Raw genomic sequence first — 115,343 nt, 5'->3', positions numbered from 1 at the left:
CGCGCGGTATGGCCAGCGGTCGATACTCGAAGGAATCAGTACGCCGGTGCTCAGCGGCGGCGAAGTGGTGGCGGTGGTTGGCCCGAATGCGGCCGGTAAATCCACCTTGTTCAAACGCATCGCCGGCTTGATCGACGGCCCCGGCCAGGTCCGCCTGGAAGGGTCGCGCCGAGGGCTGGGCGGCATCTGCTACATGCCGCAGAACCTCAACGCCAGCGCCCGGCTGACGGTCTACGAATCGGTGCTGCTGGCGCGCAAGCAGCAAGCGCCCGGCTGGGCCGTGCAGGCCGACGAGTTGGAAGTGGTGGACCGTATCCTCGAATCCCTGGGCATCGGCGAACTGTCCTTTCGCAACCTTGGCGAACTGAGCGGCGGGCAACAGCAACTGGTGTCCATCGCCCAGACGCTGGTGCGCGAACCCGAGGTGTTGTTGATGGATGAACCCACCAGCGCCCTGGACATGCATCGCCAGGTCCAGGTGTTGAGTTTCATGCGCGACTTCGCCCGCCAACACTCGGTCATTGTGTTCATCGCCATCCACGACCTGAACCAGGCCCTGCGGTTTGCCGACCAGGTGCTGGTCATTGCCAATGGAACATCGCAAGGCTGCGGCCGGAGTGACGAGGTGATCACCGAGCAGATGCTGCGCGACGTGTACCGGGTCCAGGCGCGGATCGAGCGCTGCTCGCGGCAGGAGCGGCACATTATTGTCGATGATGTGGTTTGAGAGGGCTGCTGCGCAGCCCAGCGGGAGCAAGCTCCCTCGCCACGAGGCTTTGCGGCATCTCACCGGAGAGTCGCGGCCCAGCGCCATTATCGGTAACATACCGGCCTTTCCCGCAGCCCTTCTGCGCCCTGCCGAATAAGCCCATTCCATGCCTTTTGAACTCAGCGTTGACCTCTCCACCCTCGCTATCCTGGCCGTCGTGGCGTTCATCGCCGGCTTCATCGACGCCATCGCCGGCGGTGGGGGCCTGCTTACTACGCCTGCCCTGCTGACCGCGGGCTTGCCACCGCACCTGGTGCTGGGCACCAACAAGCTCAGCTCGACCTTTGGTTCGGCCACGGCCAGCTTCACGTTCTACAGGCGCAAGCTGTTTCATCCGCGGCAGTGGACCCACGCCCTCGTCGGCACGCTGGTCGGTGCCTTGGCCGGCGCCGTCGTCGCCCATTACCTGCCTGCCGAGTGGCTGAACAAGATGCTGCCGGTGATCGTCTTTGCCTGTGGCCTGTACTTGCTGTTCGGCGGCACGCCCAAGGCACCGCTGGACAGCAACGCACCGATCAAGAAGACCTGGCAGTCGCCGCAAGGCTTTACCCTTGGTTTCTATGACGGCGTGGCCGGCCCCGGCACGGGCGCGTTCTGGACCGTCAGCAGCCTGCTGCTCTATCCCATCGACCTGGTCAAGGCCAGCGGCGTGGCCCGCAGCATGAACTTCGTCAGCAACATCGCGGCGCTGTCGGTGTTCATCTTCTCGGGTCAGGTGGATTGGATCATCGGGCTGAGCATGGGCCTGTCGGTGATGGTCGGCGCATTCTTCGGCGCGCGCACCGCCATCAGCGGCGGCGCGAAGTTCATCCGGCCGGTGTTCATCACCGTGGTACTGGCCCTGACCGTGCGCCTAGCCTGGCAACACTGGTTCAGCATGGCCTAGGCGGCGGGCCACATAGAGATCGATCAGGTAGCGGGCAATCGAGCGCGACGCCGGCAATGGCGGCAGGTCATGGATGTTGAACCATTGCGCGTCTTCGATTTCGTCCTCCTGGGGCACGATCTCGCCGCTAGCGTATTCGGCGTGGAAGCCCAGCATCATCGAATGGGGAAACGGCCAGCACTGGCTGCCCACGTACTGGATGTTCTTCACGTCGATGCTGACCTCCTCGCGGACCTCGCGAACAAGGCAATCCTCCGCCGACTCACCCGGCTCGGCAAAGCCCGCCAAGGTGCTGTAGACCCCTGTGACAAACCGGGGGGAACGGGCCAACAAGACTTCGTCGCCACGGGTGATCAGCACGATCATGCTCGGCGAGATCCGTGGGTAATGCCGCAAGTCGCATGCCTGGCAAAACATCGCCCGCTCTCGCGGCACCTGGCTCATGCGCTGGCCGCAGCTGCCGCAAAAGCGATGCTCCCGGGCCCAGGTGCCGATCTGCGCGGCATAACCCAACACCTTGAACAGCGTGTGGTCATCTTCGAGCATGAAGGCCCGCAGGCCTTTCCAGTTACAGCCGGGAATGTCCAGGGCGCTGTGCAGTTCCAGCAGGTAGACCGGCTCGCCATCGAGATGACCGATGCCGTGCTCGGCAAGGATCGACAGGTCCTGGCGCTTGAGCCAGTCGCGAGGAAACAGCGCGCCGTTGTCGTCGTACAGGAAACCTTCCGGGCTGCGGGCCACGGCCCAGCCGCCGGGTTTATCCGTATCGAGTACTGCGGTGGTCCAGCGTGAAATCATGATCGGTCAGTCCAGAAATTCGGGTTTCTGTTTGCTCATATGGGCGGCCATGGCCACGCGCAGGTCATTGGATTGCAACATGGCGGCGTTCCACGTGGCGACGTATTCCAGCCCGTCATCGATGCGGTGGTCGCGCATGTAGCTGATCATTTCCTTGGTGCCGGTGACGGCGATCGGCGACTTGGCGGCGATTTCCCGGGCAATGCCCATGACGCCGTCGAGCAGGCTGGCTGTATCACCATAGACACGATTGACCAGGCCAATGCTGCGCGCTTCGTCGGCACCGAAGGTGCGCCCCGTATAAGCGAGTTCACGCAGCATGCCGTCCCCGATGATCCGGGGCAAGCGTTGCAATGTGCCAACATCGGCCGCCATGCCGATGTCGATTTCCTTGATGGAGAACTGCGCGTCCTCGGCGGCGTAGCGCATGTCACAGGCGGAAATCAGGTCGATGGCGCCGCCCAGGCAATAGCCTTGGACCGCCGCGAGTACCGGCTTGCGGCAGTTGTCCACGGCATTGAACGAGGCTTGCAGCTGCAGTATCTTGCGCCGCAGCACGCGGGCGTTACGGCCCACATCCTTGCCCAGTTCATTGGCCACGCCGGCCAGCATCATCAGGTCGATGCCTGAAGAAAAGTGCTTGCCCGCGCCGCTCAAGACCACCACCCGCACTTCGTCGGTATCGTCGATCCATTGGAAGATATCGACGATCTCGCTCCAGAACGCAGCGTTCATCGCGTTGATCTTGTCCGGTCGATTGATCTGCACATGGGCGATGTTGTCCGCAAGTTCGACATTGAACGCTTGGTATTGCGACATGGCAGTATCCTTTTGACCGGCTGGAAGAGGCCTGAACTATAACAAGCGATCACGACAGGACGTAGGCAGTGCATCGGCCAAAAGCGGGACTTTGCGCGGGATGTTCAGGAGATCTCTGTGGCGAGGGGATTTATCCCCGCTGGGCTGCGAAGCAGCCCCTGGAAGCTGAGTGCAACCTAGCTGACACACCGAGGTGGCAGACTTTAGGGCCGCTTCGCAACCCAGCGGGGATAAATCCCCTCGCCACAAAAGCTTGGCGCAATTGTTACCTACCCTCCGCCTCCAACTGCCCATCCCAACCACCGCCCAGCGCCGCAATCAACTGCACACTTGCAATCAACCGGCTCTGTTGCAGGCTCAGCACGCTACGCTCGTTGCTCAGGGCGGTGGCCTGGACGGTCACCACGTCGAGGTAGCCGATCAGCCCTGCCCTGTACTGGTTTTGCGTCAGGCGCAGGGACTCGCGGGCGGCGTCGAGGGCTTCCTGGCGCACGCGGGCTTCGTCTTCGAGCACCTTGAGCTGGATCATGTAGTTCTCGACTTCACGAAAGCCGTCGAGCACGGTCTGGCGATAAGTGGCGACCGTCTGGTCGTAGGCCGCGACGCTGCGGTCCACCTCCGCCGAGCGCTGGCCGCCGTCGAACAAGGTCATCGCCAGTTGCGGGCCGACCGACCAGAAGCGGTTCGGCACACTTACCCAGTTATCGTAGGTACTGCTGCTGTAGCCGCCGCTCAGGCTCAGGGTCAGGTCCGGGTAGTAAGCGGCCTTCGCCACGCCGATGTTGGCGTTGGCCGCCATGACCGAGCGCTCCGCCGACGCGATGTCCGGGCGCCGTTCGAGCAATTGCGATGGCAGTGCCACTGGCACTTGCGGCAGTGTCGGGATGTCCTGGGTTTCGGCCAGGCTGAACTCGGCGGGCGGCAGGCCGATCAGCACGGCGATAGCGTTCTCGAACTGCGCCCGCTGCCAGATCAGGTCAATCAGGTCGCCCTGGGTGGTCTTGAGCTGATTCTGCGCCTGGGCCACCGCATCCTTGCCGGACACCCCGGCGCGGTACTGGTTTTCGGTCATTTTCAGCGAGCGTTGATAGTTGTCGACGGTGGTCTGCAACAGGCGCTTCTGCTGATCGATTACCCGCAACTGCAGGTAGTTCTGCACCAGTTCCGATTGCTGGCTCAAACGCATTGCAGCCAGGTCGGCAAAGCTGGCCTGGGCGCTGGCTTCGTCGGCTTCCAGGGTGCGGCGCAACTTGCCCCAGACGTCCGCTTCCCAGCTCACGCCAGCTTGGGCGTTGTAAGTGTCGCGAATGCCGCTGGAGGAACTGCTCAGGCTCGAACTGCTGCTGCCGGTGCCCTGGCTGGAACGGGTCTTGCCGACCGTAAGATCGACCGTTGGAAAGAATGCCCCGCGAGCACTGCGCGCCAAGGCCTGGGCCTGGCGGTACTGGGCTTCGGCCTGGGCCACGGTCTGGTTGGAACCGTTGAGTTTTTCCACCAGTTCGTTGAGGCGAGTGTCAGCGTATAGCTCCCACCAGGCGCCACGGGCCAGGGCGTCGCTGGGGTTGGCCTGGCGCCAGCCCTGGGCCTCCTTGTATTGCACCGGCGCAGCGGCCGCGGGACGTTGGTAATCCGGACCGATCGCGCAGGCACTGAGCAGCGCCACGCACAGCGCCAGGCTCAATACTCGCGAGCCACGGGCGGTTGCCAGCGGTGCGACAAGGTTGAAAAACGAACGATCGGTCATAGCGGAGTTTCCAGGGCAGCATCAGTGCGCACCCCACGCCAGCGGTTGAATCGATGGCGCAGGTTGTCGAGGTAGAGGTAGACCACGGGGGTGGTGTAAAGCGTCAGGACCTGGCTGAACACCAGCCCGCCGATGATGGTCAGGCCCAGTGGCTGGCGCATTTCCGAGCCTTCGGCGCCGCCGAGCAACAGCGGCAAGGCGCCGAGGATCGCCGCCAGCGTGGTCATCAGGATCGGCCGCAGCCGCAACAGGCACGCGCTGCGGATTGACTCGAGCGGCGTTTGGCCAGCGCGTTCCAATTGCAGGGCGAGGTCGATCATCAGGATGGCGTTTTTCTTCACCACGCCGATCAACAGGAACAGCCCCAGCAACGAGATCAGGCTGAACTCGCTGCCCAGCACGTAGATCGACAGCAACGCGCCCACCCCGGCCGAGGGCAAGGTCGAGAGGATGGTCAGCGGGTGGATGTAGCTTTCGTACAGCACGCCCAGCACCAGGTACACCGCCAGCAACGCCCCGAGGATCATGAACGGCTGGCTTTTCTGGGTGGCGGCGAACGCATCGGCGGTGCCGGCCATTTTCGCGATGACGTCCTCGGGCATGCCAAGCTTGGCGATCGCGCGCTCGATGGCGGCCGTGCCCTGCTCCACCGTGACGCCTTCGGCCATATCGAAGGCGATGCTCTCGGACGCGAACTGGCCCTCATGACTGACCCGGTCGTCTTCGAGGCTGTTTTCATAGTGGGCAATCGCCGACAACGGAACCCGCGCGCCGTCGGCGGTGATGACCTGGACCTGTTCAAGTGTGTTGGGGTCCTGGGCGTACTTCGGATTGACCTCCATCACCACCTGGTATTGGTTGAGGCTGTCGTAGATCGTCGAGATCTGCCGCTGGCTGTAGGCGTTGTTCAACACCGCCGTGACCATGTCCATGTCGATGCCCAGGCGCTTGGCCTGGTCCCGGTCGACGATCAGCGTCACTTGCTGCGCCCCGCCACCGTCACGGGCGTCGATAGCGGTCAGCTCCGGCAAGGCCCTGAAGGCAGCCACGAGCTTGGGGTACCACTCGCGCAGGGACGCCAGGTCGGCGCTCTGCAGGATGTAGGAATACTGCGAGGTGGTCTGCTCGCGGCCGCCGCCGAACTGCAGGTCCTGGTCGGCCATCAGCATCAATTGGGCACCGGGCACCTTGGGCATTTCCTTGCGCAGGCGCTCGATGACCTTCTGCGCGGACATCGCCCGCTCCTTGATCGGCTTGAGGCGCACCAGCATGAAGGCATTGTTGGTGCCGTTGTTGCCGCCGATGAAACCCGCCACGCTCTGCACCGCGTCATCCTTGAGCACCGCGCGCCGGAAGATTTCCATTTTCGGCTGCATCACGTTGAACGACAGCCCGTCGTCACCGCGCACGAAGCCGATCAACTGGCCCGTGTCCTGCTGCGGCATGAACGTCTTCGGCACGACCACGTACAAGGCAATGTTCACACCGACGGTCACCAACAGGCTGAGCAAGGTCAGGCGCCGATGACGCAGCACCCAGTCCAGGCTCCGGGCGTAACCCCTGACCATGCGTTCATTGACGTGATGGCTCCAGCGCTGCAAACGGTTTTCCTGGCCCGGCACATGGGGCTTGAGCCACCGCGCGCAGAGCATCGGCGTGAGCGTCAGGGACACCACCAGCGAGACGACGATGGCAGCCGCCAGGGTGATGGAAAACTCGCGGAACAGGCTCTCGATGATCCCGCCCATGAACAGGATCGACAGGAACACCGCCACCAGCGAGGCGTTCATCGACAACAGGGTGAAGCCCACCTCCTCGGCGCCGAGGTAGGCGGCTTTCATCGGCGGCACGCCTTCGTCGATGTGCCGGGAAATGTTTTCCAGCACCACGATGGCGTCGTCCACCACCAGCCCGGTGGCGAGGATCAACGCCATCAGTGACAGGTTGTTCAGGGAAAAACCGTACAGGTACATCACCGCGAACGTGCCCACCAACGACACCGGCACTGCCAGGGTCGGGATCAGCGACGCACGGAAATTGCCCAGGAACAGGAACACCACCAGCACCACCAGGGCGACGGCGATCAACAGGGTCATTTCCGCTTCGTGCAGGGTGGCCTTGATCACCGGCGAGCGGTCCATGGCCAGGTTCAGCTTGACGCTGGCGGGCAACACCGCTTGCAGGGCCGGCAGTTGGCTCTTGATCTCGTTGACGGTCTCGATGATGTTGGCGCCGGCCTGGCGGTTGATGACCAGCAGCACGGCGGCGTCATTGTTGAAAAAGCCGCTGTTGTAGCGGTCCTCGACGCCGTCGCTGACCTTTGCCACGTCCTTGAGCCGCAACACCGAGCCATCCTGGTAACGGATGACCAGCGTCTCGTAGTCCTTGGCCTTTTCGAGTTGATCGTTGGCCTGGACTTGCCACATGCGCTTGTCATCTTCGACCGAACCCTTGGGCCGGCGCACATTGCTATTGGCTATCGCCGTGCGGACGTCATCCAGCGCCACGCCGTACTGGTTGAGCAACTGTGGCTCCAGCTCGATGCGCACGGCCGGCAGGGAACTGCCGCCAATCTGCACCTCACCGACACCCGCCACCTGGGACAGGCTCTGGGACAGGATCGTCGAGGCCAGGTCATAGAGTTGGCCCTTCTCCAGCACATCGGAGGTCAGCGAAAGCACCATGACGGGTGCCTGGGACGGGTTGACCTTCTTGTAGGTCGGCATGCTGCGCATGCCGCTGGGCAGCAAGTTGCGCGAGGCGTTGATGGCCGCCTGCACCTCCCGGGCCGCGCCGTTGATGTCGCGGTCCAGGTCGAACTGCAGGATGACGCGGGTCGAGCCCTGGCTCGAACGGCTGCTCATGGTGTTGACCCCGGCGATGGCGCCGAACGAGCGCTCCAGTGGCGTCGCTACGGTGGATGCCATCACCTCCGGGCTCGCTCCCGGCAAGTTGGCCTGGACCACGATCACCGGAAAATCCATCTGCGGCAGCGGCGAAACCGGCAGCAAGCCAAAGCACACGCCGCCGAGCAACATGATGGCGAAGCTCAGCAGCATGGTCGCCACGGGACGGCGGATGAAGGGGCCGGAGAGGTTCATTCGCAGCGGCTCCAGACGCCAGGCGACTGTCCGCGAGAAATGGCTGGTTCTTCGTGGCGAGGGGATTTATCCCCGCTTGAGTGCGCAGCGCTCACAAAAAGGGCCGCTGCGCAGCCCAGCGGGGATAAATCCCCTCGCCACAAAAGCTCCTTGTGGTTCAGGGAATGCGTCATACCCGCACCTCATCCGCATCAGGCCTGGCAAACCGGCGCCCCAGGCGGTCGAAGTACAGGTAGATCACTGGCGTGGTGAACAGCGTCAGCACCTGGCTCACCAGCAAGCCGCCCACCATCACCAGGCCCAGCGGTTGGCGCAATTCGGCGCCGGAGCCGGTGGCGAGCATCAGCGGCACGGCGCCGAACAGGGCCGCGAGGGTCGTCATCAGGATAGGTCGGAAGCGCAACAGCGCGGCCTGGTAGATGGCGGTCTGTGGGTCCATGCCCTGGTTACGCTCGGCGTCGAGGGCGAAGTCGATCATCATGATCGCGTTCTTCTTGACGATGCCAATCAGCAGGATGATGCCGATGATCGCAATCATGCCCAAATCATTGCCGCTGAGGATCAGCGCGAGCAAGGCGCCGATGGCCGCCGAGGGCAAGGTGGAAAGAATCGTGATCGGATGGATGTAGCTCTCGTACAACACGCCCAGCACGATGTACATGGTCACCACCGCCGCCAGGATCAGCAGCAAGGTGCTCGACAGCGACGCCTGGAATGCCTGCGCCGCGCCCTGGAACTCGGTCTGCACGCCGACGGGCATGCCGATGTCCTTCTGCACCTTTTCAATGAGATCGACGGCGTGCCCGAGTGCCACGCCTGGCGCCAGGTTGAACGACATCATCACCGCCGGGAACTGGCCGATGTGGGCAATCGCCAGTTGCGCCTGGCGCTCCTCCACCCGCGCCAGGCTCGACAGGCGGACTTGCCCGCCGTCGGTGGTCTTGACGTGTATCTGGTCCAGTGCCTGCGGGCCGATCCTCTCCCCCGCCTGGGCTTGAAGCACCACGCGGTACTGGCTGGCCTGGGTGTAGATGGTGGAAATCTGCCGCTGGCCGAAGGCGTCGTAGAGCGCATCGGTGATGTTCGACACCGACACGCCCAGCCGCGAGGCAGCATCTCGGTCGATCACCAGATAAACCTGCAAGCCCTTGTCCTGCAAGTCGCTGGCAACGTCGGTGAGCTCCGGCTGCTGGGCCAGGGCTTCGACCAGGCGGCCGCTCCAGAGGCTGAGCAACTCGGCGTCCGGCGACGACAGGCTGAATTGGTACTGGGTACGGCTGACCCGGTCTTCGATGGTCAGGTCCTGTACCGGCTGCATGAACAGGCGGATCCCCACCAGCCGGTCCAACTGCGGTTGCAAGCGGGCGATGATCTCGCTGGCGCTGTCGTCCCGCTCGCGGTGGGGCTTGAGGTTGATCAGCAAGCGGCCGCTGTTGAGCGTCGCGTTGTCGCCGTCTACACCGATGTAGGAGGACAGGCTCTCCACCGCCGGGTCGGCGAGGATCACCTTGGCCAACTGCTGCTGGCGCTCGCCCATCGCCGCAAACGAAATCGCCTGCGGCGCCTCGGAAATCCCCTGGATCACGCCGGTGTCTTGCACCGGGAAAAAGCCCTTGGGCACGGCCAGATACAACACCACCGTCAGCACCAGGCTGCCTACTGCTACCAGTAGGGTCAGTGGTTGGTGCTTGAGCACCCACTGCAACTTGCGCCCGTAACCGGCGATCAACCAGTCGATCCAGGCACCGCTGGCCCGGTAGAAACGGCCCTGCTCCTCTTCCTTCGGCTCGCGCTTGAGCAAGCGCGCGCACATCATCGGCGTCAGCGTCAGGGACACCACCAGCGAGATCAGGATCGCCACCGCCAAGGTGATGGCGAATTCGCGGAACAGGCGCCCGACCACATCGGCCATGAACAGCAGCGGGATCAGCACGGCGATCAGCGACAGCGTCAGGGAAATCAAGGTGAAGCCGATCTGCTTCGCGCCCTTGAGCGCCGCCTGCATCGGGCTGTCGCCCTCCTCGATGAAACGGGCGATGTTTTCCAGCATGACGATGGCGTCGTCCACCACGAAACCGGTGGCGATGGTCAGGGCCATCAGGGTCAGGTTGTTGATCGAGAAACCGGCCAGGTACATCACGCCGAACGTACCGATCAGCGACAACGGCACGGCCACGGAGGGAATGATCGTGGCGCTGACCCGGCGCAGGAACAGGAACGTCACCATGACCACCAAGGCGATGGCGATCAGCAGCTCATGCTGGACGTCGGTGACAGAAGCACGGATGGTCTGGGTGCGGTCGGTCAGCACGGTCACGTCGAGGCCGGCCGGCAGGTTGTCGGTGATGCTGGGCAACAGGGCCTTGATCCGGTCAACCACCTCGATGACGTTGGCGCCGGGCTGGCGCTGGATGTTCAGCAGGACGGCCTGGTTCTCGTTGGCCCAGGCGGCGAGGCGCTCGTTTTCGGCGCCATCGACGATCTCTGCCACGTCCTTGAGTCGCAGCGGCGCGCCGTTGGCATAGGCCAGGATCAACTCGGCGTAGTCCTTGGGCGACGTCAACTGGTCGTTGGCATCGAGCATCGAGACCCGCGTCGGGCCGTCGAAGTTGCCCTTGGGCTGGTTGACGTTGGACGCGCTGATCAAGCTGCGCACGTCCGCCAGGTTCAAGCCGGCGGATGCCAGGGCTTCCGGGTTGACCTTGATCCGCACCGCCTGGCGCTGGCCACCGGCAATCGTCACCATGCCGACGCCGCTGATCTGGGCGATTTTCTGCGCCATGCGCGTGTCCACCAAATCATTGAGCTTGGGCAGCAGCATGGTCTTGGAGGTAATTGCCAGGGTCAGCACCGGGGTGTCGGCAGGGTTGACCTTGTTGTACACCGGCGGCGCCGGCAAATCGTCGGGCAACAGGTTGGTCGCCGCGTTGATCGCGGCTTGCACCTGCTGCTCGGCGACATCCATGTTGATGTCCAGGTTGAACCGCAGGGTAATCACCGATGCGCCACCGGAACTGGTGGAGGCCATCTGCGTCAAGCCCGGCATCTGCCCGAACTGGCGCTCCAGCGGCGCGGTCACGGCGCTGGTCATCACGTCGGGGCTGGCGCCCGGGTACAGGGTCATGACGCGGATGGTCGGATAATCGACCTGGGGCAATGCCGACACCGGCAGCAACCGATAGGCGATCAGGCCGGCCAGGACAATGGCCAGCATGCTCAGGGTGGTGGCGACCGGGCGAAGGATGAACAGCCGCGAGAGATTCATGCGCCGCCCTTTTTCGCCTTGTCGGCTACTGCCGGCTCAGTCGGGGCCGCGGCGCTCTTGCCTTGCAGGTGCTCGGTCGGCGTAGTCGGCACTTCCTGGCTGTCGTTGACCACTTCCACTTCGCTACCTTCCTTCAGGCGGTCGGTGCCTTCGAGCACCACCCGGTCGCCGGCGGCCAACCCTTCGGTGACCACCGTATGCTCGCCATCGCTGGCGCCGATCTTGAGCTGTTTGATCGTGACCTTCTTGTCGCCGTCCAAGGCATAGACAAACGTGCCGTTGGTACCGAATTGAATGGCGGCCGTCGGCGCGAGCACCACGCCTTTCAGGGTATCGGCCAGCAGGCGCACGTTGACGAACTGATTGGGGAACAGCGACTGGTCGCGGTTCTCGTAGCGGGCCTTGAATTTCAAGGTGCCGGTGGTGACGTCGATCTGGTTGTCCAGGCTTTGCAGCACGCCGCTGGCCTGGAGCTTCACATCGCCACGGTCCCAAGCCTCGACCGGCAGCTTCGCCCCGCTGCGGTAGCGGGTGAGCACGGTTTCGAGGTTGTTCTCCGGCAATGTGAAGACCACGCTGATGGGCTGGGTCTGGGTGATGACGGCCAGGGCCGTGGTGTCGTTGGCTGCCACCAGGTTGCCAAGGTCGAGTTGCCGCAGGCCCACACGCCCGGAAATCGGCGCACGGATCTTGGTGAATTCCAGGTTGAGCTTGGCGTCGTTGACCGCCGCCTGGTTGGTCTTGACCGTGCCCTGGTACTGGCCCACCAGTGCAGCGGCGGTGTCGAGGGTCTGCTTGGCAATGCTGTCTTCGGCGTACAAACCACGATAGCGCTCCAGGTCGACCTGGGCGTTCTTCAACTGGGCCTGGTTTTGCAGCAAGGTGCCTTCGGCCTGGAGCAAGGCGTTCTGGTACGGGCGAGGATCGATCTCGGCCAGCAGGTCCCCGGCCTTGACCATCTGCCCTTCTTCGAACGCGATTTTCACCAACTCACCGCCCACGCGGCTGCGCACGTTGATGGTGTTGAGCGCCGTGACCGTGCCCAGCGCCTTGTAATACAGCGGGAAATCCCCGGCGACCGCTGGTGCCACCCGAACCGGAATCGGCCCCGTCGCACCGCCGAAGCCCGGCCGCATGCCGCCCGAGCGCCCCATGTGTCCGGCCGCGCCCTTCTGTCCTGCCGCATTTTTCGAGTCGGTGCTGGCGGGCCAGAATTTCCAGGCGAGCAACGCGACGACCAATACCACGAACAGGCCGAACAACCAGCGACGGGATTTGCGGGAAACAGAGGATTGCATTGAATGGTCAACCATTGGGCGCGTGGGCTTCTTTTACGGGAGGCTGAACGATAAGCACTGTCGAGGTTTTAGCAAAGCGCCTTTACCGGCAATTTACCTTGGGCTTACCTTTCGCGTACTCGGCTAAGGCTTTGAAACACAAATGAAAACGGCCTGGACAGGCCAGGCCGTTAACAATTGTAATAAATACTTTATTTCAGACTGGTTATTTCAGCGCTGCGAGTGCCGCCTCGTAGTTCGGCTCTTCAGCGATTTCCTTGACCAGCTCGCTGTGCAGCACGGTGTCGTTTTCGTCCAGCACCACCACGGCGCGAGCGGTCAGGCCTTTGAGCGGGCCGTCGGCAATGGCAACGCCGTAGTTCTCGATGAACTCGGCACCGCGCAGGGTGGACAGGTTCTGTACGTTTTCCAGGCCTTCGGCGCCACAGAAACGGGCCTGGGCAAATGGCAGGTCGGCGGAAATGCACAGCACCACGGTGTTATCCAGGTCGTTGGCCTGGGCGTTGAACTTGCGCACTGAAGTGGCGCAGGTCGGCGTGTCGACGCTTGGGAAAATGTTCAGCACCTTGCGCTTGCCGGCGAAGTCCTTCAGGGAAACGTCCGACAGATTGCCGGCAACCAGGGAAAAGGCTGGCGCCTTGGAACCGGCTTGTGGCAGTTGGCCGTTGACTTGGACCGGGTTGCCTTTGAGGGTGACTTGAGCCATGAACGGATTCCTTCTGACAGGTTTGAAAAATGGTGAGGCCGGAGTTAACCATGAAATGGTGCTCCGACCTATGGCTGCACGAAAAAAGTGACGATTCCTACAACGGCGCTATTTCGCCTTGAGACGCAGGTAGGACTGATGCAAGTCCGACGCCCAGCCATCGATGACGCTTTTGAAGTCGTCGGGCTTCATCACCTGGGAGTCGTTCGACAGCGGCTTACCCGTGCCCTTGCGCACCACCTGGGCGATCACTGCATTATTACCACCGTCGAGAAAAACCGCTTCGGTGCCCAGGGTGGTTTCCTGGTCGCGAATGCCGCTGGCCGTACTGACCGCGGCGGCCACCAAGGCAATCGGAATCACTTCATAAGGCTTCAGCCCTTCGGTCTTGCTGCTTACTGCAGTGATAGCCGCCCGCACCACCAATACGCCAGGTCCGGGACTGGTCGCCAGGGGCAAGGATTTGCCCGCCTCTCGCTTGAGAGCTTGGTCGTAGTAGCTGGTAATACCGGCCAACGTGGCGGCGGGAATCTTCACGGTCGGTTGTGGCTTGGGGTAGAGCTGTGTCGGCTCGATATACACCCTGGAGTACTTGGCCAGATCGATCTTCGGATCGACCCAACGCATCACCTCGGCTCCCGACGGTGATTTCTCTTCCTTTAGGCGGCTGTAGTCTCCCAGGAAGCCGGAATACTCGTTCGGCTGGGTGACTTTGCTGGCGCAGCCCATCAATGCGAGTGAAGCGATGCAAACGGTGCCGATCATGGACGCAAGATTCATGGTGCTACTCCTGTAGGCCACACCTGACGGGGGCGGAACTACAGGTATAGCCAATGTGCGGAGTTTTGCCTGTTCAGCGCAGCCGCGCCATCGCCAGCGTATCGACCCAGCGCCCGTCACGCACGGCATAGTCGCGCAGCAGGCCTTCGGTTTCGAAACCGAACTTGCGGTACAAGCCGATGGCCGCTTCGTTGTCGGCATACACCGTCAACTCGACCCGCCGCAGGTTCATCCAGTTGTCCGCCACGTCCAGCGCCGCGGCCAGCAGCATCGACCCCACGCCCTTGCCCTGCCAAGCCACCGCGACACCCATGCCGAGGTTGGCGCAGTGAGCGCGACGAACGCGAGAAAACTGCTCCAGGCCAAGATTGCCGATGACCTCGCCCTGGTAAAGGGCCACCAGTTTCAACTGGCGCTCGTCATTTGTTGACAGACGTTGACGCCAGACCTCCGCGGACTGAAAAGGCATCTGCAATACCTGGCGGGTAACGGCAGGGTCGTTGTAGAGCGCGGTGACGCCGGAGATATGGGCTTCAGTAAAACGTGCAAGGGTGATCGAGGATTCGGACATTGGGCTCCTTCCTGGAGACGCGACATGGCCGGCCACTATAAACCGGTGGTCGTTGCACAGGCGAGCTTGTGATAGCGGTATTCCATCGGCCGCCTTCGCGAGCAGGCTCGCTCCCACAATTGGATCGGCGCACAACGGGAAGAGTCAGGTCGGCTATAAGACCGCCTTCGCGGGCAAGCCCGCTCCCACAGGGGTTTGGGTACAACTCATCCATTGTGGGAGCGAGCCTGCTCGCGAAAAGGCCTTGGGCTTCAATAGTCAGATCACTGATGCTGCACCTGCACCATCGAGCTCACCTGCACCCGCGCCTGCATCTGCTCTGCCCCGCCACCTCGGCGCATTCCACGTACCGGACAGGCGTCGAGATAATCAAGGCCAATCGCCAACTTCAAATGGCGGTCAGGACGAACCAAGCGATTGGTCACGTCGAAGCTGTACCAACCGTCATCCAGCCAAGCCTCGGCCCAGGCATGACTAGCCAAATGATTCTCGTCCTCGGTGCACAGGTAGCCGGACACATACCGCGCCGGCACGCCCAAACTACGGGCGCAGGCCACGAACGCATGGGCATGGTCCTGGCAGACCCCGGCGCCACCGGCAAACGCCTCGGCGGCCGTGCTGCTGACGGCCGTCGCGCCGGGACTGTAGGGCATGCGGTCGGCGAGGCCGTTCATCAAGTTGCCCAGCGCCGATCGATCTCGCCGGTCTCCACATTGTTCCATGGCGAAGGCGCTGAGATTGTCATCCGCCAGGGAAAGTCGGCTGGTGCGCAGGAACGGCAGCGGTGACTGGTCATCGGGCTCCATCTCCACCGCCTGGTTGATCTGCACCTCGCCATAGGCCGTCAATATCAGCGCGCCGTGGGGCTCGTCCATGGTCATGACGTGGAGGATATTGCCGTACGGATCGAGCTGGCTGCGCACCAGGCGCGGCAGTTCCAGGTGCCATTGCAGGATGCGCTGGCGTGGGGTGTCCCGGGGCGTCAGGCGCAGGAACTGGATGCTGGTGCAGACTTCATCGGCATAGCTGTAGGTGGTGTCGTGGCGTATGGACAGTTTCATACCACCTCCAGGTAGGACTCATGGACGGTCTGGCCCAAATGGCGGATCTGGCCGATGAGTTCGGTCAACCACTGGTGCAGGCCCGACGCAAGGATCTCGTCGATCCCGGAATAACGCAGGCGCGCATTCAGCTCGGCGGCCAGGCGTTGAGCGGGTCTGCCGTTGTTGCCCGGCAGGCTGGCGAGGATATGGTCAAGCTCCTCGATGCAGGCGTGCAGCGAGCGCGGCACGTCGGCCCGCAGCAGCAACATCTCCGACACCTGCTCGGCATTCGGCGCATTGCGGTAGATCTCGTTGAACGCCTCGAATGACGACAACGCCCGCAGCAAGGCACTCCATTGGTAATAACCACGCGCGGAGTTATCGCTGACCTCCTCCGATTCCTCGCCGAACATTTCGTAGCGCGCGTCCAGCAGGCGCAAGGTGTTGTCGGCGCGTTCGATGAACGTCCCCAGGCGAATGAAACAGTAGGCATCGTTGCGCATGATCGTGCCCGACGTCGCGCCACGGAACAGGTGCGAGCGCTCCTTCACCCACTCGCAGAAATGACTGATGCCGTAGCGACCCAGGCCGTTGCTGGCAATGTTGCGCATTTCCAGCCAAGTGGCGTTGATGTTCTCCCACATGTCGGCGGTGATGCGTCCGCGCACGGCATGGGCGTTGGTCCGCGCCGCCCGGAGGCAACTGTAGATACTGCCCGGATTGGTTTCATCCAAGGCGAAAAAATGCAGCATGCGCTCGGTGTTGAGCGCGTCATAGCGGGCGTTGTAGTCGTCCAGCGTACCGGCCGCCAGCAGCGACATCGCCAGCTCGGCCTGGCCGTCGCCGCGCCCGGCCTGGGGCATCAGCGACAGCGAATAGCTGACTTCGAGCATGCGCGCCAGGTTCTCGGCGCGCTCCAGGTAGCGGGACATCCAGTAGAGGTCCGAAGCGGTTCTTGAAAGCATGTCTTAGTCCTCCACTACCCAAGTGTCTTTGGTGCCGCCGCCCTGGGACGAGTTCACCACCAGCGAGCCTTCGCGCAGCGCCACGCGGGTCAGGCCGCCGGGCACCAGGCGAGTCTCCTTGCCGGACAGCACGAAGGGACGCAAGTCGATGTGGCGCGGGGCGATGCCGCTTTCAACAAAGGTCGGGCACGTGGACAGGCTCAAGGTCGGCTGGGCGATGTAGGCCTCGGGGCGAGCCTTGAGGCGCGCGCGGAAATCTTCGATCTCCGCCTTGGTGGCAGCCGGCCCGACCAGCATGCCGTAGCCGCCGGAGCCTTGGGTTTCCTTGACCACCAGGTCCGGCAGGTTCGCCAACACGTGGGACAGGTCCTGGGGTTTGCGACACTGCCAGGTCGGCACGTTCTTCAGGATCGGTTCTTCGGTCAGGTAGAACCGAATCATCTCGTCGACGTAGGGGTAGATCGACTTGTCATCCGCCACGCCCGTGCCGACGGCGTTTGCCAGCACCACATTGCCTGCACGGTAGACCGCGATCAGCCCGGGCACGCCGAGCATGGAGTCGGGGTTGAAGGACAACGGATCGAGGTAGGCATCGTCCAGGCGACGGTAGATCACGTCCACCTGCTTGGGCCCGGCGGTGGTGCGCATATAGACGTGGTCGTCGCGCACGAACAGATCCGCGCCCTCCACCAGTTCCACGCCCATTTCCCGAGCCAGGAATGCATGCTCGAAATAGGCGCTGTTGAAACGCCCCGGCGTCAGGACCACGGCAGTCGGGTTGTCCAGCGGGCTGGAGCTCTTGAGGGTATCGAGCAGCAGGTTCGGATAATGATCGATGGGCGCCACGCGCTGGGCAGCGAAGAGCTCGGGGAACAGGCGCATCATCATCTTGCGGTCTTCGAGCATGTAGCTCACGCCACTGGGCGTGCGCAGGTTGTCTTCCAGCACGTAGTAGCTGCCATCGCCGTCACGAACCAGATCAACGCCAGCGATGTGGGCGTAGATACCTCGGTGCAGGTCCAGGCCCTGCATTGCAATTTGATAACCCTCGTTGGCGAGCACTTGCTCAGCCGGAATGATGCCTTCCTTGAGAATGCGCTGGCCGTGGTAGATGTCAGCCAGGAACATGTTCAGGGCCTGGACCCGCTGGATGCAGCCACGTTCGACGATTTGCCATTCGCTGGCCTTGATGCTGCGGGGGATGATGTCGAACGGAATCAAGCGCTCGGTGCCCTGCTCGTCCCCATATAGAGTGAAGGTGATGCCGGCCCGATGGAACAGCAGGTCGGCTTCGCGGCGGCGTTGCTCCAGCAACTCCAGCGGCGTGTCCGCCAGCCAGCGCGAGAAAGCTTGGTAATGCGGGCGGCAGTCACCCTTGGCGTCATACATTTCATTGAAAAAAGCGTGGGGCATAGCCAACTCCAAGCCGTGTCGTACACGGCATTTCTTATTACGTCGTCATTCCACCAATGCAGCCTTGCCTAGTTTGTGAGCCCTGGTTCTTCGAGTACCTCGTCAGGCATGGGTCTCTGATTCAGGCCTTTGCGTCCGAATGACGTGCGCCCCCTTTTATCTACGTATCGAATCTCCTGTTCGTTGGGTTGTCGTGGAGCCGTAGCAAGGGCTGTGCCTAAGTGCGGCCGATCGAGGCGATGCTGGAAAAACCGGCGCGAAACGGCGAAAAAGCGAAATTTATTTTCGATTTTGCGACGGAAAAGAATTTCCAGGCTGAAACGCTTATCCCGATTTCAGGCGTCGACACTGCAAACGGGTCGAATCGGTGCAGACAAACGGGAAGTCGAGGCCGAACGCCCCGAAAAGGGGAAATTAATACCCACCGCCAAAACGCTGCGCTTGGCTCAACCATAGCTCACGCGCAAAGACTTCACAGGAAGAGCGCTTCGTGGCGAGGGAGCTTGCTCCCGCTCGGCGACGCAGTCGTCGCAAGATCCCGCAGAAAACGCAGATGGGGCTGCTCCGCAGCCCAGCGGGAGCAAGCTCCCTCGCCACGGGTCACTTCGGCTTTGAGACCTTTACGCCCAACCGCCCCAGCCTTCCGTCGCCTCCCTTCGAACAAATTCAAAGTGGACGCTTGCACGAACAGTATTATGGTATACCATCATACGCACAGACACTTCTCACCTCCCACGGAGCAGCTCATGAGTTTCGAAATTCGCAAGATCGTCAGCTATGTCGAAGAAACCTTCATCGAAGGCGGCAAGGCCACCGACAAGCCGGTGACCATGGTCGGGCTGGCGGTGGTCATGAAGAACCCTTGGCTGGGCCGTGGTTTCGTCGAAGACCTGAAACCGGAAATCCGCGCCCATTGCTCCGACCTCGGTGCGCTGATGGTCGAGCGCCTGGTGGGCATCATCGGCGGTGCGGAAAAAATCGAAGCCTATGGCAAGGCTGCGGTCGTCGGCGCCGACGGTGAAATCGAGCACGCTTCGGCTGTGATCCATACCCTGCGCTTCGGCAATCACTACCGCGAAGCGGTCAAGGCCAAGAGCTACCTGAGCTTCACCAACAAGCGCGGCGGCCCCGGCACTTCGATCCAGATCCCGATGATGCACAAGGACGACGAAGGCCTGCGCTCGCACTACATCACCTTGGAAATGCAGATCGAAGACGCCCCGCGCGCCGACGAAATCGTCGTGGTGCTGGGCTGCGCCGACGGTGGTCGCCTGCATCCACGCATCGGCAACCGCTACATCGACCTGGAAGAACTGGCGGCCGAAAAGGCGCAGTGATCCAGCCGAAGCAACCACAATAAAAAAAGGCATGCAGGAGCGCTCCATGATTCGGCTCACCGCTGAACTCACCCCGGCCGGCACCAGTTACCTGGCAACCGGCCAAGGCCAGCCCGTGGTCTTGATCCACGGCGTGGGCCTGAACAAAGAAATGTGGGGCGGCCAAATCGTTGGCCTGGCCACGAATTACCGCGTCATCGCCTATGACATGCTCGGCCATGGCGCCAGCCCGCGTCCCGCCACCGGCACCGACCTGCTCGGCTACGCCGACCAGTTGCTGGAACTGCTGGATCATCTGCAATTGCCCCAGGCCACGGTCATCGGTTTTTCGATGGGCGGCTTGGTGGCGCGGGCGTTCGCCTTGCATTACCCGCAGCGCCTGCACGGCCTGGTGGTGCTCAACAGTGTGTTCAACCGCAGCGCCGAACAGCGTGCCGGGGTCATTGCCCGTACCGCGCAAGCCGCCGAACACGGCCCGGACGCCAACGCCGAGGCCGCCCTGTCGCGGTGGTTCAGCCGTGAGTACCAGGCCGCGAACCCGGCGCAGATTGCCGCGCTGCGCCAGACCCTGGCCCAGAACGACCCCCAGGGCTACCTGACCACCTATGAACTGTTCGCCACCCAGGACATGTACCGCGCCGACGACCTGGGCAGTATCCAGGTGCCGACCCTGATCGCCACCGGTGAATTGGACCCTGGTTCCACCCCGCAAATGGCCCGGCAACTGGCCGAGCGAATTCCCGGCGCGACAGTTGCCGTGCTCGCCGAACAGCGGCATATGATGCCGGTAGAGTCGCCGCGCCTGGTCAACCAGTTGTTGCTGGAATTCCTCGACACGGCCAGCACCCGACAAAATTCAATAAAGGGGATCGTTGCATGACACTCACACGCTTTTCGATGTGTATCGGCGGTGAATGGGTCGATGCGCTGTCCGGCAAGACCTTCCAGAGCCTGAACCCGGCGCTCGCCCAACCCTGGGCCGAGTTGCCCGATGCTGGCGAAGCCGATGTCGATCGCGCCGTAAACGCCGCCCAAACCGCTTTCGACAGCCCGGCCTGGCGCGGGCTGACCGCCACCGCCCGCGGCAAACTGCTGCGCCGCCTCGGTGACCTGATCGCCGAAAACAAGGAACAACTGGCCCAGCTCGAAAGCCGCGACAACGGCAAGCTGATCCGTGAAACCCGTGGCCAGGTCGGTTACCTGCCGGAGTTTTTCCATTACACCGCAGGCCTGGCCGACAAGCTCGAAGGCGGCACCCTGCCCCTCGACAAGCCGGACCTGTTCGCCTATACCGTGCACGAAGCCATGGGTGTGGTTGCGGCGATCATTCCGTGGAACAGCCCGCTGTACCTCACCGCCATCAAGTTGGCCCCGGCACTGGCGGCCGGCAACACCATCGTGATCAAGCCGTCCGAGCACGCCTCGGCGACGATCCTGGAACTGGCCCGCCTGGCCCTGGAAGCCGGGATTCCGCCGGGCGTGGTCAACGTGATCACCGGCTACGGCCCGAGCACCGGTGCCGCCCTCACCCGTCATCCGCTGGTGCGCAAGATCGCCTTTACCGGCGGCGCCGCCACGGCCCGCCACGTGGTGCGCAGCAGCGCCGAGAACTTCGCCAAGCTGTCGTTGGAGCTGGGCGGCAAATCCCCCAACATCATCTTCGCCGACGCCGACCTCGACAGCGCCATCAACGGTGCGATTGCCGGGATCTACGCTGCCTCTGGCCAAAGTTGCGTCTCCGGCTCGCGACTGCTGGTGCAGGACGAAATCTACGACGAGTTCGTCTCGCGATTGGTGGAACGCGCCCAGCGCATCCGCATCGGCAGCCCCCAGGAAGACACCAGCGAAATGGGCCCCATGGCCACCGCGCAGCAGTTGGCCGTGGTCGAAGGCCTGGTGGCCGACGCCATCGCCGAAGGCGCGCGCCTGCGCCTGGGTGGCAAGCGTCCGGCGCATCTGGGCGAAGGCTGGTTCTACGAACCGACCCTGTTCGAATGCGACCGCAACTCCATGAAGATCATGCAGGAAGAAGTCTTCGGCCCGGTGGCCTCGGTGATTCGTTTCAAGGACGAAGCCGAAGCCCTGGCGATCGCCAACGACTCGCAGTTCGGCCTCGCCGCCGGCATCTGGACCCGCGACCTGGGCCGCGCCCATCGCCTCGCCCGAGACGTGCGGTCCGGAATCATCTGGGTCAACACTTACCGCGCGGTGTCGGCCATGGCGCCCATCGGCGGGTTCAAGAACAGCGGCTACGGACGCGAAAGCGGCATCGATTCGGTGCTGGCCTATACCGAGCTGAAAACGGTGTGGATCAACCTTTCCCAGGCCCCCATGCCTGACCCGTTCGTGATGCGCTAGGAGTCCTGAGAAATGATCGAACCCGGCATCTACAAAGAAGTCATGAGCTCCTTCCCGTCCGGCGTCACGGTGGTGACGACGCTGGACCCGGACGGCAATATCGTTGGCATCACTGCCAGCGCCTTCAGCGCGTTGTCCATCGACCCGGCGCTGGTGCTGTTCTGCCCCAACTACGCCTCCGACACCTACCCGGTGTTGCGCGACAGCAAGCAATTCGCGATCCATTTGCTGTCCGCCGACCAGACCGCCGAAGCCTATGCCTTCGCCGGGAAAGGCAAGGACAAGGCCAAGGGCATCGACTGGCACCTGAGCGACCTGGGCAACCCGTTGCTGGGCAAAGCCACGGCGATCATCGAGTGCGAACTGTGGCGTGAATACGACGGCGGTGATCACGCGATCATTGTCGGCGCGGTGAAGAACCTGATCCTGCCCGAGCAACCGGTTACGCCGATGATCTATCACAAAGGCAAGCTCGGGCCGCTGCCCACACTGGCTTGACATCAACACAAAACCCTGTGGGAGCGGGCTTGCTCGCGAATGCGGTGTTTCAGATACAAAGGTATCGACTGATCCACCGCATTCGCGAGCAAGCCCGCTCCCACATGGGTCCATCACATTTTCTAGGAGCCGGCATGAGCCCAGCAGCCTCGCAACTGTTCCGCCAGCAAGCCTACATCGATGGCCAATGGCTGGAGGCGCCCGACGGCGCCCATCAAGACATCTACAACCCGGCCAGCGGCGAAAAAATCGGCCAGGTGCCGAACCTCGGCGCCGCACACGCCCGCCAATCCATCGACGCCGCCAACAAAGCCTGGCCAGCCTGGCGCGCACTGACCGCCAAAGAGCGCAGCCAGATCCTCAAGCGCTGGCACGGCTTGATGATCGAAAACGCCGACGCACTGGCCGAAATCCTCACCCTCGAGCAAGGCAAGCCGCTGGCGGAAGCCAAGGGCGAAATCCTCTACGCGGCGAGTTTCATCGAGTGGTTCGCCGAAGAAGCCAAGCGCCTCTACGGCGACACCATCCCCAGCCACAAAAGCGATGCACGCATCGTAGTGACCAAGGAGCCGATCGGCGTGGTGGCGGCCATCACCCCGTGGAATTTCCCGGCGGCGATGATCACCCGCAAGGCTGGCCCGGCGTTGGCCGCCGGTTGCCCGTGCATCGTCAAGCCCGCGCCGGAAACGCCGTTCTCGGCATTGGCCATGGCCGCCCTGGCAGAACAGGCCGGCATTCCGGCCGGCATCTTCAACGTCATCACCGGCGATGCGATTGCCATTGGTGGCGAGCTGACTGCCAACCCGCTGGTGCGTAAATTGTCCTTCACCGGCTCTACCGCCATTGGCAAATTGCTGATGGCGCAGTGCGCGCCCACGCTGAAAAAAGTCTCGTTGGAACTGGGCGGCAACGCGCCGTTCATTGTGTTCGACGACGCCGACCTGGAGCGAGCCGTGGAAGGCGCGCTGATCGCCAAGTTCCGCAATGCCGGGCAGACCTGCGTCTGCGTCAATCGCTTCCTGGTCCAGGCCGGTATTCACGATGCGTTTGTTGCGCGCCTGGCCCAGCGCGTGGCTCAGTTGAACGTGGGCAGCGGCTTCGAGCAAGGCGTCAACCAGGGCCCGCTGATCAACGAACGCGCCGTGGCCAAAGTCGAGGACCATGTGCAGGACGCCCTCGCCCATGGCGCCCGACTGCTCTGCGGCGGTGAACGACACGCCTTGGGCCATGGCTTCTTCCAGCCCACCGTCCTGGCCGGCGTCACCGCGCAAATGAAAGTTGCCCGGGAAGAAACCTTCGGCCCCTTGGCGGCGGTCTTTCGCTTCGACACCGAGGCCGAGGCGGTGCAGATGGCCAACGATACCGAGTTCGGCCTCGCCGCCTACTGCTACACCCGCGACCTGGGCCGCGCCTGGCGCATGAGCGAAGCCCTGGAATATGGCATGGTCGGCATCAACGAAGGGTTGATTTCCACCGAGGTCGCGCCGTTCGGCGGCATCAAGTCCTCCGGCCTGGGCCGTGAAGGCTCCAAATACGGCATCGACGATTACCTCGAGCTCAAATACACCTTGATGGGTGGCCTTGACGATTTTGGGAGCACGCCGCGATGAGCAACGAAAAATACCAACAAGGGCTGAAGATTCGCACCCAGGTATTGGGCGAGGCCTACGTCAACCGTTCCCTCGAAAACGCCGATGACTTCACCCGGCCGCTGCAGGAAATGGTCACCGAGTATTGCTGGGGCCATGTCTGGGGTCGCGAGGGTTTGTCCCTCAAGGAGCGCAGCATGATCAACCTGGCGATGATCTCGGCGCTCAATCGCCCGCACGAACTCAAGCTGCATGTGCGCGGCGCCTTGCGTAACGGCCTGAGTCGTGAGCAAATACGCGAAATTCTGCTTCAGGTCGGCATTTATTGTGGCGTTCCCGCTGCAGTAGACAGTTTCCGGCTTGCCCGCGAAGCCTTCGCCGAAGCCGACGCCGAGGCCTCCAGTCAACCCTCGGCTGTCTGAACTGAACGAGCATGGATGTTTGCCCGTTTTGCATGGACAGCCACATTACAGAGCGGACCCCATGAAACGCCTGCCACTCGACGACAGCTTCAAGGTCAATCGCAACCCCGTCACCCTGCGCGAGATCGTGCTGGATAAATTGCGAAGCGCCATCATGAACTTCCAGCTGCTGCCGGGTGATCGCCTGGTCGAGCGCGACCTGTGCGATCGCCTGGGCGTGAGCCGCACGTCGGTGCGCGAAGCCCTGCGTCACCTTGAGTCCGAAGGGCTGGTCGAATTCGCCGATGCCAAGGGCCCACGCGTGGCGATCATCACCCTGGCCGATGCCGGCGACATCTATGAGCTGCGTTGCGTGCTCGAAGGCCTGATCGTCCAGCTGTTCACCCTGCGGGCCAAGGCCAAGGACATCAAGGCGCTGGAAAAGGCCCTGGAAGAAAACCGCAAGGCCCTCAAGGACGGCGAACTGCAACAGGTACTGGATTCGGTCCAGGGCTTCTACGACGTGCTGCTCGAAGGCTCCGGCAACCATGTCGCCGCCACCCAGCTGCGCCAGTTGCAGGCGCGCATCAGCTACCTGCGGGCCACGTCGGTGTCCCAGGAAAACCGTCGCGGCAGCAGCAACCAGGAAATGGAGCGCATGGTCGAGGCGATCAAGAGCGGCGACCCACTGGCGGCCCACCAGGCCTGCGTCGACCACGTGCGCGCCGCTGCCAAGGTCGCGCTGGAATACCTCAAGCGCAAGCAGGAAGAAACCGGCGACATCCCGGAAATCACCGCGCCCATCGCGCTCAAAGAACCTCGCATAGGACGCTGATCATGTTCAGCCCGAGCTTTTGTCCAAAGTGCGGCGGCGCTGATTTGAGTCAGCGCCTGCCAGCGGGCGATACCCATGAGCGGCTGATGTGCGGCGGCTGCGGCTACATCCATTACGTCAACCCGAAGATCATTGCCGGCTGCATCATCGAGCAGGACGGTAAATACCTGTTGTGCCAACGCGCCATCCCGCCGCGTCCTGGCACCTGGACATTGCCGGCCGGCTTCATGGAAGGCAACGAGACCACCGAGCAGGCGGCGCTGCGCGAAGTCTGGGAAGAAACCGGCGTACGCGCCGAAATCGTCTCGCCCTACTCGATTTTCAGCGTGCCGAAAATCAGCGAGGTGTACATCATCTTCCGCGCCATCGCGCTGGAGATCACCGGCGAGTTCGGCCCGGAAACCCTCGCCTGCCAGTTCTTCGCCCCGGAAGACATTCCGTGGGACAGCATCTATTACCCGGCCATCCGGCAGATCCTCGAACGTTATATCGAGGAGCGCCAGGCCGGGGTCTATGGCATCTACATGGGCAACGACGACAGCGGCAAGATCCACTTCATCCGCTGACACACCTCAGGGCGCCACGCCCTCGACGATAATCACTTCGGCCCGCGCCACACCTTCACGGTGTTTCTTCGCGTCCTGATACTGCTGCGAGTGATAGCAGGCCAGCGCCTGTTCATAGGAATCGAATTCGATCACCACGCTGCGCTGCGGCGTGGCCCTGCCCTCCATCGCCTCACTGCGCCCGCCCCGGGCCAGCATTCGCCCGCCATACAAGGCAAACGCCGCCGGCGCCCGCTGGGTGTATTGGCTGTATTGATCGGGGTCGGTGACATCCACATGAGCAATCCAGTACGCCTTCATAGTGACCTCTCGGTTTGTTTTGTATTATGGTATACCACATTAACGTTCCAGCAAGCCCATCAAACAAAGAGAGCCCGACATGGCCTTTAACAGCATTCAGGAAATCATCGAAGACTACCGCCTGGGCAAGATGGTGTTGCTGGTGGATGACGAAGATCGGGAAAACGAAGGCGACCTGCTGCTGGCTGCCGACTGCTGCAATGCCCAGGCGATCAGCTTCATGGCCCGGGAAGCGCGCGGTTTGATTTGCCTGACCCTGACCGACGAGCATTGCCAGCGCCTGGGTCTCGAGCAGATGGTGCCGAGCAACGGCAGCGTGTTCAGCACAGCGTTCACCGTGTCCATCGAGGCCGCCATCGGCGTGACCACCGGCATTTCCGCCGCCGACCGGGCACGCACCGTTGCCGCCGCCGTGGCCACCGATGCCGGGCCCAACGACATTGTGCAGCCGGGGCACATCTTCCCGCTGCGGGCCAAGGAAGGCGGCGTGCTGACCCGCGCCGGGCACACCGAAGCAGGCTGCGACCTGGCGCGCCTGGCGGGTTTCACACCGGCCTCGGTAATCGTCGAAGTGATGAACGACGACGGCACCATGGCCCGTCGGCCGGACCTGGAGATCTTCGCTCGCAAGCACGGCATCAAGATCGGCACGATCGCCGACCTGATTCACTACCGCCTGAGCACCGAGCACACCGTGGTGCGCATCGGTGAACAGGAATTGCCGACGGTGCACGGCACCTTCCGCCTGTTCACCTTTGAAGACCGCATCGAAGGCGGCGTGCACATGGCGATGGTCATGGGCGACATTCGCCGGGAGGAACCGACCCTGGTGCGCGTGCACGTGATCGACCCGCTGCGCGACCTGGTAGGCGCCGAGTACAACGGCCCTTCCAACTGGACGCTCTGGGCGGCGCTGCAACGGGTCGCCGAAGAAGGCCGTGGCGTGGTGGTGGTGCTGGCGAATCACGAGTCGTCCCAGGCCCTGCTTGAACGTGTGCCGCAGCTCACCCAACCGCCCCGTCAGTTCAGCCGTTCCCAATCGCGCATCTATTCTGAAGTAGGCACGGGCGCGCAGATCCTGCAGGACCTGGGCGTCGGGAAACTGCGGCACCTGGGCCCGCCGCTCAAGTACGCGGGGTTGACCGGGTATGACCTGGAGGTGGTGGAGAGTATTCCGTTCGCGGGATAACCCGAGGCTGAACAAAATCCCCTGTGGGAGCGAGCTTGCTCGCGATGGCAATGGATCTGTCGACATCAATGGCGACTGACACACCGCAATCGCGAGCAAGCTCGCCCCCACAGGATGCATGAACATAGAGAATTTCCGCTCCAGACAGATAGCCGGTACGGCAAAGTGCTTGCAGAAAGCTTGGAATACCATAATATGATATTCCATAGACCGAGCGCTCCAGCCTCCCATGGCACGGTCATTGGCAAGACCGATTGACCCCAAGCTCCCGATAGGTGGGCGAACAGAAGCCCACTCAATAAACACAACAATGAGGGCGTGAAAATGGTGTTGAAGAAAAGTGCAGCCGCAATTCTTTTTGCCGGCCTGCTGAGTGTCACCAGCCAGGCGACGATGGCCGCTGAAAGCGTCAACTTCGTCAGTTGGGGTGGTAGCACCCAGGACGCGCAGAAACAGGCCTGGGCCGATCCGTTCAGCAAGGCCAGCGGCATCACCGTGGTCCAGGACGGCCCGACCGACTACGGCAAGCTCAAGGCCATGGTCGAAAGTGGCAACGTGCAGTGGGACGTGGTCGACGTCGAAGCCGACTTCGCCCTGCGCGCCGCCGCCGAAGGCCTGCTCGAACCCCTCGACTTCTCGGTCGTGCAGCGCGACAAGATCGACCCGCGCTTCGTCTCCGACCACGGCGTCGGCTCCTTCTACTTCTCGTTCGTGCTCGGCTACAACGAAGGCAAGCTCGGTTCGGGCAAGCCCCAGGACTGGTCCGCGCTGTTCGACACCAAGACCTACCCCGGCAAGCGCGCCCTCTACAAATGGCCAAGCCCTGGCGTGCTGGAACTGGCCCTGTTGGCCGACGGCGTGACCCAGGACAAGCTCTATCCGCTGGACCTGGACCGCGCCTTCAAGAAGCTCGACACCATCAAGAAAGACATCGTCTGGTGGGGCGGCGGCGCCCAGTCCCAGCAGTTGCTCGCGTCCGGCGAAGCCAGCATCGGCCAGTTCTGGAACGGTCGTATCTACGCCCTGCAACAAGACGGCGCGCCGGTTGGCGTAAGCTGGAAACAGAACCTGGTCATGGCCGACATCCTGGTCATTCCAAAAGGCTCGAAAAACAAGGCTGCCGCCATGAAGTTCCTGGCCAACGCCAGCAGCGCCAAGGGCCAGGCCGATTTTTCCAACCTGACCGCCTACGCGCCGGTCAACGTCGACAGCATCGCACGCCTGGATTCGGTGCTCGCCCCCAACTTGCCGACCGCCTACGCCAAGGATCAGATCACGCTTGATTTTGCGTACTGGGCCAAGAACGGTCAGGACATTGCGACACGGTGGAACGAATGGCTGGTCAAATAAAAATGACGGCAGCGGCAACCCCTCGCACCGGGAGCGCCACCGGCGCTGCCGGTTCGGCAAGCGCCGCGACCGTGACGTCGAAACAGACGCCCTCCCTGGCACAACGCTGGCGGGGTGCGGGCAACCTGCTCCCCGCCCTGCTGTTCCTCGGTCTGTTTTTCCTGGCGCCGCTGATCGGCCTGCTGCTGCGCGGGGTGCTGGAGCCGGTGCCGGGTCTGGGCAACTACGAGCAATTGTTCGCCAACTCGGCCTACGCCCGGGTGTTGTTCAACACCTTTTCGGTGGCCGGGCTGGTGACGCTGTTCAGCCTCTTGCTGGGCTTCCCGCTGGCCTGGGCGATCACCCTGGTGCCCCGTGGCTGGGGCCGCTGGATGCTGAACATCGTGCTGCTGTCGATGTGGACCAGCCTGCTGGCCCGCACCTACTCCTGGCTGGTGCTGCTGCAAGCCTCGGGCGTGGTGAACAAGGCGTTGATGGCGCTGGGTGTCATCGATCAGCCGCTGGAAATGGTGCACAACCTCACCGGCGTGGTGATCGGCATGAGTTACATCATGATCCCGTTCATCGTCCTGCCGTTGCAGGCGACCATGCAAGCCATCGACCCGATGATCCTGCAGGCCGGCTCCATCTGCGGCGCCAGCCCCTGGACCAACTTCTTCCGGGTGTTCCTGCCGCTGTGCCGGCCTGGGCTGTTCTCGGGCGGGCTGATGGTCTTCGTGATGTCCCTCGGTTACTACGTGACTCCGGCGCTGCTGGGCGGCGCGCAGAACATGATGCTGCCGGAATTCATCATCCAGCAGGTGCAATCGTTCCTCAACTGGGGCCTGGCCAGTGCCGGCGCAGCCTTGTTGGTGGCGATCACCCTGGTGTTGTTCTACTTCTACCTGAAGCTCCAGCCGGAATCCCCGGTCGGCGCCAGCAACGCGAGGTAAGCCGCCATGCTCCTGACTCCCAATGCCATGAGCCGGCGCATGCGGTTCGGCCTCTATTTCACCACGGGCGTGATCGCATTGTTCCTGCTGTTGCCGATCGTGTTCATCGTGCTGCTGTCGTTCGGCTCCTCCCAGTGGCTGGTGTTCCCGCCACCGGGCTGGACGTTCAAATGGTACGGCCAGTTCTTTTCCAACCCGGACTGGATGAGCGCCGCGCTGACCAGCCTCAAGGTCGCGGTGCTGACCACCGTCTGCGCTGTCGCCCTCGGCCTGCCTACTGCGTTTGCCCTGGTGCGCGGGCGTTTCCCCGGCCGGGAAATGCTCTACGGCCTGTTCACCCTGCCGATGATCGTACCGCTGGTGATCATCGCGGTGGCGGTGTACGCGCTGTTCCTCAAGCTCGGCTACACCGGGACGATGTTTGCCTTCGTGGTCAGCCATGTGATCGTCGCGCTGCCGTTCACCATTATCTCGATCATCAACTCGCTCAAGCTGTTCGACCAATCCATCGAGGACGCGGCCGTGATCTGCGGTGCTTCGCGCCTGCAAGCGGTGTTCAAGGTGACGTTCCCGGCGATTCGCCCGGGCATGGTCGCCGGGGCGCTGTTCGCGTTCCTGGTGTCGTGGGACGAGGTGGTGCTGAGCGTGATGATGGCCAGCCCGACCCTGCAAACCCTGCCCGTAAAAATGTGGACCACCCTGCGCCAGGACCTGACGCCTGTGATCGCCGTCGCTTCGACGCTGCTGATCGGCCTCTCGGTGTTGGTGATGGTGATCGCCGCCGCCCTGCGCCGGCGCAATGAAATCAGCGCCTGAGCGCCTAGGAGAACACGATGAGTGCCGTCAAAGACCCCGCACAACAGAACAACAAGACCCTGGTCAGCCTGCGCAACCTGAACAAGCACTACGGCGACTTTGCTGCCGTGGACGATATTTCCCTGGAGATCCAGGACGGCGAATTCCTGACCTTCCTCGGCTCCAGCGGCTCGGGCAAGAGCACCACGCTGTCGATGCTGGCCGGGTTCGAAACACCCAGCAGTGGCGAGATCCTGGTGGGCGGCAAATCCCTGGTCAACGTGCCGCCGCACAAGCGCGACATCGGCATGGTGTTCCAGCGCTATTCGCTGTTCCCACACCTGTCGGTGCGCGACAACATCGCCTTTCCCCTGGCGATCCGCAAACTGGCGGCGGCTGAACGTGATCGCCGCGTCGATGCAATGCTCAAGCTGGTTCAGTTGGAACAGTTCGCCCATCGCCGTCCGTCGCAGCTGTCTGGCGGCCAGCAGCAACGCGTGGCGATTGCCCGGGCGCTGGTCTACGAGCCACGCATCCTGTTGATGGACGAACCCCTCGGCGCCCTGGATAAAAAGCTCCGCGAAGACTTGCAAGACGAGTTGCGCCAACTGCATCGGCGCCTGGGCATCACCATCGTCTACGTCACCCATGACCAGGAAGAAGCCATGCGCCTGTCCCAGCGCATCGCGATTTTCAGCCACGGCAAGATTGTCGGCCTGGGCAGCGGCTATGACCTCTACCAGAACCCGCCAAATGCCTTTGTCGCCTCGTTCCTGGGCAACTCCAACTTCCTCAAGCTCAAGGCCCAGGGCAATGCCGCGGCGACCTTCGAAGGCCAGTCGCTGTCGATCCGCCTGACCGCCGGCCTGCAAGCCGACCAGGACGTGTTGCTGATGGTGCGCCCGGAAAAAGCCTTGGCCTTGAGCGTCGAACAAGCCAGCCAGGACACCCTGCCGGCCGGCTGGAACGAAGTCGCGGCCAAGGTCGTGGAAGTGCTGTTCCTCGGCGAAAGCCAGACCTGCAGCGTAGTGACCTCCGGCGGCACCGCGATGACCGTCAAGGCGCTGTCCGCCGCCGGCATGCCGCTCAAGGCCGGCGACCCGGTGCGCGTGCGCTGGGCCACCGCCGATGCTTGCGTCTACACCCAATGGGCCGAGAGCGACCTGAACAAGGCCGCCGGCGCTCACTGAAGAACACTGGGTCATAACCGCCTGCGGGCGAGGATTGCGAAAATGATCGATGCCAACGTTTACAAACAAGTCATGGGCTCGTTCCCGTCCGGTGTGACGGTGATCACCACCCTCGACGATGACGGACAAATCGTCGGCCTGACCGCCAGCGCCTTCAGCTCGTTGTCGATGGAACCGGCCCTGGTGCTGTTCTGCCCAAACTACAGCTCCGATTCCTACCCGGTGCTGATCAAGAACAAGCGCTTCGCCATCCACCTGCTGTCCGGCGGCCAGCAGAACGAAGCCTATGCCTTCGCCCGCAAAGGCAAGGACAAGGCCCAGGGCATCGACTGGACCCTGAGCGAACGGGGCAACCCGCTGCTTGACAACGCCACCGCCATCATCGAGTGCGAACTGTGGCGCGAATACGAAGGCGGTGACCACGCCATCATGGTCGGCGCGGTGAAGAACCTGATCGTGCCGCAACACACACCGGGCCCCCTGGTTTATTGCCACGGCAAGATGGGCGCCCTGCCCGTCCTCGCCTGAACCGATCGTCAACAAGACAAGAAGAGAAAGCGCCATGAAATTTTCTTTGTTCGTACACATGGAGCGCTGGGACGAAAGCGTCAGCCATCGCCAGTTGTTCGAAGACCTGAGCGAGCTGACCCTGATGGCCGAGGCCGGTGGTTTCAGCACCGTGTGGATCGGCGAACACCACGCCATGGAATACACCATTTCGCCAAGCCCGATGCCACTGCTGGCGTACCTGGCCGGCAAGACCACCACCATCCACCTCGGCGCCGGCACCATCATCGCGCCGTTCTGGCACCCGCTGCGGGTGGCGGGCGAATGCGCGTTGCTGGACGTGATCAGCAACGGCCGCATGGAAGTCGGCCTGGCCCGGGGCGCCTACCAGGTGGAGTTCGACCGCATGGCCGGCGGCATGCCCGCCTCCTCCGGCGGCCAGGCCTTGCGGGAAATGGTCCCGGTGGTGCGTGCGCTGTGGCAGGGTGATTACGCCCACGACGGCGAGATCTGGAAATTCCCCACCTCCACCAGCGTGCCGAAGCCAATCCGCAAGCCCCATCCGCCGATGTGGATCGCCGCCCGCGACCCCGACTCCCATAACTTCGCCGTCGCCAACGGCTGCAACGTGATGGTCACGCCGTTGATGAAGGGCGACGAGGAAGTCCTCGACCTGAAGAACAAATTCCAGGCCGCCCTGGACAACAACCCTGACGTGCCGCGCCCGCAACTGATGGTACTGCGCCACACCCACGTACACGCCGTGGACGATCCCGAAGGTTGGAAAGTCGGTGCCCAGGCGATTTCCAAGTTCTACCGCACCTTCGATGCCTGGTTCGGCAACAAGCAGGTACCGGTCAACGGCTTCCTGGCGCCGAGCCCGGAAGAGAAGTTCGCCGAGCGTCCGGAATTCCAGCTGGAAAACATCCGCAAGCACACCATGATCGGCACCCCTCAGCAGATCATCGAGCGGATCAAGTATTACCAGGAACTGGGCGTGGACGAGTTCAGCTTCTGGTGCGACAACAGCCTGTCCCATGCCGAGAAGAAGAAGTCCCTGGAGCTGTTTATCCAGCAGGTCGTGCCGGCGTTTCGCTGACCCTGTGGGAACGGGCTTGCCCGCGATGGTGTCGAGTCAGTCAAATCATCGTTAACTGACACTCCGCTTTCGCGAGCAAGCTCACTCCCACAGGGGATCGGTGGCGTACCCAAATCTTGATACCCCCCCAAAATAACTGTGGGAGCGAGCTTGCTCGCGAAGGCGGCCTGAAGCCAGAAACAAAAATGCCCGGACATTGCTGTCCGGGCATTTTTATTGGAGCGCCGTGATCAGAACGTCACGCTGGCACTCAGCTTGGCGGTACGCGGCTCGCCGACGTTGACCATCAACTCGCTGCCCGTGGACGACGGGTAATACTGCTTGTCGAACAGGTTGTCGACGTTCAACTGCAACGACGTCTTGTGTCCGAACACTGGCGATTCCCAGCGCAGGAAAGCGTCGGCAACGGTGTAGCTGCTCATCCAGAAATCGTTCGCCGCGTTAGCCGCACGCTCGCCGACATAACGGGCACCGGCACCGGCGTGCCAGGCGCCGAATTCGGCCGGGACGTTCAGGTGGTGGCTCAGGTACAGGCTGGCGGTGTGCTTGGGGGCGTCGGGCAGGCGGTGACCTTCGTTCTTCGGGTCATCGAGAATTTCGGTGTGGGTGTAGGCGTAGGTGCCGATAAGGTCCCAGCGCTCGGCGAGGCGCCCGGTGATGTCCAACTCCAGGCCTTGGGAGCCGACTTTGCCCGCGGCCTCGGAGACATTATCAACGGTCGTGACCACGTTCTTTTTCACGATATCGAACAGCGCGAGGTTGATGTTCAAGCCCGGCAGCGGATCGTACTTGGCACCGATCTCGTAGCTGCGGCCCTCCTCTGGCTGGAAGGTACGACTATTCTTATCGACCACATCGTTAGGTTTGAATGACCGGCTGTAGTTGCCATACAGCGACAGTTCTTCCGTGGCTTTGTAGACCAGGCCGAGGAATGGGACGAAGGCGTCGCCATTATCGTCGCGAACTGGCTTGGCCGGGACGAGTCCCTGCGTCGTGTATTGATCGTAATGCTGATAACGACCGCCAAACACCAGGATCCAGCGATCGTCCAGGTGCCAGTTGTCCTTCAGATACACCGAACTGGAGGTCAGCTTGTTGCTCAGGTTGCTCTGGGTTGGGCTGATGACGCTGGGCTTATCCAGGCCACCGTACACCGGAGCCGCAGGATCGAAGCCTGCTTGGTTAGCGCCACGGTAAGTCTTGCCCCGAAACTGGTCTGAAACCTGGTTGTCGACGCCCACCAACAGATCATGACGCTGGCCGAACAATTCTTGATTGCCAATGAAGTCCCAACTGGCGTAGCGGGTTTCATCGTCATAATGCGCACCGTTGGCGGCGCGCTGCAGGACACCATTCGACAGGCGCGGCTGGGCAATCGAAAGACTGTACCGGTCATTGTTCCAACCATAAGTCACCCGCGTCTTCCACGCGTCCGTCAGCTCGTACTCGAACCGCGCAGTCGCCGTCTCACGAATACCGACGCTCTTGGCCCAAGGCTCGTCCAGGCGCTTGTCGTAATCGATATCGGCCGGATGCCCATTGGTGAACATCGTCCCCCGGTCAAACGGATTGGAATATTCGTTGTACTCATAACTCAGGTTCAACGAAGCCCGCTCACCGTTCCACGCCAGCGATGGCGCCACCAGCGTGCTCTCGTTGACGCCGTAGTTGCGCCAGTAATCCTCATGACCGCGCTCGGCGATCAGGCGATAGGCCAGGCCGGTGTCGCCCAAGGGGCCAGTGGTGTCCACGGCCATGGTGCCGCCGCCTTCGCTGTAGGCGGAACCGCTCAGCGTGGTGCTCTGGGTGTACTCGGGCTTCTTGCTGATGACGTTGACCAGTCCGCCGGGCTCCAGGGCGCCGTACAACATCGAGGCAGGGCCCTTGAGCACTTCGACCCGCTCGGTGGTGGCGCTGAAGTTGTGGCCCAGGTTGGAACGCACGCCGTCGCGCAGGATCGAGCCGTCATCGTTGGTGCCGAAGCCGCGCTTGACCAGCGAGTCCCGCGAGCCGCCCAGGGTGTTGCCCTGGCTGACACCGCTGACGAACTTCATCGCGTCTTCCAGCGAGCGCACCTGATAGTCCGCCAGCGTCTGCTGGGTCACCACATTGATCGATTGCGCCTCTTCCTTGATCGGTACATCGCTCTTGCTCGCCGTGCTGGCTTGCGATGCCGTGTAGCCTTCGTCCTGAATGATCCGGCCGCCTTGCACATCCGTAGTGGGCAGCTCGAGAGTGTCCTGTGCCCTCAAGGGACTTGCCATGAAACAGCAGGACAGCGCGGGTAAAACACATTTGACGAGGGCGTTGCGGTAAGCGAGAGGGGTGGAACGATTCAAGACGCTGCACTCAAGGAGGGGTTGTGAATGAGAGCGAATATACTTTGAGAATCATTCCCAGTAAATCTTTTGCATCAAATGATTATCGGCGTGATCCTTTGTGGGAGCGAGCTTGCTCGCGATGGCGGTAGATCGGTTTCATTGATGTGGAACGTGCCGCCGCTATCGCGAGCAAGCTCGCTCCCACAGGATTTATTGCCAAAGTGATATCAAATCGCCCCACTGCCCTAAAGCTTTGCCGTGAGCGGTCGAATGTATTCCATTAAGTGATTTTTTTCGCAGGAGCAGCGGCATGCAGACGTTAAAGGCCTTGTACGAGTCTATCGAGATGCAGTTTTTCGATACCCTCACCAAAAAGCTTTCAAGCCTTTTCCTGTTGGTCGCCGTCAGTGGGCTGTTGTATTGGGTGGCCCTCAGCGCCCGCGCCGATATCCTCCTGCAGCTGCGCGCGGCCCAGCTGGACGCGGCGCTGCTGGCGCAAATCGAAGGCCGGCTCGACAGCCTCACCCACGCCCTGCTCTTCGGTACGGTCCTGACGCTGGGCATGATCAGTTTCATGGTCTGGTATTTCCGCCACCTCATCGTGCGCCCCGTCACCGCCATGACCAAGGCCCTGGAAGAGATCGCCAATGGCGAGGGCGACCTGTCCAAGGACCTGCCGCTGGTCACCCACGATGAAATCCGCACGCTGGCCGCGACCTGCAACCGCTTCCTGGCCAAGCAGCGGGAGATCATCAGCAACGTCCAGGCGTTGACGGTGCACATTGCCGTCGAGTCGGCCCGCTCGCTAAAGAACATCAGCGACTCCAGCGACAGCGCGACCCACCAGGCGCGTTTCGCCAAGGAAGTGATGGAGCAGAGCAATACCGCCGTGGGCCGTATCGAAGAGGTGTCGCGCCAGACCCAAGGCATCTCCGGCACCACCGCGCAGAACCTGAGCATGGCCCGCGACTCCTACGCCGAGCTGCTGGAAGTGACCGGCAACATCAGCGAGATCTCCAGCAGCCTCGGCGAATTCGCCGGGCTGGTGGACGCCCTCAACCAGCGCTCCTCGAGCATCAAGTCGATCGTCGGCCTGATCCAGCAGATTTCCGCCCAGACCAACCTCTTGGCGCTCAACGCAGCCATCGAAGCCGCGCGTGCCGGGGAAAGTGGCCGGGGCTTTGCGGTGGTGGCCGATGAAGTGCGCACCCTGGCGCAGAACGTCAGCCGGGCCACCGACGACATCTCGCGCAACATCGACGCCATGCTCCAGGAAGTCAGCTCGACCCACGAGCAGACCACTCAGATCAGCCACAGCGCCCGGGAAACCCAGAAAGTCGTGGAGCGCGCGTCCGGTCATTTCGAAAGCATGATCGTCGACTTCGAATCCACCAACGGCAAGCTGGCCGACATTGCCGATCACATCCAGCAATTCGCCGACACCAACACCGGCATCAACGAACGCGTCACGCAGATCCACGCCGACAGCCAGTCGATCGACCAGCGCATGCAGCAATCGGCCACCGCCACCCGCGACCTGTCCGGCGTGGCCGAGAAGGTCCAGACGCTGCTGGGCCGCTTCGTGCTCGGCCACGGCAAGCTGGACGCCGCCATCACCCGCGCCAGCGAATGCCGCGACACGCTGCAGCTTCATTTGCAGGCGTTGCAGGACGAGGGCGTCAACCTGTTCGACCAGAATTACCAACTGATTCAGGGCACCGATCCCAAGCAGTACATGACCAGCTACACCGAGCGCTTTGCCCGGGTCTGTCAGGAAGAATGCGACAAGCTCACCCGCAGCACGCCGGGCGGCAAGGTCTCGTTCATTGTCGATACGAAGGGTTATTGCCCGGTCAACAACAGCTGGGTCTCCAAGCCACCGACCGGCGACCGCGCCGTCGACCTCCCGGTGTGCCGCAACAAGCGGATCTTCAACGACCCGATCGGCCTGCGCGCGGCGGGCAACGTCCAGCGCTTCCTGCTGCAGACCTACCTGCGCGACACCGGCGAAATCATGACCGAGATCGACGTGCCGTTCTTCTTCGGCGGTCGTCACTGGGGCAACCTGCGGGTAGGCTTCGATGCGGCGGTGTTGTTGGCCGATTGATCAACACCGGAATCAAGCCAGACAACGGCCCTGTGGCGACGGAGCTTGCTCCCTCACCACAAGGAATTTGTGGTGTACGCAAATCCTGAGGCCAACCCAAACCAACTGTGGGAGCGAGCCTGCTCGCGAAGGCGTCGGGTCAGCCGAATCATCGTTAACTGACACTCCGCTTTCGCGAGCAGGCTCGCTCCCACAGGGGAATCGGTGTGCACGCAAATCTCGAAACCACCCAAAAACAACTGTGGGAGCGGGCTTGCTCGCGATGGCGTCAGGTCAGCCGAATCATCGTTGACTGACACTCCGCTTTCGCGAGCAAGCTCGCTCCCACAGGGGAACGGTGGTGTACACAAATCTTGAGACCAGCCCAAAACAACTGTGGGATAGACTCAGTTCAACAGCACTTCGGCCCACCCTTGCCGCCGTAACGGGCCTCCTGGCGTTCGCGGAAGAACGCCTCGTAGTCCATCATCGGCTTGTCCGGGTGCTTGGTTTGCATGTGCTCGACGTAGTTGTCGTAGTCGGGCATGCCGACCATCAGGCGGGCGGCCTGACCGAGGTATTTACCGAGGCGACTCAAGTCATTGAACATCGTTGCAATCCCCTATCAAGCGTCCGGCACGGCCTGGAATGGCGCTTCTTTGTCCGTGCGTTCTTTCGTGCCCCAGGCGGCGATGCCGACCTTGAGCGCGTAGAACAGGATGCTGAAGACCACGAACAGGAACAACACCGTCAGCGTTGCGTTGGTGTAGGCGTTGAACACCACGTGCTGCATCTGCTCGATGCTCTTGGCCGGCGCCAGGACCTGGCCGGCGGCCAGGGCATCGTTGTATTTGCGCGCCAGGGCCAGGAAGCCGATCGCCGGGTTGGCGTCGAACAGCTTGATCAGGCCTGCGGTGGTGGTGCAGATCAGCAGCCAGGCCGCCGGCAGCAGCGTGACCCAGACGTAGCGCTGGCGCTTCATCTTGATCAGCACCACGGTGGCGAGCATCAGCGCGATACCGGCCAGCATCTGGTTGGAGATGCCGAACAGCGGCCACAAGGTGTTGATGCCGCCCAGCGGGTCGATCACGCCCTGGTACAGCAAGTAGCCCCACAGCGCGACGCAGCCGGCGGTGGCGATCAGGTTGGCGGGCCAGGATTCGGTGCGCTTGAGCGAAGGCACGAACGAGCCGAGCAGGTCCTGGAGCATGAAGCGCCCGGCACGGGTGCCGGCGTCCACCGCGGTGAGGATGAACAGCGCTTCGAACAGGATCGCGAAGTGGTACCAGAACGCCATGGTGTTTTCACCCGGTAGCACCGAGTGCAGGATCTGCGCGATCCCGACCGCCAGGGTCGGCGCACCGCCGGCACGGGCCAGCACGGTGGTTTCGCCGATGTCCTTGGCCACCGCTTGCAGCGCGTCGGGGGTGATTGCGAATCCCCAACTGCTGACGGTCTGGGCCACGGCCACCACGTCACCGCCGACGATCGCCGCCGGGCTGTTCATGGCGAAGTACACGCCCGGTTCGATCACCGAGGCAGCAACCATCGCCATGATGGCCACGAAGGATTCCATCAGCATGCCGCCGTAACCGATGTAGCGAGCGTTGGTTTCGTTATCCAGCAGCTTGGGCGTGGTGCCCGAGGAGATCAGCGCGTGGAAGCCCGAGACCGCGCCACAGGCGATGGTGATGAACAGGAACGGGAACAGGCCGCCCTTCCACACCGGCCCGGTGCCGTCGGTGAACTGGGTCAGCGCCGGCATTTTCAGCTCGGGCATGGTGACCAGGATGCCGATCGCCAGGGCGACGATGGTGCCGATCTTCAGGAAGGTCGACAGGTAGTCCCGTGGCGCGAGGATCAGCCACACCGGCAGCACCGCCGCGACAAAACCGTAGCCGATCAGCATCCAGGTGATCTGGATCCCGGTGAAGGTGAAGGCCTTGGCCCAGACCGGGTCGGCGGCGATTTGCCCGCCCAGCCAGATCGAACCCAGCAGCAACAGCACGCCGATGACCGAGATTTCACCGATGCGGCCCGGGCGGATGTAGCGCATGTAGACGCCCATGAACATCGCGATCGGGATGGTCGCCATGACCGTGAAAATGCCCCACGGGCTCTCGGCCAGGGCCTTGACCACGATCAGCGCCAGCACCGCGAGGATGATGATCATGATCAGGAAGCAGCCGAACAGCGCGATGGTGCCGGGAATGCGGCCCATTTCCTCGCGCACCATGTCGCCCAGGGAGCGCCCGTTGCGCCGGGTGGAGAGGAACAGGACCATGAAGTCCTGCACCGCACCGGCCAGCACCACGCCGGCGATCAGCCAGAGCGTGCCGGGCAGGTAGCCCATCTGCGCCGCCAGCACCGGCCCGACCAGCGGCCCCGCGCCGGCAATGGCCGCGAAGTGGTGGCCGAAAAGGATGTGTTTGTTGGTCGGGACGTAGTCCAGGCCATCGTTGTTGAGCACGGCAGGCGTGGCCCGGCGCGCATCGAGTTGCATCACGTTGTTGGCGATGAAGAGGCTGTAGTAGCGGTAGGCGACCAAGTAGATGGCGACTGCCGCGACGACGATCCAGAGGGCGTTGATCGGCTCTCCGCGGCGCAGGGCCACGACGCTCAGCGCACAGGCTCCCAGAACAGCCACGGCAAACCAGGCGAGGTGTTTAACCAGACGGGTTGTCATTGCGTGTCTCCTGCCGATATCCAGTGGATTGCGGCGATTGTTTTTATAGTGTGCCCCGGCTATTCGGAGCCGGCCCAATATCCCTGCATGCCGTCAATAAATAAATCCGTAGTACTACGTAGAACCCCGATTCCCTTGTGGGAGCGAGCCTGCTCGCGAAAGCGGAGTGTCAGTTAATGATGATCTGTCTGACCCACCGCCTTCGCGAGCAAGCTCGCTCCCACAGTTGTTTTGGGGTGGGCTCGGGATTTGCGGACTCGCTAAATCCCCCTGTGGGAGCGAGCCTGCTCGCGATGGCGGATCTTCAGCCAACACTTCATTGACTGAAACGCCGCTATCGCGAGCAAGCTCGCTCCCACAGTTTTGAGCCCCGTATCCGGTAGGATTGTTGAGCGCACACAGGTTTGGCATATGATGCCCGCCATCCACCTCCCCGCCGAGTCCGGACAGGAGTACAGATGCTGCTCAAACACAAGATCGTCGCCCTGGGGATCCTGCCGTTGGTCCTGGCGATTGCTGTCATCGGCGCCTTGGTCATCTCGCTCAACCGCCAACTGGGTGACCAGCAGGCGCAACTGATCGAAGACAGTATCCTGGCGAGCAAGCGCGCCGAGCTGAAGAACTACGTGGAAATGGCGCAAAGCCTGATCGCCCCGCTGTATGACGACGGCAAGGGCGACGCGCGGGCGCAGCAGCAAGTGCTGGAAGAGCTGCGCAAGCTCAGTTTTGGCATCAACGGTTATTTCTTCGTCTACGACCGTCAAGGCCGCAGCCTGATGCATGCCCGGCAGTCGGAACTGGTGGGGCAATACCTTTGGGACATGAAGGATCCCCACGGCCTGCCAGTCATCCAGGCGTTGATCAAGAGCGCCGAATCCGGCGAAGGCTTCCAGCGTTATGCCTGGAACAAACCCTCCTCCGGCCAGGTGACCGAAAAGTTGGCCTACGTCGTGATGCTGGATCGCTGGGGCTGGATGCTGGGCACCGGGATCTACCTGGAAGACGTCGAACGCGCCACCCAACAGGCCCGCGACGAAGTGGCCCAAGGCATCCACACCACCATGCAAGCCATCGCCGCCGTCGCCCTGATAGCGGTGCTGCTGGTGTTTGCCGGCGGCATCACCCTCAACGTCAGCGAACATCGCCTGGCTGACAAGAAACTGCAGCGCCTGAACCAGCGCATCGTCAGTCTTCAAGAGGAAGAACGCTCACGGGTGTCCCGCGAACTGCACGACGGCATCAGCCAGTTGCTGGTGTCGATCAAGTTCCAGTTCGAACTCGCCAGCCATGTCATCGAGAACGGCCAGGAAAATGGCCTGGGCATCCTGAAGAACGCCACGGACCGGCTGGGCGAAGCCATCGGCGAAATCCGTAGCATCTCCCATGATCTGCGGTCCTCACTGCTCGACACCCTGGGCCTGCCCGCCGCCATCGGCCAGCTCGCGGCTGAATTCGAGCAGCGCAGCGGCCTGGAAGTGTCTTACCGAAGCAACGAATTCGACTGTCGCCTGGAAAACGGCGCACCGGTCTCGCTGTTCCGCATCGCCCAGGAAGCGCTGACCAACATCGAGCGGCATGCCGGGGCGAAACGTGTCGCCATCACCCTGTTCGGCTCGGGCCAGTCCTTGCGCCTGACCGTGGTGGACGACGGCATGGGCTTCAACGTCCCGCAGGTCGAACGTGGCCATGCCGGCATCGGCCTGCGTAATATCCGCGAGCGAGTCGAGCATTTTGGCGGGCGGCTGGAGATGACATCGGTGCCGGGACGAAGCGAACTGGATATCCTGCTGCCCATGACCATGCCGGCCACGGAAAGCTGATGCGCGCCTACACCACCAAGAGCACCTGCCGATGAACCTGCCCCCCGCCATACGCGTCGCGTTGGTCGATGATCACGCCCTGGTCCGCGATGGCATCCGCGCCTTGCTGTCCGTCATGCCCCGGCTGGACGTGGTCGGCGAAGCGGAGAACGGCGTGCAGGCGATCGAAATGGTCGGGCGTTGCCAACCGGACTTGCTGCTGATGGACATCGGCCTCAAGGACATGAACGGCCTCGAGCTGACCCGGCAGTTGGGCAAGCAATACCCTGGCCTGAAGATCCTGATCCTGAGCATGTACGACAATCATGAATACGTCAGCGAATCCGTGCGCGCCGGTGCCAGCGGCTACGTCCTGAAGAATTCGCCGTCGAAGGAAATCATCGCCGCCATCGAGGCCATCATCGGCGGCGGCACTTTCTACAGCGCCGAGATTGCCCAGCGCCTGGCCACCGACCCGAGCACCGACAGCGAGCTGACGCCACGCGAGAGCCAGGTGCTGGCGAAGATGGTCCAGGGGCTCAACAACAAGGAAATGGCCCGCGAACTGGACATCAGCGTACGCACCGTCGAGACCCACCGCCTGAGCATCCGCCGCAAGCTCAACATCGACAAGCCTGCGGCCCTGGCGAAATACGCGATCGATCACGGGATCATTCCCCGCTGATCCCCCTGTGGCGAGGGAGCTTGCTCCCGCTCGCTCGCGTAGCGACCGTAAGATATTGGGGTCGCTGCGCAACCCAGCGGGAGCAAGCTCCCTCGCCACAGGTTATGCATTTCAATCGGCGCGGTAGTAATCCGGTAGCTCAAGATCATCCAACAACCCCGGCCCGCTCGGCATCCAATCCAACAAGCCACGGGTGTACTCGCTGGACACCGCCATGTTCGCGCTCGCCATGTGCGCGAACCAGCCGAAATGCTCGCGCTCGCGGGATTCGACCGGTACACCCAAGCCACGTCCTATTGCCTGGGCGATGTCCTTGAACGGCACCGCTTCGTCGGCCACGGCGTGGTAGACCGACTGAGTGACGCCCTGCTCCAGCGCCAGCCGATAGACCCGTGCCGCATCCAGCCGATGCACGCCCGACCAGCAATGGTTGCCGTCGCCGGGGTAAGCCGATACGCCCTTCTCCCGGGCCAGGCGAATCAGGATCGGTACGAACCCGTGGTCGCCGGCCCCATGGACCGAGGGCGCCAGCCGGACTGTTGCCACCCGCACGCCGCGCTCGGCCAGGTCCCTCGCCGTGGCTTCCGACTTGCGGGGCGAGGCCGGGCTGACCACTTCCAGCTCGCTGGCGCCCCGGGTCAATCCGAACAAGCCCGAGGTCACCAATAAAGGCCGCTCGGAGCCTTGCAACGCGCCGCCCAATGCCAGGATCGCGCGGCGGTCTTGCTCGGCATTTTCGGCAAATCGTGAAAAATCATGATTGAACGCGGTGTGGACCACCGCATCCGCCGCCGAGGCTGCGTTGTGCAGAACATCCAAGTCATCCAACGTTCCTCGAACCACCTTTGCGCCGGTGGCGGCCAGCGCGGCAGCCTTTTCCTGGCAACGGGCCAGGCCGCTGACCTGATGCCCGGCGCCGAGCAGATCTCGCACCACGGCCGATCCAACCCAGCCCGTGGCACCGGTAACGAATACATGCATGAGCAACGCTCCTGTCTGAAAAAGCGATCGAAAGTCTTCTATAACCTGAACAAGGCTCAGGATTTGTATTGAACTTGTATTTCCCGGCTTCCGAGCAGCATCAAGGCCACCCCGAACGATAAGGCGACGGCAACGGCAGCGCCCAGGTAAACCGCTTCGATGCCCCAACCACTGGCCAACACACCGGCCAGCGGGCTGGTGATACCCAGGGAAATATCCAGGAATGCAACATAGGCGCCCATGGCCAGGCCGCGTGACTGCGGCGGAGCACGCCGCACCGCTTCGACACCGAAACCGGGGAATGCCAGGGAATAACCGAAGCCGGTAAACGCCGCGCCGACATAGGCGACGAATGCCGTATCGGCGTCCCAGATCAGCAACAGCCCCACGGCCTCGATCACCACGCAGACCAGCGCGACACGGGCACCGCCGATCCTGTCCGGGAGATGCCCGAACAGCAGCCGCGCACCGATGAATGCCAGGCCAAACGCCGTGAACGCCAAGGAAGCGTTGCCCCAATCCCTGGCCGCGAACAACAGGGCAATGAACGCTGTGACAACACCGAAGCCGACGCTGCAAAACGCCAGGCCCATGCCGGGCACCCACACGGCGCCGAGCATCGTGTAGAACGGTGTCCGCCGGGTCGCCGTGGGGGCAACGGCGCGGACACTGGCGACAACCGCCAAGGCCAGCAGCGGGATGAACATCGACGCCACAACGATGCCCATGAATCCCCAGCCCAAATTGAGCGCCACGCCAAGCGGAGCGCCCAATGCATAGGCGCCATACATGGCGATGCCATTCCAGGCCATGACCTTGCCAGCGTGCTGCGGCCCCACCAGGCCGATGCCCCACCCCAACGCGCCGGTGACCACAAGGCTTTCGCCAACCGCCAGCAACACGCGGCCCACCAACAACAGCCAGACCGACAACACCGGCGTGGCCACGAATGCCAGGGACAGCAGGTACACCAGCGCGGAAACCGCCGCCGTCACCAGCCCGGCCATGACCGCGCGCTTGCCGCCGCGCATGTCGGCAAAATTGCCGGCCCAGGCCCGCGACAACAGCGCCGCGGCGAACTGCGCACCGACCACCAGGCCAATCACCAATGTGCCCATCCCCAGCGTGTCGTGCACGTGAAGCGGCAAGACCGGCAATTGCAGGCCGATGGTGAGAAAACCGATGAACACGGTCAACGTGAGCGGCAACAGCCTGAGCACCGGATTGGCCTCGACGGTTGCCTGAGGCGCCTGAGCGGCGCCGTGATGAAGAGTTTCTTGAGTCATAAACCTTACCTGCGGAAAGGGACGCGATGCGAAGTTGAACGCTGCTCCTGCAGCCGACTAGAATGTGATCAATTAGTCGCATTCAAGATACGAATAATCCGTCGCATTTCCTATTCGCATTCCTTTTTCCCGGTGATTACCTTCATGTCCGAACGCCCAAGCCCGCAGATTTCCTCGCGCAAACAACCGAAACAGGCTCGGTCCACCGAGCTCGTGGCGGCGGTCCTGGAGGCAGCTGTTCAGGTTTTGGCGACGCAGGGCGCCCCACGTTTCACCGTGGCCCGTGTTGCCGAGCGGGCGGGCGTGAGCGTCGGATCGGTGTATCAGTACTTTCCGAACAAGGCCGCGATCCTGTTCCGGCTGCAAAGCGATGAATGGCGACAGACCAGCGATATGTTGCGAGACATCCTGGAAGATCCTGCCAAGCCGCCCCTGGAGCGGCTGCGAACCCTTGTGCAAGCCTTCATCCAATCCGAGTGCGACGAAGCCCAGATCCGCGTCGCACTCAACGACGCCGCGCCGCTTTATCGGGATGCGCCTGAGCACCAGGCGGCGCGCAGTTCGGTGCAGGCATCGGTGGACGCGTTCATGCAGCAGGTGCTGCCGGATGCCGGCGTGCAGACCCGCGCCCTGGCCGGGGAGCTGATCATCGCGACCCTCAGCTCCGTGGGGAAACGGTTTTCGGCAACGCCCCGCACGCGGCAAGAAGTCCAGGCGTATGCCGCTGCCATGGCCGATATGTTCTGCGCCTACCTGGAAAACCTGCGGGCGCTCGATACCCCCTCAGGCTGATCATTCGCCTCGGCGTTCCGGTGACAGCCCGCCGGCAGTTTTACTACACTCCGTCGTCTTGTCCCCTTCCCTTGCGAGACGTCCCATCCTTATGAAAACCATAACAAGCACGATGACGTTCTGTGGCCTGCTGGCGCTCTGCGGCAGTGCATTGGCCGAGCCTGCCCCGTCACAGCTGGATCGAATCCTTGAGCAGGGTGAATTGCGGGTGTGCACGACGGGCGACTACAAGCCCTACACCTACAAGGCCGAATCGGGGGAATACGAAGGCATCGACATCGACATGGCCCGCTCACTCGCCACCAGCCTGGGCGTCAAGGTGCAGTGGATCCAGACCACCTGGAAAACCCTGATGCCAGACATGCTGGCCGGCAAATGCGACGTCGGCATGGGCGGGATTTCGGTCACCCTGGAACGCCAGAAGAAGGCCTATTTCAGCAACACCCTGGACGTCGACGGCAAGATCCCGCTGGTGCGTTGCGAAGACCAGTCGCGCTACCAGACCATCGAGCAGCTGAACCAGCCTTCGGTACGCCTCGTCGAGCCGGCCGGCGGCACCAACGAAGCCTTCGTGCGGGCGTTCCTGCCCAAGGGCCAGTTGGCCTTCCATGACAACGTGACGATCTTCCAGGAGCTGTTGGAGAAACGCGCCGACGTCATGATCACCGACGCCTCGGAAGCGCTCTACCAGCAGAAACTCAAGCCCGGCCTGTGCGCCGTCAACCCGACGCACTACCTGCAATATGGCGAGAAAGCCTACCTGCTGCCCCGTGACGACAACACCTGGAAAATGTACGTCGACCAGTGGCTGCACCTGAGCAAGGCCAATGGCAGCTACCAGAAGGTGATTGGGCAGTGGCTGGCGGTGCCGGCTGCCCAATAACCGCATTCACAAACACAAAACCTGTGGGAGCGAGCTTGCTCGCGATAGCGGTATATCAGTCAAAACTGATGTGACTGACCTGACGCCATCGCGAGCAAGCTCGCTCCCACAGGATTGGGTCTGTTCAGGGATGACCCATTCGTCTCACTGCCCCGCCCGCACCTTGGCGATCTCGTCATACATCATCTTTACCAGATCCCCATCCAACGATTTGGCGAACTTGTCGATCACCGGCTGCACGCGCTCGCGGAAACGGTCTTTCTCGGCCGGGGTGATTTCGTTGACGGTCATCGCACCGGCCAACGTGGCCTTGGCCTTGTCCATGCTCGCTGCGGTGACTTCACGCTGGTAGGTCTGCGCTTCGGCTGCGGCGGCACGAATCATCGCCTTTTCGTCATCGTTGAGGCGGTTCCAGGTTTTCTGGCTGATGATCAGCGACTGCGGGTTGAAGATGTGGCCGGTGACGGAAAGATACTTCTGCACCTCGTAGAACTTGTTGCCTTCAATCACCGTGTAAGGGTTTTCCTGGCCGTCGATGGTGTGCTGCTCAAGACCCGTGTAGACCTCGGGAAACGCCATCGGCACCGGGTTCGCACCCAGGGCCGTGAACGTCTCCAGGTAGATCGGCGACTGGATGACACGCAACTTCAAGCCCTGCAGGTCTTCGAGCTTGGTCACCGGGTGCTTGCTGTTGGTCAGGTTACGAAACCCCAGGTCCCAATAACCCAGCCCTACCAACCCCTTGCTGTCCAGTTGCGCTGCCAGTTTCTGCCCGACCGGCCCATCGATGACTGCATGGGCCTCCTCGACGTTGTTGAACAGGAAAGGGAAATCGAGCATGGCGTAATCCGGTGCCTGGGCGGCCAGGATGCCGGAGTTGAGCACGGTGATGTCCAAGGTCCCGCCCTGCAATGCCGACACCGTTTGCACGTCGCCGCCCAGGGTTCCACCGGGGAACAGGCGGACCTTGATCTTGCCGCCGCTCTTCTCGCCGAGCAGGTCGGCGAACTTCTGCGCGCCCTGGCCCTGGGGGTGTTCCTTGACGTTCTGGAAGGCGAATCGCAAGGTCCGCTCGCGGATCTCGTCCGCGTGGCTGGCTACACCGGTCAACAGCAAGCCCGTCGCACAGGCCCCGGCCAGCAAGGTTTTCATCAGTTTTCCCATGTCACTCTCCGATCATTATTGTTTTTAAAGGTCGAGCCAGCGAGCACCGGTGTCATCCGGTGAAGAATTTCAACGGCCCCATGACCAGTTGCGGAAACAGGACCAACAGCAACAGCACCACAAACTGCGCAATCATGAACGGCCAGACCCCGCGGACGATTTCCTCGAAGTCCAGCTTCGCCACGCTGCATACCACGTTGAGCACCGTGCCCACGGGCGGCGTGATCAAGCCGATCGCAGTGTTGATCAGGAACAGCACGCCGAAGTACACCGGGTCGATCCCCGCCTGGATTACCGCGGGCATCAACACCGGCGTCAGGATGAGGATGGTCGGGGTCATGTCCATCACCGTGCCGACCAGGATGATCAGCGCCATCATCACCAGGAGCAGGAGCGTCTGGTTGCCCATGAACGGCGCAAGCAGGTCCGCCAACTGGCCCGGCAAGTCGGCGATCGTGACCAGCCACGATGAAACCATGGCCGCCGCCACCAACAGCATCACCACCGACGTGGTCTTGGCCGAAGACAGGATCACTTCGTAGAGCTGGCTGACCTTCATTTCCCGGTAGATCACCAGCGACACGAACAGCGAATAGACCGCCGCGACCACGGCAGCCTCCGTGGGCGTGAAGATGCCGAACTTCAGGCCGAGGATGATGATCAGTGGCAAGCCCATCGCCCAACTGCCGTCGAGCAGCGTACGCAGCACTTCGGCACGGGAACGCTTGGGTGGCGTCGCGACGTTTTCACGGCGGGAGATGAACCACCAGGCGGCAGCAAGCCCGACGCCGAGCATCAACCCAGGCACGATACCGGCGAGGAACAGCTTGGAAATCGACACACCGGACGCCACGCCGAACACGATGAAACCGATGCTCGGCGGAATCACAGGTGCAATGGTGCTGCCGGCGGCGATCAACCCGGCCGAGCGCCCACGGTTGTGTCCGGCCAGGACCATCATCGGCACCAGCAACGCCGCCAGCGCCGCCGCATCCGCCACGGCCGAACCGGAAAGCGAGGCCAGCAGGCAGGAGGCGATGATCGCGACGTAACCCAGCCCGCCGCGCTTATGCCCCACCAACGCCATGGCAATGTTGACGATGCGCTTGGACAGTCCGCCGACATTCATCACTTCGCCGGCCAGCATGAAGAACGGCACCGCCATCAGGGGAAAGCTGTCAGCGCCATTGAGCAGGTTTTGCGCGATGATCTGGGCGTCGAACAGGTCCAGGTAAAACATCAACGCGACGCTGACCACCAGCAAGGCAAAGGCAATCGGGATGCCCAGCGCCATGCTGCCCAGCAGCGACCCGAGGAAAATGGCCAGTGTCATGGGCGGGTACTCTTCAGATTGTCAGGGGTGATGCTCGCGGCTTCGCTTTCCTCGACCGACAACGACTCTTCATCCCGCAGTTTGCCGAACAACGCCAAGTACAGTTCGTACACCAGGATGGCCGTCGCGCTGACCCCGAACACCAGCCCGGCGGCGTAGAACAGCGCCATCGAAAGGCCTGACGCCGGCGCGACCACGTTGAGGTTGATGACCGCTTGCTGCCAACTGCCGATGACGATCAACCCGCAGATGTAGAGCATCAGCAAGTGCCCGATGACCAGGCAAACTCGCTTGCCTGCCGGCGGCAAGCGCTTGACCAGGCTGTTCATGCCCAGGTGCGCGCGGTCCTTGAGCGCCACCAGGGCACCGAGAAAAATCATCCAGACGAAGAACCAGCGCGACAGCTCCTCCGACACGCTGATGCCGGAGTTGAAGGCATAGCGCAACACGACGTTGCCGAACACCAGCACGATCATCACGACCATGCACAGCACGATCAGCAACTTGAGCAGCTTGAAATACAGATCGACGACTTTTGTCATCTTGAACACCTCACAGGTTGAACCAGACACCGGCCTGCAGCCGGCGCGACAGGGCGAGCGCTATCGGATCGACGCTGGAATATCCCGGGAGGCTCCGGAACGGGAGGTATGCAATGAGGGCAAGTTCGGTTGACGGGCACGCATGAGGGGATCCTCTGTTTTTATTATGGCCTCGCCTGGGCATGGCAAGGCTGGGTGACCGCTAAAATGTACTACCCAGTTAATTCGGTCAATAACCTTGCAAGACCGGATGACCGATCCAGGCGGAACTAGCGTGCGATTATCGGCCATCGCTACAGGGAGCCCTGCAGCCTTCCGGTCGGCCGGGAAATTTTTCAAGGCGTTTTGTATCGCTCTGTATAGAAGCAGCCGATTGATACGAATTCGCTGATTTCACGCCTTGCAGGCACACATCCTCGATACACCTGCGCGTTTAACTGCACTCACCGGACAGCAGCACCTGCGCTGCCACGGTCCACTCAATCAAGCGCAAGGAGAACCACCATGATCAATTTCCCGAAACTCTCGTCCCTGGCTATCGCCCTGACCTTGGTCGGCGGCGCCGCCCTGTCGAACATCGCCACGGCCGAAAGCGCACCGTCGTCTTACGAACAGGCTGCACATCAACTGGCTGAAGGCGGCTCCGATCGATTGATCGAGAATCGCGTGGCCGAAGGCGGCTCCGATCGATTGATCGAGAATCGCGTGGCCGAGGGTGGCTCCGATCGTCTGATCCAGAATCGCGTGGCTGAAGGTGGCTCCGATCGACTGATCCAGAATCGCGTGGCTGGAGGTGGCTCTGATCGACTGATCCAGAATCGCGTTGCCGAGGGTGGATCCGATCGACTGATCCAGAATCGCGTAGCCGAGGGTGGCTCTGATCGGCTGATCCAGAATCGCATAGCTGAAGGTGGGGCTGACCGGTTGCAGGAGCTGCGTGAACGCAGCCCTGTGTGATAGCGGTTTTCTGTGGCGAGGGGATTTATCCCCGCTGGGCTGCGCAGCAGCCCTAAAGCCTTGGCCTCTGTCTTACAGGCCCACCGAGTTGCCTGATTTGGGTCTGCTGCGCAGCCCAGCGGGGATAAATCCCCTCACCACAAGAGCTTTCTGGCCTTCATGGGCTGAAACATCACCCATAAAAAAACCCCGCATCTCTCAATGCGGGGTTTTTTCATTCAACGGTGGATCAGTTGGCCGTCACGACCGCCTGACCACTCAACGCCAGGTCCAGCAGTTCGCGGTTGGCAACCGCGTACATGGCGTAGTCGGTGCCGCTGGCGGCACGGATGTCCACCAACATGGCGCGCCAGCGCTCGACCATTTCGTGATGCTGCTCAAGCCACAGCGCCAGACGGGTTTCCACGTCCTGGTTACCGTCGCCTTCCTGCAGGACCGAGATGGTGATCGCCCGTTGCTGCCAGTCAATGTCATCGCGGAACGCTTCACGGGCCAGGGCCTGCCAGTTGTTTTCAACCGGCAAGGCACTGATCTGTTGCAGGTACCAGGTAATGTCCAGGGCGCTACCCACTGCGAAGTAGGCCTTGGCCACGTCGGCGGCGTTCTGGCCGGTAACGTCGGACGCCTCGATGATCGGCAACAAGGTGTACAGGTGCGTAGTGCCGGCAACCATGCGCGCGAGCAATTCCGGCACACCGGCCGCCACATAGGCCTGGTAGCGGGTCTGCCAGCCTTCGCGGGTCGGGCCTTCCAGCAGTTCGTCGAGCTTGAGGCCCAACGCTGCCAGGTGCGGACCGAAGTGAGCGACGTCACGGGCAGCGTTCTGCTCGTTGCGGCGGCTGCGCAGGAACCAGCGCGTGGCGCGACGGCCCAGGCGCATCAGCTCGTCCATCAGCTCCAGTTGCACGTCGGCGGAAACCTGGTGGTCCAGGGCTTCAATCTGACGGAACCAGTGCGGGAGATGGAAGATGTCCCGAACGATCACATAAGCACCGGCCACGTTCGCCGGGCTCATGCCGGTCGACTCTTTCAACCGCTGGACGAAGGTGATGCCCATGTGGTTGACCAGGTCGTTGGCGATCTGGGTGCTGACAATCTCGCGCTTCAGGCGATGGCGACGCATGGCCTCGGAGAACTTGCTTACCAGGGTTGGCGGGAAAGCCGTCTCCATGTCGCGGGTCAGGTAGTCATCGTCCGGCACCAGGGAGTTGAGCAGCGCTTCCTTGAGGTCGATCTTGCTGTAGGAGATCAGCACCGACAGTTCGGCACGGGTCAGGCCATGGCCCGCCGCGACACGTTCGGCCAGTTGCTCTTCGGTCGGCAGGAACTCGATGGCGCGGTCCAGCTTGCCCCGGGCTTCCAGATCGTTCATCAGGCGCTTGTATTCGGCGATCCGCACAAAGGCGCGACGGGCCGCCAGGGACAGGGCCTGGGTCTGCTTGTAGTTGTTGCCCAACACCAGGCCACCGACTTCGTCGGTCATGCTCGCCAGCAACTGGTTGCGTTGCTTGTCGGTCATGTCGCCGGCCTGCACCACTTCGTTGAGCAGGATCTTGATGTTCACTTCGTGGTCGGAGCAATCCACGCCACCGGCGTTGTCGATGAAGTCGGTGTTGGAACCGCCGCCATTGAGGCCGAACTCGACGCGACCCAGTTGGGTCATGCCCAGGTTGCCGCCCTCGCCCACGACCTTGCAGCGCAGTTCGTTGCCGTTCACGCGCAGCGCATCGTTGGCCTTGTCGCCGACATCGGCGTGGCTTTCGGTGCTGGCCTTGACGTAGGTACCGATACCGCCGTTCCACAACAGGTCCACCGGCGCCTTGAGCAAGGCGTTCAGCAGCTCGGTCGGGGTCAACTTGTCGGCCTTGATGTCAAAGCGTTCTTTCATCTGCGGCGAAATCGCGATGCTCTTCGCGCTGCGCGAGAAGATACCGCCGCCTTCGGACATGATGCTGGTGTCGTAGTCGGTCCAGGCCGAACGCGGCAGGTCGAACAGACGCTTGCGCTCGGCGAAGCTGCTGGCCGGTTCCGGGTTCGGGTCGATGAAGATGTGCAGGTGGTTGAAGGCCGCGACCAGTTGCAGCTTGTCGGACATCAACAAGCCGTTGCCGAACACGTCGCCGGCCATGTCGCCGACGCCCACCACGGTGATGCTGTCTTCCTGGACATTGATGCCGCGCTCACGGAAGTGACGCTGCACGCCAACCCACGCGCCCTTGGCGGTGATGCCCATTTTCTTGTGGTCGTAACCGGCCGAACCGCCGGAGGCGAACGCATCGCCCAGCCAGAAGCCGTAGTCGATGGCGATACCGTTGGCGATGTCGGAGAAAGTCGCGGTGCCCTTGTCCGCCGCCACCACCAAGTACGGGTCATCGTCATCATGACGAACGACGTTGGCCGGCGGCACCAGCGCGCCGTCCTTCAGGTTGTCGGTGATGTCCAACAGGCCCGAGATGAAGATGCGATAGCAGGCGATGCCCTCGGCCGCGATCTCGTCCCGGCTGCCGCCCAATGGCAGGCGACGCGGCAGGAAACCGCCCTTGGCACCCACCGGCACGATCACCGAGTTCTTCACTTGCTGGGCTTTTACCAGGCCGAGCACTTCGGTGCGGTAGTCTTCTTCACGGTCGGACCAGCGCAGGCCGCCACGGGCAACGTTACCGAAGCGCAGGTGAACGCCTTCGACGCGTGGCGAGTAGACGAAGATTTCGAACTTCGGCACCGGCTTCGGCAGTTCCGGGATCAGGTGCGGGTTGAACTTGAAGCTGAAGTACGCCTTGTTCTGGCCGTTGGCATCGGTCTGGTAGAAGTTGGTCCGCAGGGTCGCCTTGATCAGGTCAAGGTAGCGACGCAGGATGCGGTCTTCGTTGAGTACCTGCACTTCGTCGAGGGCCGAGAGGATCGCTTGCTCCAGGCGCAGTTGCTTGTCTTCCAGGTCATCGCCGGTCAACTTGCGCGCCAGGTAGAAGCGGGTCTTGAACAACCGGGTCAGTTCGCGAGCGATGTCGGTGTGGTTGTTCAGGGTGCTGGCGATGTAGCCGAGGTCGAAGCCCAGGCGGATCTGCTTCAGGTAACGGGCGTAGGCACGCAACAGAGCCACGTCGCGCCACGGCAGGCCGGCGGTCAGCACCAGGCGGTTGAACGCATCGTTCTCGGCATCGCCACGCACGATGTGGACGAACGCGTCCTGCAAGGTGTCGTTGAGTTGCTGGATGTCGAGGTCCAGGCCTTCGGCGGCGGTGAAGGCGAAGTCGTGAATCCAGAACTCGCGGCCATTGGTGTGACGCAGGCGATACGGGAACTCGCCCAGCACGCGCAGGCCGAGGTTTTCCAGGATCGGCAGCACGTCGGACAGCGCCAGCGGCGTGTCGGCGTGATACAGCTTGCAGTGCAGCTCACGCTGGCCGGAGACCTGGCCCAACGGTTGGTAGAAGCTCATCACCAGCGGGTTGGTTTCACTCAGGCTCAGCAGGTGTTGCATGTCCACCACGGCCGAGTGCGCGGCGAAGCGCTCGCGGTAGCCGGCCGGGAAGCCTTTCGGGAAATCCGACAGCACGTTGGTGCCCTGGGCTTCGCCGAAGCTCTCGACGACCAGGCTGGCGTAGTCGTCCTTCCAACTGCGGCAGGCCTGCACGACTTCTTTTTCCAGCAGCAGCGGGTCGATGTCGATGCGGTTCTTCGGATCCACCCGCAGGATCAGTTGTACGCGGGCCAGTACGGACTCGGAGAAGAATGTCCAGAACTCGCAATCCGACGCCTTCAGGCGCTCCATCAGCACCTGCTGGATCTTCTGGCGCACTTCGGTGGAATAGATATCGCGCGGCACGTAGGCCAGGCAGTAGCAGAAACGGCCGTACGGGTCCTTGCGCAGGAACACGCGGATCTTGTTGCGTTCCTGGATCTGCACGATCGACATGACGGTGCTGAACAGCTCGTCCACCGGGGTCTGGAACAAGTCGTCGCGAGGCAGGACTTCGACCACCTGGGCCAGCTCCTTGCCCAGGTGCGCCTTGGCCTGGAAGCCCGAACGACGCTCGATTTCCGCGACCTTGCGACGGATGTACGGGATGACCCGCACGCTCTCGCCATACACCGAGGAGGTGTACAGGCCCATGAAGCGGCATTCCTTGATGACCTTGCCGTCGGCGTCGATCTCGCGGATCGACACGTAGTCCGGGTAGGCCGGACGGTGCACGCGGCTCGGGTGCGCGGCCTTGGCGAACGACAACACGGTCGGTTCGCGCAGGTAATTGACGGCGTAGTCTTCGATGCGCAGGTCTTCGGCGGTCAGGCCGGCGCGCAGTAGTTTGGTCAGGCCGAGGAACGATTCGGGGTCGTATTCGATGTGGCCGCCATCGGCTTCATCGCGAACCACGAACTCTTCATAGCCGAGGAAGGTGAAGTGGTTGCCCACCAGCCATTCCAGGAAGCTCTTGATTTCGGCTTTTTCGTCAGCGTCGGTGGCGTAGGCGCTGTTGTCCAGGCTCGCGAGGATTTCCTGGACCTTGGCTTTCATCGGCTCGAAGTCGGCGACGGCGACGCGCACTTCGCCCAGCACTTGCTCAAGTTCCTTGCTCAGGACGTTGAGTTCGGCGGCGTTGGCGCAGCGGTCGATTTCCAGGTACATCAACGACTCTTGCAGCACGTCGTCGCCCTGGGTGCCCTTCGGCAGGATTTCCAGCAACTCGCCCTTGCTGCCGCGACGCACGCTCAGGACGGTGGTTTGCAGGGTATGGATGCTGTAGCCGCGACGGTTCAGCTCGGTGCGGACCGAATCCACCAGGAACGGCAGGTCGTGGTGCAGCACTTCGACGGCGGTGTGGGTCGACTGCCAGCCGTGGCGCTCGTAATCGGGGTTGTAGACACGCACCTGCGGTTGCGCGTGGTCAAAGCGCTCAAGCAGGCGCCAGGCAGACAGGGTGCAGCCGGCGAGGTCGGACAACCGGCGCTGGGTGAGTTCATCGAGGGAAATGATGCCGAAGAATTGTTCAGCGAACAGCGCCACTTGTGGCAGTGCCTGTTCACTGATGTGCTGCGCCAGTGCCGCTTGCAGTTGATGCTGGAAGTCGGCTTTGCTGGCTGCGGTGAAGAACGCCATCTGTGGTACTCCGCTTGGGCTTGTTATTGATGGTAGCGTCGCGTGCAACCCCTTTCGGGGCCGTCGGCCATCCCGTTCCTGATTCTCGGGCAGAGGAAACAGGATGACAGGTGGGTGAAGCTGGACGGGACCCGCAGGTCACATCCTTTTTGCAGGTAATTTCAAAGTAATGACCACCTGCAAAAAACACTCCGCGATGCCCTTTGCAGGTGCACATCCGTTGCGCAGCTTAACGAGTGCGACAACCTGCCTGCTTGCAGCGCTGCGACATATTCGGTCATCGGCTAGCTCCCTGGTCGCCATGCATCGAACAACCCTAGCAGTCCCAGGGCCAAACGGCACCCTGCGGTGGTAATCCAGCAGAAAATCGTCGGGGCTGGCAGAATCGCGTTTTTGCCCGTGCAAGGCTCATCGGAGCCAGGAGCCATCCATGAAAATGACCACCGACCTGCTGATCGCCAACCCGTGCGACGACGAAGAAGACAACATGGCCATGCTCTGCTGCCATAGCGCTCAGGGCGACATGTTCCTGATGAGCCGCTACCCGGACGAAGACGAGCTGGAGATCACGCTGGATGGCGAGCCCTCGACGCTGGACGGCGTCAAGGTGACCCTAGGCCCGACCCTGCTGAAAATAGAGATCGCCGCGGCGGATGCCGATGCGCTCAACGGTGACGATGTGCTGGAAATCACTTACAACCCCGACGTGACGGACATGGCGGAAGTGGAACTGACCTTGCAGAACATCCTCAAGGGCACGGGAACCTACATCAGCCAGCTCTGAATCCTTTGTGGCGAGGGGATTTATCCCCGCTGGGCTGCGCAGCAGCCCCAAAAAGGCTGAACACCATCAGCCTGGTACACCGAGGTGGCTGGTCTTGGGCTGCTCCGCAGCCAGCGGGGATAAATCCCCTCGCCACAGGGTTAGGGCATTGCCCAAGATTGCATGTAGCTAACACAACTTTGGTGAGGCCACGCATCACCCGTTATCAGTCGTTCTGCACGAAATTGCCATCGGCGTCATAGACCAGGTATTCGTCACTGTTATTCGGATCCCTCACGTAATAACGGGCGTCATTGCTGTTCTCCGGTACTTTCATACTGGTGTACGACCCCAGTTCCTTGATCACCTTGCTGTCCTGACTGATCAAGACCAACGAGGTCCCCCCACCCGCAGGGACGGCCGCTGCGTAACGGGTCTGGAACGCGTTGATCTGCTGGTAATCCAGTGGCACTTGCAACCGGCCCGCCAAGTCGATGGCACCGTAGCTGCCATCACGTCCGACCACCGCCATGCCGTTGGAAAACGGCTCCACCTCGTCATACGGCAACTTGATGGCTAGTCGCTCGCCCTGGCGATCGATAAAGGCGAATTTGCTGCTTTTGGTGTCCTGCACCAGCAACGGTTGCTGGCCCACAAACCGACCGATCACGTTGTAGCCTTGCGGATTGATCCGTTTACCCGCCAGATCGAAAACGTCCTGGCGACTCCGGTCGGCGGAGCTGGCATATAGCAGCCCCTCGCTGTGCTCGATGCCGGAGAACTGCGTCGGCAGGATGATTTTGCCGTCCAGGCTGTAGGCACCGTACAGGCCTTCCATGAGATCGGTTCGTGTGCCGAGACGGGCGATGAACACGTTGTCGGTCACGGTAGGGTTGACGAATTTCATCGGCAATACGAAGCGATGATTCCTGGCATCGTAGAGCCCATAAGGGCCATTGGTTTCACGCTCGACCAACAACAGGCCGTTGCTCAAGGCTTCGGTGATGTATTCAAACGGCAGGTCCACGAGCTTGTTGCTACCGGCGGGGAAATAGGCGAACTGGCTGCGCAACGCCCGTCCACCGGACTCTGGGTCGCTGGATTTCTCCTCGGAGAACAAGGTGTAGGCATCAGCCATCAGGCTGTCTTGCACTTGCACCCAACGGGGCTTGATCAGCCACTGCCCGGCCTGATCAATGAAGCCGTAGCGCTCGGCGCTCCGGTCCAGGGCGATGTAACGCGTTTGTCCTGCCAGGACGTTGTCGACCTGGGTGAACGCAATGGTGTTGTCTTCCATCGGATCGAGTACATGGATGACGATGCGCTGCGGCGTGGCCTCGAATTGATAGTCGAGTTCGGTGTTTTTCAATGGCCCCGCCTGCGCGGCCAGCGCCTCGCCCAGGCGTTCCAATTGCTGTTGCACCGCCTGGCTGGTCTTGAGTTGCTTGAGGTCGCCTTTGGTCTGCAGCAGCGCGTTGTAATAGTCGTGCAACGCCGCGATATCGCCATCGGACGGAAACGCCCAGGAATTGTGACCGTTGCTGTAGAGCGCCCTGCCCGCGTCGTCCAGCCCTTGCACCACAAGGGTCGACATTTTCGGCGTACTCAGGCGCACCGACGCGCTGTCATTACCCAGGGCCGTAAGCCGAAAGGACTGGCCGTCGTCCAGGGTCACGTTCGGATGATCCTTGTCCAGCACCACTTTCCTGAACGCCGGATAGCTGCGGTAAACGACCGTCAGGCCTACACTCGCCAGCGGTTTGTTCACCGAAAGTTCGAAAGCATCATCGGAGGCAAACGTGTCGTCGGCCTCAACCTTGGGCGATGCCTTGAGATCGGCGAAGGTTTGTTCGCTGCCATCGCGAAAACGCAGGCGCTGCGGCAGGTACTGCTCGGCAGTTGGCTCATCCGGCGTGGCGGCGCGTTTCCAGAGCGAATCGAGACTCTCGGTATCGAGCCTCACTTCCGAGCCATCGGCATACAACCTCTGGGTAAAACGCAGGCCCTGGACCGAGGCCAACGCAGCCTTCAGTTGCGCGCTGGTGAACGGGACAAACAGCGACTCGTATTGCAACGGCTGCCCATCACCCGTCTCGGTCGTTTCGACAGCCAGGCTCAGTTGCGCTTCACTGACACGCGCCAAAGACCGGAGGGTTTCGCCGGTGTCCTGGATCAAGTAATTAAGACGCTTCTCCACCTCTGGCGGTGCCAGGGCGCCAATGTCCTCGATGCCACCTTCGTTCAGCTCTCCGGCACCGAAACCTTCATCGGCCGGCGCACCGCTGTGGCTAAACACGTAGTAGGCGGCACAGCCCACCACCAGCAGGGCCACACTCAGTATCGACAGCAATCTCAAACGAGGCTGGGTAATGTTCATGGTGGCTTCGGTAGTCTAAGGGCTGGGAAAGGCAGGCAGCTAACCACACGGCCTGGCGCGCTGCAAATCGCCTGGCTGGCGCGGTTCTGCTGAAGGCCTGACTGGATCGTCGCCGCTGCCCAAGTGAAGCGAAGCACCGTCGGTCGTACCTCTGATACATCGCCCTTGACGACCGAACGAATTCTGGTGTTTCCTGAAACCGGTTTCAGAACCTCAATAAATCCAAAAAACAGGTCTCAATCCGTGAATTCTTTCTCCGCCGCCCAGCGCAGCCGCGTGACCATGCTCGATGTCGCCGAACGCGCCGGGGTCTCCAAGGCCAGCGTCTCGCGTTTCATCGGCGAGGACCGCGCCCTGCTCTCCGAAGCCATCGCCCGGCGCATCGAGCAGGCGATCAGCGAGCTGGGCTATCGGCCAAACCAGATGGCCCGTGGCCTCAAGCGCGGGCGCACGCGCCTGATCGGCATGCTGGTGGCCGATATCCGCAACCCCTATTCGATTGCCGTGATGCATGGCGTGGAAACCGCCTGCCGTCGTCACGGCTACAGCCTGGTGGTGTGCAACACCGACCGCGACGACGAACAGGAACGCCAGCACCTGGCCCTCCTGCGCGCCTACAACATCGAAGGGCTGATCGTGAACACCCTGGGCCATCACCGCGACGAACTGTTCGAATTGCGCAGCGAGATGCCGATGGTGCTGGTGGATCGCAAGGTCGATCGGCTCGAAACCGATCTGGTCGGGCTGGACAACCCGGCCGCCGTCGAGATGGCCCTCGATCACCTCGAACAGCGTGGCTATCGCGATTTGCTGCTGGTGACCGAACCGTTCGATGGCACCAGTTCGCGGATCGAGCGGGTCGAGAGTTTCAAGGCCAGCATCGAACGGCGCCCTGCCCTGGCGGGCGCTGTGGTGGAAACCTGCGATCAGCTGCTACCGCGCATCAAGACGTTTCTCGCCAAGCCGGACCGTGGCCCCAAGGCGCTGTTCTGCGCCAACGGCATCGCCGCCCTGACGGCCACCCAGGTATTGCGCGAACTCGGTTGCCACTTGTTCGACGACATCGGCCTGATCGCCCTCGACGACCTGGACTGGTACCCACTGGTGGGCAGCGGCATCACCGCCCTGGCCCAGCCCACCGCGGAAATCGGCGCCAGCGCTTTCGAATGCCTGCTCAAGCGTTTGCGGGGTGACAACGGGCCGGTTCAGACCCTCGATTTCGCCGCGCGGTTGATTGAGCGTGGGTCGACGCTTGGGAATGTTCGGTGATGGTGACGGCCCCATCGCGAGCAAGCTCGCTCCCACAGGTCCGCGCAACACTGAAAGTCCCTTGTGGGAGCGAGCTTGCTCGCGATGAGGCCCTCCAGCACACCGCCTAATTTTTTTTTGACCAAAACTGAAACCGGTTTCAGAGGTACAACAACAATGAACAAACCAGCCGTTTCCATCAGCCTCTCCAGCTACGGCGCCGACCTGGTGCGCCAACGCGGCCAAGGCAGTTTCATCGACCTGCTGGCCGCCGCTGGCGCCTCGCGCATCGAATGGCGCGAAGAGTTGCTGACCTTCGAACAACCCGCCGAATTGGCCGCTGGCGCTCGCGCCCATGGATTGCAAAGCATCTACTCCTCGCCTCTGGAACTCTGGCTCCCCGGCCAGCCCAGGCCCAATCCCGTCCTGGCGACCGCCCTGCAACGTGGCGAGGCGTTCGGTTCGGCATGGCTGAAGGTTTCCCTCGGTCATTTCACCGACTCCCACGACCTGTCGGCCTTGGCGGACATCCTTGCGACAAGCCCGGTGCAACTGCTCGTGGAAAACGACCAGACCCTGCAGGGCGGACGAATCGAACCGCTGCAACGCTTCTTCGCCGCGGTCGAAGCACACGCGCTGCCCATCGCCATGACCTTCGACATCGGCAACTGGCAATGGCAGGACCAATCAGCCACGGTGGCGGCCCGGCAACTCGGGCGGCATGTCGCGTACGTGCATTGCAAGGCGGTGGCCCGGCGTCCCGATGGCAAGCTCGTTGCCGTTCCGCCCGGCCAGGCCGACCTGCACCTGTGGGAACAACTGCTCAAGCACATGCCGGTCGGCGTGATGCGTGCCGCCGAATACCCGCTGCAGGGCGACGACCTGCTGCAACTGACTGCCGAACATGTCGCCATCCTGTCCCGCCTCGGGCAATCGCGCCGGGAGGCTGCCCATGCCTGACTTCGATGTGCTGTCGTTCGGTGAAACCATGGCGATGCTGGTGGCCGACGAAACCGGCGACCTGGCCGCCGTCAACCAGTTTCACAAACGCATCGCCGGGGCCGACAGTAACGTGGCCATCGGCTTGTCGCGACTGGGTTTCCAAGTGGCCTGGCTCAGCCGGGTCGGCGCCGACTCCCTGGGACGCTTCGTGGTGCAGACGCTGGAAAAGGAAGGCCTGGATTGTCGCCACGTGGCCGTCGATCCGGCGCACCCCACCGGCTTCCAGCTCAAGTCCCGCACCGACGATGGCAGCGATCCGCAGGTCGAATATTTCCGGCGTGGTTCAGCCGCCAGTCACTTGTCCGTCGATTCTATCGCACCGTCCTTGCTCGCCGCCCGTCACTTGCATGCCACCGGCATCGTGCCAGCGCTGTCGGTGACTGCACGGGCGATGTCCTTCGAATTGATGACCCGCATGCGCGAGGCCGGCCGCAGCCTGTCGTTCGACCCCAACCTGCGCCCGAGCCTGTGGTCGAACGAAGCGACGATGATCCGCGAGATCAATCGCCACGCCGCCCTCGCCCACTGGGTCTTGCCGGGCCTCGGCGAAGGTCGGTTGCTGACCGGTTTTGACGACCCTGCCGACATCGCCGCGTTCTACCTGGACCTGGGCGCCGAAGCCGTGGTGATCAAGCTCGGCCCAGACGGTGCTTATTACCGCACCGCGCTCGACCAGGAATTCATTGCCGGCGTGCCGGTGGCCCGGGTAGTGGACACCGTGGGCGCCGGAGATGGCTTCGCCGTCGGCCTGATCAGCGCACTGCTCGAAGGCCGCGACATCACCGAGGCGGTCCGCCGCGCGAACTGGATCGGCAGCCGCGCGGTGCAGAGCCGTGGGGACATGGAAGGACTGCCGACGCGCGATGAACTGTCGACTGAATTTGAAACCGCTATTCGCGAGCAGGCTCGCTCCCACACGGGCCAACGCTAAACCCTGTGGGAGCGAGCCTGCTCGCGAATGAAGCCACCGCAAAACGCACCTGCTGAACAAAAACAACAAGCTCAGGAGTCAACGACATGCAAACGCTCAACCTCGCCACCCGCCGCTGGTGGTACATCATGCCCATCGTGTTCATCACCTACAGCCTGGCCTACCTCGACCGGGCCAACTATGGCTTTGCCGCCGCGTCGGGCATGGCCGAGGACCTGATGATTACCCCAGGGCTGTCATCGCTGCTCGGCGCGCTGTTTTTCCTCGGCTACTTTTTCTTCCAGGTACCCGGGGCGATCTACGCGCAGAAGCACAGCGTGAAGAAGCTGATCTTCGTCAGCCTGATCCTCTGGGGCTCGCTGGCGACCCTCACCGGCGTGGTCTCCAACGCGTATTGGCTGATCGTGATCCGCTTCATGCTCGGCGTGGTGGAAGCCGCCGTCATGCCGGCGATGCTGGTCTATTTGTGCCATTGGTTCACCCGGGCCGAACGCTCGCGCGCCAACACCTTCCTGATCCTCGGCAACCCGGTGACCATGCTGTGGATGTCGGTGGTCTCGGGCTATCTGGTGCAGCAATTCGACTGGCGTTGGATGTTCATCATCGAAGGCCTGCCGGCGGTGCTCTGGGCCTTCGTCTGGTGGCGCCTGGCCGATGATTGCCCGGCCCAGGCCAAGTGGCTCAGCGAACAGGAAAAACAAGACTTGGAAAGCGCCCTGGCCGCCGAGCAGGTGGGCATCAAGGCGGTGAAGAACTACGCCGAGGCCTTTCGCTCACCCAAAGTGATCATCCTTGCCCTGCAATTCTTCTGCTGGAGCATCGGCGTCTATGGGTTTGTGCTCTGGTTGCCGTCGATCCTCAAGGCCGGCTTGAAGATGAGCATGGTCGAAGCCGGGTGGCTGTCATCGCTGCCTTATCTGGCGGCGGTGGTGGCCATGCTGATCGTGTCCTGGGCGTCGGACAAGGTGCAGAAACGCAAGCGCTTTGTCTGGCCACCGCTGCTGGTCGCATCCATCGCGTTCTACGCCTCCTACCTGCTCGGGGCTGAGCATTTCTGGTGGTCCTATGCCTTGCTAGTGATCGCCGGAGCCTGCATGTATGCACCCTACGGTCCGTTTTTCGCCATCGTTCCGGAGATCCTCCCGGCCAACGTCGCCGGTGGCGCCATGGCCCTGATCAACAGCATGGGCGCACTGGGTTCGTTCGGCGGCTCGTACCTGGTGGGCTACCTCAACGGCTCCACTGGCTCCACCGGCATGTCCTTCTTGTTGATGAGCGGCGCCTTGCTGCTGTCGGTGGTACTGACCCTCGCCCTCAAGCCCGGCGCCAGCGACCGGGTCGTGTCCAAAACCGTGACGCCGCACCCGGCGCCTGCCCGTTCCTGAATCGAGAAATCCCATGAAAAAGCACGTGGTGTTGTACAAGAAACTCTCAGCGCAACTGATGGATCGCCTGCAGGCCCAGGCCCAAGTCACCCTCATCGAACGCCTCGACGCCCCGGGCCTGGCGCAACTGCGCGACGCCCTGCCCAGCGCCCACGCCTTATTGGGCGCAAGCCTGAAGCTGGATGCGTCGTTGCTTGATCTGGCGCCGAATCTCGAGGCCATCGCCAGCGTTTCGGTCGGCGTCGACAATTACGATATCGATTACCTGACCGAACGCCGGATCCTGCTCACCAATACGCCGGATGTGCTGACCGAAACCACCGCCGACACCGGGTTCGCCTTGATCCTGGCAACGGCGCGACGCGTGGTGGAACTGGCCAACCTGGTTCGTGCAGGCGGGTGGCAACAAAGCATCGGCCCGCGACATTTCGGTAGCGACGTCCATGGCAAGACCCTGGGCATCGTCGGCATGGGCCGCATCGGCGAAGCCTTGGCCCAACGCGGACACTTCGGCTTCGGCATGCCGGTGCTCTATCACAGTCATTCGCCCAAGCCTCCAGTGGAGCAGCGTTTCGGGGCGCGCTATTGCGACCTCGACACGCTGTTGCAACAAGCGGATTTCATATGTCTGACCTTGCCCTTGACCGCCGAGACCGAAGGCCTGATCGATGCACGCGCGTTCGCCCAGATGCGCCCTGAAAGCATCTTCATCAATATCTCCCGAGGCAAAGTCGTCGACGAAACAGCAATGATCGACGCCCTGCGCAACGAGCAGATCCGTGGCGCCGGGCTGGACGTTTTCGAGCACGAGCCTCTGGACCCGGATTCGCCACTGTTGCAGATGGATAACGTAGTGGCGACGCCGCACATGGGCTCGGCTACCCACGAGACCCGGGAGGCAATGGCGCGTTGTGCGGTGGAGAACCTGCTGGCGGCGTTGGCGGGTGAAAGGCCAGCGAACCTGGTCAATCCGGGGGTTTGGAAAGGCTGAGTCACTCGGCCCCGCCCGATTGCCATCGCGAGCAGGCTCGCTCCCACAGTGGGACTGCGGCGTGCCTGGATCCTGGTTCCGCCACTCATCTCCTGTGGGAACGGGCTTGCTCGCGAAGGCGTAGTGTCAGGCAACATTTTCGTCGATGGACACACCGCCTTCGCGAGCAAGCCCGCTTCCACAGATCCAAGCCGATCACAAATCCGCACCCCCATCAAAATCCCGTTAGTCGCCACCCCCTGCCATGCATTAAAGTAACGCCCCCAGCCCCGGCGTTATCCGAACGCCGGGGCCACCCTTTCCAGGAACAGTCATCGATGGAACATCGTGAAGCGCTGCTGGCGCTGCGAACCTTTCTTTCTACGCAGATTCTCGGCCAGGAAAAACTCATCGAGCGCCTGCTCATCGCCCTGCTCGCCGACGGGCATATGTTGGTGGAAGGTGCGCCGGGCCTGGCCAAGACCAAGGCGATCAAGGAGCTGGCCGAAGGGATCGAAGCGCAGTTCCATCGCATTCAGTTCACACCCGACCTATTGCCTGCCGACATCACCGGCACCGAGATCTATCGTCCGGAAACCGGCAGTTTCGTGTTCCAGCAGGGGCCGATTTTCCACAACCTGGTGCTGGCGGACGAAATCAACCGGGCACCGGCCAAGGTCCAGTCGGCCTTGCTCGAAGCCATGGCCGAGCGGCAGGTCAGCGTCGGGCGCAGCACTTATGAACTGTCGCCGCTGTTCCTGGTGATGGCCACGCAGAACCCGATCGAGCAGGAAGGCACGTATCCATTGCCCGAAGCCCAACTCGACCGGTTCCTGATGCACGTGAAGATTGGCTTCCCGGACGCCGCGGTGGAGCGCCGTATCCTGCAGCAGGCCCGGGGTGAAGCGCTGAATGGTGAAACCAAGCCCGAGCGTCGTGTCAGCCAGCAGGCGATTTTTGCCGCGCGCAAGGAAATCCTCGGGTTGTACATGGCCGACGCCGTGGAGGAATACCTGGTGCAACTGATCATGGCCACTCGCAACCCGGCCAAGTTCGATCCGGAGATGGCCGAGTGGATTGCCTATGGCGCCAGCCCGCGGGGCTCGATTGCCCTGGATCGCTGCGCCCGCGCCCACGCCTGGCTGGCCGGGCGCGACTTCGTCAGCCCGGAAGACATCCAGGCCGTGCTGTTCGACGTACTGCGCCATCGCATCATCCTGTCGTTCGAAGCCGAAGCCGCCGGCATTGACCAGGACCGGGTCGTGCAGCGGATTCTCGACGTCGTCGCCGTCGCTTGAGTATCCATCATGAATAACCCACTCGCGCCCGTCCCGGGCATCCGCGTCAGCCTTTCGGAGCTGATCGAGATGCGCCATCGCGTGCGCGAAGTGCAGTTGTTTTCCACGCCCGGCCAGCGCAGCCCGCTGATCGGCCTGCACCATTCCAAGCTGCGCGGGCGCGGGGTGGATTTCGACCAGGTGCGGATCTACCAGGCCGGCGACGATGTGCGCACCATCGACTGGCGCGTCACCGCACGGACCCAGGAACCTCACACGAAACTGTTCCACGAAGAGCGCGAGCGGCCGATCTTCATCATGATCGAGCAGAGCCATCGCCTGTTCTTCGGTTCCGGGCTGATCTTCAAGTCGGTGCTCGCCGCCCAGGCCGCGAGCCTTATCGGCTGGGCCGCGCTGGGGCACAACGACCGGGTTGGCGGTTTGGTGTTCGGCAATAACACCCACTACGAAGTCAAGCCACGGCGCAGCAAACAAAGCCTGCTGCAGTTGCTCAACCGCCTGGTGCGCGTCAATCAATCGCTGCACACCGACGGCGAGTCGGACCGCGACTCGTTTGGCGTGGCCTTGCGCCGCGCCCGGGAGGTGCTGCGCCCTGGCAGCCTGGCGATCGTGATTTGCGACGAGCGCGCCTTGTCCGACAGCGCGGAACAACAACTGAGTTTGCTGTCGCGCCATTGCGACCTGTTGCTGTTGCCATTGTCCGACCCATTGGACCACGCCCTGCCCGCCGCCGGATTGCTGCGTTTTGCCCAGCGCGGCGAACAGCTGGAGCTCGACACCTTGAACGTCGAGTTGCGCCAGACCTACCGCGCCCAGGCCGAGGCACGGCTGGAGCGCTGGGAGATGCTGGCCCAGAAGCTGCGGATCCTGATGCTGCCCTTGAGCACCCAGGGCGACATGGTCGAACAGCTGCGCGAATACCTGAACCCCAAGCGGCCGGGGAAAACCCGATGAGCAGCCTCGACCAGTTGCAACCGCTCATGGCCCCGCCGCCCATCGGATTCTGGCCGCCCGCGCCGGGCTGGTGGCTATTGCTGGTATTGCTGCCTCTGCTGGGCGTGGGTGCCTGGCAGTTGCGCCGGTTCATTCCGGTCAAGCGCAACACCGCCCGCGCCGAACAGCCGCTGGACCCGGTCCGCCTGGCGGCGTTGGCCGAGCTCGCCCTGCTGCCCAAGCCCTACGACGGCGCGCCGGCCGGCGCCTGGCTGCAGCAACTCAACGGGCTGCTCAAGCGTTTGTGCCGTAACCATTATCCTTACAGCCAGAGCCACACCCTCAACGGGCGCAAGTGGCTGGCGTTCCTGGACAACCGCTGCCCGGCCGCCGGCCTGACTCGCTGGATGATCCTGGTTGAAGGCGCCTACAAGCCCGAATGCAAGCTCGATGACAAAGCCATCGCCGGCCTGACCCAAGCCGTCGAGATATGGATTCGCAAACATGTTTGAATTCGCCTGGCCGTGGATCTTTGTCCTGTTGCCGTTGCCCTGGCTGATGCGCCTGGTATTGCCGGCGGCGGACAGCGGCGAGCCGGCACTCAAGGTCAGTTTCCTGGAAGACCTCGAAGGACTCGTGGGGCGTCGCGCCCGGGCCAACCTGCCCACCTGGCGCCAACAGGCACCCTTCATCCTGCTCTGGCTGCTGCTGTTGATCGCTGCCGCCCGTCCGCAGTGGCTGGGCGAGCCGTTGCCGATTGCCGCAAGCGGTCGCGACTTGCTGGTCGCCGTGGACGTTTCCGGGTCCATGGATTTTCCTGACATGCAGTGGCAGGAAGAAGACATCAGCCGCCTGGGGCTGGTCCAGCGCATGCTCGGGGACTTTCTGGAAAGCCGCGAAGGCGACCGGGTCGGCCTGATCCTGTTTGGCAGCCAGGCGTATCTGCAGGCACCGTTGACCTTCGACCGTCATACCGTGCGGCGCTGGCTCGACGAGGCGCGCGTCGGCATCGCCGGCAAGAACACCGCCATCGGCGATGCCATCGGCCTGGCGCTCAAACGCCTGCGCCAGCGTCCGGCCCAGAGCCGCGTACTGATCCTGGTCACGGATGGCGCCAACAACGGCGGTGAAATCGATCCCCTGACTGCCGCCCGGCTGGCCGCCGATGAAAGCGTGAAAATCTATACGATCGGCGTAGGCGCCGATCCGGAGCAAAGCGGCACGGCGGGCTTTTTGGGTGTCAACCCGAGCCTGGATCTCGACGAAGCGACCCTCAGGGAAATTGCCCAGGTCACCGGCGGCCAGTATTTCCGCGCCCAGGACGGTGAGCAGTTGCTGACGATCAAGACCACCCTCGACCGACTGGAGCCGGTGACCCAACAGCCGACCCAGGCCCGTCCAGCCCAGGCGCTCTATCATTGGCCGCTGGCGGTCGCGCTGCTGCTGAGCCTGTTGCTGGTGGCCCGGGAACGCTGGCCGGATAACCCGTTGCAGCGCCTGTTCACCCAGCCCTTGTTCCAGCCGTCACAACCGTCCGAATGGCGGCAGCGGCTCAAGCGTCTGCGACTGCGGAGGCGCCGATGATCGCGCTCTGGCCACATTGGCTGCGCCCCGGTTTCATCCTGCTGCTGCCCTTGCTGGGCTGGCTGCTTTGGCAATTGTGGCACCGTCAGAAACGCGTGGGCCGCTGGCAGATGATCCTGCCTCCGGCGTTTCACGCAGTGCTGCTCAGCGGCGGCAGCGGCCGTGAAAGCAAGCTGCCCTGGATTGCCCTCGGGCTGGGCTGGCTGCTGATGGTGCTGGCGTTGCTGGGCCCCAGTTGGACGCGCGTCGAACAGACCAGCCAGAAACCTGCCGATCCGCTGGTGGTCATCCTCGAGCTGACCCCGGAGATGCTCGCCACCGACGTCCCGCCCACGCGCCTGGAACAGGCGCGGCGCAAACTGCTGGACGTGCTGCATAGCCGCAGCGACGCGCAGACCGCGATCGTCGTCTACTCAGGCAGTGCGCACACCCTGGTCCCGCTGTCGGACGACCTCGCCACCAGCGCCAACCTGCTCGAAGCCCTGAAACCGTCGATCATGCCCCAAGCCGGCCACCGCGCCGACCTGGCCGTCAACAAGGCCATGACGCTGCTGGACCAGGCCGGGCTTGGCCACGGACGAATCCTGCTGATCGGTTCCTCCCTGAACGAGGAGGAACGGCAAGGCATTCGCCAGGTTCTGGACGGCTCCGCCACACGCCTGCTGATGCTCGGCATCGGTACCCGGGAAGGCGCACCAGTGGCCCAGGATGACGGCAGTTACCTGAAGGATGAAAAGGGCGCGATCCTGGTTCCGCGCCTGGACAGCCCGGGCCTCAAGTCCTTCGTCAGTGAGCTGGACGGCCGCTACCGTCCGGCACGCCTGGACGACCGGGACCTGCGCGGCCTGGGCCTGCTGGAGGGACCGCGACACCTGCGCAGCGATGGCCAGAAACTGCGCCTGGACACCTGGGCCGACCAGGGCTATTGGCTGCTGTTACCGCTGTTGTTGTTGGCAGCGTGCGCCGGGCGGCGCGGTTGGCTTTTCTGCCTGCCATTGCTGTTGGCATTGCCGCAGACCGGCCATGCCTTCGAGTTCGAGGATTTATGGTTGCGCCCGGACCAACAGGGCCAACACCTGCTCAAGCAAAAGCGCCCGGCCGAGGCCGCCGCGCATTTCGAGGACAGCCAATGGCAGGGGGTCGCCCTGTACGAAGCCGGCCGGTACAGCGAAGCCGCCCAGCGCTTTGCCGAAGGCAATGACGCCCGCGCCCATTACAATCGCGGTAACGCCCTGGCCCGCAGCGGCGAGCTGGACGCCGCGGTCGACGCCTATGAGCAGGCCCTGGAACTGCAACCGGACCTGCGTCCGGCGCAGACCAACAAGGCCCTGGTGGAAAGCTTGCTGCAAGAACAAGCTCCGCCAGCGGCCCCACCCAAACCTGCCGAAACCCCGGAACCTCCCCCCAGCGAGGAACCACAGGAGACCGACAGGCCGAGCCAATCGTCCGAGCAGGGCCATCCCTCCTCCGAAGCGACCGCCACCCCGAACGACGCCCAGCCGACCGAGGATCCTCCGCCCGGTGCCCAGGATGTGCCGGGCAGCGAATTGCCCGACGAGCAGACCACCACCCCGCCGCTTCGCCCGGCCGCAGGTCAACGCAACGAAGAAGAACAACGCCAGGCGCTGGAACAGTGGCTGCGCCAGATCCCGGACAACCCGGGCGAACTGCTTCGACGAAAATTCTGGTATGAACAGCAAAGCCATCAGGCCCAGGGAAAACACCCATGACCCGCTTTACCGCCTACCTCCTCGCCTTGCTGCTCTGGACCGCCGGGGCCCAGGCCGCGCAGTTGACTGCCAGCGTGGATCGCAGCCGGTTGAACTCCGGGGAGACCGTCGAGCTGACGCTGGAATCCAACGATGCCACGCTGTTCGGCAAACCCGACCTGAGCCCGCTGCAGGCGCTGTTCGATGTCCGGGGCACCCGCCAGGTCAACCAATTGACCACCCTCGACGGCGAGAACCGCGCCACCACGCGCTGGATCGTGACGCTGCTGCCGCGCCAGAGCGGCACCGTGGTCATTCCCGCCCTGCAATTGGGCGAAGTGACCAGCCAGCCGATCACATTGCAGGTGATCGAGAGCGAAACCCGCAACGCCTCCGGCACCCTCGAACCGGTGTTCATCGAGGCCAGCCTCGACCAGGCCGAAGTGTACGTACAGGCCCAGGCGATCCTGACCTTGCGCATCTACCATTCGGTGTCGCTGTACGACGACAGCAGCCTGACACCGCTCCATATCCCGGATGCTCGCACCGAGCAACTGGGCGAATCCCGCACCTATGAAAAAGTCATCAACGACGTGCGCCACGGCGTGATCGAACTGCGTTATGGCATCTACCCGCAACGCAGCGGCGAACTGGCGATCCCGGCCCAGACCTTCAGCGCCACCCTGGTCGAGCCGGTGGCCCAGGGCACCGCATCGCAGGGGGCCAAGCCCGGCCAGCTGATGCGTGTGAGTTCCACGCAACTGATGCTGACCGTCAAGCCAAAGCCCGCCAGCTACCCGGCCGACCTCCCCTGGCTTCCGGCCCGCAGCCTTTCCTTGAGCGAAAGCTGGAGCCCGGAACCGACCCATAGCCAGGTCGGCGACTCGTTGACCCGCAGCCTGACCCTGGAAGCCGAAGGCTTGACCAGCGCCCAGTTGCCGCCGCTGCCAGCGACTGAAATCAACGGCCTGCGGCGTTACCCCGACCAACCGGTGCTCAGCAGCCGCAGCAGCGAACGTGGCCTGGTGGGCAGCCGTGAAGACCGCGAAGCCCTGGTGCCCAACCGCAGCGGCACCATCGAGCTGCCGCCGGTGGAAGTGGTCTGGTGGAACACCCTGGAAGATCACCTGGACCGCACCAGCCTGCCCGCGCGGACCCTGCAAGTGGCGAACAACCCGAGCCTGATGGTCGACACCCCGGCGGGCACGACCCAGATCGTCACGACCGTTGACAGCGAGGCGCTGTGGTACTGGCAATTGAGCACGCTCATCCTCGCCTGTACCACACTGCTCGGTTTCGGCCTGTGGTGGCGGGCCCGCTGGCAACCGGCGGTGCTGCGCTCGACCCAGGCCGGGCCTAGCCCGCGCACGTTGCTGGACGACCTCAAGCGGGCCTGCCTGGCCAACGACCCGCACGCCACTCGCCAGGCACTGGACGCCTGGGCCCGGCAGCAGCCGGAGACCCTCGCGGACATGGCCGCGCGTTTCGTGCCGTTGTCCGACGCCCTCGACGGCTTGAACGGCGCCCTCTACAGCGAAACCGGCCAGCACTGGCAAGGCGAGGATTTGTGGCGGGCCATCCGCACCATTCCGCCGCTTGAAGGAACGCTGGACGGCGCCAGTGATTCGAGCTTGCCGCCGCTTTATCCCAAGTAACCTGGATGTTGGAGGCTGTTGTGGCGAGGGAGCTTGCTCCCGCTGGGGCGCGAAGCGGCCCTGAATCATCAATGCAACCCTTCTGACACACCTGGGTGCCTGGTTTTGGGGCTGCTGCGCAGCCCAGCGGGAGCAAGCTCCCTCGCCACAGGTGCTGTGCAGGTCCCGACAAAGTTGAGCAGCCCCTCCCCTGCGTTTCCCAGTAAACTCTGCATTTTTGCGCCGCCTCTCTTCCCGCGGCCACCGTCTGTTTCTGGAGTCTGCCTTGCGTCTGTTTCACACCTCCGACTGGCATCTGGGGCAAAACCTCCACGGCCAGGATCGCGACTTCGAGCACGCCTGTTTCCTTGACTGGCTGCTGCGTCAGCTGGCCAGCGAAAAACCCGACGTGCTGCTGATTGCCGGCGATATCTTCGACACGGTCAACCCGCCCGTCAAAGCCCAGGAGCGACTGTACGACTTCATCGTCAGTGCCCACGAACAAAACGCCAACCTGACCATCGTCATGATCGCCGGCAATCATGATTCCGGCTCTCGGATCGAACTGCCCGCGCCATTGATGCGCCGCTTGCGCACCCATGCCCTGGGCCGCGTCCTGTGGCTGGACGATGGACAACTGGACGTCGAGCGCCTGTTGCTGCCGTTGCCCGACGCCAAGGGCAAGGTCCGGGCCTGGTGCCTGGCCCTGCCGTTCCTGCGACCGGCCGAGGTCACGGGCGCACAACTGGGGGACGATTACTTGCGGGGCATCGGCCAGGTCCATGAATGGCTGATTGCCGCCGCCAATGCCAAGCGCAAGAAAGGCCAGGCACTGATCGCCATCAGCCATGCGCACATGGCGGGTGGCTCGGTGTCGGAGGACTCCGAGCGCAGCCTGATCATCGGCAATGCCGAAGCCCTGCCCGCCAGCCTGTTCGGCCCGAGCATCACGTATGTCGCCCTCGGTCACTTGCACAAGCCACAGAAGGTCAATAGGGAAACGCGCATTCGCTACAGCGGCTCGCCCATCCCGCTGTCGTTCTCGGAAATCGGCTATCAGCACCAGATCCTCGACATCACCCTGGACGGCGAGAAACTGCTGAACGTCGAGCCACGGCTGATCCCCCGCGCCGTCAACCTGCAACGCCTGGGCCCGGCGCCCCTGGCCGATGTCCTGGTGCAACTCAAGGACCTGCCCGATATTGACCTGCTGGCCGATGTCCAGCGCCAACCCTGGCTGGAGGTGCGGGTGCGCCTCGACGAGCCGCAACCCGACCTGCGTCAGCAAGTGGAAACGGCCCTGCAAGGCAAAGCCGTGCGGCTGGTGCGAATCGCCGCCGAGTACGCCGGCAGCGGCGCCACCGCAGGCGCCGAGGAAGGCGCCGCATTGATCGAACTGGATCAGCTCAGCCCGCAGGATTTGTTCAGCCGCGCCTGGCAGGACACCTACGGCAGTGAAGTGGACGAACAGACGCTGAAGGATTTCGCCGTGCTCTTGCAGGATGTGCAGATGGAGAGCGAACAGCCATGAAGATCCTCGCCATCCGCCTCAAGAACCTTGCGTCCCTGGCCGGGCCATTTGAAATCGATTTCACCGCCGAGCCGCTGGCCAGCGCCGGCCTGTTCGCTATCACCGGTCCCACGGGCGCGGGCAAGAGCACGCTGCTGGATGCCTTGTGCCTGGCGTTGTTCGGCGCGGTGCCGCGCCTGAACAACACCGGGCGGGACGCCAAGGTGCCGGACGCCGACGGTGAAATCGCCACGGGCGATCCGCGCACGCTGTTACGCCGTGGCACCGGCGACGGTTATGCCGAAGTGGATTTTCGCGGCATCGACGGTCGCCGCTACCGGGCCCGCTGGGAGGCCAATCGCGCCCGGGAAAAAGCCGCCGGCAAGCTGCAGGCCAGCCGCCAGAGCCTGCGGGATCTGGACAACGACCAGCTATTGGCCAGCCAGAAAGGCGAATACAAGGCTCAACTTGAAGCCGCCCTCGGCCTGAATTTCGAACAGTTCACCCGCGCCGTGCTGCTGGCACAGAGCGAGTTCAGTGCGTTTCTCAAGGCCGATGACAACGACCGCAGCGAACTGCTGGAAAAACTCACCGACACCGCCCTGTATACCCGCCTCGGCCGCCGCGCCTTCGACAAGGCCAAGCAGGCCAAGGAAACCCACAAGCAGCTGCAGGACCAGGCCAGCGGCGTCACGCCCCTGGCGCCTGAGGCCCGCGCCGACCTGGATGAGCGCGTGAACCAGGCCCAGCAAGCACTCAAGACCCAACAGGCGCAGCTCAAGCAACTGGAGCAGCAACAAACCTGGTTGAAGGACCTGCGCCAGTTACAGGACGAACAGGCCAGCGCCGCCGAGCAACTGCAACAAGCCCAGGCTGATTGGGACGCGCAGGCCGATGAACGCCTGAAGCTGGTCCGCCTGGAACAACTGGCGCCGCAGCGGCATCAGTTCATCCGGCAGGCGGAACTGGCCCGGCAGTTCGAGCCACTGGCGATCAAGATCCAGCAGCTGACCCAGCAGCAAGTCGAGTTGCATGAACAACAGGGCGAATTGGAAAAAGGCCTGGGCGTGGCGCAACTGGCACTGGTCGCGGCCCGCCAGCAGAGCACCGACAACGCGCCCCTGCTGCGCCAGGCGTTCGATGAACAAAGCAGCCTCGCTCGCCTGAACCAGGAAGCCGGCCAGCGCGCCGAGCAGCTGCAACAGGCCCAACTGGCTTGCACCGACGGCCAGCGTACCCTCGACTCCCTACTGGAACAGCAGCGACAGGTGGGCGAACGCCTGCAACGGATCGCCGCAGAACTGGAACAAAGCACCGGGCTCGCACCACTGAGCGATGCCTGGGGTGCCTATCGCGATCGCCTTCAACAATTGATGCTGATCGGCAATCGGCTGAACAAGGGCCAGGACGAACTGGCGCTGCTGGAGCAAAACGCGGCGCGTGCCGCCGAGGACCTTGCAACCCGTCGCCAAGACCTTGAAGTGCTCTACAAGGAGGCCGACGCCGAACCGCAGGCGGTGGCCGAACAGATCCAGTTGCTCGGCAACCTCTTGCAGGACAACCGCAAGCAACTGCGCGCTGTCGAGGAACTGGCTCGGTTGTGGGCCAGCCAACAGGAACTGGACAAACGCCGCGCGGAACTTGAGCAACGCCAGCAGCGGGCCTTGCAGGAACGCGACCGACTGGTGCGCGAAGGCGGCGAAGCCAAGGCCGAGCTGACGATCGCCGAGCAGACCCTGACCGTGACCCGCGAACTGCTGGAGCGCCAGCGCCTGGCTCGCAGCGAAAGCGTCGAGCAACTGCGCGAACAACTGCAAGACAACCAGCCCTGCCCGGTGTGCGGCAGCGTCGAACATCCTTACCATCAACCCGAAGCACTGCTGCAGAGCCTCGGTCGCTTCGATGAAAGCGAACAGGCCAACGCCCGCAAAGCGGTGGACCTGCTCAACGAAAAAGTCATCGATCTCAGGGCGCAGTACAGCGGCGTCATCGCCCAGCTCAAGGAATTCAAGCAACAGCAGGAACAACTCGCCACCCAGCATCAGGGCCTGGCGCCAAGCCTTGAAGCCCACCCGTTGTCGGCGCAGATGTTCGCCCAGGATTCGCCCAAGCGCGACGCCTGGCTGGCCCAGCAAACCAGCCAACTGCAGCTGCGCATCAGCCAGGACGAACAACGCCAGGCTGCCCTGCTCACCCTGCAACAGGACGCCGCGCGGCTGACCCAGCAACTGCGCGATGCAGAGACAGCCAACCAACAAGCGTCGCAGCACCTGAGCAACCAGCAACAGGAATTGGCCCGGGATCGCCAGCGCCTGGACGAGGAGCTCGAGCACTTCAGCGCGCTGTTGCCGGCCGACACCTTGCAGGCCCTGCGCAGCGAACCGGCCGCCACGTTCATGGCACTTGACCAACGGATCAGCCAGCGCCTCGCGCAATCGGAACAGCAACGCGAAGAACTCGCCGAGCAACTTCAGCGCCAGCAAGCCTTGGAGAAAGAGCAGGATCGCCAGCAGCTCCGCGTGCAGCAATTGGAATCGGCACAGCAGCAGTTCAATGCCCTGGCCGAACAGCAACAGGCCTGCCAGGAAAAACTCACACAACTGCTGGGCGAATACTCCAGCGCCGAACAATGGCAGCAGCAGCTCGACGTGGCGCTGGAACAGGCTCGTCAGGCCGAGGCCAGCGCCAATCAACAGTTGCAGGACCTGCGTAACAACCTCGTGCAACTGGCGGCCGAACTCAAGGCCCGGCAGGAACAGGCCCAGGCGCTGGAGGCCGAACAGCAAACGTTGGCCGCGGGCATCGCCCAATGGCGCGCCTCTCACTCGGAACTGGACGACGCGGCGCTCGACGCCCTGCTCAGCCTTGACGAGCAACAAGTGGCGCAGTTGCGACAACGCCTGCTCAACAGCGAAAAAGCCATCGAGCAGGCCCGCGTACTGCTCACCGAACGGGAGCTGCGCCTGCACAACCACCAGGCGCAAGACAACGGCAACCTGCCGGCCGAACAGTTGGCTGATGCCCTCGCCACGCTGCATGAGCAATTTACCGCCAGTGAACAACAGTGTGCGGACTTGCGCGCCGAGCAAGCCGAGGACCAGCGTCGACAGAACGCCAACCAGGCCCTCGCCCAGCAGATCGAGCAGGCCTACACCGAGTACCAGCGCTGGGCACGCCTGGATGCGCTGATCGGCTCAGCCACCGGCGACCGCTTCCGCAAACTGGCCCAGGCGTACAACCTCGATTTGCTGGTGCACCACGCCAACGCCCAGTTGCGGCAATTGGTTCGCCGCTACCGCCTCAAGCGCGGCGGTAGCATGCTCGGGCTGCTGGTGATGGACACCGAAATGGGTGACGAACTGCGCTCGGTGCATTCGTTGTCCGGCGGCGAAACCTTCCTCGTCTCCCTCGCCCTGGCGCTGGGCCTGGCGTCGATGGCGTCCAGCACGCTGAGAATCGAGTCGCTGTTCATTGACGAAGGTTTCGGCAGCCTCGACCCCGAGTCGCTGCAACTGGCGATGGACGCCCTCGATGGCTTGCAGGCCCAGGGCCGCAAGGTCGCGGTTATCTCCCACGTGCAGGAAATGCACGAGCGGATCCCGGTGCAGATTCAGGTGCGCCGCCAGGGCAACGGGTTGAGCACGGTGGAGGTGAAATGAGCCAAGCCACGCTGTATTCCTTCCGCCGCTGCCCCTACGCCATGCGCGCTCGGATGGCGTTGCGCTACAGCGCTATCGCGCTGGACATCGTCGAAGTCAGCCTCAAGGCCAAGCCAGCCGAAATGCTAGCGCTGTCGAGCAAGGGTACGGTGCCGGTGTTGCACGTCGACGGGCGAGTCATCGATGAAAGTCTTGAGATCATGCGCTGGGCACTCGACCAGCGTGATCCGCAGGATTGGAGGCTGGCGGACGACCCCGAGGGCCAGCGGCTTACGGCGGAGCTGATCGAGGAAAACGACCAGGTATTCAAGCCTCACCTTAACCGCTACAAATACCCGGAACGTCATCCCGAACAGCCGATGGAACACTATCGAAGTGAAGGCGAAGCGTTTCTGCGCAAGCTGGAAGAACGGCTGCAAGCGCGACCGTTCCTGGTGGCGGCGCACCTGAGCCTGGCGGACGTCGCAGTACTGCCGTTCGTGCGCCAGTTTGCCCATGTCGATCGCCAGTGGTTTGCCCAGGCGCCCTACCCTCGGCTACAGGACTGGCTGGAGGGTTTGCTCGATTCCGAGCTGTTCGTGGCGATCATGGCCAAATAGATATTGATCCAGCGCGCGTGCTTTTGTGGCGAGGGAGCTTGCTCCCGCTCGGCTGCGCAGCAGACGCTTTGGATATAGCCCGAATGGGCCTGCTGCGCAGGCCAGCGGGAGCAAGGTCCCTCGCCACACAGCTCGACAACCTGTTCAAGCCTCGGCGCTGCACATGCGCACTCTGGCGCAATCAATTTGAAACGGCCCAAACACCGCCACCCTTGGCTTGACCGGCGGATTCCCCACCAACACGCCCAATGCCCGGGCGGTGAGGATGTTATGGGCGATGTTGTGGTTGCACTCGATCGTCCGCGCCAACGACCCCGCCGACGCCTGCCCCATTCCGAGTAAGGAAAAACCATTGGTGATGAATGCCAGGAAGGCGATCACCCAGAATTTGCACCTGCTCATGCCCCAGCGGCTCCTTTCACTGCGCCCTGTTCAACAGCGACAGCGGAGACTGGATGATGACCAAGGGTGGAAGCCTGCAGGGAGGTCTCAACGATACCCTCATACTGGGCTCCAACACTGACCAGCAGCACCAACGCCACATAGAAACCAATGGCTATATAGGCGCCGTGTTTGGCAGAAGACAGGATTGCGCTGGCCATGGGGTTCTCCGTGGGCATGTTTGAATGCCCACAGGATCAATCAAATAAACCGTTATGAGTAGCGACTAGTATGCATAGTCACCATCAGTTTTATTGATTGATAGAAAGTCCCCTTCAGTCGCTCAGCAAGCTCAACAACCGCTCCCGAGCCACTTCCAGTTCGCCGGGAACGGGCTGGGCGGCCGAGACAATCGGGGTGGAATAAAGGAACAGCAACATCACTGCCAGACGCATCACCATGGTGTCGATCCTTAGCGCAAAGGAGTCAATTAACTAGCGTCAAATTTAAACACATGGCCATGTGATATCACAACGGGATTTTCCTCCCAAACGCACGAAGCCTGCGATCTTGTCTCTCCCTGGAACTGCATGGGGAGATGAAAAGATCGCAGGCTTCAGTGGTCAGCGTGATTCAGTGTTGAGTCTTGTGGTCCAGCGCCGCGTAGAAGTTAGCGCTCTGTTGCAGGTATTTCTCGGTGTAGCTCTGGGTGCGGTTTTGCTTGTTGCTGATTTCGACGCTGGCACTGGCCGGCAATGCCACGGTGGCGGAGATGGCGGAAGCAGCGATAACGGAGAAGAGATTCAGGTTCATGGCGGTAGTCCTCGGATTCAGTTGGCTGATTTGCCCGGTGGGGCCGTGAAGCAAACTTACGCGTCGAGGCGTCTCGCCTTGAAATGCTTTGTAATACTAGCGACTATCAGCCGCGTTGATACAACGGCGAAGGCCCCGAGAATCGGGGCCTTGGCGTTATTGACGAACGAGGAATTTCAAATCGCTCGGCGCATCCATCGGCAACTTCTGGACGGTCTTGCCCAGCAGGCCGGTCTTTGAATCGCGCTCGATGACCACGATCTGGTTGCTCTTCTGATTGGCGACCAGGATGAATTTTTCGCTCGGATCGAGGCTGAACTCCCGGGGGTGATCACCCTCGACGGAGCGCCGTTGCAGCTCCTTCAGCGTGCCAGCAGTCGGGTCGATGGCGAACACCAGGAGCTCATTGGTGGTGCCACGATTGCTGACATAGAGAAACTTGCCATCCCTGGAGGCATGCAACGCTGCTGCCGCTTTACCCGGCTGGGGTTTTCCGTCGGCAAGATTGACCAACTGGCGCTGGGTCAGGCGACCGTCCTGGTAATCGAATACGGCGACCTGGGCGGTCATTTCCATCGTCAGCCAGGCGTGCTTGCCGTCGCCACTGAACAACAGGTGACGCGGCCCGCTACCCGGCGGCAACTGCACGAACGGCGGTTCGGCTGGCGTCAGCGGCATTTCGGGGTTGGCCTTGGGGTCGTAGCGGTAGACAAACACCTTGTCCGCCCCCAAGTCATTGGCGAACACATACTTGCCATCGGGCGAAGGCACCGCCGAATGCACATGGCCGGACTTCTGCCGCTCGGAATTGACCCGACTCGGCTGATGGCCGCCCGCTTGCACCACCGGCGCCAGCTTGCCGTCCACGCCCACCGGCAGCACCACTAAAGTGCCGCCCGGGTTCTCCAGGACGGAATAATTACTCACCAGCAAATGCTGGCCGTCCAGGCTCAAGCTGGAATGGGTCGGCTCGTTGCCCAGGGACTGCACCTGGTTGATCAGGCTCAGCTCATGGGTCTTCGGATCGATGGCATAGCTGCTGACCTTGCCCACCGGGTCCTTCTGGCCCGGCCCGTTTTCGTTGACGACGAACAGCCGCGTCAGGTCCTTGGATAGGGTCAGCCAGGAGGGGTTGTCGGTCTTGATCACCTGCAACGGATTGGCATCGAGCTGGCCGGTGCGGCTGTCGAATTGCAATCGGTAGATGCCCTGGCTCTGCCCGGCGGTGTAGGAACCCACCAGCAATTGATGACGATCGCTGGTGTCGGCCTGGACGCCCATGGCGCCCAAACTGCCGGCCATCAACAAGGGCCAGAAACTACGCATCTTCATGATCGGAGTCCTCATCGTCGTGGCCGCTGGTCGCTTCCACGCATTCCAGGTGGTGGTCGCCCGAATCGCTGGTGATGATCCAATGCTTCAGGGCTTTGTCGAAGGTCGCGGCCTGCATCTGCGTCGGCGTGAAACGCCAGTGTTCGAGGGTGCGACCGTTCATGCACTCGACGTGCAATTGGTCCTGCTCGTCGAGGGAGAAATCGAATGCGTGCAGCCCATCGATGATCAGCATGTCGCAGTGTTCGAGGGCTTGCAGCAGGGTGTCGGTCAGGGCAGTCATGGCGATCAGTCGGTCATTGGGAAAGCCAGCATGATAACCCAATGTCAGAGTGGGGCTTGGGCCATAAGGTTCGAAGGCACTTTCGATTGGAAGATCGCCATCGCGAGCAAGCTCGCTCCCACAATTGGATCTTCCGCGAACACAACTTTTGCATTCACAAAAAATCCCCTGTGGGAGCGAGCTTGCTCGCGATGACGGCAGTCCATCAACCTCAATGGAACTGCCTGACTCTCAAAGCGCCTCGCGCCCCGGCACCCCATCCACCAACCGCAGGATCCCCAGCGGGTTGGCGTTCTTCAGCGGTTCCGGCAACAGATTGTCCGGGTAGTTCTGGAAGCACACCGGACGCAGGAAGCGATCGATCGCCAGCGTGCCCACCGAGGTACCACGGGCATCGGACGTCGCTGGATAAGGGCCGCCATGGACCATCGAATCACACACCTCGACGCCGGTTGGGTAACCGTTGAGCAAGATACGACCGACTTTCTGTTCCAACAACGGTGTCAATTCGCCGAACTGTTCGAAGTCCGCCGGATCGCCAATCATCGTCGCGGTGAGTTGGCCGTGCAGGCCGTTCAGGGCAGCAGTCAGTTGCGCCTGGTCCGCCACTTCGACGAACACCGTGGTCGGGCCGAAGACTTCTTCCTGCAAGGCCTCGTCGCCGTTGATCAGCAGGCTGGCATCAGCCTTGAACAATTGCGGCTGGGCCTGATTGCCCTGCTGGTCGCGACCGGCCAGACGCTCGATGCCTGGGTGAGCCAGGAGTTTCTGCAAACCCTTGCCGTAGCTTTGCAGCGTACCGGCGTTGAGCATCGTCTGCGGTGCCTGGTCGCCGATCAGCGAAGCCACCTGCTGGGTGAAAGCGGTGAATTCCGGCGAGCAAATGCCAATCACCAGGCCGGGGTTGGTGCAGAACTGGCCGCAACCCTGCACCACCGAAGCGGTCAGGTCGCGGGCAACGCTCTCGGCACGGTTCTTCAAGGCCTGTGGCAAAACGATCACCGGGTTGATGCTCGACATTTCGGCAAACACTGGGATCGGCTGGGGCCGCGCGGCGGCCATATCGCACAGGGCGCGCCCGCCCTTGAGGGAGCCGGTAAAACCGACGGCCTGGATCGCCGGATGCTTGACCAGCCATTCGCCGACGCCACCGCCGTAGATCATGTTGAACACACCCGCAGGCATCGAAGTTTTCTCTGCCGCGCGGATGATCGCATCGGCCACGTGCTCGGCGGTTGCCATGTGGCCGCTGTGGGCCTTGAAGACTACCGGGCAACCGGCGGCCAACGCAGCCGCTGTATCACCACCGGCCGTGGAAAATGCCAACGGGAAGTTGCTGGCACCGAACACCGCCACCGGGCCGAGACCGATGCGGTATTGACGCAGGTCCGGACGCGGCAGTGGCGTGCGCTCCGGCAAGGCGCGGTCGATGCGGGCGCCGTAGAAGTCGCCACGACGCAGGACCTTGGCAAACAGGCGCATCTGCCCGCTGGTGCGACCGCGCTCGCCCTGGATCCGGGCGGCTGGCAAGGCGGTTTCGCGGCAGACCACGGCGACGAACTCATCGCCCAGGGCGTCCAGTTCATCGGCGATGGCGTCGAGGAACTCGGCCCGACGCGCCGCACTCAGGCTGCGATACGTCGGATAAGCCGCCGCAGCGGCCTTGGCGGCGGCGTCGACTTCTTGTGCCGTGGCCTGGACGAAATCATGGGGCAATGCCTCGCCGGTGCTGGCGTCGACGCTCTGCAGGCGAGTCTGGCCGGCCGCGCTGCGCGCCCCGCCGATGTAGTTGTGGCCAAGGATCTGGTTCATCGCAAGTCTCCTCTCAAAGTGTGCCGATAGTACCCGGATTGAATACCGCGTCCACCGGGGCAATGCCATTGACCAGCGGCGCGCCGAACTCGGCCTGGCTGATCTCGAATACATCCCCCGGCTGGGTGCGGATGCCGTCGGCGAACGACAGCGTCGCGGTGCCGAAGAAGTGAACGTGTACGTCCCCCGGACGCAGGAACTGACTGTACTTGAAGTGGTGGAATTCCAGGTTTTCGAGGCTGTGGCACATGTTCGCCTCGCCGCTGAGGAATTCGTTCTGCCACAGCACTTCGCCGTTGCGCAGGATACGACTGGTCCCGGACAGATGTTGAGGCAGTTCACCCACGCGAAGTTCCGGACCAAAACTGCAACTGCGCAGTTTCGAATGGGCCAGGTACAGGTAATTCTTGCGTTCCATGACGTGGTCGGAGAATTCGTTGCCTACCGCAAAGCCCAGCCGATACGGCTTGCCGTCGTGGCCGATGACGTACAGGCCGCTGATCTCCGGCTCTTCGCCAGCGTCTTCGGCAAACGGTGGCAGCGGGAACGGATGGCCCGGGCGGACCACGATGCTGCCGTCACCCTTGTAGAACCATTCCGGTTGCACGCCGGCCTGCCCGGCCTGTGGCTTGCCACCCTCGACGCCCCACTTGAAGATGCGCATGGTGTCGGTCATCGTCGCTTCGTCGCCGGCCTGCTGGTGCATCTTGTCCCGGGCCGAGGCGCTGCCGAGGTGAGTCAGGCCGGTGCCGCTGACCAACAGGTGCGCCGGGTCCGGGTGGTCCAACGGCGGCAGGATGCGCAGCTCGCCGAGCAACTGAGCGTAGTCATGGCTCGCTCCAAGGCCCAAACCGTTCACCTGCTGCTCAAGCTTCACGCCCGCTTCGATAGCGGCCAGCGCCAGCTCACGCACCGTGTTGGGGCCCTGTACTTCGCGCACTTGATCGCCATCAACGACACCGACGCGGCGCTCGCCGTGACTCAATTCGAACTGAACTAAACGCATGGGTTTTCTCCCTGTAAACAAAAACATGAATAGGCGTAGCAGGCTTTTGTGGCGAGGGAGCTTGCTCCAGCTGGGGGGCGAAGCCCCCCCCCCAACTCCAGGCACCGCATTTATTCAGGCAAAACACAGCGCGTGTTTTGCGACTGCTGCGCAGTCGAGCGGGAGCAAGCTCCCTCGCCACAAAAGCTCTCTTCCACAATTGCAATAAGTTCAAGTACGCGTCGCCCCCCGGGCGCTCGCCGCAAACTGGTCCGCCGGCAGCACATGCTTGCGCTCCAGCAGGCGATAGACCACGCCAGTCAACACCAGGCCAAACACCATCACACAGGACAGGAAATACAGCCCCGAAGCCAGGTTGCCGGTGTACTCCTTCAGCGCACCGATCACGAACGGTCCGATGTAGCCACCGAGGTTGCCCACCGAGTTGATCAGCGCAATGCCCGCCGCCGCACTCGCGCCAGCAAAGAACCGCCCTGGCAAGGTCCAGAACACCGCCGTGCAGGAAAACAGCGCGAACGCCACCAGGCACAGCGCCGCCAGTTGCAACACCGGCACCGACAGCCAGGCGCTGAGGAACAGGCCGATGGCACCGAGCACGTACAACACGGCCAAGTGACCGTAGCGGTCATTCAAGCGGTCGGAGCTGCGCGGAATGATCAGCAGGCCGATGATGCCGAAGATATACGGCACCGAAGAGACAAAACCGGTCACCAGGTCGCTGCCACCGAACTGCTTGATCAGCGTCGGCAACCACAGGCCCAGCCCGTAGATGCTCAACGTCACGGGCAGATAGAACAGCGCCAGCAGCAACACACGTTTGTCCTTCAGCGCATGCAGCGGATTGCCGTGGCGGGTCTGGCCGTATTCCTGCAAGTCTTTCTGCAACTCGCCGGTCAGCCAGTCCTTCTCGGCCTGGTCCATCCATTTCACTTGTTGCGGGCCATCCGGCAGGTAGCGCAGCACCGGCCAGGTCAACAGCACCGCCGGCAGGCCGATGACGATGAACAGCCACTGCCAGCCGTGCAGGCCAAGGATGCCGTCCATGCCCAGCAAGCCACCGGACACCGGGCCGGTGATCATCATCGCGATGGGTTGGGAAAGAATGAACAGGCCGAGGATCTTGCCGCGATGGCGCACCGGGAACCATTGGGTGATGTAGTACAGCACGCCCGGGAAGAATCCGGCTTCGGCCGCGCCCAGCAAAAAGCGCATCACATAGAAACTGTGCGGGCCCTGCACAAAGGCCATGCCGATGGTGATGGCGCCCCAGGTGATCATGATCCGGGCGAACCAGCGCCGCGCACCGAAGCGTTCCAGCATCAGGTTGCTGGGAATCTCCAGCAGGAAGTAACCAATGAAAAACAGCCCCGCGCCCAAGCCGTAGGCGGCGTCGCCGATGCCGATGTCGGCGCCCATATGCAGCTTGGCAAAGCCCACCGCAGAGCGGTCCACGTAGGCGATCAGGTACAGCAGGATCAGGAAGGGAATCAGTTTGAGGGTGATGCGACGTATAAGCCGCAATTCCTGGCTCATGGGACCGGTCTCCGATTGTTGTTGTTATAGAACCTCGGGGGATTTCTCTCGCGAATGACCGCCAGGACAACCCCTCCGTTGAATCGGACTATATAGTAATACTATTTACCCAACAACACTTCCAAACCGCGCAAATTGCGCTTATGTTACGCTTCAGCTCGAACAATATAGTCATACAATAAGAGAATCGATCATGTCTGATAAGAAACCCTCCCTGCGCTCGGCCCAATGGTTTGGCACTGCCGACAAGAACGGCTTCATGTACCGCAGCTGGATGAAAAATCAGGGCATTGCCGACCATCAGTTCCACGGCAAGCCGATCATCGGTATCTGCAACACCTGGTCGGAGCTGACGCCGTGCAACGCGCACTTCCGGCAGATCGCCGAACACGTCAAGCGCGGCGTGATCGAGGCCGGGGGCTTCCCGGTGGAATTCCCGGTGTTCTCCAACGGCGAATCGAACCTGCGCCCCACCGCCATGCTGACGCGCAACCTGGCGAGCATGGACGTGGAAGAGGCGATTCGCGGCAATCCGATCGACGGCGTAGTGCTGCTCACCGGTTGCGACAAGACCACCCCGGCCTTGCTGATGGGCGCCGCCAGCTGCGACGTGCCCGCCATCGTCGTCACCGGCGGGCCGATGCTCAACGGCAAGCACAAGGGCCAGGACATCGGCTCGGGCACCGTGGTGTGGCAGTTGAGCGAACAGGTCAAGGCCGGCACCATCACCATCGATGATTTCCTCGCGGCCGAGGGCGGCATGTCCCGCTCGGCCGGCACCTGCAACACCATGGGCACGGCGTCGACCATGGCGTGCATGGCCGAAGCCCTCGGCACCTCCCTGCCCCACAACGCCGCGATTCCGGCAGTGGACGCCCGTCGTTATGTGCTCGCCCACATGTCCGGCATGCGTGCCGTGGAAATGGTCCGTGAAGATCTGAAACTGTCGAAGATCTTGACCAAGGAAGCCTTCGAAAACGCCATCCGCGTCAACGCCGCCATTGGCGGTTCGACCAACGCGGTGATCCACCTCAAGGCCATCGCCGGACGCATCGGCGTGCAACTGGACCTCGACGACTGGACCCGCATCGGCCGCGGCATGCCGACCATCGTCGACTTGCAGCCGTCCGGGCGCTTCCTGATGGAAGAGTTCTACTACGCCGGTGGCCTGCCCGCCGTGCTCCGTCGTCTCGGCGAAGCGAACCTGATCCCGCACCCGAACGCACTGACGGTCAACGGCAAGAGCCTCGGCGAAAACACCAAGGACGCACCGATCTACGGCCAGGACGAAGTCATCCGCACCCTGGACAACCCGATCCGTGCCGACGGCGGCATCTGCGTATTGCGCGGCAACCTGGCGCCACTCGGCGCGGTGCTCAAGCCTTCCGCCGCCACGCCGGAGTTGATGCAGCATCGTGGCCGTGCCGTGGTGTTCGAGAACTTCGACGAGTACAAGGCACGGATCAACGACCCGGAGCTCGATGTCGACGCCGACTCGATCCTGGTGATGAAAAACTGCGGGCCGAAAGGTTATCCAGGCATGGCCGAAGTCGGCAACATGGGCTTGCCGGCCAAGCTGCTGGCCCAGGGCGTGACGGACATGGTGCGTATTTCCGATGCACGCATGAGCGGCACCGCCTACGGCACCGTGGTCCTGCACGTGGCACCGGAAGCCGCGGCCGGCGGACCTTTGGCCGCCGTGAAAGAAGGCGACTGGATCGAACTCGACTGCGCCAGCGGCCGCCTGCACCTGGACATCCCGGACGCCGAACTCGCCGCGCGCCTGGCCGACCTCGCGCCACCGCAACAATTGTTGGTGGGCGGCTATCGCCAGTTGTACATCGACCATGTGCTGCAAGCGGACCAGGGTTGCGACTTCGACTTCCTGGTGGGCTGCCGCGGCGCCGAGGTGCCGCGTCACTCTCACTGACCCCGTCACCTCCCTGTGGGAGCGAGCTTGCTCGCGATGGCGTCGGATCAGCCGGATCATTGCTGACTGACCCACCGTTATCGCGAGCAAGCTCGCTCCCACAAGGGATCTGCATCTATCCGAAAACTCGCACTAGCGACCCGCCATCGCCGCGCCTGCTATCATGCGCAGCACTCCCCTCGCCGACAGGATCGCGCCGCGTCCCATGGATTACCGCAAACCCTCCGACCGCAAAAGCATGCATGCGCGCATCGTCCAGGAACTGGGCATGCAGATCGTCTCCGGGCGCTTCAAGCCGGATGACAAACTGCCCGCCGAAGCCTTGTTGTGCGAAGAGTACGCGGTCAGTCGCCCGGTACTGCGCGAAGCCACGCGGGTGCTGGTCGCCAAGGGGCTGGTGTATTCGCGTCCTCGCGTGGGCACGGTGGTCAAGGCCCGGCGGGAATGGCACATGCTTGATCCGGACGTGCTGCACTGGCTGATGCAGAGCAGCCCGCAGAACGAATTTTTCGGCCTGCTCACCAGCGTGCGCAGCATCATCGAACCGGCGGCGGCTGCCCTCGCCGCCCAGTTCGCCACCGATGAAGACATCGCCGCGATCAACGAAGCCTACCAGCGCATGGAGGCGGCCCCGACCCCCGAAGCCCTGCTGCAACCGGACCTGGATTTCCACAGCCGCATCGCCGACGCCACCCACAACGACCTGCTCGCCAACCTCTGCAATATGTTGTCCGTGGCGATCGCCGAAGCCCTCAAGCACTCCAACCAGCGGCCCAACCTGCATGAGCTGGCGATGCCGCGGCACAAGGCGATCCTCACCGCCATCGAGAACCGCGACGCCCTCGGCGCTCGCCATGCCACGCTGGTGCAACTGGACGATGCCCGCAGCGCTTTGAATGTGGTGCTGGGCAGCGACCCCGACCGCGCCTGACACAACGCATGCCCTACGGGGTAGTACCTATATACCGCACGCAGAGGATTGAAATCCCGACACTGGATTCGTCGTCATCCCGACGACCATAGTCAAGGAAAAGGATTTTTATGACCTCGCCTTCCCCAACTGGCGGCCCGTCCGCGCTTGCGCAAAACGTCAGCCAGCCATTCGCCGACCGCCCGACCTTCGAGCAGGTCGCGCAACGCTTGCTCGAACAAGCCATCAACACCAAGTACCCGACGTTGAACATTGATCTGTCCAAGACCCAACTCGCGTCTCCGGATATGAACGCACGTACCTGGCACTTTCAACCCTTCATGCCCCGGGTGCTTGATTACCTCGCCCTCGGCACGCCCATCGATTTCAGTTCGCAGGGAAGTTACGACTGCTATCTCAGCGACGACGCCCCACGTCGGCTGCGGGCGGACGATGCGCGCCTGGACATAAAAGTCATCGAAGACTGTTTATCAGAGCTGCCTTGGACGGTACCCATCGGCCTGGCAGATGCCCTGATCCGTTATTGGAATACCGACATTGACCGTGCGCCCCAAGGCGAATCCGGCAGCCGTATCAGCCGCTGGCAATGGCTCAGCGACACCCTCAAGAACATGCTGCATGTCCGGGGGTTGCAACAGGCTGGACTGAGTGAGCCGGAACGCGGGGCCCTGGATCAGGTCGTCCGCTGGCCAGACCGTGACCAACGCTTCAAGCAAAATGCGTCACCCGTCTATGTTTACCACCTGGAGAGCATCATCACCCAGGGCGTCACCCGCACCGTGCTGCCCAGCAGTGGAATCCTGATGCTTCATTACACCCGCGACGGGCTGCTCATTTTGCTTTCCAAGCCCGGCAGCACCGTGCAGTCCTTCGAGTCGATCCAGGCTTTCGACAGCCATTGGCGCGCGCAGATTGCCAAGCATTACATCGTCGACACCGTTACCTGCCAACGCCACGAGATCAGCGGCGACGCCTTCGATATCCAGGCGGCCATGATATTGGAGCAACAACTGACTGATCTGCGGACGGTAAAGCTGCCCGCCCGGATCGGCCTGCCGAACCTCAAGGCTCTCTATGACGAGCTGAGCGACCCCGCCTACTCTCTAGGCGATGTCCCACGTCTCGCGCCTCAAGCATCGACACAACTTGAACCGCTGTTGCCCGAATGGCTGAAGAATGCCTCCCTCGCCGACCGAACGAAATTCCAGCGCTACAGCCTGGCGCTGGCCAGCGTGAAGAAACGCGACCAGGACCGAACCCATTTCCGCGACATCAAGACTTTCACAGCCGACGCACTGCTTGCGCGAATGGAGAAAATCAACGACAGCAGTCCGACCAAGGCTCTCCCAAGTCATTTTCACCCCGACGATGTGGAACTGATCTTCACCGTCTCGGCCGGGTTTCCCGGGACCGCTGGCATCAGCGAAAAAAGGACCATGAGCCTGACTCGATTGGCCATCGACAATCTCGTCGCTCGCCCCAGTGGAAATCTCAAGCTCAGCCATCGCCAAGGCCGGACGCTGCCCGCATGGTTGACGCCCGACCTCATTACCCGCCGAGGCGGGCTTGTCGAACAGGTCGATATCGGCACCACTTACCCTCGCTACCTGCAAGACGAACTGTTGAGCGACTCACCTCAAGCGCAGGACTACCAGCGGATGTTTGCCGAACAGATCCCGGCACAGTTGCCGCTCGAGGCGCTGCAACAGATGCTCGACAACAAAAACGGCATGACCCGCCAAGGGCTGAGCCTGATAGAGGCGGTTCTTCAGCCCGACGCCGAGAGTCAGCAGGTCGGCGGGCGTGCCGTGGTCATTCGTCACCTGGCCTTCCTGCGCAAGCCTCAGGCCAGGCCCGACGTCGTGACCAATATGTTCATTGTCGAGGCGCAAGACGCTCAAACCGGTCCGCATTTGCTGTATCGCCCCTTGTACGCCCCCTCGTTGCTGGAGTTTGCGACGCGCCAGGCAATGCTGCAGGCCATTGCCAGCGCCGGGGATTTGCAGGGCAGCGTGTTGACCTGGATGTCCGATACCGCACGCCCGGTGTATGCCAACGGTGGCTTCGCGGAGCCACACATTGTTCATTTCTTCCAGGGCGACGAATTCAGCGTGCCCGAAAGACCCGCCCCGGCCACGCTCGCCATCGACAGTAATGAAGATGAACTGCTGCAATACCTGCGCAACGGCAAACTGATGGAATATCTCTACGGTTGCAATGCCCGGGCCCTCATCAGCCAGGCCGACCGAAACTCTGTCTCCAACAGCGAAAGCCGCTGGGCAGTGCTCCTGAAGGGTGGCAGCCTGCTGTTCAATACACTGCTGTTTCCCCTGCTGCGCGGCCCGGCGATGGCCAGCGTCTGGCTGTGGAGCCTGATGGCCAGTGCGAGCCAGGATATCCCCGCCTTGAACAGCGAAGACCCAGCCACCAGGGAACAGGCCGCCGTCGACTTCCTGGTTAATCTGGCCATGCTGGTGAGCCAATTCCACGCCATCCGCGCGCCTTCCCGTCCCCTCGTGTCCGCTGAAACGAAGAACCAGGCTATGCAACCCCCCGCCAAGCGCATTGTTGCCGAGCAATGGCCTGCGCCCGCCTCTCCCGAAGTACTCGAAGCCCCCATCGCCCTGCCTGGGGCGGAGGGTCCAGGCTCGAACTTCGATTTCAGCTTCGCCAGCGCCCGCCATCGCCTGACGTCCGAGCAGCGCACCCGCCTATATAGCAAGCAAGTCCCGCGCCCCGCCAGGCTGCCCGAACCGATCAACTACGGCCCGCTCACCGGCCTGTATGTAATCGATCACAGATGGCATGCGCTCGTTGAAGAACGCCTCTATCGAGTGACACCGGAAGCGGACGGCAGCGTGATGATTGTCGACCCACAAAGTCCATCGCAAATGGGACCGTTGCTGCAATCGGACGATCGAGGCATCTGGTCCGTGGATTTGCGGCTGCGTTTGCGAGGCGGAATGCCCAAGCGCGTCACCGAGCAAAGGCGCCTCAACGCCCAAAGGAAAGACGAACTGCTCAACGATTTGATGACCGTCATGGCGCAGGAGGCTGAACAACAGAGGGCCCAGGACATCGCCCAGAACGTCATGACGAGGATGGAAGAAGGAAGCGCCTACACCGAGGAACAACGCGCGTCCAAACGAAAGATATTCCATGACCTGCTCAAAGAACAGATCGACAAATACGTGGGGCTGCTGGACAGCGTGCCCGAACGTAAAAGGCTGAATATCGACCTGCCCTCGGCGGACATCCGCAATCTGATGGAAAACGTCATCAACAATGCGCGCAAGGCCTTCTTGATGGTCGAAATGGACGGGAGGGCCCTCAATCGCGCCAATGCCCAATTCATGGGAAAGCAGGCCGAAAAAGCTGCGGCTTCGGACATGAAGGGCTACCTGGCGTTTCTTCGAGCAACATGCGAAGCCAATGATCTTGCAATCCACTGGCTGGAGCTCAAGGACAAGTATCTGGAGGAGTTGCTGAACCTGGACTCCGTGGGCGCCCAGGCGTTCGATCGCTTGACCCGCGACCGCCCGTTGAACGAAAGAAGCTCAACGTCCACCAAAGCCATGCAGTTGGCGATTCTTCCATTGCTGGCCATCAAACATCCCGAGACTGACCTGCCCGATAGCCTCTATCGCATCATCAAACCCTTGGGTGAACAGATTCGCTCCCACTCCGACTTCAAGCAATACCAGCTGTCCGCAACGGAGCAATTCCAGGTGCTGGAAAGCTTGACGGAGCACTATGGCGAGGCCCTGGACGCATTGCACGGCATGAAGGCCCTCTATTTTGACGACCTCAACGAGTCCTACTTCGACAAGCTGCTGAAACTGCTCGATGGCCTGTATCAGGACGCGTCCCAAAAACTGGCCGCAGAGATCAAGCCCGAGCCAACGCCACACGTGAGTCCGCCCAAACGTCCTGAAGCGTCCCATGAGCGTTTCAAGAAAAAGGTGATCAAGACTCGCAAGAATGGCGTTCTGATCGGCGACCTGAAGCCGGCGGGTACAACCTTGGGAATAGAAGTCGTCGAACTGCGTTCCGAAGTCGACAACCAAGTACTGTCCACCTATTCACGTCACGACGACGTCTGGGATCCCGTTGACATCCGCCAGCCAACCCCGGTACCCGCCCCCAGGACCAGACCTGTCGGTGCGATCAAGGGCGATGCGCGGAAATTGCTGGGTCAGTTGGAAAAACGCCTGCAACATGCCGAAGGCTACAAGAAACTCTGCCGTCATCCTCAAGAAATCGAGGAGATCATGAACAACGAAGCCAGTCGCTTCCGTGCGCTCTCCGATGAGCTTGACCGGGCCTTCACGGCCTCGACAACACCTCGCACAGCGGCGGACCAGACGCTGGGCCAGCAATTGGCCGATGCCATTTCCAAACTGACCGCCAGGGGCGCTGCCCTGCGCACCGAATTGAGCCTGCTACTGCCACCCACCGACGGCAACCTTCGGTATCTCTTCGAAAAGAACCTGATACAGGTCGCCAAACTTGGCGAACGCAAGGCGTTGAAAGGAACCCGCCAGGATTTCCTGCAGGAATACGCCATCAACGACCGCAACGGTTTTCCCCTCTGGTACGCCCATTTTCATTATGAGAAGGCCGACACGCCGAAAACCGATTACAGCGTCGCGCATCTCAAGATCAAGGAACAACGCCGGGAACACTACCATTCGCTGCTTGCCAAGGCTGACAGCCCGTATGCGGTGGTGAACGTGCATCGTGGGCAGCTTGGCAGACCGCTGGCGCAAAGCAGGTTCCTACCGTTGGCACCGTGATCGCCTGCACATAAAAACCTGTGGGAGCGAGCTTGCTCGCGATAGCGGACAGACATTCAACACCTTCATTGACTGTCACGCCGCTATCGCGAGCAAGCTCGCTCCCACATGGGTTTTCCACCAGCGCTCGCTATGCCGGTTCTATCCTCGATCAATGGGCAAACAACGAATTGCCCTTCTGCCCCGCCAGCTTCTCAGGCTTGATCAGGAACCGCGCCAGTGCCGGCAGCAGCCACAGCGCGCCGAACATGTTCCACAGCAACATGAACGTCAACATCAAGCCCATATCCGCCTGGAACTTGATGGCCGAGAAGATCCAGGTGCATACGCCGATGGCCAGGCACAAGCCGGTGAACAACACGGCTTTGCCAGTGGACTTCAACGTCTGGTAATACGCTTCCTGCAACGGCAAGCCGGCGCGCAGGAAGCTTTCCAGGCGACTGTAGATGTAAATGCCATAGTCCACGCCAATCCCCACCCCCAGCGCAACCACCGGCAGGGTCGCGACCTTCACCCCGATGCCCATGAACGCCATCAGCGCGTTGCCCAGCACCGACGTCAACACGAGCGGCAGCACGATGCACAGCGTCGCCGCCCAGGAACGGAAAGTGATCATGCACATGGTCGCCACGCAGATATAAACCAGGACCAGAATGGTCAATTCCGATTCCTTGATCACTTCGTTGGTGGCGGCCTCGATGCCCGCATTGCCAGCAGCCAGGATGAACTCCAGGCCATCGCGGTTGTTGTCCTTGGCAAAGTCCTGCACCGCCTTCACTGCGCGGTCCAGGGTTTCGGCCTTGTGATCGTTGAGGAACACCAGCACCGGCGCCAGGGAACAGCTGTTGTTGTACAGGCCATCGGCCCGGGCGATGGAACTGTTGAGCACGTCAGGGTTGCGCGACAGGGTTTCCCATTTCAGGTTGCCCTCGTTCATGCCCTTGATCATTTGCTTGGACACGGTCACCAGGGAAATCGCCGACTGCACGCCTTCGGTGTTCTGCATCTTCCACATCAGTTCATCGATCGGCGCCATGGCCTCATAGCGCGAGCAGCCTTCGGCCTTCGTCTTGACCATCACCACCAGTACGTCGGAGCTGGTGGAGTAATTGCTGATGATGAAATTGTTGTCCTGGTTGTAGCGCGAGTCCGGGCGCAGCTCCGGCGCCCCCTGGTCGAGGTCGCCGATCTTCAGGTTCTGGCTGTACCAGAGGCCGCCGCCAAACGCGAGCACGGCCAGGGCAATCGATACCGGTGCGACCTTGGCGCTGGCGAAGTTCGACAGCGTGCGCCAGAACGGGTGCTCGCGGGTCGCGTCTTTCTTGCTGCGCTCCACGGCGCGCTTGCTGATGCCGACGTAGGAAATCGCCACCGGCAGCAGGATCAGGTTGGTGAACACGATGACCGCCACGCCGATGGAGGCGCCGATGGCGAGTTCGCGAATCACGCCGATGTCGATGATCAAGAGGGTGATGAAACCGACGGCATCGGCCAGGATCGCGATCATGCCCGGCAGGAACAACTGGCGGAAGGTGCGTCGCGCTGCGGTCAGGGCGTTGTCCGCCTCGCTGGATTGCAAGGCGATGCCGTTGATTTTCTGCACGCCATGGGAGATGCCGATGGCAAAGATCAGGAACGGCACCAGCATCGAGTAAGGGTCCAGGCCAAACCCCGCCGCGTGCATCAACCCCAATTGCCACACCACCGCCACCAGGGTGGTGCTTAACACGGCGACCGTGCTGCGCATGCAGTTCGTGAACCAGTACAGCAGGATCAGCGTAATCACGAAGGCCACGCCGAAGAACATCACCACCATGACCAGGCCATCGATCAGGTCGCCGACTTTCTTGGCGAAACCGACGATGTGGATCTGCACATTGGGATTCTGGGCTTCGAACTTGTTGCGGATCTTGTCTTCAAGCTCATGGGAAAACTTGCGGTAGTCCAGGGCGAGCAACTTGCCTTGGTCCTGCGGGTCCGGGTAGGACTCCAGCAGCGGAATGTCGACGATGCTCGATTTGAAATCGTTGGCCACCAGGCGCCCGACCTGGCCGGACTTGAGCACGTTGTTGCGCAGCAGGTCGAGGCTGTCGGCCGAGCCATCGTAGCTCTGGGGAATCACCTCGCCGCCGGCAAAGCCCTCCTCCGTCACCTCGGTCCAGCGCACGCTCGGGCTCCACAGCGACTTGAGCCCGGAACGGTCGACACCCGGGATATAGAAGACTTCATCGTGGATCTGGCGCAGGGTCTCCATGTAATCCTTGGAGAAGATGTCGCCGTCAGTGGCTTCCACGGAGATGCGCACCGTGTTGCCCAGGTTCGCCAGGTCGTTGCGGTGTTCGAGCATCTTCTCGATGAAGGGGTGCTCGAGGGGGATCATTTTTTCGAAGCTGGTGGACGGCCGGATCAGCGTGGCCTGCCAGAACAGGAAAATGCTGACCAGCAGGCAAATGACGATCACTGCCGGGCGGTTGTTGAAAATCAGGCGTTCGAGGAATGTCGCCTTGTCTTGGTGATGACTGCTCATGGGGTCCGCCTTATTGTTATTGTGCCCGTCTGACAGGCCCGGCTCATTTGCTCAGTTCGGCGCCAGTGGACGTGGTGGCGCGAACGCCACCCTGTCCCGCCAGGATCAGGTTGCCGTTGCCCGCCGCCGTGACGGCCGCCACGGAAATACGGTCGGGGCGGTTGAACACACTGAACGTCACGCCGTCGTCGGTGCTGCGGATCACGCTGCCACCATTGCCGACGATCACGATCGAGCCGTCCGCCAACAGCGTCGCGCCCGACAAGCCGAACTCCAGCGCGCCACGAGCCGCCTTGAGCTCGACCTGCTCCCACGTCGTGCCGAAATCGACGGAACGGTAAAGATTGCCGCGCAGGCCATAGGCCAACAGCGTCGAAGGTTGGGCGGTGCCGATGACGCCAAACAGCGAGCCTTCATACGGCCCCTGGAGTTTTTCCCAGGTCTGCCCCCAGTCGGCGGAGCGGAACATACTGCCGGCCTCGCCGACGACGAACAGCCCGGCATCCTTCACGGCGGCGATGGCATTGAGGTGGTATTGGTCTTCATTGTCGAGGCGGTCGCTGGCGTCTTCCCAGTGCTTTCCGCCGTCGGTGGTCTCGTACAGCGCGCCATAGGCACCCACGGCGAATCCATGGCTGGCGTCCTGGAACCAGATATCCAGCAACGGCGCTTCACGGGGCAGGTCTTCGAATTGTTTGGTCCAGGTGCTGCCACCGTCTTCGCTGGCAAGGATCTGTGCGTCGTGCCCCACGGCCCAGCCGTGCTTGTCATCGACGAAAAACACGGCGGTGAGCAATTGACGGGTCGGCACCTTGGCCTGGGCCCAGGACATGCCCTGGTCATCGGAATAGACAATATGCCCACGGTCGCCGACCGCCACCAGGCGCTGGCCGGCATGGACGACATCGAGCATCAGGGTCTTGCTGGCCTTGGCCGATTCGACGGAATAGATGACATCGGACGTCGACGCCGCCACCGCGAGCACCGGTGCGGACAACACGACAGAGCCCAGCAGCGAGAGCGCCGAGGCCAGCAACGCGACACGGCGCAGCATCGGCGGCCGGCAGCGGCCCGCAGCCATGACAGGCTCATTCATAGACCTTACCCCCATTATTATTGTTATGGCCTGGTACGTTGCCTGTCTCGGAGCATAGCCCTGAAACCTGCAATCTAGAGCCACTTGGCAAGCGGAACCTATCCTATCGGGCTTTCGAAAGGTCTGACAATCGACGCCACGTTATCTTTTGTTAACCGTGGGGATAACGGGAAGGGGTGAATCAGAAGATATTCGTGAGAATGATGACTGTGGCGAGGGAGCTTGCTCCCGCTGGCCTGCGAAGCAGGCCTGATCTTGATTCGTTTCGCCAGTGAAGGCATGTAAACCAAGTAAAGGGAGTCCTACGGCCTCCAGCGGGAGCAAGCTCCCTCGCCACAAAAGGCAATGCGAAGCCCGGTCAAGCCAGGCTCTTGCTCACCACCTCGAACACATCGGCCGACAACCCGCCGGACGCCAGGATGCGTTCCAGCTCGGCCTTCATCAGCGCCTGGCGGGCGCTGTCGTATTTGCGCCAGCGGGTCAGCGGGGCCAGTTGCCGCGAGGCGATCTGTGGGTTGAAGCCATTGAGCTGGATGACCAGGTCCGCCAGGAAGCGGTAGCCCGAGCCGTCGGCCGCGTGGAAGTTGATCAGGTTCTGCCCGGCAAACGCGCCGATCAGCGCCCGCACCTTGTTCGGGTTCTTGATGTTGAACGCCGGATGCTCCATCAGCGCCTTGACCCGCGCCAGCCCACCCGGTAACGGGCTGCCCGCCTGGACGCTGAACCACTGGTCCATGACCAGCGGGTTGCCCTTGAAGTTTTCCGCGAACACTTCCAGCGCCTTGGCTTTCTCGGCCTCGAACGGCGAGTTCACCAGCACGGCAAGTGCCGTCAGACGCTCGGTCATGTTGTCGGCGGTGTCGAACTGCTCAAGCGTCGCACTCAAGACTTCCGGCTTGTCGGTCAGCATCAGGTACGACAGCGCAATGTTCTGCAACGCGCGACGGGCGAAATGCTCGGCCTCGGCCACGTATGGCGTGCGCCGGGACAGGTCGCGGTTGGCTTCGTAGCGCAGCCACAAGGCTTCGAACAGGCTGTCGGCCAGTTGCTGGCGAGCGAATTCGCGGGCGGCGTGGATCGCCTCGACGTCCGCCACTTCGCTGATTTCGGTCAGGTAGGCTTCGCTTGGCAGCGAGAGCATTTCGGCGACCATCGCCTGATCCAGGGAATCGTCCGACAGCACCGTGCGCAACGCGCTGACCAGTCGTGGGTCGAGCACCAGGCTCTCGCCTTTCTGGTGCTGGCCGATCAGTTCCTGCAACACCTGCACCGACAACTGCTGGCCGGCGTCCCAGCGGTTGAAGCCGTCGCTGTCGTGCTGCATCAGGAACATCAGTTGGTCGCGATCGTATGGGAAGCTCAGCTTCACCGGCGCCGAGAAACCACGCAGCAAGGAAGGCAGAGGCTTTTCAGCGACATCGACGAACGTGAAGGTCTGCTCGGCTTCGGTCACCGAGATCACCCGGGTCGTGCCGCTGGCCGCCGCTTCGCCGCTCAGGCGCAGGGGCATCTCGGCGCCATTGCTGGCCAGCAAGCCCAACTCGACCGGAATCACGAACGGCAGTTTTTCCGCCTTGTCCGGCGTTGGCGGGCAGCTCTGGCGGAAGGTCAGGCTGTAGGTCTTGGCTGCGGCGTCGTAGGTCTCGCTGACCGTCAGCCGTGGCGTACCGGCCTGGCTGTACCAGCGCTTGAATTGGCTCAGGTCGACCCCGTTGGCGTCTTCCATGGCCCTGATGAAATCGTCGCAGGTCACAGCCTGGCCGTCGTGGCGCTCGAAGTACAGGTCGCTGCCCTTGCGGAAGCCTTCGGCGCCCAACAGGGTATGGATCATGCCGACCACTTCCGAACCCTTTTCGTACACGGTCAGGGTGTAGAAGTTGGAGATCTCGATGAAGCTGTCCGGGCGCACCGGGTGGGCCATCGGGCCGGCGTCTTCGGCAAACTGATGGGTGCGCAGGTACGCCACGTCCTGGATGCGCTTGACGGTGGCCGAGTTCATGTCCGCCGAGAAACCGGCGTCGCGGAACACCGTGAAACCTTCCTTGAGCGACAACTGGAACCAGTCGCGGCAGGTCACGCGGTTGCCGGACCAGTTATGGAAGTATTCGTGGGCAACGATCGCCTCGACCCGCTGGTGCGCGGCGTCGGTGGCGGTCTCGGCACGGGCCAGCACGGCGCTGGAGTTGAAGATATTGAGGCCCTTGTTCTCCATGGCGCCCATGTTGAAGTCGTTGACCGCGACAATCATGAAGATGTCGAGGTCGTACTCGCGCCCGTACACCTCTTCGTCCCAGCGCATCGACTTCTTCAGGCTGGTCATGGCGTGCTGGCACTTGTCGATATTTTCCGGCTCGACATAGATGCGTAGCGCCACGGTGCGCTCGGTCATGGTGGTGAAGGTGTCTTCCACGCACCACAGGTCACCGGCCACTAGCGCAAACAGGTAGGCGGGTTTCTTGAACGGGTCTTCCCAGGTCGCCCAGTGCCGACCGTCTTCGCCGGGGCCGCTGGCAATCGGGTTGCCGTTGGACAGGAGCACCGGATAGCTGTGCTGCTCGGCCACCACGGTGGTGGTGAACTTGCTCATCACGTCCGGACGGTCGAGGTAATAGGTGATCTTGCGAAAGCCTTCGGCCTCGCATTGGGTGCAGAACATGCTGCCGGACTTGTACAGGCCTTCCAGGGCGGTGTTGGTTTCCGGATGAATGCGCACGGTGGTGTCGACGGTGAAAGCCTGGGCCTTGGGCTGCAAGGTCAGGTGGCTGTCATCCAGTTGATAGTCACCCTGCCCCAGGTCGGCGTCGTCGAGCTTGATCGACAGCAACTCCAGGTGTTGGCCGTCGAGCACCAGCGGCGGCAAACCGGCACCGCGCTCGGGGTTGCGGCGCATCACCAGTTGCGCATGGACCAGGCTGTGGTCCTCGAACAACTCGAAGGTCAAGTGCGTCTCGTCGATCAGGTACTCGGGGGCCTGATAGTCCTTCAGGTAGATCATCTTCGGTTGTTCGGTGCGCATGGGTCGAATCCTTCTACTGATGCACGGCGAGCTGGTAAGCCGTGTATTTACGAATATTGATCACGCCAGTGTCGAAAATCAGGTACTGGCCCTTGACTCCCAGCAGCGTGCCTTCGGCGATCGGGTTCTTGTCCAGGTTGAAGCTGACGATCTTGGCCGGATATTGCTGCACCGGATAACGGATCTCGATCGGTTCGACGTCCGCTATGGTCTGGATCGCCTGCAAGCCGAATCGTTCCTGAAGCCCCTGCAAGCCCTGGGCGCAGCTTTCAAACAGTGAATCGCGGATGGCGGGCAAGTCCACCGCCGCCGCGTCGCCCTTGAGCAAGGCGCGCCAGTTGGTCTTGTCCGCCACCTGGCTGCGGAACAGGTCTTCGACAAACCCCGACTGCTGGCGGGTGGCGACGCGCAGGATCGGCAGGGCCTGGCTCGCGCCCTGGTCCAACCAACGGGTCGGCAGTTGCGTGGCGCGGGTGATGCCGACCTTCACGCCCGACGAATTGGCCAGGTAGACCACGTGGTCGGTCATGCAGAACTGCTCGCCCCAGGCCGGATCACGGCAGGTGCCCGCGTCGAAGTGGCAACGCTCGGGACTCATGATGCACAGGTCGCACTGGGCCAGCTTGGTCATGCACGGGTAGCAATAGCCCTGGCTGAAGCTGGTCTTGGTCCGGCGTCCGCAGTGGGTGCAATGGATCGCACCGAGGAATTCCAGGCGAATCGTGCTGCCGATCAACGGATTGACCGGCACCTCGATATCGCCCAGGCGAAAGGCGTATTGAACGGTCGGCCCGTCCAGGCGTGCCGACATCTTGCTGATTGCACCGCGGCCGATCTCGATCAATGGATGGCGTCCGACTTGAACAGGATATTCGGCACTTCGGTGGCTTTAGACTGGCATTCCTGGGGCCCCATGTAACCGGTGCGCTCTTCTTCGGGCAGGTTCTGGATTTCCCAGGCGATCATCGCCTGCAGGGATAGCTCGCGCTGCTCGGCGGTGAGCTTGTTGCCATCAGCCCATTTACCGATTTCCACGGCCAGCTTCAGGCTGCGGTAGATGTCGGGGGTGATGTTCTGGATCATTTCATTGAAGGAAGACATGGGTTCTCCGCGCAATCGCGCATTCTCAAATAGACACAGGCGCCAGTCAGAGGGCCATTTTACGGCGAGCGAAGAGCCCGCCCAACAGCCCGGTGAAGCAGCCGACGAGCAGCCCGCCGACATGGGCCGCGTTGGCGATCTCACCAAAACCGATCAGCGAGACCAGGCCGGACAGGCACAGCAGCAACCACACCAGCATCATCACCAATACCCCACGGGGCAAGCGATACGCCGGGTTCGGCGCGAGCAATTGGTAGATCCAGCAATGCCCGAGCAGGCCGTACAAGACGCCCGACAAGCCGCCGAACAGCGTGGCACCGCTGAAAAAATACTGGCAGAAATTGGAGACCAGGCTGAACAGCAGCGTCAGCCCCAACAGGTTGATGCCACCCTGGCGCGCTTCGATCCGCCGCCCCAGCTCCCAATACCACATGCCGTTCATGGCGATGTGCAGGAAGCCGAAGTGGATCAGCATCGGCGTCACCAGGCGCCACCACTGCCCCGCCGCCAGGCTATCGGCCAACGGCGTGAACTGGATGTAGTCGCCAACCACGCGAAACTCCAGGAAGGTCAACCAGCGCAAGGTTTCGAGATTCTCCCCCAGCAGCGTGACGGCGCTGACGATCAGGCTCAGCAACAGCACCAGGGCCGTCACCGGGCTGCGGGTCATCTGCGCGACGAACCCGGGGCGCCGGGACGTGCCGCCCAGGTCCGGAAGTTCCAGCTGTTGGTCGGGGTCGCCAGCGGGAAAACGCTCGTACAACGAACGCACGTCCTCGCTGATTTCATCCGGCACCCACAGCACCTGCTCACCGGCCTCTTCGCTGACCCGATGGGGCACTTGCATGCGGTGCAGCAACTTGACGAAACCACTCAGGTCCACGCCCAGGGGCAAGCGCAGGACGGCGACGGCACTCATCGCACCACCTCCGGTCGCTCGACGTTGACCCAGACGAACTTGTGCGGGTCGAGGCGGGTTTCCTGGTCGAGGCGATAGGCGACCAATTTGCCGTAGAGCACCGCGCTGTAGTCCAGGCACGCCAGGTTCGGGCGGATCGGCGCGGGCTTGCCGCTGCGCCAGTAATGCCCGACGAACAGCATCGGCTCATCGACGCCGTAGCGCAGCAGGTTGTTTTTCTCGTCCGGGGTCAATGGCGTGCGCGCCACCGGCTCTGGCAACGCATCGGGCTGAAAGACGATGTCGCCATAGGTCTGCGGGTTGTCTTCCCAGAACTTGGTGCGGAAGAACGCCCGCGTCAGGCCGTCGCCGCCCGTCAGGGTCATGCCGTGGGGCAGACGCATGTCGGTGCCACGCAACAGACGGTCGAACACGGTACAGGCGAAACTGCCCGACTCGGCCGACGCCTGGAGGAAATGCTCGTCGATGCAGCCATCCGGGAACAAGCCCCGCAGCGGCTCGATCAGGCCCGCGTCCCAGCAGGCGTGAACCACGCGGAAACGGCCAGCATCGACAAACAGCGGCAGCTCATAGAACCACTTGAGGAAATCCTGCCAGTCGCCAGGGTGCTGTTCGAATTGGGTCAGGGTCTCGTTGAGCAGGCGGGCATGGCGCGGCGTGTGTTCGCGCACGTAGCGCTGGCCGCTGCCCGGCAATGCCGGCGTGCTCCAACCCAGGGCGTTGAATTCGTGGTTGCCCATGATGCACAGCGCCTGGCCAGCCACGACCATGTCATGGACGATGTGCAGCGCCTCGCGAATCCGCGGGCCACGGTCGATGATGTCGCCCAGGAACACGGCCATGCGCGACGGATGCCGCCAGACCCCACCCTGCTTGTGGTAACCGAGTCGGTCCAGCAGGTGTTCCAGGGTCAAGGCGCATCCGTGCACGTCGCCGATCAGGTCGTAACTGCGCGCGGGATCGAGCATCAGTCGCCTCCACCCCCCAGACGACTGCCCCAGCCGAGCTTGGTCCGGCAGACTTCGTAGTAGTTGTGATCCAGCGGATGGATCAGGCGCAGCTTCTGGGCTTTCTTGCTGACGGTGATGGTGTCACCCGGCGCGCAGGTGAAATGGTTCTGGCCGTCACACGACACTTGCGGGTAGATCTGCATATCCTTGGACACGACGATTTTCAGCTCGCTGTTGCCATCGACCACGATGGGTCGCCCAGACAAGGTATGGGGGTACATGGGCACAATCACAATAGCGTCGAGCTTGGGATGCATGATCGGCCCGCCGGCCGACAGCGCATAGGCCGTGGAACCGGTCGGTGTGGCGACGATCAGGCCGTCGGCCTTCTGGCTGCAGACGAACTGGCCGTCGATGTACAACTCGAATTCGATCATCCGCGTGGACTTGCCAGGGTGCAGCACTACGTCGTTGAGGGCATCGCCCTGGCCGATGGCCTCGGCGTGACGACGGACCTCGGCTTGCAGCAGGAAACGGTTCTCCACCAGGTAGTGACCGTCCAGGACCTCGGCGACCTTGACCTCCAGCTCGTCAGGGCGGATATCCGTCAGGAAGCCGAGGCTGCCACGGTTGATCCCCAGTACCGGGATGTTGTGCCGCGCCAGGGCCCGGGCGGCGCCCAGCAGGCTGCCGTCGCCACCGACGACGATGACCATGTCACAGACTTCGCCGAGCATCTTGCGCGACGACGTTTGCAGGCCGTGACCGGGCAGCACTTCGGCAATGGTGTCTTCGAGGATCACGTGCAGATGCCGCTCCAGGAGGAAGCGCTTGAGACGGCGAACGGTGTCCAGCACCTGTGAACTGCCCAGGCGACCGATGATGCCGATATTGCGAAATTGCTCCATGGGGCTCCTGCGAGGGTCTGCGACGGGCGAAAAACCCGATTATGGGCGAAAGCGCTCCATAGACAAAATTCTTTAAGCCTCCAGCGCAACGGCTATGCTCGCAAGATGATCCTGTTCCCTGAATTACTCGACCTGCCCCGCCGCCTGCGCCATCCCGAAGTGAGGGACTTGGCGTGGGTGATCATCGCGCCGCCGATGCTCATCGACACCCCTTGGCCCCAGCGTCATCCCCTGGCGGGCAGCGACTGGGTGCAGCAGCCGCACCGGCTGGAACACTGGCTGCGCCAACTGGACCGCGACAGCTACCCGCTGCTGCAATGCCTGTCCCAGGGCCGGACACGGCGCCTGGGCCTGTATTACGAACGGTTGTGGCAATTTGCCGTGCAGCACGCACCGGGCATCCAATGGATCGCGGCGAACCTGCCGATTCGTCGCGAGGGTCATACGCTGGGGGAGTTGGATTTGCTGCTGCGTGACGGCGAAGGTGTTCATCACCTGGAGCTGGCGATCAAGCTGTACCTGGGTCCGCAGCAAGGCAACGGGCTCGACACTGCGCAATGGCTCGGCCCCGGCTGCCATGATCGCCTGGACCGTAAATTGGCGCACCTGCATGAGCACCAATTGCCGATTTCCGCACGCCCAGAGAGCCGTGAGGCCTTGGCGGCGCTGGGCATCGAATCGTTTCGCTCGCACCTTTGGCTCGGTGGATACCTGCTTTACCCGTGGCCGGGCGAGGCCGAACCACCGAGCGGCGCGCACCCCAGGCATTTGCGCGGCCGTTGGCTGCACCAGCGCGACTGGTCCGGATTCGTCGCCCAGCGACCGCCTGGGCACTGGCAACCCCTGCCCCGCGCCGCCTGGCTCGCGCCGGCCCATTACCCTGCGGAGCAGGTGTGGGCCGAGGCGCAACTGGACGCCTGGCGAACCGCCCTCGACCCGATGGCACCGGCGCAATTGATGGTGCGTCTGACCGAGAATGCCGAGGGCGAATGGGAAGAAGCCGAGCGGGCATTCCTGGTGGCGGACCTTTGGCCGGATGTGCCAGGCAATGGTTGAGCCCTGCGGTGCCTGTCAGGGCCTCATCGCGAGCAAGCTCGCTCCCACATTGGAATGCATCCTCCTTGTGTTCCCTGTGGGAGCGAGCTTGCTCGCGATTGAAGCCAACGCGGTCTAGAGAGACAACCGCACAGCCAAAGCCGCCAACGTCACCAGCAACACCGGCACCGTCAACACAATCCCCACCTTGAAGTAATAGCCCCAGCCGATGCGGATATCCTTGCGCGCCAGCACGTGTAGCCACAACAAGGTTGCCAGGCTGCCGATCGGGGTGATTTTCGGGCCCAGGTCACTGCCAATGACGTTGGCATAGACCATCGCCTCCTTGACCACGCCGGTAGCCTGGCTGGCGTCGATGGACAAGGCGCCGACCAGCACCGTTGGCAAGTTGTTCATCACCGACGACAGCAGCGCGGTCAGGAGCCCCGTGCCCATGGCCGCGCCCCACACGCCATAACCTGCGAAACCGTCGAGCCAATGGGCCAGGTAGCCCGTCAGGCCCGCGTTGCGCAGGCCATAGACCACCAAGTACATACCCAGGGAAAAAATCACAATTTGCCAAGGGGCTTCTTTCATCGCCTTGCGCGTGGAAATCTTGTGGCCACGTGCCGCCACGGCCAGGAGCAACGCAGCGCAAACCGCGGAAATCGCACTGATGGGAATCCCCAGCGGCTCCAAGGCGAAGCAGCCCAGCAGCAGGATCACCAACACGGCCCAGCCGGCATAAAACGTCGCCTTGTCGTGGATCGCGGTCGCCGGATCGTCCAGTTGATGTGGGTCGTAATCGCTTGGGATATCGCGACGGAACACCCACAGCAGGATCGCCAGGCTGGCCGCCACGCTGACCAGGTTCACCGGCACCATGACAGACGCATAGCGGTTGAAACCAATGCCGAAGAAATCCGCCGAGACGATGTTCACCAGGTTCGACACCACCAGTGGCAGGCTGGCGGTGTCGGCGATGAAACCGGCGCCCATCACGAATGCCAGCGTCGACGCGGGCGAAAACCGCAGGGCCAGCAGCATCGAAATCACGATGGGCGTCAGGATCAGCGCCGCCCCGTCGTTGGCGAACAGCGCCGACACCAGCGCACCAAGCAACACCATGAAAGCGAACAGCTTGCGTCCATTGCCCTGCCCCCAACGCGCCACATGCAGGGCCGCCCAAGCGAAGAAACCGGCCTCGTCCAGCAACAGGCTGATGATGATCAGCGCGACGAACGTACCGGTGGCATTCCAGATGATCTGCCAGACCACTGCTATGTCACCGACCTGCACCACCCCACTGAGCAAGGCCAACAACGCGCCGAGGGTGGCGCTCCAACCGACACCCAAGCCTTTGGGCTGCCAGATCACCAGCGTGATGGTCAGCAGGAAAATCAATGACGCGACGAGCATGCGTAACAGCCTAGGAAAGAAGATGGAAAAGAGGAAATCAGCGGCAACGTGCCAGCGGACGATCAGTCATGGTGCTCAAATTGAAGGCATCGACGCGATGATGGGAATCGGACATGACGAAGGATCGCTTGATCGTGAAGGGGCGAATATAGGGAAGTTTCGAATATCCAGTAAAGCGCGGATTGAATGGCCGATGTGGAAGTGCGTGCAGATGCACTTGTGGCGAGGGGATTTATCCCCGCTGGCTGCGCAGCAGCCCAAAATCCAACACCATGGAGTGTCAGACAATTTGGAATGGGGGCGCTGCGCACCCCAGCGGGGATAAATCCCCTCGCCACAAAGGGGCTTTGTCCCGAGCTGCGGTGGTATCAGATTTTCTTATGCTGCTCGACCCACTTGCCATAGGCATCGATGAATTTCTGCAAAAACGGCCTGACCGAATCCGACAGGTTGCCCGCCTCGTCGAACGCCGTGCCCGCGCCGCTCAGGTAGGCTTCCGGTTGCTGCATGCAAGGTACATCGAGAAATACCAGCGACTGGCGCAGATGATGATTGGCGCCGAAGCCACCCATGGCACCCGGTGACGCACTGATCACCGCGCCCGGTTTGCCGCTCAGGCAGCTCTGGCCGTAGGGGCGCGAGCCGACGTCGATGGCGTTTTTCAGGGGCGCCGGGACCGAGCGGTTGTATTCCGGGGTCACGAACAGCAACGCATCGGCCGCCCCCACCTTCTGGCGAAACGCGGTGTACGCCGCCGGAGGCGTGACGTCGAGGTCTTCGTTATAGAGTGGCAACTCGCCAATCTCGACGATTTCCAGTTTCAGATGGGCCGGCGCGAGTTCAGCCAGTGCAAGGGCTATCTTGCGGTTGATCGACGCCTTGCGCAGGCTGCCCACTAAAACGGCGACTGTATAGACATGACTCATGGGAGGTTTCTCGACTGTCGGCTCAAAGGAAGCCTGTAGTTATAGATGATCGGCACGACAATTGGACCAGTGGAACGTCGAAAACCCGCCACACCGACTATTTTTTTCTTGTAGGAAAACTTACCGCACTCGACCAAGGTCTACAGAACCGCAAATCGAGTGATCTATTTCCAGAGGTTCTAAGCAATGGCAGCAGTACTTGTCGGACAATTTCATGCACGAGACGCCGAAGGCCGCGTCTATTCGGTGCATGAATTCCAAGAATCAGACCCGTCCCAGGACGGCAGTGGCAAGGATGTCATCACCTATAAGCTGGCCATTGGCGACCGCGTCGACAAGCTGGATGAGGACACTTTCCGCCTGGTGCAGTCCGGCGTCCAACTGATCCGCGAGCCAGAATCAGCGCTGCAGCCTCAGGCCCAAGTTGAACCGCAGATCGCGTTATAACTGCCTGCATGAGCAGAAGTCGCACCCGCAATTGGGTTAGGATTCAGCCACTCAATGGCTTACCTGCCTAATACGGACTTCTTGCATGCGTTTACGCCACATCGAAGTGATCCAGGCGCTGCTGCAGACTGGCCACCTGGGCACAGCCGCCGAATGGCTGCAATTGCCGGTAGTCGAGGTCGAGTCGATCCTGCGCGATGCCGAAGCCCAGCTCGGCTTCATGCTGTTCGCCAGCGTGCGCGGACGATTGCAGGCGACTCGCGAAACCCTGGCGTTGCGCGATGGCATCACGCAGCTGTACGACACCCTCGAACCGATACAACGGCTGGCCAGTAGCCTGAAACACTACCAGGCGCCGCCCCTTCGCATCATTTGCACGCCGCCATTGGCCCAACAACTGGTGCCCCTGAGCATCGCCGCCTTGCGCCGACGACATCCAGACGCGCCTTGCACGCTCCTCAGCCAGCCGACCCGCGACATCGTCAAGCATCTGTTGCTGCGCGAAAGTGACTTGGGCCTGAGCCTGCACGACCCCGAACACCCCGACATCCAGTGCCAGATGATCGCCCAAGGCAAACTGCAATTGCTGGCGCCCCACGGCTGGCTGCAACCGCGGCAAAAATACATTTCGCTTCAGGACCTGGCGGGCCAGTCGCTGGTCGGTCTCGAAGGCCACGACCCCTTGAGCCCGGCCTTCGACCATAAACTCGCAGCACTGCGCCCCGCGCCGGTGATCCAGATCCGCGTGCAGACGCACCAGATGATGCGGGCGATGGTCGAGGCCGGCGAAGGCCTCGCCATCGTCGATCCGTTCACCGCCTCGGGGGCCAAGGGCAGCGGGCTGGACATCTGCCCGGTGTCACCGGCCGTGCCCATCTGTCTCTACGCGTTGAGCCTGAACGGCGCAGAACCATCGACCACGATCCAGTCGTTGCTGGAGCGGATCAAGGAACAAGCCGAGGCGTTGCTGAACCACTGATCGTCATGCCCAGTGGGTCGTCGAACAACCGGTACCAGAACAACGCCACCTCTGCGGTGTGCCGATCGATGCCGCGATAGCGCAGGTGATCGATGCCACCCAGCACATAGCCGCAACGTTCGTAGAGCCGGCAGGCACCGAGGTTGTTGTTCTGCGTTTCCAACATGATCCCCGGGAGTTTTTTCTTGCGACTCCAGAACAGCGCCACGTCCAGCAATGCCTTCGCCACGCCATGCCGGCGAGCCGGGGCATGCACCGCCAACTCGTCGATGTGGGCGTAACCGTTCCAATTGGTACTGACCACCAGATGCCCCACGGGCTGGTCGTCCAGATAGGCCATGAAGATTTCACTTTCCGGGGCATTGCGGAAGCTGCCGAACTCTTCCGGATCAATGCCATAGCACTTGCGATACGGAACGATGGGCGTCACCGGCCACTGGCTTACCGGGCGACCGATCTGCGCCGTGCCATAGGCACTGACGTCGAAACTGAAATCGCTGCCCCAGATATAGGCGGCGAATCCGTCATCGGCAACGCGGACCGACAAGCCAGGGTGCTTGGGATTCATGACGGGTTGCATGCTGGGGAAGGTCCTCATTCCTTGAGGCAACCAACAGCGAAATGCCATCCATTGCCCTTGCCTCTCGAATCTATACGCATCAAGCGGATATCCATGGCCTGCCTTTACTTCAGGTTAGAAGCAACTGGTGATTGTGGCGAGAAAATGCACGATGACTACCCCTTGTGGGAGCGAGCTTGCTCGCGATGGCGACAGCCCAGCCAGTATTCACCTTGAATGAAATACCGCTATCGCGAGCAAGCTCGCTCCCACAGGGATTGGATCAATTCGCCGTAGCCTGCGCCTCGACCAGCTGCGTCCACAATGCCGGGGCGCCGGCCGATTTGGCGATGGCTTCCAGACGTGCGGCATGTTCGGCCAGGTCGCTTTCGCTGGCGCGGATGATCCGGGCGGGCTTGCGGTCTGCCGGCAGACGACGGATTTCCGTGGCCTGGTTGCCGGACCCTTCACCGGTACCGTTGCCGTCCGAGGCGTTGCCCGCCAGGGACAGGCTGGTCTGGCCGCCGGTCATGGTCAGGTAGACGTCGGCGAGGATCTCGGAGTCGAGCAAGGCGCCGTGCAATTCACGACCGGAGTTGTCGACGCCGTAGCGCTTGCACAAGGCATCGAGGCTGTTGCGCTGCCCCGGGTGCCGTTCCCGGGCCATCATCAGCGTGTCGAGGATGGTGCAATGCCTGGTGATATCGGCCCGGTCATGCTGGCCCATCAGGGCGAATTCGTTATTGATGAACCCGACGTCGAACGCCGCGTTGTGGATGATCAGCTGCGCGCCCTGGATGAACTCGAAGAACTCATCGGCCACTTCGGCGAAACGCGGCTTGCCCACCAGGAATTCGTTGGTGATGCCGTGGACGCCGATGGCGCCCTCATCGCTTTCGCGGTCCGGTTGGAGGTAAACGTGGAAATGGCGACCGGTCAGGCGCCGACCGATCAACTCGACACAGCCGATTTCGATAATCCGGTGACCGTCGGTCACCGGCATGCCGGTGGTTTCGGTATCCAGTACTACAGATCTGTTGGCCATCAGTGTTCAGCTCTCAACGGGCAGTCTTGCAAAAGCGCGGATCTTAACACGCCCACGCGAATGATTAGCCGGAGACTGCTTTTGTGGCGAGGGGATTTATCCCCGCTGGGCTGCGAAGCGGCCCCCTGATCTATCTGATACACCGAGTTTTCAAGTTTTAGGGCCGCTTCGCGCCCCAGCGGGGATAAATCCCCTCGCCACAGTTTAATCCAGACCAGACTGAGAAGACCGGATCAAGCCTGCTTATAGCCCCGCACCTCATCCACCCCACGGTTGGCCAACTGGTCAGCCCGCTCGTTGCCGTGGTGGCCGATATGTCCGCGCACCCATTTCCAGGTGACGTTGTGGCGATTGACCTGCTCGTCCAGCAGTTTCCACAGGTCGGCGTTTTTTACCGGTTCCTTCGCCGCCGTCTTCCAGCCGCGTTTCTTCCAGTTGGCCATCCACTCGTTGATGCCTTTCATCACGTATTGCGAGTCGGTCACCAGCAGCACATCGCAGGGACGCTTGAGCTCTTCGAGGCCCCGGATGGCGCCCATCAGCTCCATACGGTTGTTGGTGGTGTTGGCTTCGCCGCCCCAGAGCTCCTTTTCAACGCCTTTGCACACCAGCAAGGCCCCCCAGCCGCCCGGACCAGGGTTGCCCTTGCAGGCGCCATCGGTGAAGAGTTCTACGCTATCGCTCATGCCAATCTATCCAGAAAAAATACAAAGACCTGCCGGCCGGGGCGCGTTCAGCACTCGCAACCGGATGCAGGCCAGAACAGCGGAAAAGGGTCACGGCTCGATGTGGCGGCGATTGACCTTGGCCATTGGCAGGGGAATCAGCTTGCCCATCGGCTCGCGTCGCGCCTGGCGCACCGGGCGCAACCCGACTGCGATCTTGCGCGCCACCAACAGATAAAAACCGCCGCCGGACAGCTGCCAGCCACCGGCCCTGCGCTCCCAGCCGGCCAGGCGGGCCTGCCACTTGGGTGACGCAAGCGGCGGACGATAGCACCCGAAGCGGCGTTTCTCCAGCGCAAAGCCCAGCAGGTTGAGCCAGTCACCGACCCGCGAGGCCGAGATGCAACGGGCCTGGCGCAACGCGTCGCTGGCGAACACGTGGCGCAGCCCCCAACTGCTCCAGGGATTGATGCCGAGGATCAACAGATGCCCGCCGGGGCGCACGCTGCTGGCGGCTTCTCGCAGCAAGCCATGGGGCGACAGGCAGAAATCCAGGCCATGCTGCATGACCACCACGTCGGCGGCATGCTCGCTCAGCGGCCAGGCCTGCTCCTCGCAGACGATCTCCACGCCGGGCAACGGCGCGCCCAGGCGCACATTGCGCTGGACCTGCGGTGCCGAAGGCGGCGTTTGCGCCGAAGGGCCGTAATGCACCAGGTAGCCACCAAAGAACCGGCCCAGCTCGTCTTCGAGCATGCGCCGCTCTTCTTCCAGCAAAAATTGCCCGACAGGGCCGGACAGCCATTCACGGGCGGAGCTGATCAATGCCAGCCAGTCAGGATCAGCCTGAGCGAACGCTTCATCGGTCATTGCATTCTCCAACACGCCAGGAAGTTCTAAGATGCGCCTTTGTTTCAAGCTTGGCGAATTCCACGATGATACAGATCAGTGCCCTGCCCGCGTTTACCGATAACTACATCTGGTTGTTACAGGACCACTCGACCCAACGCTGCGCCGTGGTCGATCCCGGCGATGCCGCGCCCGTACGGGCCTGGCTCGACGCCCATCCCGGATGGACCCTGAGCGACATCCTGGTCACCCACCACCATCATGATCATGTCGGCGGTGTCGAATCGCTGAAAAGCGCAACGAACGCCACGGTCTACGGCCCGGCCAGCGAAAACATCCCGGCGCGGGACATCGCCCTGGGCGACAACGCGAAGATCACTGTGCTCGGCCTGGACTTCGATGTCCATGCCGTGCCAGGGCACACGCTGGGCCATATCGCCTATTACCACCGCGGCCTGCTGTTCTGCGGCGACACGTTGTTCGCCGCCGGTTGCGGCCGGCTCTTCGAGGGCACGCCCGAGCAAATGCACCATTCCCTGAGCCGGCTCGCCGCGCTGCCTGAAGACACCCTCGTCTATTGCACCCATGAATATACCCTGAGCAACCTGAAGTTTGCCGCCGCAGTCGAGCCGGGCAATCCGGACGTCGCCGCCCGCCTGGAAAAAGTCGTCGAGCAACGCAACCAGGGCGTCATGACCCTACCTTCGACCCTGGCGCTGGAAAAACTCACCAATCCATTTTTGCGCACGGCTGAAACATCCGTTAAACAAAAAGCAGACGAACGGAACGGCCAGCGAAACCAGACGCCGAGTGAGGTTTTTGCAGCCTTGAGGGCCTGGAAAGATAAGTTCTAAGGCAGCTATCGATTGATACAAAAATTCTGAATGGTTGACCTGTTGGGGTGCGCTTCCTAGAATCGGCCGACATTTTTGCCCGGAACTTACTTCCAGCCAATGTCGTCATCTATCCGTAGGTCCGTCCAGTCAGACACATTGACCCGCTTGGCTCAAGCCATCGCGGTGGCTGTGTCCGCCACGCTGGCGGGCTGTCAGAGCAGCGGCCAGATGCCGCAGACCGATGCTGCGCATAAGCCGAATGTCGCCGCGCGGGCCAAGCAGAAGCCCGTATGGCTCACGGAAAAGCCCACCCCCCAGGTGCCCCAGGACGTCTGGGAGCGCATGCGCCAGGGCTTCCAGCTCCAGGAAACCGCCGGCGTCAACCCGCGCATCGAGCAGCAGCGCCTGTGGTTTGCCAGCAACCCGTCCTTCCTGGAAAACGCCGGCGAGCGCGGCAGCCTGTACATCCATTACATCGTTGAGCGTCTCGAAGAACGCAACATGCCGCTGGAGCTGGCGCTGCTGCCAGTAATCGAAAGCGCCTACAACCCCATGGCCTACTCACGGGCCAACGCGGTGGGTCTGTGGCAATTCATCCCGTCCACCGGCCGTTATTTCAACCTGCGCCAGACCCGCTTCTACGATGGGCGCCGCGACATCACCGCGTCCACCACGGCCGCCATGGACTACCTGACGCGCCTGCACGACATGTTCAACGGCGACTGGTTGCTCGCGCTGGCGGCCTACAACGCAGGCGAAGGCACGGTCAGCCGGGCCATCGAACGCAACGAGAAGCTTGGCCTGCCCACCGACTACTGGAACCTGCCGCTGCCCAGCGAAACCCAGGCCTACGTGCCCAAGCTGCTGGCGCTGTCCCAGGTCGTGATGGCCCCCGATGCGTATGGCGTGAACCTCAACCCGATCGCCAACGAACCCTACTTCCAGGTCGTCGAGATCAACCAGCGCATGGACCTGTCCAAGGTCGCGGCAGTCGCCAACATCGACGAAGACGAGCTGTTCCAGCTCAACCCGGCCTTCAAGCAACGCACCACCATCGACGGCCCGCAGCACCTGCTCGTCCCGACCTCCAAGGCGCAACTGCTGACAGCCAGCCTGTCGACCATGCGCCCGGAAGAATTGATCAGTCCACGCTCGCTCAAGCCGGTCTTCGAGACCGCCGATGACAGCGAAGTGGAAGGCGCAAGGCGCACCTACCGCGTCAAGCGCGGCGACAACCTGGCCCAGATCGCCAAGGCCAACAACGTCGAGACCAAGGACCTGCAACGCTGGAACAAGCTCAGCGGCAACAAGCTCAAGGTTGGGCAGACCCTGGTGATGCAGGACGTCAAGGCCACCAAGGCCGGCGGCAAGCGCATCAACACCGTCGTGGCCGCCAAGGGCAAGGAACAAAAGAAGCAGACCCAATACAAGGTCAAGCAGGGTGACTCGCTGTATGTCGTCGCCAAGCGCTTCAACGTCGAAATGCAGCACCTCAAACGCTGGAATCCCAGCATGGGCAAGGCACTCAAGCCTGGGCAGATGCTGACGGTCTATTCCCCTCACTGACACCGGGGTTCTTGTAGCAAGGGGCTTGTTGTGGCGAGGGGATTTATCCCCGCTGGGCTGCGAAGCAGCCCCCTGGATCTATCTGATACACCGGGTTGTCAGGTTTTAGGGGCGCTTCGCGCCCCAGCGGGGCGGTGCGACGTTTCGCTAAATCCCCTCGCCACAACTGCCTTCTGCCCAGTAGGTATCACTGCCTACAGAAGCCCCACCGCCTTTTTCCTGCCGATACAAGCTGTTACTGTACAGCCCATAACAGCCCAAGCCGCCTGGATCGGATCCCAGACTTGATACGTCCCCTCCTCCTGCTCCTGATCAGCCTGGCCTTGAGCTCCCCCGCCGGCGCCACCATCAGCGAAAGCCATGGCTATGCGCAGTTCGGCACGCTCAAGTACCCGGCCAGGTTCACCCACTTCGACTGGGTCAACCCGCAAGCGCCCAAGGGCGGCACCTTGCGGATCATGGCGTTCGGCACCTTCGACACCCTCAATCCCTACACCTTCAAGGGCAGCAGCCCGGTTTCCACGCCGAACTTCCTGCAATACGGCATCAACGAGCTGAACGAACCGTTGATGGTCGGCACCGGCCAGTACGCGCCATCCGGTGACGAACCGACGTCAAGCTACGGCCTGATCGCCCAATCCGTGGAGTACAGCGAGGACCGCAGTTGGGTGGTGTTCAACCTGCGGCCCGAGGCGCGCTTTCACGACGGTGTGCCGATCACCGCCTATGACGTGGCGTTCTCCTACCGGACGCTGCTCAAGGACGGCCATCCGCAATACCGGACCAATCTCCAGGAAGTGCTGCGAGTCGACGTCCTCAGCCCACTGAAAATCCGTTTTGTGTTCAAGCGCTCGGGCAATCCGCTGCTGATCTTGCGCCTGGGCGAACTGCCGGTGTTGCCGCAGCACTACTGGAAAGACCGCGATTTCAAGGCCACCACCTTCGATCCGCCCTTGGGCAGTGGCCCTTACCGCATCACCAAAGTGCAGCCAGGCCGCCAGTTGGTGTTCGAGCGGGTCAAGGATTACTGGGGCAAGGATCTGCCGGTCAATCGCGGCAAGTACAATTTCGATCGAATGGAAGTCGAGTTCTACCGCGACAGCGACGTCGCCTTCGAAGCCTTCAAGGCCGGCGAATTCGACATCTACATCGAGCACCAGGCCAAGAACTGGGCCAACGGCTACAACTTCCCGGCGGTGGACCGTGGCGAGGTGATCAAGGCGCAGATTCCCCATCAGATTCCGACCCAGACCCAAGGCCTGTTCATGAACACCCGGCGCAACACCTTCGCCGAGGTCAAGGTGCGCGAAGCGCTGGGGCTGATGTTCGATTTCGAGTGGACCAACCGCACCCTGTTCAGTGGCGCCTACAAGCGTACCCTCAGCTACTACCCCAACAGCGAGTTCTCCGCCACCGGCCTGCCCGTGGGCCACGAATGGCTGCTGCTCAAGCCGTATCGCGAACAGCTGCCGCTGCGTTTGCTGACCGAACCGTTCAGCCTGCCCCAGACGGACGGACGCGGTATTCCCCGGGAAACCTTGCGCAAGGCCCTCGGCCTGCTGAAGGAGGCCGGATGGACCCTCGACGGCCAACGCCTGCTGAACGCCGACGGCCAGCCCCTGCGCTTCGAGATCCTGCTGGTGAACCCGAACCTGGAGCGCATCCTGCAACCCTACGTCGAGAACCTCGCCAGCGTCGGCATCCAGGCCCGGCTGCGCACGGTGGATCGGGCCCAGTACAAGCAGCGCCTGGACCAGTTCGATTTCGACATGATCCTGCTGACCCTGAACCAGACGCTCAGCCCGGGCCTCGAGCAGTGGCAGTATTTTCACTCCAGCCAGGTCGGGATCAAGGGCAGCAAGAACTATGCGGGCATCGCCAACCCCGTCGTCGATCACCTGCTGGAAAAGCTTCTCGCCGCCCAGACCCGCGATGAACAAGTCGCGGCGGGCAAGGCCCTGGATCGCGTGCTGCTCTGGCAGCATTACTGCATTCCCAACTGGTATATCAATTATCATCGCCTGGCGTACCGCAACCGGTTCGCCTTCGTCACCACGCCGCCCTATACCTTGGGCTTGAGCGCCTGGTGGCTGAAATCTTCGGAGAAAGATCAATGAAGCCTTTACGCGCCCTGCTCCTGCAGGCCAGCAGCCTGCTATTCGCCGGGTTGGCCTGTGCCGCGCCGCAGCACGCCGTGACCTTGTACAACGAGCCTCCCAAGTACCCGGCCAACTTCAAGCATTTCGACTACGTCAACCCGGACGCACCCAAGGGCGGCGTGTTCCGCCAGGGCGGCTTTGGCGGCTTCGACAGCCTCAATCCGTTCATCAGCAAAGGCGTGCCGGCCGATGACATCGGCCTGAT

The 115,343-nt window shown here is 62.3% G+C and carries 94 protein-coding genes (2 of these 94 cut by a window edge); 48 read left to right on the top strand and 46 right to left on the bottom strand.

Annotated elements, in window-relative coordinates; all coding sequences use genetic code 11:
• Together Q7C33_RS13655 and Q7C33_RS13650 are read left to right on the top strand one after the other, a co-directional pair.
• On the top strand, positions 1 to 727 hold the 3' portion of the coding sequence (locus Q7C33_RS13655; protein ID WP_407683549.1) for an ABC transporter ATP-binding protein. 29 nt of this gene lie to the left of the window's left edge; the window shows 727 of its 756 coding nt (coding positions 30-756); its start codon lies off the left edge, out of view; the stop codon is at positions 725 to 727.
• Positions 728 to 875: 148 nt separating this feature from the next.
• Entirely contained in the window at positions 876 to 1,655 is a 780-nt protein-coding gene (locus tag Q7C33_RS13650; RefSeq protein WP_030142545.1) for a TSUP family transporter, read from the top strand.
• Here the strand turns inward: Q7C33_RS13650 and nudC are convergent.
• From nudC to Q7C33_RS13590, 12 genes are all read right to left on the bottom strand, one after another.
• Positions 1,623 to 2,453, bottom strand: coding sequence for an NAD(+) diphosphatase (gene nudC / locus Q7C33_RS13645; RefSeq protein ID WP_407683548.1), 831 nt, complete (start codon positions 2,451 to 2,453; stop codon positions 1,623 to 1,625). The genes Q7C33_RS13650 and nudC overlap by 33 nt on opposite strands.
• A 6-nt stretch (positions 2,454 to 2,459) precedes the next feature.
• A complete protein-coding gene (locus Q7C33_RS13640; protein WP_030142547.1) occupies positions 2,460 to 3,272 on the bottom strand; it encodes a crotonase/enoyl-CoA hydratase family protein in 813 nt (270 codons plus the stop codon).
• 265 nt (positions 3,273 to 3,537) lie between these two features.
• On the bottom strand, positions 3,538 to 5,016 hold the full coding sequence (locus Q7C33_RS13635) for an efflux transporter outer membrane subunit (protein ID WP_407683547.1): 1,479 nt from the start codon (positions 5,014 to 5,016) through the stop codon (positions 3,538 to 3,540).
• Complete coding sequence (locus tag Q7C33_RS13630) at positions 5,013 to 8,117, bottom strand: efflux RND transporter permease subunit (protein WP_407683546.1); 3,105 nt, start codon at positions 8,115 to 8,117, stop codon at positions 5,013 to 5,015. Before Q7C33_RS13630 ends, Q7C33_RS13635 begins: the two co-directional genes overlap by 4 nt.
• A gap of 169 nt (positions 8,118 to 8,286) precedes the next feature.
• Positions 8,287 to 11,382, bottom strand: a complete 3,096-nt coding sequence (locus Q7C33_RS13625) for an MdtB/MuxB family multidrug efflux RND transporter permease subunit (protein ID WP_407683545.1) — start codon at positions 11,380 to 11,382, stop codon at positions 8,287 to 8,289.
• Positions 11,379 to 12,695, bottom strand: a complete 1,317-nt coding sequence (locus tag Q7C33_RS13620) for an MdtA/MuxA family multidrug efflux RND transporter periplasmic adaptor subunit (protein WP_030142551.1) — start codon at positions 12,693 to 12,695, stop codon at positions 11,379 to 11,381. Before Q7C33_RS13620 ends, Q7C33_RS13625 begins: the two co-directional genes overlap by 4 nt.
• Before the next feature lie 190 nt (positions 12,696 to 12,885).
• Positions 12,886 to 13,386 (bottom strand): thiol peroxidase, encoded by a 501-nt coding sequence (tpx, locus tag Q7C33_RS13615; protein WP_030142552.1) that lies wholly within the window; start codon positions 13,384 to 13,386, stop codon positions 12,886 to 12,888.
• A 108-nt stretch (positions 13,387 to 13,494) separates the two neighbouring features.
• Entirely contained in the window at positions 13,495 to 14,166 is a 672-nt protein-coding gene (locus Q7C33_RS13610; RefSeq protein ID WP_030142553.1) for a DUF3313 domain-containing protein, read from the bottom strand.
• 73 nt (positions 14,167 to 14,239) lie between these two features.
• Positions 14,240 to 14,737, bottom strand: a complete 498-nt coding sequence (locus Q7C33_RS13605) for a GNAT family N-acetyltransferase (protein WP_407683544.1) — start codon at positions 14,735 to 14,737, stop codon at positions 14,240 to 14,242.
• Positions 14,738 to 15,000: 263 nt separating this feature from the next.
• A complete protein-coding gene (locus tag Q7C33_RS13600; RefSeq protein ID WP_407683543.1) occupies positions 15,001 to 15,798 on the bottom strand; it encodes a transglutaminase family protein in 798 nt (265 codons plus the stop codon).
• Positions 15,795 to 16,745 carry an alpha-E domain-containing protein gene (locus Q7C33_RS13595; protein ID WP_030142556.1) on the bottom strand — a complete coding sequence of 317 codons (951 nt, stop codon included), beginning with the start codon at positions 16,743 to 16,745 and terminating at the stop codon, positions 15,795 to 15,797. The genes Q7C33_RS13600 and Q7C33_RS13595 overlap by 4 nt, the downstream gene beginning before the upstream one ends.
• A 3-nt stretch (positions 16,746 to 16,748) precedes the next feature.
• On the bottom strand, positions 16,749 to 18,158 hold the full coding sequence (locus Q7C33_RS13590) for a circularly permuted type 2 ATP-grasp protein (protein WP_030142557.1): 1,410 nt from the start codon (positions 18,156 to 18,158) through the stop codon (positions 16,749 to 16,751).
• Between the two features lie 746 nt (positions 18,159 to 18,904).
• Between Q7C33_RS13590 and Q7C33_RS13585 the strand changes: the two genes are divergently transcribed.
• The 8 genes from Q7C33_RS13585 to Q7C33_RS13550 all read left to right on the top strand — a co-directional run bounded on the left by Q7C33_RS13585 (position 18,905) and on the right by Q7C33_RS13550 (position 25,742).
• A complete protein-coding gene (locus Q7C33_RS13585; RefSeq protein ID WP_217861794.1) occupies positions 18,905 to 19,495 on the top strand; it encodes an amino acid synthesis family protein in 591 nt (196 codons plus the stop codon).
• A 46-nt stretch (positions 19,496 to 19,541) separates the two neighbouring features.
• The gene (locus tag Q7C33_RS13580) at positions 19,542 to 20,375 is read left to right on the top strand and encodes an alpha/beta fold hydrolase (RefSeq protein ID WP_030142559.1); all 834 of its coding nucleotides are present in this window, start codon (positions 19,542 to 19,544) and stop codon (positions 20,373 to 20,375) included.
• Positions 20,372 to 21,853: an aldehyde dehydrogenase gene (locus Q7C33_RS13575; protein WP_258650703.1), complete on the top strand. Its 1,482-nt coding sequence runs from the start codon at positions 20,372 to 20,374 to the stop codon at positions 21,851 to 21,853. Before Q7C33_RS13580 ends, Q7C33_RS13575 begins: the two co-directional genes overlap by 4 nt.
• A gap of 12 nt (positions 21,854 to 21,865) precedes the next feature.
• Positions 21,866 to 22,351: a flavin reductase family protein gene (locus tag Q7C33_RS13570; RefSeq protein WP_030142561.1), complete on the top strand. Its 486-nt coding sequence runs from the start codon at positions 21,866 to 21,868 to the stop codon at positions 22,349 to 22,351.
• A gap of 134 nt (positions 22,352 to 22,485) precedes the next feature.
• The gene (locus tag Q7C33_RS13565; protein ID WP_407683542.1) at positions 22,486 to 23,961 is read left to right on the top strand and encodes an NAD-dependent succinate-semialdehyde dehydrogenase; all 1,476 of its coding nucleotides are present in this window, start codon (positions 22,486 to 22,488) and stop codon (positions 23,959 to 23,961) included.
• Positions 23,958 to 24,362, top strand: a complete 405-nt coding sequence (gene pcaC, locus Q7C33_RS13560; RefSeq protein WP_217861791.1) for a 4-carboxymuconolactone decarboxylase — start codon at positions 23,958 to 23,960, stop codon at positions 24,360 to 24,362. Before Q7C33_RS13565 ends, pcaC begins: the two co-directional genes overlap by 4 nt.
• Before the next feature lie 61 nt (positions 24,363 to 24,423).
• Positions 24,424 to 25,176 (top strand): GntR family transcriptional regulator, encoded by a 753-nt coding sequence (locus Q7C33_RS13555; protein WP_181290077.1) that lies wholly within the window; start codon positions 24,424 to 24,426, stop codon positions 25,174 to 25,176.
• Positions 25,177 to 25,178: 2 nt separating this feature from the next.
• The gene (locus tag Q7C33_RS13550) at positions 25,179 to 25,742 is read left to right on the top strand and encodes an NUDIX hydrolase (RefSeq protein ID WP_217861790.1); all 564 of its coding nucleotides are present in this window, start codon (positions 25,179 to 25,181) and stop codon (positions 25,740 to 25,742) included.
• A gap of 6 nt (positions 25,743 to 25,748) precedes the next feature.
• Here the strand turns inward: Q7C33_RS13550 and Q7C33_RS13545 are convergent, their stop codons facing one another.
• Entirely contained in the window at positions 25,749 to 26,042 is a 294-nt protein-coding gene (locus Q7C33_RS13545; RefSeq protein WP_030142566.1) for a DUF1330 domain-containing protein, read from the bottom strand.
• A gap of 79 nt (positions 26,043 to 26,121) precedes the next feature.
• Here Q7C33_RS13545 and ribBA point away from each other — a divergent pair, with 79 nt between their 5' ends.
• From ribBA to Q7C33_RS13510, 7 genes are all read left to right on the top strand, one after another.
• Positions 26,122 to 27,231 carry a bifunctional 3,4-dihydroxy-2-butanone-4-phosphate synthase/GTP cyclohydrolase II gene (ribBA, locus tag Q7C33_RS13540; RefSeq protein WP_407683541.1) on the top strand — a complete coding sequence of 370 codons (1,110 nt, stop codon included), beginning with the start codon at positions 26,122 to 26,124 and terminating at the stop codon, positions 27,229 to 27,231.
• A gap of 324 nt (positions 27,232 to 27,555) precedes the next feature.
• Positions 27,556 to 28,581, top strand: a complete 1,026-nt coding sequence (locus Q7C33_RS13535; protein WP_030142568.1) for an ABC transporter substrate-binding protein — start codon at positions 27,556 to 27,558, stop codon at positions 28,579 to 28,581.
• Complete coding sequence (locus Q7C33_RS13530) at positions 28,566 to 29,513, top strand: ABC transporter permease (RefSeq protein WP_407683540.1); 948 nt, start codon at positions 28,566 to 28,568, stop codon at positions 29,511 to 29,513. The genes Q7C33_RS13535 and Q7C33_RS13530 overlap by 16 nt, the downstream gene beginning before the upstream one ends.
• A gap of 6 nt (positions 29,514 to 29,519) precedes the next feature.
• The gene (locus Q7C33_RS13525) at positions 29,520 to 30,329 is read left to right on the top strand and encodes an ABC transporter permease (protein WP_030142570.1); all 810 of its coding nucleotides are present in this window, start codon (positions 29,520 to 29,522) and stop codon (positions 30,327 to 30,329) included.
• A gap of 17 nt (positions 30,330 to 30,346) precedes the next feature.
• Positions 30,347 to 31,498 carry an ABC transporter ATP-binding protein gene (locus Q7C33_RS13520; RefSeq protein WP_258650693.1) on the top strand — a complete coding sequence of 384 codons (1,152 nt, stop codon included), beginning with the start codon at positions 30,347 to 30,349 and terminating at the stop codon, positions 31,496 to 31,498.
• A gap of 42 nt (positions 31,499 to 31,540) precedes the next feature.
• Positions 31,541 to 32,026 carry a flavin reductase family protein gene (locus Q7C33_RS13515; RefSeq protein WP_217861788.1) on the top strand — a complete coding sequence of 162 codons (486 nt, stop codon included), beginning with the start codon at positions 31,541 to 31,543 and terminating at the stop codon, positions 32,024 to 32,026.
• Between the two features lie 34 nt (positions 32,027 to 32,060).
• Positions 32,061 to 33,104, top strand: coding sequence for an LLM class flavin-dependent oxidoreductase (locus Q7C33_RS13510; RefSeq protein WP_407683539.1), 1,044 nt, complete (start codon positions 32,061 to 32,063; stop codon positions 33,102 to 33,104).
• Between the two features lie 230 nt (positions 33,105 to 33,334).
• On the opposite strand, the gene Q7C33_RS13505 is transcribed toward Q7C33_RS13510, so the two are convergent.
• The gene (locus Q7C33_RS13505) at positions 33,335 to 35,368 is read right to left on the bottom strand and encodes a TonB-dependent siderophore receptor (RefSeq protein WP_407683538.1); all 2,034 of its coding nucleotides are present in this window, start codon (positions 35,366 to 35,368) and stop codon (positions 33,335 to 33,337) included.
• A gap of 367 nt (positions 35,369 to 35,735) precedes the next feature.
• On the opposite strand from Q7C33_RS13505, the gene Q7C33_RS13500 reads away from it, so the two are divergent.
• Positions 35,736 to 37,532: a methyl-accepting chemotaxis protein gene (locus tag Q7C33_RS13500; RefSeq protein ID WP_030142575.1), complete on the top strand. Its 1,797-nt coding sequence runs from the start codon at positions 35,736 to 35,738 to the stop codon at positions 37,530 to 37,532.
• 391 nt (positions 37,533 to 37,923) lie between these two features.
• Here Q7C33_RS13500 and Q7C33_RS13495 read toward each other — a convergent pair whose 3' ends face one another.
• Together Q7C33_RS13495 and Q7C33_RS13490 are read right to left on the bottom strand one after the other, a co-directional pair.
• On the bottom strand, positions 37,924 to 38,121 hold the full coding sequence (locus Q7C33_RS13495) for a YbdD/YjiX family protein (protein WP_003182142.1): 198 nt from the start codon (positions 38,119 to 38,121) through the stop codon (positions 37,924 to 37,926).
• 15 nt (positions 38,122 to 38,136) lie between these two features.
• Positions 38,137 to 40,197 carry a carbon starvation CstA family protein gene (locus Q7C33_RS13490; protein WP_407683537.1) on the bottom strand — a complete coding sequence of 687 codons (2,061 nt, stop codon included), beginning with the start codon at positions 40,195 to 40,197 and terminating at the stop codon, positions 38,137 to 38,139.
• A 458-nt stretch (positions 40,198 to 40,655) separates the two neighbouring features.
• Between Q7C33_RS13490 and Q7C33_RS13485 the strand changes: the two genes are divergently transcribed.
• Together Q7C33_RS13485 and Q7C33_RS13480 are read left to right on the top strand one after the other, a co-directional pair.
• A complete protein-coding gene (locus Q7C33_RS13485; protein ID WP_217861783.1) occupies positions 40,656 to 42,017 on the top strand; it encodes a cache domain-containing protein in 1,362 nt (453 codons plus the stop codon).
• Between the two features lie 31 nt (positions 42,018 to 42,048).
• Positions 42,049 to 42,681 (top strand): response regulator, encoded by a 633-nt coding sequence (locus tag Q7C33_RS13480; RefSeq protein ID WP_217861782.1) that lies wholly within the window; start codon positions 42,049 to 42,051, stop codon positions 42,679 to 42,681.
• 111 nt (positions 42,682 to 42,792) lie between these two features.
• Here Q7C33_RS13480 and Q7C33_RS13475 read toward each other — a convergent pair whose 3' ends face one another.
• Together Q7C33_RS13475 and Q7C33_RS13470 are read right to left on the bottom strand one after the other, a co-directional pair.
• Positions 42,793 to 43,662, bottom strand: coding sequence for an SDR family oxidoreductase (locus Q7C33_RS13475; protein ID WP_407683536.1), 870 nt, complete (start codon positions 43,660 to 43,662; stop codon positions 42,793 to 42,795).
• A gap of 56 nt (positions 43,663 to 43,718) precedes the next feature.
• Positions 43,719 to 44,948 carry an arabinose transporter gene (locus Q7C33_RS13470; protein WP_030142580.1) on the bottom strand — a complete coding sequence of 410 codons (1,230 nt, stop codon included), beginning with the start codon at positions 44,946 to 44,948 and terminating at the stop codon, positions 43,719 to 43,721.
• A gap of 144 nt (positions 44,949 to 45,092) precedes the next feature.
• On the opposite strand from Q7C33_RS13470, the gene Q7C33_RS13465 reads away from it, so the two are divergent.
• Positions 45,093 to 45,740 carry a TetR family transcriptional regulator gene (locus tag Q7C33_RS13465; protein ID WP_030142581.1) on the top strand — a complete coding sequence of 216 codons (648 nt, stop codon included), beginning with the start codon at positions 45,093 to 45,095 and terminating at the stop codon, positions 45,738 to 45,740.
• Positions 45,741 to 45,831: 91 nt separating this feature from the next.
• The gene (locus Q7C33_RS13460) at positions 45,832 to 46,623 is read left to right on the top strand and encodes a transporter substrate-binding domain-containing protein (protein ID WP_198798292.1); all 792 of its coding nucleotides are present in this window, start codon (positions 45,832 to 45,834) and stop codon (positions 46,621 to 46,623) included.
• Between the two features lie 144 nt (positions 46,624 to 46,767).
• Here Q7C33_RS13460 and Q7C33_RS13455 read toward each other — a convergent pair whose 3' ends face one another.
• The 3 genes from Q7C33_RS13455 to Q7C33_RS13445 are packed head-to-tail and all read right to left on the bottom strand — an operon-like array spanning position 46,768 to position 49,662.
• On the bottom strand, positions 46,768 to 47,787 hold the full coding sequence (locus Q7C33_RS13455) for a TRAP transporter substrate-binding protein (protein ID WP_030142583.1): 1,020 nt from the start codon (positions 47,785 to 47,787) through the stop codon (positions 46,768 to 46,770).
• Positions 47,788 to 47,839: 52 nt separating this feature from the next.
• The gene (locus Q7C33_RS13450) at positions 47,840 to 49,120 is read right to left on the bottom strand and encodes a TRAP transporter large permease subunit (RefSeq protein ID WP_407683535.1); all 1,281 of its coding nucleotides are present in this window, start codon (positions 49,118 to 49,120) and stop codon (positions 47,840 to 47,842) included.
• Complete coding sequence (locus tag Q7C33_RS13445; RefSeq protein ID WP_030142585.1) at positions 49,117 to 49,662, bottom strand: TRAP transporter small permease; 546 nt, start codon at positions 49,660 to 49,662, stop codon at positions 49,117 to 49,119. Before Q7C33_RS13445 ends, Q7C33_RS13450 begins: the two co-directional genes overlap by 4 nt.
• A 504-nt stretch (positions 49,663 to 50,166) precedes the next feature.
• Here Q7C33_RS13445 and Q7C33_RS13440 point away from each other — a divergent pair.
• Positions 50,167 to 50,619, top strand: a complete 453-nt coding sequence (locus Q7C33_RS13440; RefSeq protein WP_407683534.1) for a phage infection protein — start codon at positions 50,167 to 50,169, stop codon at positions 50,617 to 50,619.
• Between the two features lie 229 nt (positions 50,620 to 50,848).
• Here Q7C33_RS13440 and Q7C33_RS13435 read toward each other — a convergent pair whose 3' ends face one another.
• The gene (locus Q7C33_RS13435; protein WP_407683533.1) at positions 50,849 to 55,717 is read right to left on the bottom strand and encodes an NAD-glutamate dehydrogenase; all 4,869 of its coding nucleotides are present in this window, start codon (positions 55,715 to 55,717) and stop codon (positions 50,849 to 50,851) included.
• A 430-nt stretch (positions 55,718 to 56,147) separates the two neighbouring features.
• On the opposite strand from Q7C33_RS13435, the gene Q7C33_RS13430 reads away from it, so the two are divergent.
• Positions 56,148 to 56,501, top strand: a complete 354-nt coding sequence (locus tag Q7C33_RS13430) for a hypothetical protein (RefSeq protein WP_407683532.1) — start codon at positions 56,148 to 56,150, stop codon at positions 56,499 to 56,501.
• Between the two features lie 205 nt (positions 56,502 to 56,706).
• Here Q7C33_RS13430 and Q7C33_RS13425 read toward each other — a convergent pair whose 3' ends face one another.
• The gene (locus tag Q7C33_RS13425; protein ID WP_407683531.1) at positions 56,707 to 58,857 is read right to left on the bottom strand and encodes a WG repeat-containing protein; all 2,151 of its coding nucleotides are present in this window, start codon (positions 58,855 to 58,857) and stop codon (positions 56,707 to 56,709) included.
• Positions 58,858 to 59,100: 243 nt separating this feature from the next.
• On the opposite strand from Q7C33_RS13425, the gene Q7C33_RS13420 reads away from it, so the two are divergent.
• From Q7C33_RS13420 to Q7C33_RS13355, 14 genes are all read left to right on the top strand, one after another.
• Positions 59,101 to 60,126 (top strand): LacI family DNA-binding transcriptional regulator, encoded by a 1,026-nt coding sequence (locus tag Q7C33_RS13420; RefSeq protein WP_309475717.1) that lies wholly within the window; start codon positions 59,101 to 59,103, stop codon positions 60,124 to 60,126.
• Between the two features lie 156 nt (positions 60,127 to 60,282).
• A complete protein-coding gene (locus tag Q7C33_RS13415) occupies positions 60,283 to 61,065 on the top strand; it encodes a sugar phosphate isomerase/epimerase family protein (RefSeq protein ID WP_258650679.1) in 783 nt (260 codons plus the stop codon).
• Positions 61,058 to 62,038, top strand: a complete 981-nt coding sequence (locus Q7C33_RS13410; protein WP_407683530.1) for a sugar kinase — start codon at positions 61,058 to 61,060, stop codon at positions 62,036 to 62,038. Before Q7C33_RS13415 ends, Q7C33_RS13410 begins: the two co-directional genes overlap by 8 nt.
• An 86-nt stretch (positions 62,039 to 62,124) precedes the next feature.
• Positions 62,125 to 63,423, top strand: coding sequence for an MFS transporter (locus tag Q7C33_RS13405; RefSeq protein ID WP_407683529.1), 1,299 nt, complete (start codon positions 62,125 to 62,127; stop codon positions 63,421 to 63,423).
• Positions 63,424 to 63,436: 13 nt separating this feature from the next.
• Positions 63,437 to 64,414, top strand: coding sequence for a 2-hydroxyacid dehydrogenase (locus Q7C33_RS13400; protein WP_407683528.1), 978 nt, complete (start codon positions 63,437 to 63,439; stop codon positions 64,412 to 64,414).
• Positions 64,415 to 64,731: 317 nt separating this feature from the next.
• Complete coding sequence (locus Q7C33_RS13395; RefSeq protein ID WP_030142594.1) at positions 64,732 to 65,691, top strand: AAA family ATPase; 960 nt, start codon at positions 64,732 to 64,734, stop codon at positions 65,689 to 65,691.
• Between the two features lie 9 nt (positions 65,692 to 65,700).
• Positions 65,701 to 66,645, top strand: a complete 945-nt coding sequence (locus tag Q7C33_RS13390; protein ID WP_030142595.1) for a DUF58 domain-containing protein — start codon at positions 65,701 to 65,703, stop codon at positions 66,643 to 66,645.
• Positions 66,642 to 67,136: a DUF4381 domain-containing protein gene (locus tag Q7C33_RS13385; RefSeq protein WP_030142596.1), complete on the top strand. Its 495-nt coding sequence runs from the start codon at positions 66,642 to 66,644 to the stop codon at positions 67,134 to 67,136. Before Q7C33_RS13390 ends, Q7C33_RS13385 begins: the two co-directional genes overlap by 4 nt.
• The gene (locus Q7C33_RS13380) at positions 67,129 to 68,208 is read left to right on the top strand and encodes a vWA domain-containing protein (RefSeq protein WP_334597454.1); all 1,080 of its coding nucleotides are present in this window, start codon (positions 67,129 to 67,131) and stop codon (positions 68,206 to 68,208) included. The genes Q7C33_RS13385 and Q7C33_RS13380 overlap by 8 nt, the downstream gene beginning before the upstream one ends.
• The gene (locus Q7C33_RS13375) at positions 68,205 to 69,938 is read left to right on the top strand and encodes a vWA domain-containing protein (protein ID WP_407683527.1); all 1,734 of its coding nucleotides are present in this window, start codon (positions 68,205 to 68,207) and stop codon (positions 69,936 to 69,938) included. Before Q7C33_RS13380 ends, Q7C33_RS13375 begins: the two co-directional genes overlap by 4 nt.
• A complete protein-coding gene (locus Q7C33_RS13370) occupies positions 69,935 to 71,572 on the top strand; it encodes a BatD family protein (RefSeq protein ID WP_217861770.1) in 1,638 nt (545 codons plus the stop codon). The genes Q7C33_RS13375 and Q7C33_RS13370 overlap by 4 nt, the downstream gene beginning before the upstream one ends.
• A gap of 265 nt (positions 71,573 to 71,837) precedes the next feature.
• Positions 71,838 to 73,082 carry an exonuclease SbcCD subunit D C-terminal domain-containing protein gene (locus Q7C33_RS13365; RefSeq protein WP_407683526.1) on the top strand — a complete coding sequence of 415 codons (1,245 nt, stop codon included), beginning with the start codon at positions 71,838 to 71,840 and terminating at the stop codon, positions 73,080 to 73,082.
• Positions 73,079 to 76,720 carry an AAA family ATPase gene (locus Q7C33_RS13360; RefSeq protein ID WP_407683525.1) on the top strand — a complete coding sequence of 1,214 codons (3,642 nt, stop codon included), beginning with the start codon at positions 73,079 to 73,081 and terminating at the stop codon, positions 76,718 to 76,720. Before Q7C33_RS13365 ends, Q7C33_RS13360 begins: the two co-directional genes overlap by 4 nt.
• Positions 76,717 to 77,319, top strand: coding sequence for a glutathione S-transferase (locus Q7C33_RS13355; protein WP_030142602.1), 603 nt, complete (start codon positions 76,717 to 76,719; stop codon positions 77,317 to 77,319). Before Q7C33_RS13360 ends, Q7C33_RS13355 begins: the two co-directional genes overlap by 4 nt.
• 144 nt (positions 77,320 to 77,463) lie before the next feature.
• Here the strand turns inward: Q7C33_RS13355 and Q7C33_RS13350 are convergent, their stop codons facing one another.
• From Q7C33_RS13350 to Q7C33_RS13310, 9 genes are all read right to left on the bottom strand, one after another.
• The gene (locus Q7C33_RS13350; RefSeq protein ID WP_181290498.1) at positions 77,464 to 77,721 is read right to left on the bottom strand and encodes a hypothetical protein; all 258 of its coding nucleotides are present in this window, start codon (positions 77,719 to 77,721) and stop codon (positions 77,464 to 77,466) included.
• Positions 77,718 to 77,921 carry a hypothetical protein gene (locus Q7C33_RS13345; protein ID WP_030142604.1) on the bottom strand — a complete coding sequence of 68 codons (204 nt, stop codon included), beginning with the start codon at positions 77,919 to 77,921 and terminating at the stop codon, positions 77,718 to 77,720. Before Q7C33_RS13345 ends, Q7C33_RS13350 begins: the two co-directional genes overlap by 4 nt.
• 114 nt (positions 77,922 to 78,035) lie before the next feature.
• Positions 78,036 to 78,161 carry a hypothetical protein gene (locus Q7C33_RS13340; RefSeq protein WP_261978327.1) on the bottom strand — a complete coding sequence of 42 codons (126 nt, stop codon included), beginning with the start codon at positions 78,159 to 78,161 and terminating at the stop codon, positions 78,036 to 78,038.
• A gap of 172 nt (positions 78,162 to 78,333) precedes the next feature.
• Positions 78,334 to 78,513, bottom strand: a complete 180-nt coding sequence (locus Q7C33_RS13335) for a hypothetical protein (RefSeq protein ID WP_030142605.1) — start codon at positions 78,511 to 78,513, stop codon at positions 78,334 to 78,336.
• A 156-nt stretch (positions 78,514 to 78,669) separates the two neighbouring features.
• Positions 78,670 to 79,845, bottom strand: coding sequence for a lactonase family protein (locus Q7C33_RS13330; protein ID WP_407683524.1), 1,176 nt, complete (start codon positions 79,843 to 79,845; stop codon positions 78,670 to 78,672).
• The gene (locus Q7C33_RS13325; protein ID WP_258650662.1) at positions 79,832 to 80,128 is read right to left on the bottom strand and encodes a DUF5629 family protein; all 297 of its coding nucleotides are present in this window, start codon (positions 80,126 to 80,128) and stop codon (positions 79,832 to 79,834) included. Before Q7C33_RS13325 ends, Q7C33_RS13330 begins: the two co-directional genes overlap by 14 nt.
• Positions 80,129 to 80,359: 231 nt before the next feature.
• Complete coding sequence (locus tag Q7C33_RS13320; protein ID WP_407683523.1) at positions 80,360 to 81,940, bottom strand: aldehyde dehydrogenase (NADP(+)); 1,581 nt, start codon at positions 81,938 to 81,940, stop codon at positions 80,360 to 80,362.
• 13 nt (positions 81,941 to 81,953) lie between these two features.
• On the bottom strand, positions 81,954 to 82,946 hold the full coding sequence (gene araD1 / locus Q7C33_RS13315; RefSeq protein WP_258650660.1) for an AraD1 family protein: 993 nt from the start codon (positions 82,944 to 82,946) through the stop codon (positions 81,954 to 81,956).
• Between the two features lie 210 nt (positions 82,947 to 83,156).
• On the bottom strand, positions 83,157 to 84,479 hold the full coding sequence (locus Q7C33_RS13310; protein WP_030142610.1) for an MFS transporter: 1,323 nt from the start codon (positions 84,477 to 84,479) through the stop codon (positions 83,157 to 83,159).
• A 193-nt stretch (positions 84,480 to 84,672) separates the two neighbouring features.
• On the opposite strand from Q7C33_RS13310, the gene Q7C33_RS13305 reads away from it, so the two are divergent.
• The 3 genes from Q7C33_RS13305 to Q7C33_RS13295 all read left to right on the top strand — a co-directional run bounded on the left by Q7C33_RS13305 (position 84,673) and on the right by Q7C33_RS13295 (position 92,136).
• Positions 84,673 to 86,409 (top strand): IlvD/Edd family dehydratase, encoded by a 1,737-nt coding sequence (locus Q7C33_RS13305; RefSeq protein WP_030142611.1) that lies wholly within the window; start codon positions 84,673 to 84,675, stop codon positions 86,407 to 86,409.
• Between the two features lie 205 nt (positions 86,410 to 86,614).
• Positions 86,615 to 87,340, top strand: a complete 726-nt coding sequence (locus tag Q7C33_RS13300) for a FadR/GntR family transcriptional regulator (RefSeq protein ID WP_202335017.1) — start codon at positions 86,615 to 86,617, stop codon at positions 87,338 to 87,340.
• A gap of 110 nt (positions 87,341 to 87,450) precedes the next feature.
• Positions 87,451 to 92,136, top strand: a complete 4,686-nt coding sequence (locus tag Q7C33_RS13295; protein ID WP_407683522.1) for a dermonecrotic toxin domain-containing protein — start codon at positions 87,451 to 87,453, stop codon at positions 92,134 to 92,136.
• Positions 92,137 to 92,287: 151 nt separating this feature from the next.
• Here the strand turns inward: Q7C33_RS13295 and Q7C33_RS13290 are convergent, their stop codons facing one another.
• From Q7C33_RS13290 to Q7C33_RS13255, 8 genes are all read right to left on the bottom strand, one after another.
• Entirely contained in the window at positions 92,288 to 94,663 is a 2,376-nt protein-coding gene (locus Q7C33_RS13290) for an efflux RND transporter permease subunit (protein WP_030142614.1), read from the bottom strand.
• A 43-nt stretch (positions 94,664 to 94,706) separates the two neighbouring features.
• Positions 94,707 to 95,759 (bottom strand): WD40/YVTN/BNR-like repeat-containing protein, encoded by a 1,053-nt coding sequence (locus Q7C33_RS13285; RefSeq protein WP_407683521.1) that lies wholly within the window; start codon positions 95,757 to 95,759, stop codon positions 94,707 to 94,709.
• A 358-nt stretch (positions 95,760 to 96,117) separates the two neighbouring features.
• Positions 96,118 to 98,775 carry an aminopeptidase N gene (gene pepN, locus Q7C33_RS13280; RefSeq protein ID WP_407683520.1) on the bottom strand — a complete coding sequence of 886 codons (2,658 nt, stop codon included), beginning with the start codon at positions 98,773 to 98,775 and terminating at the stop codon, positions 96,118 to 96,120.
• Between the two features lie 13 nt (positions 98,776 to 98,788).
• Positions 98,789 to 99,619, bottom strand: coding sequence for a DUF2797 domain-containing protein (locus Q7C33_RS13275; protein ID WP_407683519.1), 831 nt, complete (start codon positions 99,617 to 99,619; stop codon positions 98,789 to 98,791).
• Positions 99,616 to 99,876, bottom strand: coding sequence for a YeaC family protein (locus Q7C33_RS13270; RefSeq protein ID WP_030142618.1), 261 nt, complete (start codon positions 99,874 to 99,876; stop codon positions 99,616 to 99,618). The genes Q7C33_RS13275 and Q7C33_RS13270 overlap by 4 nt, the downstream gene beginning before the upstream one ends.
• A gap of 46 nt (positions 99,877 to 99,922) precedes the next feature.
• On the bottom strand, positions 99,923 to 100,795 hold the full coding sequence (locus Q7C33_RS13265) for a rhomboid family intramembrane serine protease (RefSeq protein WP_407683518.1): 873 nt from the start codon (positions 100,793 to 100,795) through the stop codon (positions 99,923 to 99,925).
• A complete protein-coding gene (locus tag Q7C33_RS13260; protein ID WP_407683596.1) occupies positions 100,792 to 101,766 on the bottom strand; it encodes a metallophosphoesterase in 975 nt (324 codons plus the stop codon). The genes Q7C33_RS13265 and Q7C33_RS13260 overlap by 4 nt, the downstream gene beginning before the upstream one ends.
• Positions 101,763 to 102,653, bottom strand: a complete 891-nt coding sequence (locus Q7C33_RS13255) for an NAD(+) kinase (RefSeq protein WP_030142621.1) — start codon at positions 102,651 to 102,653, stop codon at positions 101,763 to 101,765. The genes Q7C33_RS13260 and Q7C33_RS13255 overlap by 4 nt, the downstream gene beginning before the upstream one ends.
• 105 nt (positions 102,654 to 102,758) lie before the next feature.
• Here Q7C33_RS13255 and Q7C33_RS13250 point away from each other — a divergent pair, with 105 nt between their 5' ends.
• Complete coding sequence (locus Q7C33_RS13250) at positions 102,759 to 103,709, top strand: DUF1853 family protein (RefSeq protein WP_407683517.1); 951 nt, start codon at positions 102,759 to 102,761, stop codon at positions 103,707 to 103,709.
• A gap of 114 nt (positions 103,710 to 103,823) precedes the next feature.
• Here the strand turns inward: Q7C33_RS13250 and Q7C33_RS13245 are convergent, their stop codons facing one another.
• Entirely contained in the window at positions 103,824 to 105,107 is a 1,284-nt protein-coding gene (locus Q7C33_RS13245) for an arsenic transporter (RefSeq protein ID WP_407683516.1), read from the bottom strand.
• A gap of 368 nt (positions 105,108 to 105,475) precedes the next feature.
• Positions 105,476 to 106,033 (bottom strand): NADPH-dependent FMN reductase, encoded by a 558-nt coding sequence (locus Q7C33_RS13240; RefSeq protein ID WP_217861757.1) that lies wholly within the window; start codon positions 106,031 to 106,033, stop codon positions 105,476 to 105,478.
• Positions 106,034 to 106,219: 186 nt separating this feature from the next.
• Between Q7C33_RS13240 and Q7C33_RS13235 the strand changes: the two genes are divergently transcribed.
• Both Q7C33_RS13235 and Q7C33_RS13230 read left to right on the top strand, forming a co-directional pair.
• The gene (locus tag Q7C33_RS13235) at positions 106,220 to 106,480 is read left to right on the top strand and encodes a hypothetical protein (protein ID WP_030142625.1); all 261 of its coding nucleotides are present in this window, start codon (positions 106,220 to 106,222) and stop codon (positions 106,478 to 106,480) included.
• A gap of 85 nt (positions 106,481 to 106,565) precedes the next feature.
• On the top strand, positions 106,566 to 107,459 hold the full coding sequence (locus tag Q7C33_RS13230) for a LysR substrate-binding domain-containing protein (protein WP_030142626.1): 894 nt from the start codon (positions 106,566 to 106,568) through the stop codon (positions 107,457 to 107,459).
• On the opposite strand, the gene Q7C33_RS13225 is transcribed toward Q7C33_RS13230, so the two are convergent.
• From Q7C33_RS13225 to Q7C33_RS13210, 4 genes are all read right to left on the bottom strand, one after another.
• Positions 107,425 to 108,039, bottom strand: a complete 615-nt coding sequence (locus tag Q7C33_RS13225; protein ID WP_217861755.1) for a GNAT family N-acetyltransferase — start codon at positions 108,037 to 108,039, stop codon at positions 107,425 to 107,427. The two genes, Q7C33_RS13230 and Q7C33_RS13225, sit on opposite strands and share 35 nt — an antisense overlap.
• Positions 108,040 to 108,301: 262 nt before the next feature.
• Positions 108,302 to 109,063, bottom strand: a complete 762-nt coding sequence (dnaQ, locus tag Q7C33_RS13220) for a DNA polymerase III subunit epsilon (protein ID WP_030142628.1) — start codon at positions 109,061 to 109,063, stop codon at positions 108,302 to 108,304.
• A 233-nt stretch (positions 109,064 to 109,296) separates the two neighbouring features.
• On the bottom strand, positions 109,297 to 109,749 hold the full coding sequence (rnhA, locus tag Q7C33_RS13215; RefSeq protein WP_030142629.1) for a ribonuclease HI: 453 nt from the start codon (positions 109,747 to 109,749) through the stop codon (positions 109,297 to 109,299).
• Between the two features lie 90 nt (positions 109,750 to 109,839).
• The gene (locus Q7C33_RS13210; protein WP_030142630.1) at positions 109,840 to 110,598 is read right to left on the bottom strand and encodes a class I SAM-dependent methyltransferase; all 759 of its coding nucleotides are present in this window, start codon (positions 110,596 to 110,598) and stop codon (positions 109,840 to 109,842) included.
• A gap of 65 nt (positions 110,599 to 110,663) precedes the next feature.
• Between Q7C33_RS13210 and gloB the strand changes: the two genes are divergently transcribed.
• The 4 genes from gloB to Q7C33_RS13190 form a co-directional block, all read left to right on the top strand.
• Complete coding sequence (gloB, locus tag Q7C33_RS13205) at positions 110,664 to 111,431, top strand: hydroxyacylglutathione hydrolase (protein WP_030142631.1); 768 nt, start codon at positions 110,664 to 110,666, stop codon at positions 111,429 to 111,431.
• Positions 111,432 to 111,530: 99 nt separating this feature from the next.
• On the top strand, positions 111,531 to 112,979 hold the full coding sequence (locus tag Q7C33_RS13200) for a transglycosylase SLT domain-containing protein (RefSeq protein ID WP_030142632.1): 1,449 nt from the start codon (positions 111,531 to 111,533) through the stop codon (positions 112,977 to 112,979).
• Between the two features lie 284 nt (positions 112,980 to 113,263).
• On the top strand, positions 113,264 to 115,096 hold the full coding sequence (locus Q7C33_RS13195; protein ID WP_206768588.1) for an extracellular solute-binding protein: 1,833 nt from the start codon (positions 113,264 to 113,266) through the stop codon (positions 115,094 to 115,096).
• Positions 115,093 to 115,343 carry the beginning of an extracellular solute-binding protein gene (locus tag Q7C33_RS13190; protein ID WP_407683515.1) on the top strand. The gene runs 1,603 nt beyond the window's last position, so 251 of the gene's 1,854 nt are visible here — the first part of the coding sequence; it begins with the start codon at positions 115,093 to 115,095; its stop codon lies off the right edge, out of view. The genes Q7C33_RS13195 and Q7C33_RS13190 overlap by 4 nt, the downstream gene beginning before the upstream one ends.

The sequence above is a fragment of the Pseudomonas sp. BP11-1-1 genome (assembly GCF_052112105.1).
Lineage (GTDB): Bacteria > Pseudomonadota > Gammaproteobacteria > Pseudomonadales > Pseudomonadaceae > Aquipseudomonas > Aquipseudomonas alvandae.
This window is presented reverse-complemented; position numbering and strand designations above follow the sequence as displayed.

What these genes read in the sequence shown, in the direction of transcription:
- Q7C33_RS13370 (WP_217861770.1), top strand. Translation starts at nt 69,935, where the DNA reads ATGACCCGCTTTACCGCCTACCTCCTCGCCTTGCTGCTCTGGACCGCC.
- araD1 (WP_258650660.1), bottom strand. Translation starts at nt 82,946, where the DNA reads ATGCGTTTAGTTCAGTTCGAATTGAGTCACGGCGAGCGCCGCGTCGGT.
- Q7C33_RS13345 (WP_030142604.1), bottom strand. Translation starts at nt 77,921, where the DNA reads ATGGCCAGCGCAATCCTGTCTTCTGCCAAACACGGCGCCTATATAGCC.
- Q7C33_RS13350 (WP_181290498.1), bottom strand. Translation starts at nt 77,721, where the DNA reads ATGAGCAGGTGCAAATTCTGGGTGATCGCCTTCCTGGCATTCATCACC.
- Q7C33_RS13530 (WP_407683540.1), top strand. Translation starts at nt 28,566, where the DNA reads ATGGCTGGTCAAATAAAAATGACGGCAGCGGCAACCCCTCGCACCGGG.
- Q7C33_RS13485 (WP_217861783.1), top strand. Translation starts at nt 40,656, where the DNA reads ATGCTGCTCAAACACAAGATCGTCGCCCTGGGGATCCTGCCGTTGGTC.
- Q7C33_RS13470 (WP_030142580.1), bottom strand. Translation starts at nt 44,948, where the DNA reads ATGACTCAAGAAACTCTTCATCACGGCGCCGCTCAGGCGCCTCAGGCA.
- tpx (WP_030142552.1), bottom strand. Translation starts at nt 13,386, where the DNA reads ATGGCTCAAGTCACCCTCAAAGGCAACCCGGTCCAAGTCAACGGCCAA.
- Q7C33_RS13270 (WP_030142618.1), bottom strand. Translation starts at nt 99,876, where the DNA reads ATGTCTTCCTTCAATGAAATGATCCAGAACATCACCCCCGACATCTAC.
- Q7C33_RS13355 (WP_030142602.1), top strand. Translation starts at nt 76,717, where the DNA reads ATGAGCCAAGCCACGCTGTATTCCTTCCGCCGCTGCCCCTACGCCATG.
- Q7C33_RS13545 (WP_030142566.1), bottom strand. Translation starts at nt 26,042, where the DNA reads ATGAAGGCGTACTGGATTGCTCATGTGGATGTCACCGACCCCGATCAA.
- Q7C33_RS13360 (WP_407683525.1), top strand. Translation starts at nt 73,079, where the DNA reads ATGAAGATCCTCGCCATCCGCCTCAAGAACCTTGCGTCCCTGGCCGGG.
- Q7C33_RS13505 (WP_407683538.1), bottom strand. Translation starts at nt 35,368, where the DNA reads ATGGCAAGTCCCTTGAGGGCACAGGACACTCTCGAGCTGCCCACTACG.
- Q7C33_RS13285 (WP_407683521.1), bottom strand. Translation starts at nt 95,759, where the DNA reads ATGAATGAGCCTGTCATGGCTGCGGGCCGCTGCCGGCCGCCGATGCTG.
- Q7C33_RS13225 (WP_217861755.1), bottom strand. Translation starts at nt 108,039, where the DNA reads ATGCAACCCGTCATGAATCCCAAGCACCCTGGCTTGTCGGTCCGCGTT.
- Q7C33_RS13465 (WP_030142581.1), top strand. Translation starts at nt 45,093, where the DNA reads ATGTCCGAACGCCCAAGCCCGCAGATTTCCTCGCGCAAACAACCGAAA.
- Q7C33_RS13520 (WP_258650693.1), top strand. Translation starts at nt 30,347, where the DNA reads ATGAGTGCCGTCAAAGACCCCGCACAACAGAACAACAAGACCCTGGTC.
- Q7C33_RS13625 (WP_407683545.1), bottom strand. Translation starts at nt 11,382, where the DNA reads ATGAATCTCTCGCGGCTGTTCATCCTTCGCCCGGTCGCCACCACCCTG.
- Q7C33_RS13590 (WP_030142557.1), bottom strand. Translation starts at nt 18,158, where the DNA reads ATGCCCCACGCTTTTTTCAATGAAATGTATGACGCCAAGGGTGACTGC.
- dnaQ (WP_030142628.1), bottom strand. Translation starts at nt 109,063, where the DNA reads ATGGCCAACAGATCTGTAGTACTGGATACCGAAACCACCGGCATGCCG.
- Q7C33_RS13305 (WP_030142611.1), top strand. Translation starts at nt 84,673, where the DNA reads ATGTCTGATAAGAAACCCTCCCTGCGCTCGGCCCAATGGTTTGGCACT.
- Q7C33_RS13210 (WP_030142630.1), bottom strand. Translation starts at nt 110,598, where the DNA reads ATGACCGATGAAGCGTTCGCTCAGGCTGATCCTGACTGGCTGGCATTG.
- ribBA (WP_407683541.1), top strand. Translation starts at nt 26,122, where the DNA reads ATGGCCTTTAACAGCATTCAGGAAATCATCGAAGACTACCGCCTGGGC.
- Q7C33_RS13200 (WP_030142632.1), top strand. Translation starts at nt 111,531, where the DNA reads ATGTCGTCATCTATCCGTAGGTCCGTCCAGTCAGACACATTGACCCGC.
- Q7C33_RS13425 (WP_407683531.1), bottom strand. Translation starts at nt 58,857, where the DNA reads ATGAACATTACCCAGCCTCGTTTGAGATTGCTGTCGATACTGAGTGTG.
- Q7C33_RS13525 (WP_030142570.1), top strand. Translation starts at nt 29,520, where the DNA reads ATGCTCCTGACTCCCAATGCCATGAGCCGGCGCATGCGGTTCGGCCTC.
- Q7C33_RS13575 (WP_258650703.1), top strand. Translation starts at nt 20,372, where the DNA reads ATGACACTCACACGCTTTTCGATGTGTATCGGCGGTGAATGGGTCGAT.
- Q7C33_RS13570 (WP_030142561.1), top strand. Translation starts at nt 21,866, where the DNA reads ATGATCGAACCCGGCATCTACAAAGAAGTCATGAGCTCCTTCCCGTCC.
- Q7C33_RS13460 (WP_198798292.1), top strand. Translation starts at nt 45,832, where the DNA reads ATGAAAACCATAACAAGCACGATGACGTTCTGTGGCCTGCTGGCGCTC.
- Q7C33_RS13610 (WP_030142553.1), bottom strand. Translation starts at nt 14,166, where the DNA reads ATGAATCTTGCGTCCATGATCGGCACCGTTTGCATCGCTTCACTCGCA.
- Q7C33_RS13415 (WP_258650679.1), top strand. Translation starts at nt 60,283, where the DNA reads ATGAACAAACCAGCCGTTTCCATCAGCCTCTCCAGCTACGGCGCCGAC.
- Q7C33_RS13630 (WP_407683546.1), bottom strand. Translation starts at nt 8,117, where the DNA reads ATGAACCTCTCCGGCCCCTTCATCCGCCGTCCCGTGGCGACCATGCTG.
- Q7C33_RS13330 (WP_407683524.1), bottom strand. Translation starts at nt 79,845, where the DNA reads ATGAAGATGCGTAGTTTCTGGCCCTTGTTGATGGCCGGCAGTTTGGGC.
- Q7C33_RS13445 (WP_030142585.1), bottom strand. Translation starts at nt 49,662, where the DNA reads ATGACAAAAGTCGTCGATCTGTATTTCAAGCTGCTCAAGTTGCTGATC.
- Q7C33_RS13380 (WP_334597454.1), top strand. Translation starts at nt 67,129, where the DNA reads ATGTTTGAATTCGCCTGGCCGTGGATCTTTGTCCTGTTGCCGTTGCCC.
- Q7C33_RS13555 (WP_181290077.1), top strand. Translation starts at nt 24,424, where the DNA reads ATGAAACGCCTGCCACTCGACGACAGCTTCAAGGTCAATCGCAACCCC.
- Q7C33_RS13375 (WP_407683527.1), top strand. Translation starts at nt 68,205, where the DNA reads ATGATCGCGCTCTGGCCACATTGGCTGCGCCCCGGTTTCATCCTGCTG.
- Q7C33_RS13290 (WP_030142614.1), bottom strand. Translation starts at nt 94,663, where the DNA reads ATGAGCAGTCATCACCAAGACAAGGCGACATTCCTCGAACGCCTGATT.
- Q7C33_RS13240 (WP_217861757.1), bottom strand. Translation starts at nt 106,033, where the DNA reads ATGAGTCATGTCTATACAGTCGCCGTTTTAGTGGGCAGCCTGCGCAAG.
- Q7C33_RS13580 (WP_030142559.1), top strand. Translation starts at nt 19,542, where the DNA reads ATGATTCGGCTCACCGCTGAACTCACCCCGGCCGGCACCAGTTACCTG.
- Q7C33_RS13405 (WP_407683529.1), top strand. Translation starts at nt 62,125, where the DNA reads ATGCAAACGCTCAACCTCGCCACCCGCCGCTGGTGGTACATCATGCCC.
- Q7C33_RS13310 (WP_030142610.1), bottom strand. Translation starts at nt 84,479, where the DNA reads ATGAGCCAGGAATTGCGGCTTATACGTCGCATCACCCTCAAACTGATT.
- Q7C33_RS13340 (WP_261978327.1), bottom strand. Translation starts at nt 78,161, where the DNA reads ATGGTGATGCGTCTGGCAGTGATGTTGCTGTTCCTTTATTCCACCCCG.
- Q7C33_RS13490 (WP_407683537.1), bottom strand. Translation starts at nt 40,197, where the DNA reads ATGACAACCCGTCTGGTTAAACACCTCGCCTGGTTTGCCGTGGCTGTT.
- Q7C33_RS13335 (WP_030142605.1), bottom strand. Translation starts at nt 78,513, where the DNA reads ATGAACCTGAATCTCTTCTCCGTTATCGCTGCTTCCGCCATCTCCGCC.
- Q7C33_RS13565 (WP_407683542.1), top strand. Translation starts at nt 22,486, where the DNA reads ATGAGCCCAGCAGCCTCGCAACTGTTCCGCCAGCAAGCCTACATCGAT.
- Q7C33_RS13410 (WP_407683530.1), top strand. Translation starts at nt 61,058, where the DNA reads ATGCCTGACTTCGATGTGCTGTCGTTCGGTGAAACCATGGCGATGCTG.
- Q7C33_RS13250 (WP_407683517.1), top strand. Translation starts at nt 102,759, where the DNA reads ATGATCCTGTTCCCTGAATTACTCGACCTGCCCCGCCGCCTGCGCCAT.
- Q7C33_RS13385 (WP_030142596.1), top strand. Translation starts at nt 66,642, where the DNA reads ATGAGCAGCCTCGACCAGTTGCAACCGCTCATGGCCCCGCCGCCCATC.
- Q7C33_RS13600 (WP_407683543.1), bottom strand. Translation starts at nt 15,798, where the DNA reads ATGAAACTGTCCATACGCCACGACACCACCTACAGCTATGCCGATGAA.
- pepN (WP_407683520.1), bottom strand. Translation starts at nt 98,775, where the DNA reads ATGCGCACCGAACAACCGAAGATGATCTACCTGAAGGACTATCAGGCC.
- Q7C33_RS13450 (WP_407683535.1), bottom strand. Translation starts at nt 49,120, where the DNA reads ATGACACTGGCCATTTTCCTCGGGTCGCTGCTGGGCAGCATGGCGCTG.
- rnhA (WP_030142629.1), bottom strand. Translation starts at nt 109,749, where the DNA reads ATGAGCGATAGCGTAGAACTCTTCACCGATGGCGCCTGCAAGGGCAAC.
- Q7C33_RS13390 (WP_030142595.1), top strand. Translation starts at nt 65,701, where the DNA reads ATGAATAACCCACTCGCGCCCGTCCCGGGCATCCGCGTCAGCCTTTCG.
- Q7C33_RS13255 (WP_030142621.1), bottom strand. Translation starts at nt 102,653, where the DNA reads ATGGAGCAATTTCGCAATATCGGCATCATCGGTCGCCTGGGCAGTTCA.
- Q7C33_RS13435 (WP_407683533.1), bottom strand. Translation starts at nt 55,717, where the DNA reads ATGGCGTTCTTCACCGCAGCCAGCAAAGCCGACTTCCAGCATCAACTG.
- Q7C33_RS13550 (WP_217861790.1), top strand. Translation starts at nt 25,179, where the DNA reads ATGTTCAGCCCGAGCTTTTGTCCAAAGTGCGGCGGCGCTGATTTGAGT.
- Q7C33_RS13295 (WP_407683522.1), top strand. Translation starts at nt 87,451, where the DNA reads ATGACCTCGCCTTCCCCAACTGGCGGCCCGTCCGCGCTTGCGCAAAAC.
- Q7C33_RS13585 (WP_217861794.1), top strand. Translation starts at nt 18,905, where the DNA reads ATGAGTTTCGAAATTCGCAAGATCGTCAGCTATGTCGAAGAAACCTTC.
- Q7C33_RS13480 (WP_217861782.1), top strand. Translation starts at nt 42,049, where the DNA reads ATGAACCTGCCCCCCGCCATACGCGTCGCGTTGGTCGATGATCACGCC.
- Q7C33_RS13515 (WP_217861788.1), top strand. Translation starts at nt 31,541, where the DNA reads ATGATCGATGCCAACGTTTACAAACAAGTCATGGGCTCGTTCCCGTCC.
- Q7C33_RS13475 (WP_407683536.1), bottom strand. Translation starts at nt 43,662, where the DNA reads ATGCATGTATTCGTTACCGGTGCCACGGGCTGGGTTGGATCGGCCGTG.
- Q7C33_RS13455 (WP_030142583.1), bottom strand. Translation starts at nt 47,787, where the DNA reads ATGGGAAAACTGATGAAAACCTTGCTGGCCGGGGCCTGTGCGACGGGC.
- Q7C33_RS13510 (WP_407683539.1), top strand. Translation starts at nt 32,061, where the DNA reads ATGAAATTTTCTTTGTTCGTACACATGGAGCGCTGGGACGAAAGCGTC.
- Q7C33_RS13325 (WP_258650662.1), bottom strand. Translation starts at nt 80,128, where the DNA reads ATGACTGCCCTGACCGACACCCTGCTGCAAGCCCTCGAACACTGCGAC.
- Q7C33_RS13595 (WP_030142556.1), bottom strand. Translation starts at nt 16,745, where the DNA reads ATGCTTTCAAGAACCGCTTCGGACCTCTACTGGATGTCCCGCTACCTG.
- Q7C33_RS13495 (WP_003182142.1), bottom strand. Translation starts at nt 38,121, where the DNA reads ATGTTCAATGACTTGAGTCGCCTCGGTAAATACCTCGGTCAGGCCGCC.
- Q7C33_RS13605 (WP_407683544.1), bottom strand. Translation starts at nt 14,737, where the DNA reads ATGTCCGAATCCTCGATCACCCTTGCACGTTTTACTGAAGCCCATATC.
- Q7C33_RS13620 (WP_030142551.1), bottom strand. Translation starts at nt 12,695, where the DNA reads ATGGTTGACCATTCAATGCAATCCTCTGTTTCCCGCAAATCCCGTCGC.
- Q7C33_RS13500 (WP_030142575.1), top strand. Translation starts at nt 35,736, where the DNA reads ATGCAGACGTTAAAGGCCTTGTACGAGTCTATCGAGATGCAGTTTTTC.
- Q7C33_RS13265 (WP_407683518.1), bottom strand. Translation starts at nt 100,795, where the DNA reads ATGAGTGCCGTCGCCGTCCTGCGCTTGCCCCTGGGCGTGGACCTGAGT.
- Q7C33_RS13230 (WP_030142626.1), top strand. Translation starts at nt 106,566, where the DNA reads ATGCGTTTACGCCACATCGAAGTGATCCAGGCGCTGCTGCAGACTGGC.
- nudC (WP_407683548.1), bottom strand. Translation starts at nt 2,453, where the DNA reads ATGATTTCACGCTGGACCACCGCAGTACTCGATACGGATAAACCCGGC.
- Q7C33_RS13245 (WP_407683516.1), bottom strand. Translation starts at nt 105,107, where the DNA reads ATGCTCGTCGCGTCATTGATTTTCCTGCTGACCATCACGCTGGTGATC.
- Q7C33_RS13440 (WP_407683534.1), top strand. Translation starts at nt 50,167, where the DNA reads ATGATCAATTTCCCGAAACTCTCGTCCCTGGCTATCGCCCTGACCTTG.
- Q7C33_RS13535 (WP_030142568.1), top strand. Translation starts at nt 27,556, where the DNA reads ATGGTGTTGAAGAAAAGTGCAGCCGCAATTCTTTTTGCCGGCCTGCTG.
- Q7C33_RS13300 (WP_202335017.1), top strand. Translation starts at nt 86,615, where the DNA reads ATGGATTACCGCAAACCCTCCGACCGCAAAAGCATGCATGCGCGCATC.
- Q7C33_RS13400 (WP_407683528.1), top strand. Translation starts at nt 63,437, where the DNA reads ATGAAAAAGCACGTGGTGTTGTACAAGAAACTCTCAGCGCAACTGATG.
- Q7C33_RS13395 (WP_030142594.1), top strand. Translation starts at nt 64,732, where the DNA reads ATGGAACATCGTGAAGCGCTGCTGGCGCTGCGAACCTTTCTTTCTACG.
- Q7C33_RS13320 (WP_407683523.1), bottom strand. Translation starts at nt 81,940, where the DNA reads ATGAACCAGATCCTTGGCCACAACTACATCGGCGGGGCGCGCAGCGCG.
- Q7C33_RS13650 (WP_030142545.1), top strand. Translation starts at nt 876, where the DNA reads ATGCCTTTTGAACTCAGCGTTGACCTCTCCACCCTCGCTATCCTGGCC.
- gloB (WP_030142631.1), top strand. Translation starts at nt 110,664, where the DNA reads ATGATACAGATCAGTGCCCTGCCCGCGTTTACCGATAACTACATCTGG.
- Q7C33_RS13235 (WP_030142625.1), top strand. Translation starts at nt 106,220, where the DNA reads ATGGCAGCAGTACTTGTCGGACAATTTCATGCACGAGACGCCGAAGGC.
- Q7C33_RS13640 (WP_030142547.1), bottom strand. Translation starts at nt 3,272, where the DNA reads ATGTCGCAATACCAAGCGTTCAATGTCGAACTTGCGGACAACATCGCC.
- Q7C33_RS13635 (WP_407683547.1), bottom strand. Translation starts at nt 5,016, where the DNA reads ATGACCGATCGTTCGTTTTTCAACCTTGTCGCACCGCTGGCAACCGCC.
- pcaC (WP_217861791.1), top strand. Translation starts at nt 23,958, where the DNA reads ATGAGCAACGAAAAATACCAACAAGGGCTGAAGATTCGCACCCAGGTA.
- Q7C33_RS13430 (WP_407683532.1), top strand. Translation starts at nt 56,148, where the DNA reads ATGAAAATGACCACCGACCTGCTGATCGCCAACCCGTGCGACGACGAA.